Raw genomic sequence first — 112,214 nt, forward strand, 5'->3', positions numbered from 1 at the left:
CTTTCGCCGTTGTGTCCGCCCTTCACCGCGAGATCGAAACGGCTGTCGCGGGCAATGAAAAGCCCGGTGCCGGGGTAGAAAATGTCGCCTTTTGCAGCCGGATTTGCAGGCGCGGACGCAACATCCGGCAAGCGTGTGGCTGCCATCAACCGGTACCAAAGGTTCCACTCTTTCGACAGCAGCGGATCGGCGGATTGTTGAAGATCGGCAGCGGCAAAATCCATCAGCGCCTTCGAGCCAACCGCTTGGCCGAACAGATATTCTCTGATGCTACAGGGTTCCAGAACTGCGGATGAATCGGCAAAATTGAAATAATGCCGTCCAGACACATGCATGTTGAGGATGTATTCCCCCATATTGCGGATCTTGGCTGCCTGCCAAAGCGGACGGCACAGGTCCGGCACGACCTGATCCAGCACGGTCATGGCGCCAAACAGACAGAGAGCGGCATGGCGATAATAGAGCACGCCTTCCTCGCAGGCGCCGTCCTCGGCATAGTCCTTGAGAAAGGCATCGAGACTGCCCAGCGCTTTGACCAGCACTGCACGGCGAATCTCCTGGCTCGTGGGCAGGGAAAACGTGGCGATCAGGACGTTCTGGGTGATCCAGGCAGTCCAGTTGTTCATCCTCTCGTTTCCCTGCCCCATCCACCAGAAATGCCGGGTAAGATACGGGGTGATGATACGCCGGTGGATCTCCTGCTCTATGCGGGCCGGCAGGCGCGGATCGCGTTGCGCAAGGGCGGGTCGCAGCAGCCAAACAAGGATTGCCAGGTTCGCCGCCGTTTCCGCCGCAAAGAGATCAACCACCGGGTCATCAGGATCGGCAAAGGGCTGGCGCGGACCGCCCCGTCCATAAGCGTTATGCGCTGGCAATTGCCACCCGCTTTCCTCACAGATCAGAATGACGCCATCGATAATGGCGTCGATGAAGTCGCCTCCGCCCTCACCTGTGTCCTTGGCGCATTCCGCCAGAACCAGATCGTTCAGCATCAGGCGGCGACGGAAATACAGGTCTTCGAAGCGCGAACGATTTCCTGTCTGGGTATAGTCACGGTAATGAGAGGCAAGGATCTGCGGCCATTCGGCCTCCAGCGCCGTACGGCCTGCGGCCTTTAGGGCGGTGAGATGTTCGACGCCCAGTCGTTGCAGCAACGCATGGACGTCGGCACCTGCGGCCGGTTGGAAATCGGCAAGATGAGGCGGCAAGCTGCCAATATGCTCGCTGAACATTGTGCTCACCTCCCCTTCCTCACCGTCTAGCAATCCCCTGCTATCATACCTATTTTCACCTTTCCAGTAAATTTGTCTGATGTTATCGGAAGTTGTTTGACCAATAAACGATCTATGCTATGCAGGGATTGGGAGACGGGTGCAACCGACAGGCGGCCCCGTATGGAACGCTTAAAGCATGGCACGATGCGGCTTCGTGCGGGAGGAAAGCTGATGACGGTCATCAGTCCGGTTCTATCTGGCGGCAGCGCCGAGAACGGCAAAGGTGCGAGTTCGAAGCGCAGGGTGCGGATCGTGTCCAGGCGCCGGCGGCGGATCGAAAATGCGCTGATTGCCTATTCCTTCATTGCACCGAATTTCCTGGGCTTTGCCGTCTTCACGCTCGGTCCCATCCTGTTCGCCTTTGTGCTGGCTTTCATGCATTGGGATGGGTCAAACCCGATCACCTTTGCCGGGCTCGATAATTTCTGGCGGCTGTTTGAAGACAAGGCCTTTATCTCCGCCTTCTGGAACACAGTGATCTACACTCTTGTCTCAGTACCTGCGACACTTGCCTGCGCGCTTGGTCTTGCCATCCTGCTCAACCAGAAAATCCGTGGTCGCGATTTCTTCCGCACCGCGATGTTCTTTCCCTATGTCGCGTCACTGGTCGCCGTGGCTGTCGTCTGGAACATGCTGTTCAACCCCGAAATGGGGCCGGTGAACATGTTGCTCTACACGCTCGGTCTCGACCCCGATGACATGCCCGGCTGGGCCGCTGACCGGCACTGGGCGATGGTCACCGTCATCCTGTTCGGTATCTGGAAGAGCATGGGCTATTACATGGTCATCTATCTGGCCGGCCTACAGGGCATCAATGCCGAATTATACGAGGCGGCCGGTCTCGACGGCGCCAATGGCTGGCAGAAATTCCGGCATGTCACCGTGCCGCAGCTTGCCCCGACGACGTTTTTCGTCACGGTCATGCTGACGATCCAGTCCTTTAAGGTGTTCGATCAGGTCTATATGATCACCCAGGGCGGGCCTGGAACCTCTACACTCGTGCTGGTCTACCATATCTATAACGAAGCCTTCATTTCCTGGGATCTCGGCTATTCCAGCATGATTGCGCTGGTGCTGTTCTTCCTGGTTCTGGCGGTCACCGTGGTCCAGTTCCGTCGCCAGAGGGAGGACTGAACCATGCGGATTGCCGGACGCAGGATCAATGTCTCGACAATTGCCATCTACGCAACGGTCATCGCCGTCACCATCATCATGCTGCTGCCGTTTGCCTGGATGCTGTCGGCCTCGCTAAAGCTCGACCGCGACGTTTTTGTCTTCCCGATCGAATGGATACCGGCCCATCCGCGCTGGCAGAACTATGTCGATATCTGGACGAAGATTCCGCTGGCCCTGTTCATCTACAACACCTCGAAGCTGACGATCATCGTCACGCTTTTGCAATTGTTGACGTCGAGTTTCGCGGCCTATGCTTTCGCCAAACTGCATTTTCCCTTCAAGAACACGCTGTTTCTCGGCTACATCGCCACCATCGCCATGCCCTGGCAGGTCTATATGGTGCCACAATTCCTGCTGATGCGGGAATTCGGGCTGAACAACACCCATCTGGCACTGATCTGCTTGCAGGCGTTCACAGCCTTCGGCGTCTTCCTGATGCGGCAGTTCTATATGTCGATCCCGACAGAACTCTGCGAAGCCGCCCGGATCGACGGGATGAACGAATACCAGATCTGGGCGAAGATCATGCTGCCGCTGTCGAAGCCAGCGCTATCGACTCTGACGATCTTCACCTTCGTGACCACATGGAACGATTTTCTGGGGCCGATGATCTATCTCACTAAGACCGAACTGAAGACCATCCAGATCGGGCTTCGAATGTTCATATCGCAATATTCCGCCGAATACGGGCTGATCATGGCGGCGTCGGTCGTCGCGCTCATTCCCGTACTGATTGTCTTTCTCGCCTTGCAGCGCTTCTTTGTTGAAGGCGTCGCATCAACCGGGCTGAAGGGGTGATGCCATGAATGCCATGTTTTCCAACGCGCCACAGCCGATCACCGATCAACAGGTGACCATGGCGCTCGAGATCGCGGTCGCCCAGGTGCGGCGCAATCTGCCTGACTTCACCTATGCGGCACAGAACCATTCCAGCGTCGGCAACAGGTATCCGGCGGTTGCCAACGACCAATGGACGGCAGGTTTCTGGCCCGGCGAAATCTGGCTCGCCTATGAGCACAGCGGCGATAAGGTCTTTCGATATGCCGCTCAGATTCAGGTGCAAAGCTTCCTGCATCGCATCGAGAACCGTATCGCCACCGACCATCACGATATGGGGTTTCTCTATTCGCCCTCCTGCATTGCCGCGTGGAAACTGGTGGGCGACGAGGATGGACGCAAGGCGGCACTCCTTGCCGCCGACCAGCTGATCGAACGCTACCAGCCCATCGGACAATTCATCCAGGCCTGGGGCGCCAAGGGCAATCCAAACGAATACCGCTACATCATCGACTGCCTGTTGAACCTGCCGCTGCTCTATTGGGCGACTGGCGAAACAGGGGATGAAAAATACCGCGAGATCGCGCTCTCCCATGCGCGCACCACGCTTGCCCATTCGGTGCGGGAGGACTGCTCCACCTATCACACGTTCTACATGGACCCCACGACCGGCGCTCCGGTACGGGGCGTGACCAAGCAGGGCTATAGCGATGACAGTTTCTGGGCACGCGGACAGGCCTGGGGCATTGCTGGCATGGCCCTGTCCTATCGTTACGAGCGCATTGCCGAATACCGCGACGCTTTTGAGCGGCTGCTGGGCTTTTATCTGCAGCGGCTTCCAGACGATCTCGTGCCGGTCTGGGACCTGATCTTTTCGGCAGAGGACGGCGAACCGCGCGATAGTTCGTCCGCCTCCATCGTCGCCTGCGGCCTTCTGGAAATGGCCGATCTCGTGGAAGACGCGGACGCCGCACGCTACCGCGATCTGGCCCGGAGGATGATGAAAAGTCTGGCCGATCACTATGCTGTCAAGGACCCGGCCCTTTCCAACGGGCTTGTTCTGCATGGCACCTATTCGAAGAAAACCCCACACAACACATGTCGCGGCGAAGGTGTCGATGAATGCGTGTCCTGGGGCGACTACTATTACATGGAAGCTTTGACGCGCCTGTCGCGCAACTGGTCCTCCTATTGGTGATGCGTGAGGGATAAATGGCAAGCATTTCGCTGAAAAAGCTCAACAAATCCTTCGGTGCACTGAAAGTGGTGCACGATATCGACCTTGAGATCGCCGACAAGGAATTCATCATTCTCGTCGGACCGTCCGGCTGCGGCAAATCCACCACGCTCAGAATGATTGCGGGGCTTGAGGAGATCTCCGGCGGGCAATTGCTGATCGGCGAGGACCTGATGAATGACGTGCCGTCAAAGGACCGCGACATTGCCATGGTTTTCCAGAATTATGCGCTCTATCCGCATATGACTGTCTACAAGAACATGGCGTTCGGACTTGAGCTGCGGAAAGCGCCGCGCGATGTGATCGAGACAAAAGTCCAGGAAGCGGCAAAGATCCTCGACATCACCCATCTTCTGAACCGCAAGCCCAAGGCACTGTCGGGAGGCCAGCGGCAGCGCGTGGCGCTGGGCCGTGCGATGGTGCGCAATCCGGAAGTGTTTCTGCTCGACGAACCGCTGTCCAACCTCGATGCCAAGCTACGCGGCACGATGCGCGCCGAAATATCCAAGCTGCATAAGCGGCTGAACGCCACCTTCATCTACGTGACCCATGATCAGGTAGAGGCCATGACCATGGCCGACCGTATCGTTGTCATGAAGGATGGCCACATCCAGCAGGTCGATACGCCGCAGCGGCTCTATGACCATCCGATCAACATGTTTGTGGCGGGCTTTATCGGTGCGCCGCAGATGAACATGCTGCCCTCGACGATCCGGCGCCAGGAGGATGGTTTCGTCGCCGTCTTCAACGATCATGCCCTACCCTTGCCGAACACCTTCGACCAGAGCCGCATCGCGCCCTATCTGGACCGCGACATCATTCTGGGCATACGGCCTGAAAACTTTCATGAACTGGCACCGGGCGATATCGACCCTGCCAATACGGCACCCTTTGAGGCGGTCGTTGAATTGGCCGAACCGATGGGCTCGGAAGTGCATCTCAATCTCGTCGTTGCCGGACGCTCGGTCGTTGCCCGCGTGTCACCGCGCTTCAAGGCCAGGCTTGGTGAGCAGGTGCGCCTCACCGCCGACATGACCAATGCGCAATTGTTCGATCCGCAAACCGAGCGGTCGATCCTTTACTGACAGGACAACACGATGCAATGGTTGGAGGCCATCTGGACGAAAGAAGGAAAGGGCATCGCCAAGGATGCGCCGAAGCGCACCGGTGTTGCACTGTTTTGCGAGATCATCGGGCGCGAATGGTGGGAACTGGTCAAGCTCAACCTTCTGTTTCTGGTCGCCGCGTTGCCTGTCGTCACCCTGCCCGCAGCCCTCTTCGCCACCGCCAGTATGTGTCGCGCCATGGTGGAGGACCGCAACGTCTACCTGCTGCGTGATTTTGCCGAAGCCTTTCGCCGCTATTTAGCCGTGGCAACGGGATGGGGTCTGGCAACCGGTCTGGCGCTGTGGATCGGTTCTTGTGCGATCTTAACCTATGGCGCCCAAGTGCGCGACAGCCTGATCTACGCCGGCCCTCTGGCTGTCAGCCTTGTCGCAACCGGTTTTGTGGGCGTGTGGTCGGTGCATTTCATTGTGCTTGCGGTGATGAGCAAGCGTGGTGTCCTGGAGATCCTGCGGCTATCGGCGCTGGCAACGCTTCTGCGGCCCTTGCCGACGGTGGCAGCGCTGGTGTTTGTCGCGGCCCTCTGGCTTGTGCATGTGCTGCTCTATCCGGTTTCTGTCTTCATGCCGGCAATGATCAATTTTTCACTTGGAATGTTCGCCGTTTCATTCGCCGCGCATCGGGCAGCCGCACTGGTTTTGGCCGAGCCTGATGCGGCGTATCGGACAACCAAAATATCATAGGAAGCCGCTGGGAGGCGCTTTCAACGAGACAATCAGGGAGGAGAACAGAATGTACAGGCAGAAATTTGGGATATCGCTGACCATTGCCGCTGCGGCACTGGGAATGGTCACTGTCATGGCAGGCGGCGCGTTCGCACAATCGGCAGCCCCCGTCACCTTGAAATGGGCGCTGTGGGACTGGGACAAGGTGGCCTATTACAAGCCGCTGATAGAAGCCTATCAGGCCAAGCATCCGAATGTGAAATTCGAGCCGGTGGATCTCGGTTCGCAGGACTACACGCAGATGATCGCCACCCAACTGACCGGTGGCGCCAAGGATATCGACGTCGTCACCATCAAGGACGTGCCGGGCTACGCGACCCTGGTGCGGGCCAACTCTATCGGCGATCTCTCCGGTTTCATGACCGAGCAGAAGATCGACAAAGCTAGATATGGCGGGCTTATCGAGGAGCTGAGCATTGACGGCAAGGTCTATGCAATACCCTTCCGCTCTGACTTCTGGGTGGTCTATTATAACAAGGACATCTTCGACAAAGCGGGCGTTTCCTACCCGACCAATGACATGACCTGGACACAGTTCGACCAGATCGCAGTTAAGCTGAAGGGCGGCATGGGGGTCAACAAGACCTACGGCGCATTGCTGCACACATGGCGTTCGACCGTTCAGCTTCCGGGCATCATGGATGGTCAGCATACGCTGGTCGGTGGCGATTACGCTTTTCTGAAGCCCTGGTATGAGCGGGCGCTGAAGCTTCAAAAGGAAGGTGCGATCCCGTCCTATGCATCGCTGAAAACCTCCAATACCCATTATTCGGCGCTGTTCTTCAACGGGACGGTCGGTATGCTGCCGATGGGGACCTGGTTCATCGGCACCCAGATCGCCAAGGTAAAGTCCGGTGAATCCAAGAGCAAGAATTGGGGCATCGTCAAATTCCCGCACCCAGACGGCGTTGCAGCCGGCACAACGGCGGCGCAGATTGCGGCTCTTTCGGTCAATAACAACTCAGCCCACAAAGACGTGGCGCTTGACTTCATCAAGTTCGTGACTGGACCTGAAGGTGCGGCAATCATTGCCGATACGGGAACTTTGCCAGCGGTGCGCACAGACGATGTCAGCACCAAGATCACCTCGCTGCCCGGCTTCCCGCAGGACGAAAACAGCAAGGCGGCGCTTAAAGCCGGCAAGTCCTATCTGGAAATGGCGGTCAGTCCCAATGCAGCAAAAATCGAGGTCGTGCTGAACCGTGTGCATGACGCGATCATGACAGACAACACATCTATCGACGATGGCCTGAAGGAGATGAACGACGGCGTCAAGGCGATCAAATAGTCCACAGCAAGTCTGGCCGCAGGTTCACACCTTCCTGCGGCCAATTCATTCGAAACAGTTCATGGATATCGATTGTGGTTTACGATCCGGCCCAGGCCAACCCGCTCTACGGCAACCCCTTGCGCAGTCGCGATGATGTGGCAAAAGCCCTGCTCGACCTGTTCACGCCGCTCCTGCCCTGTTTTTCGCAAGGCGGCGCACGGGTACGGCTTGGCGCATCCGGCGCGATTTTCGATCATGCGGCTGCCGATCTCGAAGGTTTTGCCCGGCCCCTGTGGGGTATCGTACCCTTTGCGGCGGGCGGTGGCGATTTCCCGCACTGGGATCTTTACCGACGTGGCCTGACCCATGGCACCGATCCGCAACACGAAGACTATTGGGGCGATGTCTCTGATCGCAACCAACGGCTGGTGGAGCTTGCCGCCATCGGCTTTGCGCTCGCCATGGTGCCGCAGCATATCTGGGAGCCTCTGGACGATGCTGCCAAGGCCACCGTCTCGGCCTATCTGCTCCACGCCCGAGACCGCGAATACGTCGATAACAATTGGAAATTCTTCCGGGTTCTGGTCGATCTGGGGCTGGAGCGGGTCGGAGTAGAATTCGACCACACCAAGACTATTGCCTATCTCGATGAGCTGGAAGGATTCGATATTGGTGATGGCTGGTACCGCGATGGGCCGGTGCGTCGGGTGGACCACTACATTCCCTTTGCCATGCATTTTTATGGGCTGATTTATGCCGTGCTTGCCAACGAAGACGACGCCCGTAAAACCCGTCTCCGCGACCGCGCAACGGTCTTTGCCAGGGATATCCGCCATTGGTTTGGCCCGGATGGCGCTGCACTCGCTTTTGGGCGTAGCCAGGCCTATCGTTTTGCCGCTGGTGGTTTCTGGGGCGCGCTTGCCTTCGCCGACCTTGATGCCCTGCCATGGGGTGAGATCAAGGGCTATTATATGCGCCATATTCGCTGGTGGTCGGCATTGCCGATTGCCGACCGCGACGGTGTGCTGTCTGTCGGCTACGGCTATCCCAATTTGCTGATGAGTGAGAGCTACAATTCGCCCGGTTCGCCCTATTGGGCGCTGAAATTCTTTCTCCCGCTGGCCCTGCCCGCCGATCACCCGTTCTGGCTGGCGCCGGAAACCGATGCGCCGTCCTTCAACGCGCCTGTGCCGCTCGAAAAGCCGGGCATGGTGGCCATGCACACGCCGGGCAATATCGTTATTCTCGCCTCCGGCCAGGAACATGACAAGATGCGTGGCTCCAACGAGAAATACGCCAAATTCGTCTATTCAACCCGCTATACCTTCAATATCGAGGCCAATGATCGCCATTTCGATGCGGCCAGTTTTGATGGCATGCTGGGCCTGTCGGATGATGGCGTGCATTTTAGGATGCGCGAGACGCTTGAAGAGGCGATGATTGCCGATGACAGGCTCTATTCCCGCTGGAAGCCCTGGGCGGATGTGACCGTCGAAACCTGGCTCGTTCCACAAAATCCCTGGCATATCCGCATCCATCGGATTGCAACACCGCGCAGCCTGATGACCAGCGAAGGCGGCTTTGCCATTGCCCGCGCCGACTTCAGCCGCGACCGTATGGAAGAAAGTGCTGGCCGCGCGGTGTGGTTCGGGCAAGCGGATGTCAGCGCCATTGTCGATCTATCCGACCATCAACGCACCGGCCGTGCTCATGTGCCGATTGCCAATACCAATCTTTTATGGGCAAAAACCAACCTGCCGCAATTGCGTGGCGCAGTCGAACCGGGCCAAACCGTGCTGGTAACTGCAGCCTTCGCCCTGCCGCTGGGACGTGCAGCAGACGAGGCTCTTGCCGCTCCGCCTACTTGCCCCGATCTCGAGGTGCTGGAGCAGCAGTTTAGAGACGTTGGACGCCGCGTCGCGGCCTTCGATATCGGCTAAGCGCCATGAGCAGGGATGACCAAGTAAACGAGGAAGAGGCATCCTTGCGCCGCAACCGGCTCAATATTCTCACCTGGGAGCGGAATGCACAGGATATAGAAAGCGCGGTCCATCAGGCACGGCTTCGCCAGCTTCAGACCTATGCCGGCGCAACATTTTCTCCGGGCGCTTATGTCGCGGAAAAGGCTGAAATCCATACGGATAGGCTGGTGATGGGTGCCGGATCGTGGATTGCCGGTCATGCTCTGGTGCGTGGCGATGTCGAGCTTGGCGAGAACGTTTCGATCAATGCCTATGCCTGCATGTCTGGCCGGGTAAGGTTGGGAAATGGGGTGCGGATTGCCTCGCATGTCAGCATTGTCGGCTTCAATCATGGCTTTGATGATCTTGAAACGCCGATCTATCGTCAGCCGTTGACATCGCTTGGCATCGAGATTGGCGACGATGTCTGGATCGGTGCCAATGCGGTCATTCTGGATGGCGCCCGGATCGGCAGCGGTGCCATTATCGCCGCCGGTGCCGTGGTCTCAAAACACATCCCACCACAGGCCATTGCGGGCGGCGTACCGGCCCGCGTGCTGCGGATGCGCGGCAAAGACACCACATCTCCCCGTAAAACGACCGCGGTCGAGGCCGCGCTTGCCGCAATCGATGCTGCCGCTTCGGCTGATTGGCGAGCGGTTGTGGAACGATACCGTGTCGGGGAGGATTACAGCGCGCCGGATGCAAGCGGCAAGCCTGTTACCAGCATTCGCCATCTCTGCGACGCCATCGAAATTGCCGCAGCCTTCGGTGATATCGGCTCGATATTCGATGTCGATGCCACCATAGCCCGCCTGCAAGCCGTTCAGGACCCGGAAACCGGGCTTTTCCCGGACCCTTATCGTGATGCGCAGCAGCCTCTGCATCACGATCCGATTGCCTTGTACAATGTTTTGGCGGTTGGATACGCCCTTGAATGCCTGGGATCAGCGCCACTCCATCCCTTTCGGTTCATCGAACGCCTGAGTGCAAGCGATCTTGTGCAATGGCTTGACGGGCTGCCCTGGCAAACGCGCGCCTGGCATTGCGGCGCGACCGTTGACGCCATCGCAACCGCCTTGCATTTCAACGGTCGTTATTTTGATGCAGGAGCCAACCAACACAGTTTGTTTGGCTGGCTGAGCCTCAACTGCAATCCAGCATCCGGCCTTTGGGGTGCGGTGACACCAGAAGACGGGCTGTTGCAACCGGTCAATGGTTTTTATCGTCTGACGCGCGGCGCTCATGCGCAATTTGGCATACCGGTTCCTTACCCGAACGCCGCCATCGATTCCGTGATCGCCAATTACCGGGCTCATGAAGGATTTCGTGGACAAGGCTTCAATGCCTGCAATCTGCTCGACACGATCCACCCGCTGCTCCTTTGCCTGAAGCAGACACCTCATCGCCGCGACGAGGCGATGGAAATCGCAACCGGCATCATTCTGCAGCTGTCGAGGCGGTGGCAAGATGGCCAAGGCTTCTCCTTCGCAGACGGTCATCCACCCGGTTTGCAGGGAACTGAAATGTGGCTCACGAGCTGTTGGCTTTCAGCCGAACTCCTGAACCTCTCCAGCAGCCTGTCATTCAAGCCACGAGGCATTCATCGGTACCGAGGATGAGACAGCATTTTCAAACGCTACCCCCTCGCCAACCTCTTTGCTGCGAGATATCGATTATGTCATTTTCTACGTAATTTGAAGTGGCCTCCCGGTGCGTATGATCTCGTAAGGCCTGCCATATCCGGGTAATCGCACAAAGTGTCGCGATAAAGCCTCTATGTTCTCCTTTTAAATTGACCTACCGGCCTCATCGAACCGGTGAAGGCATCCCTCCATTGGCTTGGCGCTGATGATTTCGCCGATCCTTGGCTCATGGCTGCCGCTGGTGCGGATCAGAAGCTTTCCATAGAGAGCGGAGTCGATGGTCATGAACGTATCGCTGCCAAGGCATTCCGCAGCCGTCACCGCGCCGGTCCAGGCATCATGGTCCTGGGAAAGCACCAGATGCTCTGGTCTTACGCCAATGGTTGTTGCACTGTGTCGCTGGGCCGCTTCGCCCGACACCAGATTCATTTGTGGTGAGCCAATGAAGGCGGCAACAAAGAGATTGGCTGGTCGGTGATAAAGCTCTAGCGGTGTGCCCAATTGCTCAAGGACGCCCTTGTTGAAAACGGCAATTTTGTCAGCCATGGTCATGGCTTCCACCTGATCATGGGTGACATAAATGGTTGTCGCATTCAATCTCTTCTGTAATTCCCGAATTTCCGAGCGCATTTGCACCCGCAGCTTGGCATCGAGATTGGAAAGAGGCTCATCGAAGAGGAAAACCTTCGGGTCGCGCACAATGGCTCTGCCCATGGCAACGCGCTGACGTTGCCCACCTGAAAGAGCTGCGGGCTTGCGATTAAGATATGGTTCAAGCCCCAGGACCTCAGACGCCTTTGCCACGCGCGCATTGATATCCGCCGCAGAATGCCCGGCGAGCTTAAGGGCAAACCCCATGTTCTCGGCTACTGTCATATGCGGATAGAGCGCATAATTCTGAAACACCATGGCAATGTCGCGCTCACGTGGGCTCAAGTCATTGATGCGGACACCATCAATGAAGATATCGCCGCCTGATACCTCTTCCAAACCTGCAATCATCCGTAGGAATGTTGATTTTCCGCAACCGGATGGTCCAACCAGTGCCAGGAATTCCCCGTCCCCGACCTCTAGATCCACACCGTGTATGACCTCCAACGCCCCGTAATGCTTGCGTAAATTTTCAATGCGCACCACAGCCATGATTTCCTCCCAGACAAATCGCTTGACGCAAAACAAAAGTGATTTAATCTATTTCTTGCATTCAGGGAAGACGCCTGTTGGAGGAGACAGCGGGTGTCGGATGGTGAAGAAGGGCGGAGGCTTGCCCGCGATTGAGGGTTTTAACGCATGGCACTCAACGGCATGCGACTTTGGGAGGAAGGCACATGAAAAAGAACAGGCATGCGTTGACACTTGTCGCGCTGTTGGTCGCCCCAGTGGGCGGGAATGCCAGTGATATGATCACCGGCGACACGGTTGGTCCGGCTGACGCGCCCAATAAAATGACATTCCGCATGACGACCGACGGTCCGCGCAACAATGATCCGGTTGTGGCTGAAGGCTATGGCAAGCTTTTCAATCAGTTTATTGCCAAGCACCCCGGCTGGCGCATTGAATTGCAGATGATGACGGGGGATATCAGCCAAGAGCAGGCCCGCATGGTGGAGCAGGCCAAGTCCGGCAATGCACCCGATTGCGCTGCCGTGGACTCCTTTGTGCTGCCTGTTTTTAAAAAAGCCGGCGTGCTGAAGTCCTTTTCTCCCTATTTCACCAAGGAAGAGATCGACCAGCTTTTCCCCTTCATTCGCGAGGGCGTTACCGGAACCGACGGCCAGATTTATGCATGGTGGTGGTCCACCGATCTGCGTGTTCTCTATCGCAACAAGGAGATCATTCCCGATGCGCCGCAGACATGGGACGAGACCAAAAAGGCAGCACTTCACTCCGTGAAAGAGGGCATGGAAGGCATTCTGTTCAACGGCTCGCGCTATGAAGGTACCACATTTGACTGGCTGGCCAATTTCTGGGCGCAAGGCGGCAAGCTGGTCGATGAGAGTGGCAAGCCGATCTTTGGCGAAGGCGCTGAGCGGGAAAAATTCGTCAAGGCGGTGAATTACTATCGCGACCTGGTGGAGTCCGGTGCGGCCCCGAAGCGCGTGGCCACCATTGGCAATTATGATGATTTCAATGCCGCAGCAGCCGCTGGCACCACGGCGCTGTTTGTCGGTGGCAATTGGCAATATGGCCAGCTGCAAGCCGCCCTTGAGCCGGAAGAACTGGCAAAATGGACATTCTCACCCCTGCCCGGTCCCACCAAGGATCAGCGCTCGACCGGCACAGGTGGCTGGACGGTTGCCTCTTTTGCCTCCGATCCGGCAAAAGTGAAAATGTGCGCCGATCTGGCTCGTGATGTCTATATGGGACCTGCCAACGAGGTTCAGGGGCAGTTGCCAACCCGCGCCGACCTTTATGAAAAGTACAAGATTTTCTCCTCTGACATCAACAAAGCTTTCTCGGAGGCCCTGAAAGTCGGGCAAGCTCGACCCGGCGCGCCGGTCTATCCCGAAATCTCCAATCAGATCCAGATCATGATGGGCAAGGTGCTGACGGGCACGCAAGCCACGGATGCGGCTGTCGATGAAGCCTTCAAAGCTTCGCTTGCGGCATTTGACCGCCATTAACCGCTTCTTGAGACTGCGGAGCCAAAGGGCTCCGCAGCGCTTTGTGGTCTGAATCCAAAAGGTGCACTCCATGGCAACAATCAGCTTGCAGGCGGGCAAACAAATGGGTGCCATCCGAAGCCGTCACAGACCAAAGGCAGCGCCGTGGCTTATGCCGCTGATTTTGGTGCTCGGCATTTTCTACCTTTATCCGGTGCTGGATGTTCTGCGTCTGGCCTTCACCAGAGCCACCCTGCTCGGGGATGATGGTGGCTACACCATCACAACATTGATCAACACGCTGACCCGCGCAGAAATTCCGCAGATCCTTTGGGTCACGCTCACCTTCACGGCGGGTTCGGTTCTGGCGCAGCAACTGTTTGGCCTTGTGATCGCATTGGTGGTGGTGCGGGCGGAAAAGCGTGGACTATTCGGTGCGACAATCCTGCGCACCACGGCGCTGATTGCCTGGGTGGTGCCGGGCATTGCTGGCGGGATTATCTGGAAAATGCTGTTTAACGAGGCCCCGTTTGGCGGGCTGAACAGCCTGCTTCGGCTTGTGGGCGCTGGCCCCGTACAATGGCTCTCCGATCCCAACCTTGTCATGTGGTCGGTGGTGTTGTCGAATGTCTGGCGCGGCACCGCCTTTTCCATGGTGGTGATGTATGCGGCCATCAAGGCGATTGATCCGGTGCTTTATGAGGCTGCGGCTGTGGATGGGGCGCGGGCGGATCAGCGGCTGCGCTATGTCACCATGCCGCAGCTAAAATCGGCCATTCTGGTCAATATGATTTTGATCACCATCCAGACGCTCAACACCTTCGATGCGATCATCTCCCTCACCGGCGGCGGACCGGGACGGGTGACAGAGGTACTGTCGCTCTACACGTTCAATGTGGTGTTTCGCAATTATGATCTGGCGGCGGGCGCTGCCCTGTCCATCCTGATGCTGGTAATCTCGCTGATGCTGGCCTTGATCTATGCCGCCTTCCTGCCAAAGGGAGATGACCAATGAAAACCCGCACAAGTGAGCGCCTCGGCGATCTGCTGAGCTATATTTTTATGGCCATTACCTTTGCTTTTTTCGCATGGCCGCTGCTGTGGCTTTTGTCTTTGGCGCTCAGAACCCGCAAGGAAGTGTTTCTGGGTGTCACTCGCTTCATTCCCAAAGCACCGACACTGGATAATTTTGCGATGATCCTGTCCTCGGACAAGTTCATTTCTTACCTTTGGAATGCGCTGAAACTCTCCTGCCTGTCAGCGGCAGGCTGCCTGATCGTGGCCTTGCCTGCGGCCTATGCCTTTTCGCGCTTTCAGTTCAAGGGCAAGGGCGCGTGGATGATGGCGCTGTTATCGGTGCAAATGATCTCCCCGCTGGTAATCATGGTGCCGCTTTATCGCTATATGGCGGCGATGGGTCTGCTGGACAGCCATTTTGGCACCACCATGGTCTATGTGGCGCTTGCCGTTCCGGTTTCCACCTGGATTTTGAAAGGCTCCATCGACGGCATTCCCAAACCCCTTGATGAAGCGGCGATGATGGATGGCTGCACCCGGTTTGGCGTATTTGTCCGCGTTATCCTGCCGCTGTCCACGCCCGGCATTGCCTCGGCCTTCATCATCGCGGTCATCAGCGGCTGGTCGCAATTTCTGGTGCCATTCCTGCTGATCACCAAGGAATCCCTCACCCCGATTGGCGTCGGCATTTTTCAATATGCCGGCACGCAAAATGACTCCTCCATCCAACTTCTCGCGGCGGCCTGCCTTGTCTCGGTGGTGCCAGCCATCATTGCCTTCCTCTCGCTCCAGCGCCTGATATTGGGCGCGATGACCGCCGGAGCCGTGAAGGGCTGAACCTATCCTGTTGAAAGACTTTAGGAAAATATCATGAGCCTGACCTACACCCAACGCCTTGAGCGGATCGAAGTTCGCAACGCAGAATTCCAGTTCTGGCGCGCCCGCAAAACAGTTGAACTGACCAGCTGGAATTTCAATGGAGAACCCATTGCTGTTGGCGAGGCCTGGCCGCACAAGACCCCGCCCATTGGCTTTACGGCAGATGTGACCGTGCCGGAAGGCTGGCCGCTTGCGGATACCTATCTTTATCTCAACCTTGGCGGCGAAAGCCTTCTAAGCATCACAGCGCAAGATGGCACCACCAAGCGTTACGGGCTGGACCCCTATCACCGCGAATTTGCAGCACCTTCGCAAAGCTTCTCGCTACACGCACAATCCGTTCCGCGCCTGCCTTTTGGTGAGCCGGTGCGCACGCCGAAGCTTGAACGGGCCGAATTGTTCTGGATCGACCGTTCCGTGGACCGCATGTGGCTGTTGATGCGCCAGATTGCCGAAGCGCTGAAGGTGTTGCAAGGCCATGATGTTGTGCCTTATCTGCTGGATGCGGCAGAGCAAGCCTTTTACGCTATCGATTGGCCATCAGCGACGGCAGACTACGTGGCCCGCACCGCCCCTGCGGTGATGCAGCAAAAGATCTGGCAGCTGCCAGATTTAAAGGCCGACCCTGAAGGTCTGACCGACGCACAGCGCGCCAAACTGGATCAAGCCTATGAGGCGCTGATGGCGCGCCTTGGCGAACTTCGTGAACGATTCCCCCCGCAGGGCAAGGTAGCACTAACCGGCCATGCCCATATCGATCTGTGCTGGCTCTGGCCCTATGACGAGACGCGCCGCAAGATGCGCCGCACCTTCCACACGGCACTGTCGATCATGGAAACATCGAAGGATTTCCGCTTCAACCAGTCCACCGCCCACTATTACTGGCAGTTGGAAGAGGATGACCCTGAACTGCTCAACAAAATCGTTGACCGTGCCAAGGACGGCCAGTGGGAAACGCTGGGCGGCATGTGGATTGAGCCAGATACCAATATGCCCACGGGCGAAAGCCTGACCCGGCAAATCCTCTACGGCCAACGCTATTTCGAGAAACGATTTGGCACGCGCCACAGTGTCTGCTGGTTGCCGGACTGCTTTGGCTTTGCCGGAGCCTTGCCGCAGCTTCTCAAACAGGGCGGCATGAAAAGCTTCTTCACCATCAAGGTCAATTGGTCCGAGAGCAACCATATCCCTGCCGATCTGTTCTGGTGGGAGGGGCTGGATGGCAGCCGGGTGCTGGCTCACTCGTTCGACAATCCGATGGAGGGCTATAACGGCTTTGTGCGGCCCGATTGCATTACGCCGACATGGAAAAACTACCGCCAGAAAGACCGCCACGATACAACGCTGCTGTGCGTCGGCTATGGCGACGGCGGCGGCGGCCCAAGCCCTGAAATGGTGGTGCGGGAAGAACAGCTGCGGGTTTTCCCCGCCATCCCGGAAGCCCGCTGGACCCGTGTGCATGACTTTTTTGAAGATGCCCATGCAATGGCGAAAACCACGCCCGTTTCCGTCTGGAAAGGTGAGATCTATCTGGAACTGCACCGCGCCACGCTGACCACGCAAAGCGCCATCAAAAAACTGCACCGGAAGGCCGAGCGTAGCCTGATTACAGCGGAAACGCTCGCATCCCTTGGCCATCTTCTGGGAGCGGACAAACCGCGTTCAATGGAGCCGGAATGGCGGGTGGTGCTGAAAAACGAGTTCCATGACATCCTTCCCGGCTCTTCGATTGCCGAGGTTTATGTGGATGCGAAAGTCGAGCTTGAACAGGTGTTGATGGATGGCGCGGCTGCGCAAAAAGCTGCCGTCGATGCCATTCTTGCGCGATTGCCTGAGGGCAATGAAGGTGCTGTGCTGGTGATCAACCCCACGCTCAGCCCCCGGCCAATCCGCCTGACCCTGAAGGATGAGAGCATCGCAACTGATGGCGTGGTGCCAGCCCTTGGTGTGAGCGTTTTTCCAGCCAGCGCCCTGGACCCCAAACCGGGCTTGAAAGCCACGCAAAATACGCTGGAAAATGACATCATCAAGGTGACGCTGGCAGACGATGGCTCGATTGCCTCCATCCTGCACAAAGCATCGGGCCGCGAAGCGGTCGAGGGTGGGGCCAACCGGCTGTTTGCCTATACAGCCGATAAGCCGCGCAATTGGGATGCGTGGGATGTGGAAGAAGATTACGGACAAAAATCCGAGGAGTTGAGCGGATACGAGTCCATCGAGCTTGTTGAAAGCACCGCCCACCGCGCCGCCATCCGCATCAAACGTCGCTGGCGTGATTCCACCATTGTGCAAACATTGAGCCTTGCCGCCAATGCTCGCCGCCTCGATATTTTCACCGAGATAGACTGGCACGAACGCCGCGTCATGTTGCGCACGGAAAATGGTGTTGCCGTCAGCGCGGCCCGGGCCACCTGCGAGGTTGCTTATGGAGTGGTGGAGCGTCCAACCCATTCCAACACCTCGTGGGATGAGGCGATGTTTGAGGCACCGGCGCATCGGTTTATCGATCTGTCCGAGCCGGGCTTTGGCATGGCGCTGCTGAATGATGCCAAATATGGCCACTCGGCCCGTGGCAATGTGTTGGGCCTCTCCTTGCTGCGCTCGCCCATCTATCCTGATCCGCTGGCCGATGAAGGCTATCAATCCTTCACCTATGCCCTGATGCCGCATGAAGGCACATGGTATGAAGGCCAGGTGCGGGAAGAAGCCGATGATTTGAACCAGCCTTTGATAGCCATCCCAGTGTCAGGTAAAGCGGCAGGTGAATGGTGCCCGTTGCAAGCAGCAGGGCTGGAGGTCGCTCTCTCTGCGATTAAACCCGCCGAGGATGGCGATGGCTTGATTGTGCGGGTGTATGAGCCAGCCGGTCGCCGGGGTGGCTTCCAGCTTAAGCCGTCAGATGGCTGGACCGTCAGCGACGCACTCAGCATTTTGGAAGAACCAATGGAAGCGGTGGACGTGCAGGCGCTAAAACCTTTTGAGGTGAAGAGTTGGCGTCTGTCGAAAACCGCTTGAAAATGCTTTCGCCTCGCACGTCTATGGTGCATAGTTTCCTCGCTGCCGTTGTCCGGTGGCGAGGAGATTGACGATTACGATGAGTTATTCCGGAGCCAATGGCGAGCAGGCCGCAGCCCTGAACAGGGCCATTATCCTGAACGCCATTCACCGTGGTGGGCCGATCTCGCGCACCGAAATTGCCAAGCTTTCGCGCCTGACTAAGCAGGCTGTCACCCGGATTGTCGATAAGCTGCTAGAGGAAGGGCTGGTGATGGAAGCGCGCCGCCGCCAAGGCTTGCGCGGCCAACCGGCCATCGAGCTGGAGATTGACCCTGAGGGGGCCTTTGCCATCGGAGCCAATATTGACCGTGATCACCTGACCATTGTGGCGGTGGATGCGGTGGGCAATGTGCGCGGGCGTATTCACCATGAAGCGCGGTTTTTGCTGCCGGATGCCTTTGTAAAGCTGATGGAAGACGCCGTATCGTCCTTCCTGCGTCGCAAGGTTATCCACGAATCGAGACTTGCGGGCATTGGCCTTGCCATTCCCGACTGGCTGGGTGAGGTGCAGGTGGTTGGCCTGCCAGACACGTATAGCCAGTGGAGCGGCTTTGACGTGCGCGCCGCGTTGTCGCATATCACCGGCCACCCGATCTATATCGACAATGACGCCAATGCGGCGGCTTTGGGTGAGATTGAATATGGGCTGGGCACCGAAATGCGCAGCTTTTTCTATATTCTGATATCCGCCTGTCTCGGCGGTAGTCTGGTAATTGATGGTGTGCGCCACAAGGGCGCAGGCGGGCTGGGTGGGGAAATCGGCTGGTTGCCCACGGCGGTCACAACCGGTCCCTTTGCCGGGGAAACCAGGCCGCTGGGCGATATGCTGTCAATGTTCGTGCTGCTCGATTACCTTGCGGACAATGGCGTGCATGTTGCGACACCCGCGGATCTGTTGACGCTGGATGGACGGGGACGCGCCCTTCTCAGCGGTTGGCTGAAGAAAATGGCCGTCAACCTTGCCGAAGCTGTCAGCGACATCGGCATGGTGGTGGACCCCGATGGCATTATTCTGGGTGGACGCCTGCCGGTGCGGCTGATTGATGAATTGCTGCTCTACGTGCATGAGGAAATCAGCCGTCGGGGAGCCTTGGCCCCAAGCTTACACCGTGCGGCGGCCTCTGAAGATGCGGCAGCCCTTGGCGCTGCCGCCATGGCGCTCGCAGACCGGCTCTGTCTTCCCTCTGCCGATTCTGCCCATCTCAGCCGTTCACCGCTGACGACAGCGATCCGGCCTTCATCGATCAATTCGGCTTTGGCAGCAGCAGTTCGATAAACGGCGCAACAGCAGCACCATAGGCGGCGTCGCGGTCTGGAAAGCTCAAGGGGCGAACAGGCGGGATCCAGGCTGCGGGCACAAAATATCGCTCTTTGCTCAGTCGGGCTTCGGCAATTTTTTCAATCAACCGATCTATGACAGCGGCGGGCAATTGCCCGCCCAGCAGCATGGCTCCCGGCGATATGAAACCGGCAATGGTGACAACGCCGTCCAGAAGCCGGCTGGCGGCCTGTTCAATCCAGCGATCAACCTCGTTTTCACCCTGCGCGGCAATGAAAGCCCTGTAAGACGCTGCACTCGCCATCATATCCAGCGTGCCTTCCGCCAGACCAGGACGCATGGCACCAATTGCGCCCGCTCTGCCATGCGTGCCGCGGTAAAAGCGGCCATTGATGATCAGGCCCGCCTGCACCTGATCATCAATCAACACCACCACCAGCCCGCCTTCCGGCTCGCCGATGCCAAACAATCTCTCCCCAGCCAGCACCGCCTCGGGTTTGGACAGAGTAAAGCTTGGCAATTCGCCAAAAGCCGTCGTGAATGCATCATCCTTGTCTGCATTCATCACCACGCCGACACCGATGGGGGCGGGAAAGCCCATCTCTGCCTGCACAATCTGCCGAACAGCAGCAAAGAAGGCTTCATCGTGATCAAAGCGCTGATAAAGCACCATGGCACCAGTGAGATTGCACAGAGCAAGGGAGCCACCATTCTGCCAACGCTCAACACCAAGACCGTAAGCGCCGGATGACACAAGTGAAAATTCCGCCGCTTTATAGCGTGTACTGGTCTGGCGATTGCCCTTGGACACAAGGCCTGCCGACAACAGCCGTTGAAGAATGCCGGTAATGGCAGGCTCTGTGAGCTTAAGCCGTGCGGCAAGCTCCTGGCGCGTCAGCGGCCCTTCACGCAGCAAAAGCGCAGAAACGGTGCGTCCGTTATGATCTGCGATATCTTCAGGACTGAGGCCCTGAGCGTCGCGATCCTCCAAGGGCCGAACCGTCTGATACCTTACAAGTCGTCGTCCCACACTCACACTTCCATCGGCGGTTTCATTGCAATCTTTGCCGTCAGTTAACATAGGAAAGCAAATAGGCTTTGCTCAATACAGTCAATCACTTCGTTGAAGCGCCGACCGCCTTGGCTCAGTTTTTTGCAACTAAAGGAAATCGCTGCTCCAAAATTTACGGAGCGGGCCTATACCTATGAATTCCATTGCCGAAAAGCTGAAGCGACAGTCGAAGTCCGTCCTTCGATATGCCTTTCACGAACTCGCTGCAATGAAAGGTAGCCGGAAACGCATGACATGTCGGAACGGCAGTTAATTCTGCTCGCAGGCTTTTTTACACCGAGATTACGGCACCGTCAGAGGTTCTATGCATAAAAATGACGCATCACATGCGCTTGCCTAGAATTACACCAAAATCCGCTTGAACGATTGAAAAATATCTATACTGAGGGTCAGGTGATATTTTTTAATCAGGGCCCGCATCTTGGACATTGAAAGCGTACCATCAGCGCAAGAGCGCATGCCAATGTCCCAACGGATCATCCAGGCCACGTTATCGCCCGCCCACCGGCAGATCGCAGATTACGTGCTGGATTATCCCTTGCGCGTTGCCGCCATGCGGGCTGAAGAATTGGCCGAGATCGTTCATGTGTCGGTTCCAACCGTCAATCGCTTTGCTCGCGCCCTGGGTTTTGCGGGTTATGCGCAATTTCGTGCTGATCTGGTGCTGGGGTACGAGACGGCTTTGGCACCTGTGGAAAAATTACAGCGACGGTCGCAGGCGGCAACCAGCCCCGCAGATGTGTTTGCCAACAACCTGGCCATGATAACCAGAAATATTGAGCGAACCCATCAGGCTCTCGATACCGACACGCTATCGCGGGCTATCGGTCTCATTTTGTCCGCCCGCCGCATTTCCATCATCGGCCTTGGCAGCAGCGCCTGGCTTGGCGGCCTTATGCAGCGGCGGTTTGATCTGTTTTGTGATGATGTTCGCCTGCTGGCAACCGTGGAAGGCGCATCCTTCGCAGCGCGGGCTTTGCGAAATGTTCGCGCCGGGGACCTCGTCATCGCCATCGCCTTTCCACGCTACATGGCCGATACGGTGACGCTGGCAAAACGCATGCGCGATGCGGGGGCCGATGTTTTGGCGCTGACAGACAATGCCAGCTCGCCTCTGGTGGCGCATGCCACAATGACGCTGTTTGCGCAGGTCGAGAGCGATTATTTCGCCAGCTGTGAAGCCAGTGCGCTAGCCTTGATCGAGTCCCTCTCTGCCGCCGTGTCCTATGCCTCAGGCCGCTCCATGCAAGCCGCCACCCAGCTTGTTGATACCGTGCTCCCCTATCTGCACAGCGGCCCAAACCACCCTCATCAAGCATCGGCGAAACCGTTAGCCGAAAACGATGAGCCCGAGTGTGACTGATGCCTTCTCTGACCCATTTTCATTGAGACGATCTGCCATGACCTCTTCTGCGACCCTGCCCCAAACCGCACCCTCTCTGCTGGACAATCAGGTTCTGGCCGTAGATGACCTCACCGTCTCCTTTGCCACATCCGAGGGCCGGGTGCAGGCCGTGCGCAATATCAGCTTCGCGGTTGGCCGGGGTGAAACGCTTGCGATTGTGGGTGAATCCGGCTCTGGCAAATCCGTCACCTCGCTGGCGCTGATGCGGCTGATTGAGCATGGTGGTGGACGGATTGATAGCGGTGCTATGATGTTTCGCCCCAGCAATGACAAGGTGCTGGATCTGGCCCGCGCGGATACGCCGACCATGCGCAGCATTCGCGGGGCCGATATTGCCATGATCTTTCAAGAGCCGATGACATCGCTCAACCCGGTGTTTACCGCTGGCGAACAGATTGCCGAATCCATCCGCCTGCACCAGAACATGAACGAGGCAAGCGCCAAGGCGGAAGCGCTTCGGATGCTGGATCTGGTGCGCATTCCAGAAGCCAAACATGTGTTTGGCCGCTATCCCCATCAACTGTCGGGCGGCATGCGCCAGCGGGTGATGATTGCCATGGCGCTGGCCTGTCGCCCTTCCTTGCTGATTGCCGATGAACCCACAACGGCGCTGGATGTGACCGTGCAGGCGCAGATTTTGCAGTTGATCCGCCAGCTTCAGGACGACATGAACATGGGCGTGTTGTTCATCACCCATGATATGGGCGTGGTGGCAGAAATTGCCGACCGCGTGCTGGTGATGCGCCAGGGCGAAAAGGTCGAGCATGGCGCATCGAAAGACGTGTTCGAGCGCCCGAACCATCCCTATACCCAAGCCCTTCTGGCCGCTGTGCCGCGCCTTGGAGCCATGGCGGGCACCGATGGTCCGCGCGCTTTTGATCTGGTGGGGGCCGATAGCACCCAGACCCATGCAGAACAACCTCCAGCACGGTTTGATCTGCCGCCGATTTTGAAAGTGCGCGATCTGGTCACCCGCTTCCCCGTTCGGCGCGGCCTGTTCAACCGCGTTGATCGCTCGGTTCATGCGGTGGAAAAGGTCAGTTTTGATCTGCATGCCGGAGAAACCTTGGCATTGGTTGGCGAATCCGGCTGCGGTAAATCCACCACGGGTCGCTCACTTCTTCGGTTGGTCAATAGCCAGAGCGGCAGTGTGGAATTTGATGGCCGCAATGTTCTTGATCTTCCAGCCAGCGAGCTGCGCGGCCTTCGCCGCAGCATTCAGCTGGTATTTCAAGACCCGTTCGCCTCGCTAGACCCAAGGCTAACGGTTGGCTTTTCCATTATGGAACCGCTGCTGATCCATGGCATTGCCAAGGGCGAAGAAGCGAGAAAGCGCGTGGCATGGTTACTTGAACGGGTTGGCCTGTCAGCAGAGCATTCCGAGCGCTATCCTCATGAATTCTCCGGCGGCCAGCGCCAGCGCATTGCCATTGCCCGCGCCTTGGCGCTGAACCCGAAAGTGGTGGTGGCCGATGAATCGGTTTCGGCGCTGGATGTGTCGATTCAGGCGCAAATCGTCAATCTGCTTTTGGAATTGCAGCGTGATCTGGGCATTTCCTATCTGTTTATTTCCCACGATATGGCTGTGGTGGAGCGCGTCAGCCACCGGGTGGCAGTGATGTATCTGGGGCAGATTGTCGAGATCGGCCCCCGCCGGGCGATTTTTGAAAACCCGCAGCACCCCTATACCAAAAAGCTGATGGCCGCCGTGCCGATTGCCGATCCGGCCCGCCGCCATTTGAAACGGCAATTTACTGTTGAAGACCTGCCAAGCCCAATGCGCAAAAAAGGCGATGAGCCAGTGGTGGAAGCCTTGCACGAGGTATCCCCCGGCCATTTCGTGGCCCGGCACAGCGTTGGCGCGTTTAAAATGTAATTCAACACTTACCGAACTGACCCAACCAGCACAGGAGATATTGATGAAGCATAGATTTTCTTCCCGGCTCGCATCTGCCACGGTCTTGGCAGGCATTCTCAGTATGGGTGCGGGACAGGCACTTGCCGCTGGCAGCGTGGTTCTGGCCCTCAACACACAGGCTGAAACGCTGGACCCATATAACACCAACACCACGCTGACCACCGCTGTGACAAAGTCCTTCTACGAAGGCCTGTTTGGCTTCGATAAGGATTTGAAGGTTCAGCCGGTTCTGGCAACGGGCTACACCGTCTCCGATGATGGTCTGGTCTACACCATCAAGCTGCGTGACGGCGTGAAGTTTCAAGACGGCACCGATTTCAATGCGGATGCCGTGAAGGTCAATTTTGATCGTGTGCGCAACCCGGATAACAAGCTGTCTCGCTTTAACCAGTTCAACCAGATCGACAAGGTTGAGGTTGTCTCACCGCTTGAAGTGCGCATCACGCTGAAGCAGCCCTTCGGCCCGTTCATCAACTCGCTGGCCCATGCGTCTGCGGCGATGATTTCGCCAGCCGCACTCACAAAGTGGGGCAGCAAGGAAATCGCCTTCCATCCCGTCGGCACCGGCCCGTTTGAGTTTGTCGAATGGAAGCAGACCGATTACGTCAAGGCCAAGAAGTTTGATGGTTACTGGCGCAAGGGCTTCCCAAAGGTGGATGAAATCACCTGGAAGCCAGTGCCAGATAACAACACCCGCGCTGCCATGTTGCAGACCGGGGAAGCTGATTTCGCCTACCCCATGCCCTATGAGCAGGTGGCAACGCTGAAGCAGAACACCAAGCTGACGGTGACGGTATCGCCGTCGATCATTGAGCGCTATGTCAGCTTCAACATGCTGCAAAAGCCGTTTGATGATCTGCGCGTGCGTCAGGCCATCAACTATGCCATCAACAAAGAAGCACTGGCCAAGGTGGCGTTTAGCGGCTTTGCGAAGCCCGCCGAAGGCGTTGTGCCAGAAGGCGTCCTTTACGCCCACAAAATTGCGCCATGGCCTTATGATCCAGCCAAGGCACGCGCTTTGTTGAAGGAAGCAGGCTATCCAAACGGTTTTGAATCCACCCTGTGGAGCGCCTACACCACCACCACCGCGCAAAAGGCAATTCAGTTCCTGCAACAGCAATTGCAGCAGGTTGGCATCAAGGTGACGCTTCAGGCGCTTGAACCCGGCCAGCGGGTAGAATGGGTGCAGACAGCGCCCGATCCAAAGACTGCCAAGGTGCGGATGTATTATGCAGGATGGTCATCTTCGACCGGCGAAGCCGATTGGGCATTGCGTCCGCTGCTGGCCACTGAGGCTTGGCCGCCAAAGCTGAGCAACACGGCCTATTACAGCAATCCCGTTGTGGATGATCTGATTGCCAAGGCCATGAAGACCACCAAGGAAGACGAAAAGAAGACCTTCTATGCCGACGCACAGGAACAGATCATGAAGGATCTGCCTTGGGCTCCGCTGGTGACAGAAAACAATGTGTCGGCTGCGGCAACGAAGCTTGAAGGTGTCTACGTCATGCCGGATGGCAATATCGACAGCTCGAACATTGCGCTCAAGTAATAAGACGTCCTGAAAACGCGATCCCGGCGCTGATCTAGCGCCGGGAGACTCCTTTTACGCATTTCCGAACGCAAAACCGCGATACACTTTTGCTGGAAATGCTCTCATCACTCCTGAAGGCTTTCGCTGCGGTTGCCATGTTCAATTATTTTCTCAAGCGCCTGTTCGGGCTGCTGCCCACACTTCTGATCGTTGCCGTTCTGGTGTTTCTGTTTGTGCATATGCTGCCGGGTGATCCGGCGCGCCTTGCGGCAGGGCAGGATGCGGACGAACAGACCGTGGCGCTGGTGCGCAGCGAACTGGGCCTCGACAAGCCCCTACCCCAGCAATTTGTCGAGTATTTCACACGTATGTTGCATGGCGACCTTGGGGTGTCGATCCGCACCCATCGCCCGGTGTCTGTTGAAATTGGCGAGCGCTTCATGCCCACCATGCTGCTCACGCTAACCAGCATGATCTGGTCAGTGTCCGTTGGCATGATCATTGGTGTGTTTTCTGCCGTGTTTCGCAACCGCTGGCCGGATCGGCTGGGCATGACCGTTGCCGTGTCTGGCATTTCCTTTCCGGCCTTTGCGCTGGGCATGTTGCTGATGCAAATCTTCTCCGTCTGGCTGGGATGGCTGCCCACCGTTGGGGCCGACAGCTGGCAGCATTACATCCTGCCATCGCTGACACTGGGCGCAGGCGTTGCCGCCGTCATGGCCCGCTTTACCCGCGCCGCCTTTGTCGATGTGATTCAGGAAGATTTCGTGCGCACCGCCCGCGCCAAGGGGCTGAATGAAAAAGTGGTGATTGCCAAACATTGCCTGCGCAACGCGCTGATCCCGATTGTCACCATGATGGGCCTGCAATTCGGCTTTCTGCTGGGCGGCTCCATTGTGGTGGAGGCGGTGTTCAACTGGCCGGGTGTTGGCCGTTTGCTGGTCGATGCGGTGAACCAGCGGGATTATCCGGTAATTCAGGCCCTCGTGCTGATGTTCTCGCTGGAATTCATCCTGATCAATCTTGTCGTGGATCTGCTCTACGGCGTCATCAATCCGACAATCCGTTATAAATGAGCCGGCCATGAGCAATACCACATCTGCCCCAATTGCCGCCGCTGCACAGACCAGCCGCGCTGTTCGCACCCCTTGGAGCGAATTTTGGCGCAAATTCAAACGCCAGCCCGTGGCGCTTGGGGCCTTGGCCTTCATTGTGATTTTGATGGTTTTGGCCATCGCGGCACCCGTGATTGCGCCCTATGACGCTGAAAATTTCTTTGACTACGACATGATCAATGCCGGGCCTTCCTTGAGCCATTGGTTTGGCGTTGATCCATTGGGCCGAGATATTTTCAGCCGTATTTTGATGGGCGCGCGGATTTCGCTGGCAACCGGCCTTTTGTCCGTCACGCTCGGCGGCTTGATCGGCACCGTGTTTGGCCTGCTGGCAGGCTATTATGAGGGCTGGTGGGACCGGGTGGTGATGCGCATCTGCGATGTGCTGTTTGCCTTTCCGGGCATTTTGCTGGCTTTGGGCATTGTTGCCATTCTCGGCAGTTCCATGGTCAATGTGGTGGCGGCCGTTGCGGTGTTTTCCGTGCCAGCTTTTGCAAGACTGGTGCGCAGCAGCACGCTGGTGCTGAAAAACATGACCTATATTGAAGCGGTCAGAAGCGTTGGCGCATCAGACTTCATCATCCTGTTTCGCCATATTCTGCCGGGGGCTTTTTCGTCGATTGTGGTCTATTTCACCATGCGACTTGGCACATCGATCATCACCGCCGCCAGCCTTTCCTTCCTTGGTCTCGGTGCACAGCCACCCACGCCTGAATGGGGTGCGATGCTGAATGACGCCCGCGCCGATATGGTCAATGCACCGCATGTGGCGCTGTTTCCAAGCCTTGCGATTTTCGTCACTGTTCTGGCCTTCAACCTGCTAGGCGATGGCCTTCGCGATGCGATTGATCCGAAAATCGACCGGAAATAACCCCCTTCTATCTTGGAGTACCCCATGAAAATTCTCATCTCTGTCGATATCGAAGGGGTCGCTGGCGTCTACCACCCGGAACAAACCCGCGCGGGCAATGGCGAATATGAACGTGCCCGCCTGTTGATGACGGACGAAGCCAACGCCGCCATTGCTGGTGCCTTTGATGCCGGGGCAACGGAGGTGTTTGTCAACGATTCCCACGGCTCGTTTCGCAACATGCCGCCAGACCGGCTGGACCCACGCGCCCGCGCCATTCAGGGCAAACCCCGCTACCTCAGCATGATGTCTGGCGTTGAACTTGGCGTCGACGGTGTTTGCCTGATCGGCTACCATTCTCGTGGGCAGGGCTTTGGCATTTTGGCCCACACCATCAACAGCTTTGCCTTTTCGCGGATATTCCTCAACGGGCAGGAACTGGGAGAAGCGGGCATTTATGGCGCTCTGGCGGGTGAATATGGCGTGCCGGTGATCATGGGCAGCGGCGATGATGTGTTCATTGCCGAGAACAAAGACCTGTTTCCCAAAACAGTGTTTGTCGAAACTAAAAAGGCAAGCGGTGGCATCAGCGGCGTCAGCCTGTCGCCATCGGAATCCTGTCTTGCCATTCGTGAGGGCGCACGGGCTGCGGTGGAACAGGCGGGGCAAATGCCCAAATTCACCCTGGCTGGCCCCATTGCCGTGACCATCGAAACCCAATCCACCAGACTTGCAGATCTGTTTTGCCAATGGCCAACCCTTGCCCGCACCAGCGGCAATCAGGTGGCATTTGAAGCGCCCACGGTGGAACATGCCGTGCGTATGATCAACAGCTTGTCGGCCATGTCCACCATGCTGCGCTAACGGCGGGCGATCCATTTTTAAGCATTTCGAGGCATTTATGAGCGATATCAAACCAAATCCCATAGCACTCGCAATTCACGGCGGCTGCGGCGTGATGAACAAGGCGGATATGCCGGAGAGCGAATGGGAAGCCGCCCGCACGGACCTCAAACGCGCATTAAAGGCCGGATGGACCCTTTTGCAGCAAGGCACATCCGCGCTCGACGCTGTGGAAGCCGCCGTGATGGTGATGGAAGATTCGGAGCACTTCAACGCAGGCCATGGTGCGGCACTGAACACCGATGGCGAACACGAGTTGGATGCCTCCATTATGGATGGTTCCACCCTTGAGGCGGGTGCCATTGCCATGGCGCGCACGATCCGCAACCCGATTCGTGCCGCCCGCAAACTGATGCACAGCGGCGAGACCGTGATGCTGGGGGCAAGTGCTGCCGATGCCTTTGCCCAAAAATCCGGCCTGCCGATGGTGGAACAGTCCTATTTCACCACCGAGCGCCGGGTGAAAGCATTAGCATCGTTGAAAGAACACGCCAAAGCCGGAACGGCAGCCCTTGCCAGCGAGGCCGAAAAGCATGGCACGGTTGGCGCTGTGGCACTGGATAGCCACGGGCATTTGGCCGCCGCCACCTCCACCGGCGGCTTTAACAACAAGCCGTCAGGCCGCATTGGCGACACCGCCGTGATTGGTGCCGGAACCTATGCCCGCGATGGCGTGGTTGCCGTCTCCGGCACCGGCAAGGGTGAGTTTTTCATCCGCCATGCCGTGGGCCACGAAATCGCCAGCCGCATGCAGTACTTGGGCGAAAATCTGGAAGATGCCTGCCAGCATGTGGTGTTCACCGATCTTGCCCCCCATCATATCGGAGCAGGGCTTGTCGCGGTTGGTGCAGATGGCTCCATCACTGCACCGTACAACACGGCGGGTATGTTTCGCGGCTGGATCAGTCCGGATGGGCACATGGTTGTCGCAAGCCATGACACGCTGTTTGAAATGCATATCTAGAGAATTGTTTCGTTTTATGGAAACACTGAATGTTGGAGCAGTGTCGGAGGTTGACCTCTATGATCACTCCCGTAGAGCCGTGATTTTTTTGAGATAAAATGGAGATCGGGTGGCACGACGGGCGCTGTAGATCAGCCCGATCTCGTTACGATCTTGCAATTAAAGTCAGGCAATTACTGATTTCGAAGGGGCAACCTTCCTCAGTCCCAATGATTTTGAACCCAAGGCGGGGTTAGCTTAACGCGGCGTCTGAAAAGCGGCAGCAGGCCAAGCCTCCTGGGCTGTCCGTGATTTATGCCCGGCGCACGAGCCTGAGGAGCAGAAGAAGGAGGATCGCCCCGACCGTAGCGTTGACAATCGCTCTGACGATGCCCGTACCCAGGCTGAAACCGAGGCGGGGGAAGAGCCATCCCGCGATGAAGGCGCCGATGATGCCGACAAGAATATCTCCGATCAGACCAAAGCCGCCACCACGTACCACCAGGCCGGCAAGCCATCCAGCAAGGGCGCCCACAAGAAGAAATACAAGCAGGCTCTCATTCGACATCATAGGATATTTCCTTGGCTGGTGGGATTAGGCAATGCTTTGCATAGGCATGGTCGCCTTTCCTAATTCCCATAATGCCTATCGTGATCCTGCCCTTACGTCAAATAGCCAATAGCCAGACCGTGCTCTTGCTTGTCGGCGAGAGCACGGTCTGGATCGAGGATACTCAGGGACGCTTTTTTGTAATCCACGGTATCGCCGCCATCCCTTTCCGAGTCTTTGATCTGAATGCCGGCCAACTTCATGCCGGAATCAGCGACATAATCGAGCGTCTGTGGGCCTCTCCCTTATCATCGCTTAGTGGTTATGCCTTTTCTTGAAAATCGGAATCCTCAGCATCGGGGCCACCCATCGACATATCGAGCACCCAGCCTTTTACGCGGGCCTGCTGACCTGCAACGGAGTGGCCGGGTTTGGACATATGGGCCATGGCGGCCGGTTTTGTTGGGATATTGCTCTTGGGCCGAGCCTTGGTCGACTGGTTGCGCGACGCTTGCATTTTAACGTCACCAGCAATGTCGACCTTAAAGAAGGCGATGGAGGCTTGAAGCTCCTCGGCTTGGGCTGCGAGTTCTTCAGAGGTTGCCGACATTTCTTCCGAGGCTCCGGCATTCTGCTGTGTCACCTTGTCGAGTTGCTGGATTGCCTCGTTGATCTGCGAAGCACCGATATCCTGCTCACGGCAAGCCGCAGAGATTTCTGAGACCAATTCGGCAGTCTTGCGGATGTCGGGAACCAGACGCGCCAGCATTCCACCAGCTTCGGTGGCAACCTGCACAGTCTGTCCAGACAGACCGCTGATTTCGGCGGCGGCTGACTGGCTGCGTTCGGCAAGCTTTCGCACTTCAGAGGCAACAACGGCAAAGCCCTTGCCATGTTCTCCAGCACGGGCTGCTTCCACAGCGGCATTCAGAGCGAGAAGGTCGGTCTGACGAGCGATTTCCTGCACTATGGAAATTTTTTCGGCAATCGTTCGCATCGCGGTAACCGCCCGGTTGACGGCCTCGCCGGAAGCTTCGGCATCCTTCGATGATTGGCGGGCGATCTTCTCGGTCTGGGCAGCGTTGTCAGCGTTCTGCTTGATATTGGCTGCCATTTCTTCCATTGATGCAGAGGCCTCTTCAGCCGCCGCAGCCTGTTCGGTCGCACCTTGCGAAAGCTGCTCTGAGCCGGCGGAGAGCTGCTGTGAACCCGCTGAGACATTTTGACTTGCGGCTAATGCATCGGCAACAACCCCGCGAAGGCGCTCAACCATCGACACAAGTGCAATTCCCAGTGTGTCCTTGTCTGAAAGCGGCTCCGGCTCGACGGTTAAGTCGCCACTGGCAATCAGGTCGGCTATGGTTGCTGTGTTGCGCAGGTTGTCTACCATATTGTTGATCGCATTCTTCATGCTCGCATGATCGCCTTCGCATTCGATGTCCACATGTTGGGTAAGATCACCGAAACTCACCTGGCGAAGAACGCGATTGCCCTCAGAGATCGGAAGAATGATAGCATCCAACATGCCGTTGATTCCCGAGACCAGCTTGGCGAAATCCCCGACGAAATGATCGGCCGCGCCCCGCTCAGAGAGCTTGCCGGCTGTAGACGCGGCAATCAAGCGCTGAAGTTCAGTGGTAATCGCCCGTAAATTTCCACGCAGAGTCTCGATAGTCTCATTGATGAAAGCTTTCTTGCCGGGGAACTGCTCGAGCGGCGCTTCAAAATTGCCCTCACCCAGCGCCTTGATGCAGGCCATGGCCTTCTTTTTGACGGCGATGTGGCTGCTAACCATATCGTTGACGCCCTTGGCCATCACGGCAAAATCGCCCTTGAATTTCTCAACCGGCACGAAGATGTCAATGTCGCCTTTATCGTGCTCGATCGACATCGTATTCATTTCAAAAATCAAACCCTTCAGATTTGCGCGCAAGGTTTCGATCGTCTCATTGATGAATGCTTTTTTGCCGGGGAACTGCTCGAGCGACGCTTCGAAATTGCCCTCACCTAGCGCCTTGATGCAGGCCATGGCCTTCTTTTTAACTGCAATGTGGCCCGCGACCATATCGTTGACGCCTTTGGCCATCACGGCAAAGTCACCCTTGAATTTTTCAACCGGCACGAAGACCTCAATGTCGCCCTTATCGTGCTCAAGCGACATCGTATTCATCTCAGAAATCAGGCCTTTGAGATTGGTACGCAAGGTTTCGATTGTCTCGTTGATGAAAGCTTTCTTGCCGGGAAACTGCTCGAGCGGTGCTTCAAAATTGCCCAACCCAAGTTCCTTGACGCAAGCCATGGCCTTTTTCTTGACCGCGATATGGCCACCGACCATGTCGTTAACGCCTTTGGCCATGACAGCGAAGTCGCCCTTGAAGTCCTCTGAAGGTAACCTGACATCAATGTCGCCCTTGTCGTGCTCACCTGACATGTCAGCGATAGATGCCCCCAGCTTCTGCATCGGCTGCATACTGGCCTCAAGTAACTCGTTGACAGCAATCAGCATCTCTCTGGCTTCACCGGTGACTGCATCGAGATTTGCACGCGCGGCTAGTTTTCCGTCAGCGATACTAACTTTGACGCGCTGTATCTCAGCCACAGCCGCCTGAGATTTGGAAGATTTCTTCATTTGAGTGTAGAAAGACATCGTATATCCTCTATCGGAAGCTGTTTTGGGAGTTACTGTCGCTGATAAGTCGTTGGCGCCCTACGGCGACCGCCCTGTCAAGAACAGACCGGCCAGGTTTTTGCTGAAGCCCAAGCAGGTCATCAAAGCTACCTGGAATGCGCACTGGACCCCTATGGCCAAGCCCGCTTCCCTTTCGATGACCCGCTTGATAAACGCGGTAGCCAAGACACTGCTATCAGTGACGAAAACGCGCACGAATTCCTCTCGCTCCTTGAGGTTCAAGGGATCGACTACGAAACTCAGTCTTAAAACGTGATTTTATGTCGCGTCATGCGAAGGAACATCTCAACTGGATGCTGTGTGGTCTCAATTATAAGATGTAATTGTTAACCATGCCCTAAGGCAATCCCCTTTTTTTAGTGAGATCTCATGTAGCGCTCATGGATCTGTCGCGAGTTTTGGAAGGGTTTCAGACATGACCGTCGCTGGACGCAGTTATGGCGCAATATTGCAAATATTGTGATTTGGCTGGAACTGCCTATTATCGCCCGATCATCTGCCCTGACGTTTGAGATCCTGGGCGAGGCGTGAAACAACTTCGGTGAGAGCGCTGGGACAGAGACCAAAAGCACACTCAAGGGTCCGGGCTTCTCCGCGGATGGCGTCGATTAGATTTAAAATTGCAGCCTGTCCCTGCATAAAAAGCCCGATGGGCTTTCCGGTACTATAGGTCTTCTCAAGAAAATTGCCGTCGAGATCGATATAGCGGACATATCGGTTGCTGTAGCTGCCGAGCGCCTTTCCATTGCCACCCGGAAAATTCATGCCATCGCAAAGCGTCGGTTCGACCTCGTCGAGATAAAGCGTACGTTCGGCACCAAACAATTGATCAAGCCTCTGATGCATTTGAGATATTTTCAATTTTTTCAAGTCGAGAATGCGTCAGCATCTTCGAGACTTGGTATGAGAGGGTTCACGTTGAAAACGGCCTATGTGACGATCAAAGGGTTAGAGGCCATGCGAGCGTTACGCAAAGGCCAGGCTACGATTTTCAACCTGACAAAAGGCATCCGTGGGCAGGCCCATATCGTTGAATGCTCCTTTGCCGTTCAAAAGGTTTGCAACAGAGCTGGATCGGCGTCCGTATTGTCAACCGGATAACAGCCAGAAATTGTGGTGCTGATGCTGACCATTTTTGACGGTCTGCATAGGGTATTCGGGAACGTGACTGACGTCTACTCTTGCGAAGATCTGAGCGGCTTTATACGAACATCGGCAGAAGATTGCATTTGATCGCCTGCTGCACACAATGAAAGCCGCCAGAAATGTCTCTTGGATGTTACGATATCGAAATGCGCAAGCGGAAAGCCGCCGTTCTCGTCGTGCTGTTCTCCCATTCGACCAAGCATCATTTCAAGTCTGTCGATTTTCCGGCGGACGTCCTGAGCATCGCGGATAAGGAAGACACCTATTTCACCAACACGCCAGATATTCTGGCGAATTTCATAAAAGATGTCAGTGCGCCATACGATCTGGTGATTACGATTGGTGGAAGCAAAGGAGGGCATGGGGCGCTGTATCACGGCACGCTTCTCGCTCGCATGATCGAAAAACCTGTTCGTGTCCTTGCCTTCAGCCCGGTTGTCATGCTCTCGGATAACCCGAATGACGTGCCATATGTGTCCTACCAAAAGCTGATGGAGCGAGCGCAGACGACACCAGAACTGGCGGAAAACCTGCGCCAGTCAACCCAGGTGATAACAGCAGACCCGCCGCCCAATCTCACGGCCTTCTGCATCGTCGGGGCCGACAATAAATGCGACTGTGTCGAGGCCAGCCGACTGATCGGCGCGCATATCTTGACGCTGCCTATGCATCACCATGAAACTGTCATCCCATTCCTTTGCGATACCAGCGATGCCAGAGCGGTGACGAAAACCGTGCTGGTGCTGTATGATAGAGCCGCAGAGGAGGCCGATGTTGCCCATCTGCTTGAAAAAGGCAGCGTTGACAAAATGATCGCGGACCTTTCCCGCGTTCCAAAACAGCCTCGCCTCGATGAACTGACGAATCTTGTCATAAAGGGTGATGCAAGCATTGTGAGGCAGGCTGTGACAACGGCAGGCGCTCTTTAAACCTGATCGAATCGACCTAAAGCCTGCGCTTGCATTCATCATTGCCGCCACAGGCATCTCACAAGGATCGAAGCGTCGTCTTGAACGACAAAGCTCCCGCGCGGGCGAAAAAAATCTTACGCTATGGTCCCAAACCGAACCGGCGACACGTCTATCCATCAGCAAGCGAACGTGGTGCCTCCTGAGGCGCACCTTTGATCTCCTGCATAATTCCTCAAGCCAGAGTTGGCTCACAGAGAAAATTATGTAGCGAATATAAGGCATTACGGCGTTTTTTGTGCGTTTTCACAAGACGCACGTCGCTTAAGCAATGTGTTGGGGAGAGAGGGATGATGCATTTCACACGCGAAACCATGACCGTCCTTGCGGTCCTCACGGCCTGTGCGTGCAGACCCGGCCGTAAGCTTGCCCTCTGGGAACTTACCGAATTGCACAATGGCCCCACAGGAGAGGTCGTCAAAAGCATCTTGCTGTTGCTCCGGCATGAACTGTTGCACCGCGAGCCAGACGGCCGCGTGATGCTCGCCATCGATCCAGCCAGCGTCACATTGGGTGCCGTCCTGCGACTCACCCAACCCGATCTTCTCCAAGGCGATAAACACCGCAGCCATAGGCAGCAGAACGTATTCACGCTCGCCGTTGAAGCCGCATCAGTGAATTTCGTGCGGATGGCTGACAAGTTCACGCTCGCCGATCTCATCGCGGACCGCCCATCCGTTGCCTCAGGGCAATCAGGCGTCTGCTTCCAGAGTGTCGTCCACGGGGGACAACTGGGGTGCGGGCAACAGCATCAGACGTTCGCGAACAGGGCGTGAGGTCACGAGGCTGCACTCCAGACAAGCGATAGCGGAGCTATCGGGCGAGGCCACGAGGTCCGCGACAGTAAAGCGGTCGAGCAAACTGACAAGAAAGGACGAGGCCGCGGCAACGATGCCGTCAAGCAAGGGTTGGCCTTTGAGCGTGCCGGGCTCCGGTTCTTCCGCGTTGCCGTCCAGTTCCGGCTGGGTGATCCGCAGCACATCGGCGAGCTTGATGTCCTTGGCATCACGCGCAAGGCGCAGACCACCGCCCGGCCCGCGATCGCTGTTGAGAAAGCCGTTACGGACCAGAAGAGCGACAACTTGATAGGCATGATCCCTCGTCGCGCCGACCTCTTGCGCCAGATGCTGGGCTGGGTATTTCGTCGATGGACTTTTCGCGCAGACCGTCAATATACCGATCGCTATTTCGGATTGCCGCTTCAGGCGCATGGATGACACTATCAAGGGAGTTACTCGTTCAGCCATAGTCGCATATTTGGCTGATGGTGACCATGGGCTTCATTGTGCAAAACAATATCAGGCAATGGCATTGCCCATCCATCCCCGCCCGTGCCAGCGCGAAAGCATGAAACCGGCCTTGAGTGTCTCTTCGATGATCAGCGCGTACCAGACACCTTCCACCCCATAGCCCGCCTGCACGCAAAACAGCCAGGCCAGCGGCAGGCCGAGCCCCCAGGTCAAGCCGATACTGACGAGGACCGGAACCCTGACATCGCCGACAGCCCTGAGCGAATGCAGCAACACGGTATTGAAGGCGAAGCCGGGTTGGATGAGGATGGTCAGCAGCAGAAGGTAGGTGGAAAGCGCCAGAACTTCACCGCCCTGCCCGAACAATCCGAGATATTGATCGGACAAGAGCCAGAACAGAAGCGCGATTGTCGTCGTGACCAAGGTCGCCGCAAAGCTGGAGCGCAGCGCCTGACGATAGGCGTCCTGCCGCCGACCTTCGCCCCAGCGATAGCCGACAAGCACCTCGTTTCCTTGGCTCACAGCCATAACGACAAGGATGAGAAACGTCATGGCCAGCATGACATAGGTACGGCTCAAGACACTTGAGACGCCGAAGCCCGCCACGAAGCCGAGCAGCACAAGCTGGTAAAAACCGTAGCCGATATAGTCCGAAACACTCGGAAAGGCGAGGACAAGCATGCGCCGCACAAGCGAGAGCCGCGCCCTGATCGGCCCACCCTCGAAACGAAGACCAAGGGCGCAATAGACGGCAAGGCCGAACATCAGCGCCATTGCAATCCTTGAGCCGAGTGTTGCATAGGCCGCACCTGTCACCCCAAGCGGGGGGATTGGTCCGGCACCAAGCACAAGAACATAGGTCGCCCCAATGTAAATCACCGACAGGAACAAGCCGGTCATCACAATCACCCGGCTGCTGCCGAAAGCCCTCAGGCAGGCAATCGCAGCCGTGGCAAGCGCATTGAAGACCATGGCAGCGGCAGCGAGGGAAAGATAAAGGCTTGCATCGTGAACGATTGATGCCGGGACATCGAGAATCCGCAAGGCCACCGGTCCACCCAGAAACAGCAGACCGCCTACCAAAAGGCCAAGGAGCGTATTGGTGAAGACCGCAAGCGTTGCGATCTGCCGCGCACCCTCCTCGTCACCACGCCCGAGACTGTGCGATATCAGGATGACAGCGCCGATCCCGACCATGCTCGAAATCTCGAAGACAACCTGAAGCACCTGCCGCACAATCGCCACGGCTGCTGCCGCATTGGCGGAATAGGCGCTCATAATCAGCATTTCCGACAGCATGACCAGAAAGGTCAGCAGCGAATGCACGAACATCGGCAGGCTAAGCCGGAAAAGCGATTTTGTCGTTCGCGCCGATGGCGGGCGGCGCGGCGCGGCCGCATCGCCAAGGGTTTCAACTATCTGCATGCGTCAGGCACCTGTGCGTTCGACCCGCAGGCCACGACGATCTGCAAGGCGATCGCGGCCCGTCTGGCGCAAGAGGGTTCGATCACCTCCAGACCACTGGCCTTCACGACCGGCTTGGAGCTGCGCTATATGGGCGGCCAGAGTTTCCAGTGTCGGAAACTGGAAAAAGGCCGTAATATCAATCGATACGCCAAAACGCTTGCCGATCACACCCTGCAAAGAGACAACAAGCAGCGAATGGCCGCCGCATTCAAAGAAATTGTCACCCGGATTGACGTGGTCGATTTTAAGCGCCTCTCGCCAGATGGCGGCAAGCGTTGCAGCGGGCTCGCCAGAGATCGGCAGGTGCGTTTGCCGCTGTGCCGGTTTTGGTCGGCAGGCCGGAAGTGCGCGGCGATCAACCTTGCCGTTTGGCGTGAGCGGGAAGGCATCAAGCGCGACATAGGCCGATGGCAGCATGTAGAGCGGCAGGCTGCCTGCCATATGTGGTCCAAGCTCCGCGCTCGCCTCCCCGACAAATGGCTCTCGCCAACGCAGATAGGCGATCAGCTGTTTGCCAGCGCCGCCGTCCTCGACAAGCACTGCCGCTTCGGCGACGCGAGGATGGGCCGCAAGCCGTGCCTCGACCTCCCCGAGTTCGATTCGATAGCCGCGCAGCTTCACCTGATTGTCGATCCGTCCGAGAAAATCGAGCGCGCCATTCTCCGCCAAGCGCACGAGGTCGCCGGTGCGGTATAGATGGTAGCCGTCCTGCGGACCACGCCGGAAAGGGTTGGGGATGAACCTGTCTGCCGTCAGGCCGGGTTTGCCCCAGTAGCCCGGGCTCAATCCCGCACCGCCAATGTGCAATTCTCCCGGCGTGCCCGGTGGTACGGGTTCCCCGCGTCGGTCGAGAACATAGAGTTGGGTATTCTGAATGGGGCCAGCAACCGTAACGCTGTGACCATTGAGGTCTTCACGCCGCACCTCAGTGGCCGCAGACCAGATGGTCGTCTCGGTTGGACCGTAAAGATTCCACAGGCAATCGCCCCGATCCAGCAACTCGGCCGCAAGAAGGCTGTCCAGCGCCTCGCCGCCGCACAGCATGCGAAGCCCTCTCGCTCCGCGCCACCCCGCCTCGATCAACATGCGCCATCCGGCAGGCGTTGCCTGCATGACGCTCGGCTGCACACGATCCACGAGCGCGGCAAGACGCCGACCGTCGCGGGCAATGGCGCTGTCCGCAAGCAACACCGTTGCGCCTTGCGAAAGGGGCGCGAACAATTCCAGCCCCGCGATGTCGAAGCCAATCGTGGTCAGCGCCAGCAGGCGGTCGCCTGCGCCAATCCCCGGCCTTTCGGCCATGGACTCGATGAAATTGGCAAGCGCACCATGGGTGATTGCCACCCCCTTGGGCTGGCCGGTGCTGCCGCTGGTATAAAGAATGTAGGCGAGATCATCGGCCTGCACCGCAGCAGGTTCGAAGGATGCCTGCGCACAACCGAATGCCTGGGTCGGGTCCAGCACCGGAACATCTTGCGGTATAACCGCCCGCTCACTGTCCCCAAGATCCGTCAGCACCAGCGCTGCACCAGAATCGGCCAGCATGTAGGCAATCCGCTCTGCCGGATAGTCGGGATCAATTGGCAGATAGGCAGCACCCGACCGCATGACGGCCAGCAGTGAGGGCAGCAATGCGCTTCCACGCCGCAGATAGACCGCAACGACCGCGCCCCGGCCAATGCCTTGCTGGTAAAGACGAAGGGCAAGAGCCTCCGCATAACCGACGAGATCGCCATAGGACATGGTGCTATCGCGGCCCTCACCCACCTGAACGACGGCGGCTTTGCCCGGTTCGCCTTGCGCCCGTGCGATGATCTGGTCGTGCACGGCAGCACATGGCTGCGTCTGCGAACCTCGGCCCGTCTGGAGCAGGATGTCTCGCTCATCGGGCTTAAGCATCTCGATTGTGCCAAGGCAGACTTGCGGATCATCGGCGATGGATGTGAGCAAAGTCTCGTAATGTCGCAGCAGACGATCCGCTCTTGTGGACGACAGACGTGACGGGTCTGCGGCAAGCGCAATCTCTATCTCGGCACCGGGAAAGATCCGGAGCGACAACGGGTAATGCGTGCGCTCATAGCTGCCGGGATCGCTGAGGGTGAGTGTGTGCGTTCCTTCCGCAAAGGCCGCCTGCATCGAAAGCGGCAGGTTCTCAATAATCAGCAACGTATCGAACAGCGGTTGATCGGCGGTCTTGCCAGCCCAGCGCTGGATATCGGCAAGCGCTGCATGCCCATGCTTTTCCCGCTGGCGATGCGCAGACTGGAGGCTTTGAAGCCATTCGCCCACCCTCTCCTCCGGTCGTGTCCGGGCACGAAACGGCACCGTGTTGAGGAACAGGCCAATCATTCGGTCTGCATCTGGCAGGTCCGGCGGGCGGCCCGACAAAACCGTTCCGAAGATCACGTCATCCTCGGCCCCATAGCGCGAGAGAAGCAGCGCCCAGGCCCCCTGTAGCACGGTCGCCAGCGTCAGCCGCTCCCGCCGCGCCATGGCGGTAAGCCGCGTTGCGAGACTGGCATCAAGGCTGCGCCGGATCTCGATAATGGCCCCCTGTGCCGCCTCGCCAATTTTCGCCTCTCCCAAAAATCCGCCTTGCGGCAGATCGGCAAGAGCATGCGACCAATAGGCTTGCGCAGAAGAGATATCCTGCCGGTCGCGCCACGCGACGTATTGGCGATAAGATGGGGGAGGCGTTGGCAGGCTTTCGCCTGCATAAGCCTTCAACATTTCACCGACCAAGAGCGAGCCGCACCAGCCGTCCATCAACAGATGGTGGAAACTCCAGACGAAGCGATGGCGGCCGGGACCGAGCCGGATCAGCGCAAACCGCAAAAGGGGTGCAGCATCCAGCGTAAAGCCACGACGGCGATCCGCCTCCAGCCATGCCGCAAAGGCTGTCTCCTGCCCTGCCGCGTCTTCGCCCGACCAGTCCGCTTCGCGCCATTCCGGCACAACATCCTCGGCAATGACCATGATGGGCCGCTCGACATCCATCCAGCGGCAGGCACCGCGCAAGACCTCGTGGCGGGCGATCACCCTCCCCCACGCCGATTTGAAGGCATCGGCATCCAGCGGGCCTTCCAGCACGCACCAGCATTGCTCGATATAGGTGCCTGAGGCTGGGGCCATCAGACTGTGGAACAGCATGCCCGCCTGCACGGGCGTCATCTCGAAGCTGGAGCCGCTTTCGGCAACCTCGCTTGTCTGAACCGCGCTTTCGGCAACGGCGGCCTCTGCCTGTGCCGCGATTGTCTGCAACTCGAAAATCTGGGTCGGTTCGAGCTTCAGCCCCTTGGCTTGCGCCTTCGCGACGATCTGGACGCCGATAATGGAGTCACCGCCGAGATCGAAGAAATTGTCCTCGATGCCGATATCGTCCCGCCGCAGCACGGTCTTCCATATCTCCAGCAGCGTCGCCTCGATGGCATTGCGGGCTGGAATTGGCTCCGCGCGCGTTGTGGAAAGCTGGGGGATCGGAAGCTGTTTGCGATCCACCTTGCCATTCGGATTGAGCGGAAACTCCTCCAGAATTACAAAGGCCGTCGGCACCATGTAACGCGGCAATTGCGCAGACAGCGACTGGCGCAGCTTGCGCTCAATCTCACCATCGTTCGTTGTCGGCCAATCGCGAACGAGCACATAGGCAATCAGCCGTTCGTTTTCGGCGTCGAGCGTGACGATGGCCTGCTCAACGACGCTCTCGCGCAACAGCTTGTCCTCGATCTCGCCGATCTCGATGCGGTAGCCGCGCAGCTTGACCTGAAAATCCGTGCGGCCGATAAATTCGATCTCGCTATTTGCCAGACGAACAACCGCATCGCCGGTGCGATAGAGCCTCAGCGCAGGGCTGTTTTCATCGTAGAACGGGTTCGGCACGAAACGGGCGGCTGTGAGAGCCGGACGGTTCCAGTAACCGGGGCTAAGGCACGGCCCGCCGATATAGAGTTCGCCGCCAATGCCGCGCGGCAGGGGCTGCATATAGGCGTCGAGAACGTGGAGGTGGGTATTGTCGAGGAGGCCACCAACCGGCACTTTGCCGCTTTCCGCGTGGGCGTGGGTGACCCTGAGCGCGCTTGCCCAGATTGTCGCCTCCGTCGGCCCATAGACGTTCCACAGCTCTTTCGTCCGGTCGATCAGCTTGCGGGCAAGCGGTGCATCCAGTGCCTCGCCGCCGCAAAGGGCTATCAGATGCGGCAATCCCTCCCAGCCGCTGTCGATCAACATGCGCCAATAGGCGGGCGTTGCCTGCAAATGCGAGATACGATCCGTCACAAGCACATCGGCAAGCCGCTGTGGCGCAAGCAGCAGGTCTTGGCCGTAAAGCACGGTGGTCGCGCCGACGCTGAGCGGCAGAAGCATTTCCAGAATGGAAATGTCGAAGGTGGGCGTGGTGATTGCCAAAAGCCGATCACCGGGCGCAAGCCCCGGCGAGACGGCCATAGAGCACAGGTGATTGAGCAGGCTTGCATGGGCAATCGGCACGCCGTTCGGTCGGCCCGTACTGCCGCTGGTGTAGAGAAGATAGGCGATGCGCGCGGGATCAGAGGGCGGCAGCGCGGCAGGGGTCTCGCTCACTGGCATTGGGCGGGTCGGATCAAGGGAGCGCTGGGCCGGATAGAGATCTGCCCTATCCGTCAATACGAGACTGACACCGGAATCCTCAAGCACATAGGCAACCCGATCCGCCGGATGATCGGGATCGAGTGGAACATAGACGGCACCCGCTTTCAGAATGGCGAGGAAGGCAATGACGGATTGCCCCCTGCCCGGCAGCGAAACGGCAACCCTATCGCCGGGGTGAACCGAAAGGCCGACGAGCGTGTCAGTAAGTGCGTCCACGTCTTTCTGTAGTTCGCCATAGGTCCAACTTTGGCCCTTGCTTTCCAGTGCAATCGCATCGGGTTGGAGCCGGGCGACGTGTGCGATTGCATCGTGCATGGTGATGTCAGGCACGGGCCGCGCGGTTGGCGTTCCAAGTGCAACCACGGCGGCCTGCTCTTCCTTTGATAGATAGGCAAGCCTTGGCAGCAGAGCATTGGGAGATTGCAGGATGGAGCCGAGCAAAACCTCGAAATGGGCTGCCATGCGCTCGATCCGCCAGGCATCAAAGATCGCCACGCGATATTCGATGTTCAGCAGATAGCCGGATTCCCGCTCCATCACATACCAGCTGAGATCGACCTTTGTTTCACTCAGCCGTGCTGGCTGTTGGCGAACAATGAGACCATCGATGCCGAAATCGATCTGCTCGGCATTCTGTGCACGGTAGTCTTGCGACTGCAACTGGAACATAACCTGCGAGAGCGGGCTCTGCCGTTGGTCGCGGCTCATGCCAAGTGCCTCAGCAATCAGCGGAAAGGGAAATGCCTGATGGTCGAGCGCGTCCGAGAAGCGCTCCTGAACAACTCCGACCCATTGCGAAAACGTCATGCGCGGATCGAGTTGCGCGCGCAGCACCAATGTGTTGGTAAACAGACCAATCAGCCCTGCGGCATCCGGATCGTTCCGTCCGGCGACGGGCACGCAGACCGACAGGTCACGCTCGCCACTGTAGCGATGAAGCAGCAGCGAAAAGGCCGCAGCCATCACGACAAAAGGCGTGGTTCCAAGCTGGCTGGCAAGCGAGGCGACCTGCGACGACACCGAGACGGGAATAACCCGTGTCACGGTGGCCGCCGTCATGTCAACGCTGCTGCTGCGGGATCGGTCGCTTGGCAATTCCAGCGGCTTGAGATCGGAGAGGGTTTGTTTCCAGTAGTCGCGGGATCGTCCGCAATCCGGGCGCTGAAGCCATGCGTGTTGATCGAGAACCAGATCCCCAAAGTCGCGCGTGATGGGCGAAAGCGCGGACGCGGCACCCGCACGATAGGCGCGGTAGCAGGCCGTCAGCTCGCGCATCAGCACACCGCGTGACCAGCCATCCGCAACGATGTGATGGAGGGTGATCGCCAGCAGGTGTTCGCTCTCATGCTGCCGGAAGAGATGTGCCCGGATCAGCGGTGCCTTTGAGAGATCAAAAGGTTCCGTGGCAACAGCAAGCGCCAGCGCCTCTCCATCTTCGCCTGTCGCTTCCAGATCGGTAAAGCCCAGAGCAAAAGCGTGGTTGGGATGAACCTCCTGCCACGGCTCGCCCGCCTCGACGGGAAAGGCGGTTCTGAGCGGCGCATGCCGGGAGACAATCGTTGCAAGGCTGCGCTCAAGGGCTGCGCGATCAAGCGGCCCCTCAAACCGCCAGCGATAGGCAACGTGATAAGCAGAACTCTCGGGATAGAGGCTCTGCTGGAGCCAGAAATGCTTCTGACCGGGTGTCAGCGGCAAGCGGGCGGGGCGCGTTGACACCCTTGACGTCTCTTGTGGCGTCTCTTCCGGGGCCACCCGTTCCCAGGCGATCCCACGGGCTTCTAGCTGGCGGCGGAAGGCCTCGCGTTCCGCAAGACTGAGCGCCGCAACGCGGGCGCGCAGCGCCAGAATCGGATCGGCAGAGTTCACGGGCAGTCTCCCTATACGGCTTGCGCGATTGTCGGCTGCGGTGCATGCTGGCGTGCAAGCCGCGCGAGATGCGGCAGACCGCCCATGACGAGATCGTAATCCTGCACGAAGTCGATCAGGCAGGCGATTTCATCAATGCCCGCAGCACCCAGTGCCTCCACTGTCTCTGCGGTGCTTTCCGGCGTGCCGATGAGAGAGCGGCCCTTGATGAAGCCCTCAACTCCGAACTCAATCAGGCTGTCGAGATCGTCCCGGCTGAAATTCTCGAGCGCGATATCAAGACCCATGCTGCGCGCCAGACCCTCAAGCAGATGATAATGGGTTCTGAGATAATCGCTGAAGGGGCCTTTTACATTGGCCTTCACGGTCTCGACATCGCCGCCGAGATAGGTGTGCACCATAATGGTGACGGTGCCCGCAGCCGGATCAAAACCGTTCTTTTCCAGCGACCGGCGGTAGGCTGCGATCTTGGGTGTCAGGCTTTCCAATGTCTCGCCAAGCAATGCCGTCAGCACATTAATGCCGCGACGGCCCGCTTCCACAAAGGTCTCCATGGACTGGCACGCAACCCAGAAAGGCACGCGCGGCTGCACGGGACGCGGCAGTGTCTTTGCCTCCACAGTGTTGCCTTCCGCATCTTCAAAGGTGAGCGTCTCGCCAGCAAGCAGCTTGGTGACCTGATCAAAGCTCCGCCACATCAGGCTGCGGCGGCTGCCATGCGGCTCACGCGATAGTACGAATTCGTTGCGCGTCCAGCCCGACGCAATCGCGACACCCACACGGCCTTGCGAGAGATTGTCCACAACGGCAATTTCTTCCGCGACGCGCACGGGATGATGGAGCGGCAGAACAATGCTGCCGGAGCGCAATTGCACCCGCTTCGTCACCATGGCAAGTGCTGCATGGATCATCGACGGATTGGGATAGAGGCCGCCGAAAGCATGGAAATGGCGCTCTGGCACCCAGAGCGCGCTCAGGCCATTGTCATCGGCAAACTTTGCGCTGTCCATCAGCAGCCGATAACTGTCACCGCTTGCAGCAGAGCCATCGCCATCGAAATAAAACAGGCTGAATTTCATAATTGTTGTTCCTTTGCGTATTGCTGATGGAAGGCAGGTGACAGTCAGGCTTCCTTGCGCAGCGCCTCTGCCTCAATGTCGTCCAGAAGGGCGGCAAGCTCTGCCTGTTCTTTCCGTGCGGCCTCAAGGCGCTCCCGGATGACGGCTGCGATGCCCCCGACAGTGGGCGCATCAAACAGCAGGGCGCGCATGGGCAACTCGATTGAGAATTGCTTGCGCAACCGCGTCACGACCTGCACGGCAAGCAGGGAATGCCCACCAAGCTCGAAGAAATTATCATCGATTCCAACACGGGAAATGCCAAGGAGTTCCCCGATAACAGCCGCCACATCGGTTTCGATGGGATCGCGCGGGGCGATGAACGCTGCCTGCACACGCTCGCGCCCGGCGTTTTCCTTCTGATCCACGGGCACTCCGGCTCTCGGTTCTTGGCGCGCTGCGGCCATGCGATGGCGCAGATCAACCGGCGTCACGGCAAGCCGTGAGACCTGTGGCTGGGCGAGAACCGCCCGGGTTGCCCGCCAGACCTCGTCGGCGTCAATCGCGTCGTTAAGAAAGCCTGTTGCCTCCTCTCGCGTGGTGCCAAAAGGAAGGCATGTATCCCACGCGATTGCCTGCCAGACCGGACGATGTGCGCCGCGCCGTGCATCCACGAAGGCATCAAGAAAGCTATTGGCCCCCGCATAGGTGGCAAGACCCACGCCGCCGACCAGCGTTGAGAGGGAGGACTGAACGAGGATGAAATCGGGGGTGTGATCGGCAAGCGCCGCCGACAGAGCGTCTAGGCCATCAACCTTGGTTGCAAACAGTGCAGCATTGCGCTCCACTGTGGCCTCCGTGAGCGGGCAGTGATAAACCTCGCCCATCGCTGCCGTCTGGAAAACCCCACGGATTGGGCCAAATGGCGCGGCAAGCGAATTGAGGCATGCGGCAAGCCAAGCGGGGTCAGCGAGATCACCGCTGAACAGCATATAATCCTCGCCCGGAGTGCCAATGCCGCGCAAGGCCCGGATCAACACGCTCATCGGATGCTTCGGCCCATGCGATGCAAGCCAGTGTTCCCAATCCGCAGCATTCGGAAGCCCAGCGGGTCCAACAAGGACAACCTTCGCGCCCAGTGTTTGAACCAGCGACCTAGCATAAACGAGAGCGAGACCGTCGAGGAGATCGCCTGCGATGAGGTAAGTGGCCCCCGCTGTGAGAGCCGGAACATCGGCTGGCTCCGGCAGGCACGTCGGCACGTGGCTCTCAACCCAGCAATAGCCATTGCGCAGCGCCATCACGATTCTATCATCACGCCAAGGGCGTGACAGCGCCTCGGCGAGGCCGGGAACAATGGCACCTTCTGCCGATGGTAAATCGATGCTTCGGCAGGAAATGCCGGGAATTTCCTGCGGCAAGACGCGGAGCATGCCAAGCACTTTGGCCGCCTGCGCATCAACAACCTCTGCGCCAGTCACAGCATGCAGGCCGCATGCCAGAACAGTCAGAAGCGGCGGGCGGCTCTCGGTTGTGGTCAGGGCTTTCGCGAGCGCAAAACTGCTGGTGAAAGCCATGTCCGGGGCAGTGTTGGCGTCAAGGGAGAAGCCATTGACGATCTGGGTCAGTGTTGCACCGTTCGCGGCAAGATCGGCAAGAACTGCGCTGTAGTGCTGCGGGTCAGCGGGGTCGATTTGATACGTGCCCCCGGCATTTTCATAGGCTATGCCAGACCGTACCCGTGTGACCTTGATCTGATCCGAAACCGGACCGATCGCGGCGACAGTCTCATCGCCGCCAAAGATCAGCCAATGCTCGTGACCGCTCGTTGTGAGAGGCTCAATGGGCGCACGTTGCCAGACCGGCTGGTAAAACCAGTCCTCGATTGATGGTTGCCGGGCCGCTTCGTCGGGCATGGATTCGGTGGGTGCAATCCGCGCAATCGCGTAGGAACTGCGCTGGAAAGGGTAGGTTGGAAGTGGCACGCGGCGACGCGGGCCTGCCTCTTTTTCAGCAACAAGTTCGACATCAATGCCCGCGATCCAAAGCTCCGCCAATGCCAGCAGCGCGTGGTCGCAGGCATCGAGCAGCGCCTTCGCATCGGGTAGCGAGGTGGCAACGCGAAGCAGCGCTTTTCCTTGCTGGCGTGCAAGCCGGGTGAGTGTGGAGCCGGGTCCAACTTCGAGAAGAAAAGGGGCTGGCAATTCAAGTGCCCGCGCAAGGCAGGGGCCAAACAGAACGGTTTGGCGCAGATGGGCCACCCAATAGGCTGGGTCGGTCGCCTCCTGTGCCGTCAGCCAATCGCCCGTCAGGTTCGAGACAATGTCAATCTGCGGCGGGTTGAGCGTCACCGTGCCGAGCACCTGCGCAAACGCTTCAAGCGCAGGCTCCATCATGAAGCTATGAAAGGCATGGGAGGTTTTAAGCTCATGCCTGCCGATACCGCTGCGATCAAACCGGGCCGCGAGTTCGGCAATTGCCTCTGCCGTGCCCGCCAGAACCGTGCTGCGCGGACCGTTGACGGCAGCAAGGTCCACGTCTGGCGAAAGCGATGCGCGCGCCTCTTGTTCTGAGAGCATAACGGAGAGCATGGCACCGGGCGGGCAGGCCTGCATCAGCCGCCCACGGGCAACAACCAGCGTCACCGCGTCTTGCAGCGAGAAGACCCCGGCAAGGCAGGCCGCAACATATTCCCCGAGACTGTGACCGACCATGGCCCGTGGCTTGATGCCCTTGGCAAGCCACATCTGCGCCAGCGCGTATTCGACCGCGAAAAGTGCTGGCTGCGTTATCTCTGTGCGGGAAAGTTGCTCCACGGTTGTGCCATCGCCAAAGATGATGGCCGCGAGGTCAAGTTCCAGCGGCACGAAGCGCAGGCAGTCATCGAAGGCGGCGCGGAATATCGCATCCGTCTCGTACAGCGCCCGCGCCATTCCCGGATATTGTGCTCCCTGTCCGGGAAACAGCAGGATCAAACTTGCATCCCCCGCCAGCGGCTCACCCGCGACACAATCGGGGCCTTCACCGCTGCGGATGATCTGCGCGGCAGCGTCTCTGTCCTTTGCGAGGGCGACAAAGCGATGCTCCATCGTCCGGCGGCCCTGCCGGAGCGTATAGGCAATATCGGCAAGCTTTTCTCCATCATCGGTGCCAAGATGATCGGCCACAGCGCTTCGCATCGCCGCCAGCGCTTCCGGCGTCTTGGCCGAGAGTGGCAAGAGATAAGGCCCAGTGGTGTCCGCTTCGCGGTCCCGAACCGGGGGTTCCTCAACAATCACATGCGCATTCATCCCGCCCATGCCAAAGGCGCTTATGGCCGCGCGACGCTTGCGCCGCTCTGTCACCGGCCATGCCCGCTGCTGCGCAACGATGTCGAAAGGGCTTGCCGCCAGATCAAGGGCCGGGTTCGCGCTGGTAAAATTGATGCTGGCGGGCAGGATCTGGTGCTTCAGCGCAAGAATGGTCTTGATCAGCCCTCCCATTCCGGCGGCCACATCCATATGTCCGAGATTGCCCTTCACAGAACCGAGACCGCAGCGGCGGCCCTGCTGTTTCAGTGCATCGCCATACACACTGGACAGGGCGCGGATTTCGATGGGATCGCCAAGAGCCGTGGCGGTTCCGTGTGCTTCGACATAGTCCACCTCAGATGCTTCAAGGCGGGCGTCGGCAAGGGCTGCCTGAAGCACCGCCGTTTGCCCGGCAACGCTGGGTGCAGTTAACCCGACCTTGGCGGAACCGTCATTGCCGATGGCCGAGCCGCTGAGAACAGCATGAATTGTATCGCCGTCAGCAATCGCGTCGCTCAGCCGTTTGAGAACGAGGACGCCGACGCCATTGGTGAAGACGGTGCCCTTGGCATTGGCATCAAAAGGACGGCATAGGCCGTCCGGCGAAGCGATGCCTTCGCTCTTGTAGAGATAGCCTTCCGGGCGCGGCTGGCCGATGGCGACGGCACCGGCCAGCGCCATATCCGCCTCGCGCGCTAACAGGCCGCGCGCCGCGAGATGAAGCGCCACGAGCGCCGTGGCGCAGGTCGCCTGTACCCCAACCGTTGGCCCTGTGAGATCAAGGTGATAGGCGACACGCGAAGCAATCATGCCAAGCACATTGCCAAGGCCCGCATGAATCGGATCCGTTGCCTCCCTGAGCGCCGGATTGGCCTGTATCTGGCTGAAATGATAGTTGAGCGCGCCACCGGCATAGACACCGATACGGCCGGCATAGGTGGCGCTGTTATAGCCCGCATGGTCGAGAGCATTCGCTGCGCATTCGAGAAAGACACGATGTTGTGGATCAAGCAATTCCGCATCGCGCGGCGAATAGCCGAAGAAACCGGCATCGAAAGCCGTTGGATCATCGAAGCCACCCCAGACGCGGACATAATCCGGCCGGGCCGCCATCGTGGGATCGACGCCAGCCTCTAGCAATTCGTGATCCGTGATGGGGCGAAGGCCGCTTTGACCTTGCTTCAAAAGGTCCCAGAACGCATCGATATCATCGGCTCCGGGAAAGCGCCCGGCCATGCCGACGATTGCCACGCGCTCGTCCTTCTCCCTTTGCGCCGCCTCCAGACGCGCGCGCGCATCCTTCAGAATCGAGAGGACCTCATTCTGGTCTATGCTGTCGGGGGTCGGGTTTTCAACGTCAGTCATAGGGTTTCTCTCGTTCAAATTGCGGATGCTGTGCTCAACGAAGCAATGCCTTCAGGGCAGCAAGTTCCGAGGTAATAGCGGAGCTGGCGACAGAGGCAGACCCAGATGCTAACGCGGGCGGGGTCTGAGCCACAGGCCCATTGCTCTGGAGCTTTACGTCCTGAAGAGGCACTGTCTCCGATTGATCGTCTTCGATGAGGCCGTAGAGATGGTCCGAAAGGGCCAAGATGGTGGGATGTTCGAAAATCAGTGTTGGCCGGACCGGCACGCCGAGTTCCCGCTCAACCGTCGCGCCGATATTGACGAGCGCCACAGAGTCGAGACCAAGATCGAAGAACCCAGCGGAATTTCCGGGCAAATCCCCTTCGCCCAGCCGGGCAAGCATAGCCACTTCCTGCCGCAGCAGATGCCGGAGTGCTTCCTTGCGCAGCGCTTTCGGCGATTGCAAAAGCTGGTCACGCCAGCTTTGTTGCTCGGCAATTGCCGGGGCATTGAGCACGCTCTGCGGCTTTGCATCCCAGCGGGCAACGATGCGCAGATCCCCCGTCACGATCCCCTGTCGGCAAGCGAAGCGGCGGACTTTTCCACTCGGCGTGCGTGGCAGACTGCTCGGCCGCAGCAGCGCAATGACGGCGGCCCTGACATTGTGATTGCGCGAGACGGCACCGCGCACGGCACGGATGACGTCATCACCATCAAGATCGCGCAGGCCCTCGCGGGTCAGCTCACAGACCACGCCCAATTGCTCCTCGCCATCGACCTCGATGGCAAAGACCCCTGCCCGGCCTTGTGCAAGCGCCGGATGGCTGGAGAAAACGGATTGCTCAATATCTTCCGGGTGATGGTTCTGCCCGCGGATGATCACCAGGTCTTTCAGCCGACCAGTGATGTAGAGCTGCCCATTGCGGCGAAAGCCCAGATCACCGGTCCGGCGCCAACCACGCGATCCATCCAGCACCTGATCAAAGGTCTCTGCGTTCAGTTTAGCGCGGCCCCAATAGCCGGGCGTCACGTTCGGACCCCGAATCCAGATCTCGCCGACCGTGCCATCATCCACACGCAGGCCCGCCTCGGGATCGACAAGCGCAAGGTCAAGCCCCTCGGCAGGGCGGCCGCAGGCGGCAAGGGCGAGCTTATCATGCTCGTCGCCATCATCCGCTTCGACCGCAGCCCCGGTTTCGACAAGCGCCTTGCGGCTGACGGACAGGATCAGCGGTGGATCGTCGGGACTGTTACCCGTCTGGAACAGCGTGGCTTCAGCCTGCCCGTAGCAGCAATAAAAGGCCTTGCCATGGAAACCGTGGGGCGCAAAGGCGGCTGTGAAGCGCTCTAGCGTTTTCGGGCGGATCGGTTCGGCCCCGTTATAGGCGATGCGGACGTTGGAAAGATCAAGTCCGGCGGCAGCCTCCGGCGCATATTTATCGACGCAGTGCTCGTAGGAAAAATTCGGGCCGCCAATGACGGTGGCGCGAACATGGCTTGCCAGCTCCAGAAAGCGCAGAGGCCTGCGCAGGAACGAGGCAGGCGCCATCAGCGCCACTGGAAAGCCGTTGAACACCGGCGACAGGATGCCGTCGATCAGCCCCATATCGTGATAGTGCGGCAGCCAGCAGGCGGATATGTCGGATGGGTCGTATTCGAAGGCAGTGCTGATCTGCCGCAGATTGGCCATCAGGTTGCCATGCGTGACCATGACCCCCTTCGGATCGCTCGTCGAACCCGACGTATATTGCAAGAAAGCGACATGCTTTGCCTCCGGCGCATGGAATGGCCTGCCGTCATCTTCAAAGACGACCGGGCGCGCCGGATCGGCTGCTTTAGGGGCGAGCGCAAAGCCATGTCCGACTGCCCGTTGAAGGGGGCGAAGCCCGTCCAGAAGGTCGTCGGCACAGAGAATTCCGGAGATCCCGGCATCCTGCGCGATATGCAGCCAGCGATTGATTCCATCAGCACGCCGCGGGGCCGGAACGGGCACGGGAACAGTGCCTGCGTAAAGGCATCCAAGGAAAGCGGCGATGAAGCTAAGGCCCGGCGGATAGACCACGAGAATACGTGCGCCGGGGATGACAAGTCCTGTCTGCGCAATCTCTTGACCAACACGCCGCGCCCGATCGCGAAGCATGCGCCAGGTCCAGGAATCCGGCCTCGCCTGCGCCGCAGCGACCGCGTCATCATGAAAGAAGCGCATGGCCACATCATCCTCCATATCCCGAGCACGATGCTCAAGCATATGAATTATAGATATAAAATCCACTGAACTTTCCGAGGTTCGTTGCGTCCAGGACGTATCGTTCACTGCCATCCACCCCTTGCTGAAGAGCGCCGCGGAAAATCCGCCCGTCGCCGACCCATGCTCTTGTCTCTTTCAAAAAGGACACTCAGCCGCTTGAAATTTCGGTGATGGCAATCTGTGGTCGCCATCGAATTGGCACTTGCATATAATTCTTGAATATCTTAGTCAACAATATAAACAGCAGCTCAACGCCTCCATAATCGAAATTCACAATCCAATCTGAGGTTGTAATGACGTTCAAAATAGTCCCGGGCAAAGGCATCTCCAAGATGGTTGTTTCCACACATCAACTGTGTGTGCAACAGGTCCGGTGCGCTCTGGCGGAGGCATGCCGATGACCGCTCCCGAAACGGTGGAAGCGCTGCTGTCGCGCCTGTCGGAAAAAGGCATCCGCATCACATGCGTCGATGGGCGGCTGCGACTTTCCGGCTCGGAGAGCGTGCTCACGCAGGACATCACCGACGCGATCCGCGCCCGCAAGGCGGAGATCATTGCGAATCTTTCCTTGAACGTCGCTTATCAAGACGCGACACATAGCGAGACAATCCCGGCCCGTCATGCGGACACGCCGCCGCTTTCCTTTGCCCAGCAGCGCTTGTGGTTTGTCGAGCAGATGATGCCGGAGGCTGGCCTTCACCACATATCGCTGGCTGTTGAGGCCCACGGCAGGATCGATCTTTCCGCATTGCAGGCAGCGCTTCAGGCCGTCGCAGAGCGCCACGCCATCCTGCGCACCCGCATCAATATGCGGGATGGCATGCCCTCTCAACGCATCATCGCCGACAGTGATATTCCGCTGCAATTGATCGACCGACAGGGTGATATGCCCGATGAGGCGGAAATCGACCGGATACGGCAAGAGGAAGCGCGGCGGCCATTTGATCTGGCCTTTGAGCCGCCGCTCCGTCTCACGGCAATGCGCCTTGGCTCTGAGCGAACCCTTCTTCTGCTGACGCTGCACCACATTGCCGGGGACGGTTGGTCGATGGATGTGCTGCTTGGCGATCTCTCCGCGATCTATCAGGCCAAGGTGACGGGCGTTGAGCTTGATCTGCCAGCGCTTCCCATCCAATACGGCGACTTCGCTGCATGGCAGCGCGACCATCTGGCAGGCCCGGCGCTTGAGCGGTCCCTCGACTTCTGGACCGATCATCTCGAAGCACCGCTTCCCGCCACGCAATTGCCGGGGGATTTGACCCGGCCACCTGTTCAGGCCAACGCCGGAGCCTTGCATTCCATCGCCTTCGATGCGGCCACCACGGCCCGGCTGAAAGCGCTTGCGAAAGCAGAAGGTGCCACCATGTTCGCCACGCTGTTTACGGCCTTCAACACCCTCGTCTATCGCTATACCGGGCAAAGAGATCTGGTGATTGGCACGCCCGTCGCCAACCGCCGTCACCGGGAGACGGAAGGGTTGATCGGCCTGTTTGTCAATCCGCTGCCGGTGCGCACAAGGCTTCATCCCGCAGCGAGCTTTCGCGAGACGCTGCGCCAAAACCAAGCGACCCTCTGGTCGGTGCTTGACCACCAAGACCTGCCTTTTGAGCAATTGGTGGAAGCACTGAAGCCAGAGCGCGATCCCAGCGTCCATCCGCTTTTCCAGCTGAAATTCCAGCTCGACGCTCAGCCGCAGCAGAGGGTCGGACTTTCGGGCCTTACGCTGACCCGCCTGCCACGGCACGATGGTGTTGCGAAACTCGATCTCAGCCTCAACCTGATCGATGCCGGAAGCACGATCCACGGCACTTTCGAATATGACACAGCGCTTTTCCGCTCTGAGACAATCGCCTCCCTCGCCGCCCATTTCGGTGTGCTGATCGAAGCAATTGCCATTGAGCCGGACACGGCCCTTGCCGTTCTTCCCTTGCTGGAAACCGAGGAGCGTCAGCGCCAGATCGTCGGCTGGAATGCAACGGCAACACCTTTTGATGAGAAGGCCTTTTTCCACACGGTCTTCGAGGCCCACGCCGCCCGCACACCAGACGCGATTGCGCTTGTTCATGTCAGTGATGGCAAGCGACACACCCTGACCTATGACGCCCTCAACCGACGCGCCAACCAGATCGCGCACCACCTGCGCGGTCTGGGTGCGGGTCCAGAGACCATCGTTGCCATCGCGCTTGAACGCGGTTTCGACATGATTGCCGCTTGGCTCGGCGTGCTCAAGTCTGGCGCTGCCTATCTGCCGCTGGATCCGGCCTATCCGCCGGAACGCCTCGCCATGATGCTCTCAGACTCGCAAGCCCGTTTGGTTCTCACCGAGAGCCGCCGGACATTGCCGGAGACAGTAACCCGCATTGATCTCGATACCGATTGGCCACGGGATGCGGCGACGGGCAATCCTGATCTCGTCAATCGGCCCGATCACCTTGCCTATATCATCTACACCTCGGGATCGACCGGGCGGCCAAAAGGCGTGCTTGTCGAGCACAGGGGCCTCGTCAACCTGACGCAACACAAGATCCGTATTGGCGGGGTGAAGCCGGGCGATTGTGTGCTCCAGTTCTTCTCCTTCTCGTTTGATGCCTCGATTCCGGAACTCGTCATGGCGCTTGGCGCAGGCGCGTCATTGCTGCTGCTGCCCGCCAGCGACCTTCTGCCCGGACCAGCGCTTGCCGAACACCTGAAAACGCAAGCCGTAACGCATGTGACGATGACACCTTCCGCGCTCATCGCGCTTCCGACTGACGACTATCCAGCACTGCGCATGGTGCTAACCGGCGGCGAAGCGCCGACGCCGGAATTGATCGAACGTTGGGGAACGGGGCGGCTGTTCATCAATGCCTATGGCCCGACGGAAACAACGGTCAATGCGAGCATGGTCCCCTGCGGCAATGGCCATCCCATTGAAGCAACCTTGCTGCCCGCAGCCAACAAGCAACTCTATGTGCTCGACGCCAACCTAGAGCCGGTTCCGGTCGGTCAACCGGGCGAACTCCATATCGGCGGGCTTGGCATCGCCCGAGGCTATCACGGTCGCCCGGCACTGACGGCCGAGCGCTTCGTGCCCGATCCATTTTCCGCAACGGGCGGCGTGCTCTATCGAACAGGCGACCGCGCCTGCCAGCTGGCCGATGGCCGCATCCGGGTGCTTGGCCGCCTCGACGATCAGGTGAAAATCCGTGGCTATCGCATTGAGCCGGGTGAAATCGAGGCCATGGTGCTGACGCATCCCACCATAGTGGCTGCGGCAGTCGTGATCCACGAGATTGATGGTCAAAAGCGCGTCATTGCCTACGGCGTTGCCAAGGATGCAACCACCATCAGCGCCGTGGACATGAAGGCATTCCTCGCCGCACATCTGCCCCGCTACCTCGTGCCGGACGCCTTCGTCTGGCTTGATCGCTTGCCACTCACCGTCAATGGAAAGATCGACACCAGAGCACTTCCGCTTCCAGATCTGGCTCCACAGGCTGGCCGTATGCCGGAAGGAGAGATGGAAAACACAATCGCGGCAATTTTTGCGCAAATCCTCGGGTGCGCGCATGTCTCGGCCACCGATGATTTCTTCGCAATCGGCGGTCACTCGCTGCTGGCCACGCGGCTATCGGCCCTTGCCAAATCGGCGTTCGGCCTCGACATCGCCATTATCGATCTCTTCGAGGCCCCGACAGTCGAAGCACTGGCGGCAAGGATAAGCAACCGAAACCACAGCCCCATGACGGAAGAGGAGATGTGCCGGGCCGATACCGAGCTTGATGCGGCCATCCGCATTCCGACGCGGATTGTGTCTACTCATCCTTTGAACCATGTGTTTCTCACCGGAGCAACAGGCTTTCTGGGCGCGTATCTGCTCAGCGAACTGCTCAAGGACAGGTCTCGCACGGTCTCCTGCCTTGTCCGGGGTGTGACCGGGGCGGATCGCCTGCGCCAATCGCTTCAATCCTACGGCCTCTGGCGGGATGACCTTTTAGCACGCATCAGACCGCTGCCGGGCGATCTTTCACAGCAAAAATTCGGACTTTCCGATGCTACGTATACTGCACTTGTCGAAAGCGTAGACGCCATCATCCACAATGGTGCGGAGGTTCATCATCTGCATCCTTATGAACGCCTCCGCGCTCCCAATGTTGGCGGCACGGTCGAGGCGATCCGGCTGGCGGCGGTGGGCCGGGGACGGCCCTTGCATCTTATTTCCTCGCTCAGCGCCCTGACACGCCGAGGAGCCGGGGAGACGATAGGCGAAAGCGCCGTGATCGGGGACTTCCCCTTGCCTGTCGGCGGATACAACCAGACCAAGTGGGTTGCGGAGCATCTTGCGCAAGCCGCCAAAGAGCGTGGTCTCCCGGTGACAATCTACCGCCCCGGCGCGATTTCGGGCGATAGCCGCACCGGCACTTTCAACAAAGCCGACATCCTGTGCCGGCTCATGCAGGGCTATCTGCGCTCAGGCCTTGCGCCAGAGGGTGACACCCCGCTGGAAATGCTGCCGGTGGACACGGTCGCGCACGCGATCATTGCCCTTGCGGACGAACCCTCATCGATTGGCAAGACCTTCCATCTGGTCCATTCTTCGCCCGTCTCCTCCGCGCTGCTGTTTGAGGCGGCAGCCGCCGAAGGGCTCCATCTGCGACGCATTCCCCGGCTGGAATGGCGTGCCGAGCTTGATCGCATTGCGCGGGAAGAGACCGATCATCCGCTTTACCCGCTGATGGGCCTTTTCGAACAAAAGCCAGCCAGTTCATCGCAGGGTACAATCCGCACCGTTGAGCGCCGTGAAACGCATCGCGCGCTGGCGCTCGCATCGATTGTCGAGCCAGCGCTCGACCTTCGCCTTTTTCGCTCCTATCTGCGCGCTTTCATTCTCTCTGGCGCGCTCAACCCTTCCAAAGAAAATGAGCAGAGATATGCTTGAACAAGCAAGCAAATACGATCACTGGGCGTGGCTCTATAACCGCACGCTTGGCCCCCGCTATGGCGCATATAAGATCGGCCCGATTGAGCGCGTAGTACTGCCCCATGTGCCGACTAGTGGCGCGATCCTGGATCTGTGCTGCGGCACCGGCCAGCTCGCGGCGGCTCTTGCTGAGCGCGGTTTTAAAGTGACTGGCCTCGACGGCTCCGCCGACATGCTGCGCTTTGCGCGCGAAAACGCCCCGTCGGTGACCTTCACGGAGGGTGATGCCTGCAACTTCACCTTCGACACGCCCTTTGATGCCGTTTTGTGCACCAGCGCCTCGCTCAATCACATGCAAAGCGTCAACGATCTGGTCTTTGTGTTTTCGAGCGTCAGCCGCGCATTGAAGCCGGGCGGCATCTTCGTGTTCGACGTCAACCATCCGGCCCAGATGTCGCGCTATTGGCGCGGCCATCCAACGGAGGGCGAGATCAACACCGACTTCGCGTGGCTGATTACACCGCAATACGACTCGGCAGCAAACCGGGGTGCCTTCACCGTCGATATCTACCGTCGCCCCGATGCGCATCCCGTTTCCGTGCTGGATCGGCTGTTTGGTCGGTTGGCTCAGTTCCGGCGTATCCGCCTCGCACTCCTCTCCCGCTTCAGCCGCTTGCGGCCGCAGTGGGAGCATCACTCGGTCGTCAACCGAATCTGGGGGCACAACCTCGACGCCATGGCACGCGCGCTGCATGAAAGCGGCTTTTCCGTCGAATTGCGCAGCACGCAAGGCGGGCCGGTGGATGACAGCCATGCCGCCTATTTCTTCTGCCGGAAAGCGCCCACTGCCGACATGCAGGCAGAGACCGCAAAGGAGACCGCCCTATGAATGCGTTGACGAGCAATCCGACGCCCGCCCAAGCGGCAGCCGCCATCATAGCCGCTTTCAATATGAAGACGGAAAAGTCCAAGGCGATAGGCGCGCAAAACCGGCACGTCCTCGCTGATAAATCGGCAATCGGCGTCCCCTTCTCACTAATGGCCAAGGAGGCGCTCTACCCGATTGTGGTAAACCGGGCGGAGGGAACAGTACTGCATGATATCGACGGCAATCGCTATATCGATGTGCTGATGGGGATGGGCATCAACCTCTTTGGTCACAATCCGCCCTTTATCCGCGACGCGATTGAGGCACAGCTTGCCAAGGGCTTTGCGCTTGGGCCGCAATCTGATCTGGCAGGTGAGACCGCAGCGCTCTTCTGCACGCTAACGGGCAAGGAAAGAGTAACCTTTACCAACACTGGGACCGAAGCCGTGATGACCGCGCTGCGGCTGGCGCGGGCGGCCACGGGGCGGCGCAAAATTGCGATGTTCATCGGCTCCTATCACGGCCATTCGGATCAGGTCCTGAACCGCATTGCCGCCCCCGATGATGAGCGCACCGTTCCCGCCTTTCCCGGCATTTCGCCTGCGACGGCGGAGGATGTCGTGTTGCTCCCCTATAACGACCCGCGTGCACTGGACATCTTGGAGCGGGATGGCGAAACCTTTGCCGCCGTGCTGGTTGAGCCGGTGCAAAGCCGCAATATCGACGTCCAGCCCCGCGCCTTTCTGCACGCGCTGCGCGATGTGACGCAGCGGACAGGTGCTGTCCTCATTTTCGACGAGATGATCAGCGGCTTTCGCGTCGCACCCGGCGGTGCGCAGCAACATTTCGAAGTCGAGGCGGATCTGGCGACCTATGGCAAGATTGCTGGCGGCGGACTGCCGCTGGCGTTGATTGCTGGCAGCAATCGGTTGATGAACCATATCGATGGTGGCCCCTGGTCTTTCGGGGATGAGTCTGTTCCCCCAGCCCAAGCGACCTTTTTTGCCGGAACCTATTGCCGCCATCCTCTGGCGCTTGCGGCCGCGCGCGCAGCCGCGACGTACATGCTCCAGCAAGGCCGGTCTCTACAGGATGGCCTCAACGCACGCACACGCAGCCTTGTCGAGCGCCTGAATGTCTCGCTTGCGGCAGCACGGCTGCCCGTTGTCTTCACCCAGTTCGGCTCCTTCTTCTCGATTGCGGTCAACCGCAGCCGCATCCCGCCGCTTGCACTGGGATTGCTATCGCTCGAACTGCTCACCGCTGGCATTCATCTGCGCAGCGGCGACAAGGGCGGCTTTCTTTCCACCGCCCATTCGGATGGCGACATCACAGCCATCCATGATGCCTTCCTGAACGGCCTGCAATCGCTTGCAGGTTTCGGCCTCATCCCCCTCTCCGACGGAACAACGCCATGAGCAACCAGGACCAAACCATTGACTTTCCGCACCGCGTCGTCATCAGCGACGAGGAGCGATACTCGATCTGGCCGACCTACAAGCCCATCCCCCTTGGCTGGCGCGATGGCAGCTTCGAGGGGGAAAAACAAGCCTGCCTCGACCACATTGCTGCGGTCTGGACCGATATGCGCCCGCTTTCACTCCGTCGCCAGATGGACGGCGACACGTCCGTCAACCGATAAGGAGGTGCAGCCTTGAGCCAGTATCAACGCGCACTCGACCCGGATGCCGCGCGCGAGGAGAGCCTTGCTGTCGAAAATCCGCCTCGCGGCCAGATCACCCTGAAAGAGGTCAAGGCATCCGGCCCGATGGAGGCACCGGCCGATGATGGCTGGCTCGACCTGCCACTTCCTGACGGGTTGCCCGCTGAAACGCCGCTCAGCGAGATCGAGAAACGCCGCATGCATGGCGTGCTTTCCGGTCTGCTTGAGGCGATTAAGCTTGACCATCCGCAGATCACCGCACAGTTGGACGCGCTGCTGACTGATCTGGGCAAGGCGGCAGGCGAAAGGCCGGAAATCGAAACGGCGGGGCTGCCGCTCACGCCCTTTCAGGCAACGGACTATGACCGCTATTTCCGCGTCAACCGTCAGTCTGCGGAAGAACCCGCTGTCGCCATGGTGCGGAGCCTCATTCAGACGGTGCGCGCCGTCACCCTGCTCTTTGCCCGCAGCCCGGACCTTCCCGTGGTCCACGTCCGCCACCAGATGGAAGGCTTTGAAAGCCACGCGCATCTGCTTGCCCGGACCTTCGGTCTGGAGCCGCTTCGATGATCGCCGTCAGCCCTCCCTCTCCCTATGCGATCTGGCGGGAGTTTCACTGGGCATTCTTTTTGAACGTTCAGGGGCTCATCGTTTCGCTGCGCCGGTTCCAGCTGTCGGTGGAGCGCGGTCAGCTGACGTCTGCCGAACAGGAGCTTAATACCGCCTCGACACTGCTTGTCTCCTCGGCTGCGTCCATGGAACTCGCCGCGAGTTTTCCGAAAGACGTCTATGAGGCGACCGTGCGCACCTCCATGACCAAGCCGCATGTGGAATCGGACGATTTTAGCGGCCTGATGTCGTGGGATCATGCCGTCCTGATCAGCGTCTGGCGGGATCTGCGCCCAATCTTTGAAACGCTTCCGGACGAACTCGCAAGCGCCCATTCCGCGTTTATTGCGGCCTATAAATATCTCGCTGAAAGCCATACGGGCGTCTGCTCGCGCTTCGTGGACAGCGGAAGCCTGCGGTTTGAGGATCGCAATGCTGTCGATACGCTGCGCCGTTTTGAGCGCGGACGGCTCGGCCTCATCGATCCCAAGGGCAAAGGTTGCCCGTTTCATTCCTGAGCGCCCCTAATTCTTGAGTGCCCCAAGAGAACAGATCAAGGAACCTTGTTATGAATGACCTGTCCGCAGCCCCTCTCTCTGATGACAACAGGCATCATATTGCCGTCATTGGCATGGCTGGCCGCTTTCCCGGTGCACCGGATGTTGAACGCTTCTGGCAAAACCTTGTCGATGGTGCGGAATCGATTGAGCGCCTCTCGCCGGAAGCGCTCAAGCAACGCGGCGTCTCTGCGGAAACGCTAGCACTTGCGGATTTTGTCGCCGCCAGCACACCGCTCGCGGGTGCGGATCGCTTCGATGCGGGTTTTTTCGGCTACAGCCCTGCCGAGGCTGAAATTCTCGATCCGCAGCAGCGTATCTTCCTTGAATGCGCCTGGCAGGCGCTGGAAGCCGCCGGGTATGTGGGTGATCGCACCCAAGGACCGATTGGCGTTTTCGCCGCCGCTGGCATCAATACCTATGTCTTCAACCTGCATGACAATAGCCGCATCCGCGAGACCGTCAGCCCCTATGAGCTGTTCGTTGGCAATGACAAGGACTTTCTGGCCACCCGTACAGCGTTCAAGCTGAACCTGCGAGGCCCGGCCATTACCGTGCAAACCGCCTGCTCCTCCTCGCTCGTTGCCGTCCACATGGCCGCCCAGAGCCTGCTGTCCGGCGATTGCGACATGGCGCTGGCTGGCGGCATTGCACTGTCGCAGTCCTCCGGCTATCGCGCTCGCGAAGGCGGAATCCTCTCACCCGATGGCCATTGCCGCGCCTTCGATGCCGCCTCAAGCGGCACGGTTCCCGGCAGCGGGGTCGGTATCGTCGTTTTGAAACGGCTGGAAGATGCACTGGCCGATGGCGACACGATAGACGCCGTCATCCTTGGCTCTGCGATCAACAATGACGGTGCGTTGAAGGCAAGCTTCACCGCGCCGCAGGTCGATAGTCAGGCGGCGGTGATCGCCGATGCGCAGGCCATGGCAGGCGTGCGCGCTGACACCATTGGCTATATCGAGGCCCATGGAACGGGCACCAGACTCGGCGACCCGATAGAGGTTGCAGCACTAACCAAGGCGTTTCGCCGGGATACCGACCGCCGGGGCTTCTGCGCGCTCGGCTCTGTCAAAACCAATATTGGCCATCTCGACACCGCCGCCGGTATTGCAGGTTTCATCAAGGCCGTGCTGGCCCTGAAAAACCGGAGGATTCCGGCAAGCCTCCACTATGAGAACCCGAATCCGCAGATTGATTTCGCAGCCAGCCCCTTCTTCGTCAATCAACGTTTGCGCGACTGGGACAACCAGATTGGCACGCGCCGCGCAGGCGTAAGCTCCTTCGGCATTGGCGGGACCAATGCCCATGTCGTGCTGGAAGAGGCCCCACCCTGCCCGGCATCAAAGGCAGGCAGCGGCCCGGAACTGTTGCTTGTGTCGGCACGAACCGAAGAGCAGCTTGCAGCCAGCAGCGAGGCCCTCGCAGCAGGCTTGGACCGTGCAGATGCCCCGGCGCTTGCGGATGTCGCGCACACGCTGCGCCATGGCCGCCGCGATTTTGCCAAGCGCCGCTTCGTCGTGGCACGCGATGCGAAAGAGGCTGTCAGCAACCTGCGCAACCTCTCTCAAGCCGCCACGGCGGAAGGCGAGACAGCGCAAGCCGTTTTCCTGTTTCCCGGTCAGGGCAGTCCGTATACGGCGATGGGCAAGGCGCTTTACGCCGACCTGCCAGCCTTTCGCGCCCCGTTTGATGCCTGCGCATCCAAACTGGATGGGCTGATGGGGATCAACTTCAAAGCCTGCCTGTTTTCGAACGCGGATGACCTTGACCGCACGGCATTTGCCCAACCCGCGCTCTTTGCCGTTGAATATGCGCTTGCGCAAGCCTTGATGAGCCACGGCGTCAAACCGGTGGCCCTGCATGGCCACAGCATTGGCGAATATGTCGCCGCCTGCCTTGCTGGTATCTTCGACCTCGAAACAGCGCTCCAGCTCGTTGTTGCGCGCGGGCGGTTGATGCAGGCGCAAGCACCCGGTGCCATGCTGGCGGTGATGCATGCGGATGAGCCGATCTCACCGTGGCTTGATGAGGTCATTACGCTGGCTGCGGCCAATGCGCCCGGTGTCAGCGTTGTCTCCGGCCCGGTGGAGGCGATTGCAAGCCTACAAGTGCGCCTGAAAGACAAAGGCATTGCCGCACGTCTGCTGAAAACCGCCCACGCCTTCCATTCGCCAATGATGACGGAAGCGGCAGTACAGTTTCGCAATATCGTTGCAGGTGTGCGCCTCTCAGTGCCGCAAATTCCTCTGATTTCCAATGTCACGGGAACATGGATGACGGCACAGGATGCGACCGACCCGGACTATTGGGCGCGTCACCTGTTGCAGCCCGTCCGCTTCGAGGACGGGACACGCACACTGCAATCCCTTGCAGCACCTGTTTTCATAGAAATCGGCCCCGGTCGCGCACTCGGCACCTTGACCGCTGTGACGGGCGTTGATGGAAGCCGAATTCTGGCGACGCTTGTAGAAGGCAAGGATGAATCGGGGCAGGTTTTGTCTGCTGTCGGTCAGTTCTGGCAATTGAACGGCGTTCTGGATTCGGTTGAAGCCTCTGGCCGACGCCGCGTACGGCTTCCCACCTATCCGTTCCAAAGCGAACGTTACTGGGTCGATGCGGATAGCGAGCGTGCCACGCCCAAAAGAACAGCAGCACCTGCTGAAGGCCCCGGCCTCTACCGCAGCAATTGGCGGCGTGCGCAATTGAACCACGGGCCTAATCGGTTGAAGGGCCGCGTGCTTGTTTTTGACGATGGTCAGCTTGGCTCCGCTCTGGCCACTGAGCTTGAGCGCAGCGGTGCGGAGCCCTATCGCGCAATGATCGGCGCTGGTTTCAGTGAACCCGACTTCCGCTGCTTCAGCCTCCGCCCCACGATCAGCGAAGACTACGCCAGCCTTTTCGAGACCCTTGCCGAGCGGGGGGCAAGCCCCGACCATATCGTCTTCGGCTGGCCTCTCACACCTTGCTCGAACGAAGCGCCGGAAGCTGCGGCACAAGCCCTTCTGGCGCTGGTGCGGGAACTGGCCAAAAACGACCGTGCGGTCACCCTCACGCTTCTGACAAGATCGGCAACCGATGTGACGGGTCTGGAAGACCTTGAGATCGCGCAGGCTCTGGCGGCTGGCACTCTTCAGGTGATCGCCCAAGAATATCCATCGCTTCATTGCCGTCATATCGACATCGACGCTGCCCGGCCTATCGATAGTGCAAGACGCATTCGCGACGCCCTGTCGGGGAAAGACGATGTGCTCGCGTTGCGCGGCGCGCATCGCTGGCTGCCGGAAACGGAACGATTTGACGCGCCGCAAGGCGGCCCGGATTTCAAGCGGAACGGCGTCTATGTGGTCGTCGGCGATATTGTTGATGGCGTTGGCAAGACCTGGGTTGATGCTCTGTCTGGGCTCGGCGCAACCGTCGCCTTGCTTCAAGACTCTACGGCACCGGCTTTTGAGTATCCGGCACGTCTCAAACGACAGCTCGATTGCGGCGATGCCGCCGCCTTGAAAGGCGCTCTGGACGATGTTGTCGCAGAGCTGGGCAGAATCGACGGCATCTTTCTGAGCCTGCCGCAGTCGAACCATCAATCCGCCGCGCTGATTGGTGAGCTGGCGGAGGCCCATTGGGCCTATAACATCTCGAGCAAACTGCGCCCGGTTCGTGCGCTTGGTGAAGCTGTCGCGAAGCGGAAAATCGGTTTTTGCTGCGTTCAGTCCTCGCTCTCAACCCTCGTTGGCGGGCTTGGCCTTGCTTCCTACGCCGCCACGCACCACGCCATCGACCGGATTGTCGCTGAAGAGAACAAGAATGGCACAACGCCATGGTTTGCCATCGGCTATCCACTGATCGAGGCAAATCCCGGCACGACCTTGCAGGCGACGGGCCGTGCAAACGCCTTCGCGATATCGACGGAGGCCGCATGGGATCTGACGCGATGCCTGATTGAAAACGGCGCAACCGGACAGACCATGCTTTCGGGTGGGGCCATTCCCCCGGTCGCTTCCGACATCGACGCGCAGGAGGCAGCCGCCACTGACGGCGGGCGTGGACGCCCCGCACTCGGTGTCGCCTATCGCAAACCGGGCAATGACACCGAAGCAAGGATCATCGGCATTTTCGAAGAGATCCTCGGCCTGTCGCCCATCGGGGCCGATGACGGCTTTTATGAACTCGGCGGCCATTCCCTGCTGGCCATTCGCGCCGTTGCCAAACTCCGGGAGGCCTTCCCCGTCGATATCGCCATGCGCGAGCTGCTTTTTGACAATCCGACAGCTGCGGCCATCGCCAAATCGATTTTGGAGCGCATGACGGAAAAGACCGACCTTTCTGCCCTCGCCGATCTTCTCGATGAGGTTGACACCCTATCCGACGCCGATGTGAGCAGGCTTCTCGCCGGAGGAAACGCACAATGAACGAGGTTTTCGCAAAGATTGCCGGGCTTTCGCCGGAGCGGCGGGCGCTGCTGGAACAAAAGCTGAAAGCACAAGGCATCACGGTTCCCGCCCCCTCCGGCATCCAGCCACGGGCAGACCGCGAGGCTGCGGTTCCGCTGTCATCGGCGCAAAAACGCCTCTGGTTCATGCAGCAACTGGAACCCGGCACCGTGGCCTATAACATGAACCTAGCACTTCGGCTGAAAGGTCCGCTTGACCGCGCAGCCCTGTCTCGCGCCTATGCCGCCCTGATTGCGCGGCACGAACCCCTGCGGACACGGTTTACGATGGGCGAGGATGGCCAGCCGCAGCAAATTGTCGAGGCATCCGGCGCAGCCGATATTGGCTATCACGATTGCCGACAGCATCCAGACCCGGAAAAGGAAGCCCGTCTTCAGCTCAAAGCATTTGTCGAGACGCCCTATGATCTCACCCGCCCGCCGATCCGCGCGACGCTCGTCGGGGTTCACGAGCACGAGCATGTGCTGGCGCTCGGCATGCATCATATCATCAGCGACCGCTGGTCGATGGGCGTCTTTGCCCGCGATCTCTCAACCCTCTACCATGCCGAAGCGACGGGAACAGCAGCAGTGCTTGCGCCCCTTCCAGTGCAGTTTGCCGATTGGACGCTGTGGCAGCGCGACTTGCTGGACGGTCCCACTCTTGCCAACCAGCTCGCCTATTGGACAGAAAGCCTTGCGGGCGAGCTGCCCGTGCTGGAATTGCCATTGGACCGGCCACACAGCCTGACAGCGAGCTTCAGCGGCGCACACCTTCCCGTTTTGATCGACCGGGCATTGTCGCTCAGGCTGCGGGCGCTCGCCGCCGAGCAGAATGTCAGTCTGTTCACATTGCTGCTTGCCGCCTTCAACGTGCTCTTGCATCTCTATACCGACAGCGACGATATCATCCTTGGCAGCGAGGTTGCCAACCGCGACCGGCCCGAGACGCAGACCATGATGGGGCCGCTGGTCAACACGCTTGTCTTTCGCAACGACCTGTCCGGCGATCCGGCCTTTTTGGTTCTGCTCCAGAAGGTCGCCGATGCTGTGCGCCGTGGCCTTGCCCATCAGGATATTCCGTTCGAGCGCCTCGTTGAAGCGATCAATCCAGAGCGCTCGCTCTCGGACCTGAACCCGCTCTTCAACGTGAAATTCGACATCCAGCACAGCGTTGCACCGCCGCCGGGTCTGCATGGCCTGACGATTGAAACCTATCCGCTGCGCGAAGTGGCAACAAAATATGACTTGCGCTTCAACCTTGAAGATGACCAGCCGGACATCAAGGGCAAGATCGAATATTCGAGCCAGATTTTCAATGAGAGCACCATCGCCTCTATGCTTGCCCGTTTTGAGCGCCTGCTGGAGCTTGTGGTGCGCGACCCCTCGCGGCGGCTCTCGACGCTTTCACTGCTGGCACCTGAGGAGGAAGCGGCCATCATCGCGGCGGGTGCCGGTCCAGTGCGGGATTATCCGGTTGAGGAATGCCTGCATGATCTCTTCCTGAAACAGGTCGAGGAAACGCCGGATGCGGACGCGGTGACCGATGGCGACCTCACCTGGTCCTATCGCGACCTCGAAGCGCAGTCTTCGCGCATTGCCGCAAATCTGGTTGCGGCTGGTGTCAAGCCCGGCGACCGGGTGGGCATCTGCATGCGCCGCTCGCCCCGGATGATCGCAGGTATCCTTGGCATCATGCGTGCAGGCGCGGCCTATGTGCCGCTTGATGCCGATTATCCGCCAAGCCGCCTCGCCTTCATTGCCGAGGACAGCGGGATTACCATCCTGCTCGCTGATCATCGCCCGGCCTTCGTCACGCCAACGCAAACGCTCCTTGACGTCACGACATTGCCGGATATCCGGCTGGAGGCGCGGCCTGCCGTCTCACCGAACCATCTCGCCTACATCATCTATACATCCGGATCGACGGGCAGGCCCAAGGGCGTGGCGATAGAACACCGCTCCGTCGTCGCCTTCATGTATTGGGCGCGGGAGCGGTTCAGCCGCGAAGAGGTGGCGCGCATGCTGGTGCCGACCTCAATCAGCTTTGACCTGTCGATCTTCGAACTCTATGCGCCTCTCGTCCTCGGCGGCACGCTCGTTGTCGCAGATCATTTTCTGGCACTGCCGCAGCTTGCCGCCAAGGTTGATGTGACTTTCATCAATACGGTCCCAAGCCTCCTACAAGAACTGCTACAGGAACATCGCTTGCCAAGCAGTGTGCGCACGGCAACCTTCTGCGGAGAGCCCCTGCCAGCAGCACTCGTCGCCATCCTGAAACGCGACTACCCGAACCTGCGTATCCTCAATCTCTACGGCCCTTCGGAGGATACCTGCTTTTCAACAGAAGTCCCCTTGCAGGGCGATCATTATCAGGGCGGCGTCGTGCCCATCGGCAAGCCATTGCCAAACACGCAAGCCTATATTCTCGACCGCGTTGGCCGCCTTCGCCCGCCTGGCCTTTCCGGCGAGCTTTATCTCGGCGGTACGGGCTTGGCGCGCGGCTATTTTGGCCGACCTGAGCAAACCGCTGAGCGGTTCATTGCCAACCCGTTCTCGAGTGAACCCGGCTCTCGTCTTTACCGGACCGGGGATCGCATCCGCCGCCGGGCAGATGGTAACCTCGAATTTTGCGGGCGGCTTGACCATCAGGTCAAAGTGCGCGGCTTGCGCATCGAAACAGGCGAGATCGAGCACAATCTCGAACAGATTGCCGGCGTCGAAAAGGCCGTTGTGGCTGTCACGCAAGGCACTGATCGGCAGCTTGCTGCGTTCATCGAACCCCAAGACGGCGTGAGACTTGACGAAACCGAGCTGCGCCGGGCGTTGTCCGAAGTCCTCCCCGTGCATATGGTGCCGACGCTATGGTGCTTCCTGCCGCGCCTGCCACAGCAGCCGAACGGCAAGATTGATCGCGCAGCACTACCATCGCTGGCAGCAACAGTCGCCACCGGGTCCAGCCCGCCAGAGACCGAAACGGAACAGCGGGCAGCAGGTGCTTGGGCCGATGTGCTTGCCATCGATTCGATCAGCCGGGACGACAATTTCTTCCGGCTCGGCGGCCACTCGCTGCTGGCCATGCGCATGATTACCCGGCTGTCGTCATCGCTTCCGACAAATGCCGTGCTGCGAAAGCTGTTTGAATTCCCCCGCCTCAAGGATTTCGCCGCAGCGCTTGAGCGTGACGAGACGCCGATGGCGGCACCTGCAAACGAGATAGATGCCCTCCCGAATAGTGCGACGATACCTTTGTCCTTTGCCCAGCAGCGGCTTTGGACATTGGCCGAGCTGGAGCCAGACAGCGCCGCCTACACTGTTCCCGCCGCGATCCGCTTTCATGGCGCGCTTGATCTGGAGGTGTTGCAACACGCATTCACAGCCCTTTCAACACGCCATCCGGCATTGCGCACGCGGATCGTCAATCGCGATGGCAAACCTGTGGTCGAGATCGGTGGGACCAGCGAGCCAGACATCGCAATCGTGGATGTGAATGAGGCCACCCTGCCGGAAGTGCTGGCTGCTGCATGCAGGCAGCCATTCAACATGGCGAGTGGTCCTCTCTTCCGCGCCCGGATTTTCCGTCTCTCCGCTGACGAGCACGTTGTTTTCGTAGCAATCCACCACATTGTCTCGGATGCGCAATCGCTTCAGCTGATGCTGCGGGATCTGACGCGGTTCTATGATGCGGGCCGACAGGGCAAAGTGGCAGACCTTCCACCGCTCACCCTGACCTATGGTGATTTTGCCGCTTGGCAGCGAAAGCAGCCGCTGGGCGAGCAGATCGACTATTGGCGCCGCCAGCTGGAACATGCCCCCCCGCTTCTGGAGCTGCCGACGGATTTTCCGCGCGGTGCGCGGCAGGAATTCAAGGGCGGCAGCATTCCCTTCCATCTCGATAGCGCGCTTACGGCACGTCTGGTCAATTTTGCCCGTGAGCGGGACGCGACACCTTTCATGGTTCTTCTCTCCGCCTTTTCGACCCTGCTGTCGCGTTATTCCGGCGCTTCGGATGTCGTCGTCGGAACCCCGGTATCCGAGCGGCCAAACCGCGCGCTGGAGGATGTTATCGGGCTGTTCGTCAACACGCTGGCGCTGAAACTGACGCATGATGCTGCGACAAGCTTCGAGCAGCAGGTCGCGGCCACGCGTTTGCTCGTCCTTGATGCCTTCCGCCATCAGGACGCGCCGTTCGAATGCGTGGTCGATGCCCTCTCGGTCGAGCGAAGCTGGAGCCATAACCCTGTGTTTCAAGTGATGGTCACCTGGCAAGCCGACGAGCCACGCAGCCCATGCCCTAATGGTCTGACCGCTGCGCCGGTGGTGCTCGCACAGGAAACATCGAAGGTCGATCTGACACTTGACCTGCGCCATCGCGGCGACCAGTTTTCCGGCACCTTGATCTATCGCAGCGATCTCTTCCGCCAAGAGACGATCCTCCACATGGCCGAGGCTTTCACGGCCTTGGTCGAGGCTCTTCTATCGGCCCCTGAGCGAGCACAGATCGAAATAGACGGCCTGCCCGAGCGGCAGCGCCAGCAGATCGCCACATGGAACGCGACGGCAAAGACCTATGATGCGGTGCCAGCAAGCCTGCATGGCTTCTTTGCGCGTTCAACCGAGCGCACACCCGATGCCATTGCCGTCACAGATCGGAACCGGAGCGCCACCTATGCTGAGCTTGATCGGCAAGCGGAGGCGCTCGCCCGGCATCTCGCCTCCCTTGGCATCGGACGCGGCAGTGCCGTCGGTATTTGCCTTGAGCGTACCGTCGATCTCATTGCTTCGATTCTTGCCGTCTTGAAAACGGGCGCTGCCTATGTGCCGCTCGATCCCAAATATCCGGCAGATCGGATCGCCTTTGTCGCAAGGGATGCAAGCCTCTCCCTCATCTTGACAAAAGAAGAGCGCGCCGACTTCGCCGAGATCAATACGCTTGATCCCGCCACTGCATGGAACGAACACGGCCACGTGCCGACCGCGCGTCTTCCTGAGACGACCGAAGGCAGCGATCTCGCCTATCTCATCTATACCTCCGGCTCGACAGGGCAGCCGAAGGGGGTTGCAATCGAGCATCGCAATGCGGTTGCCTTCACACATTGGGCGCTCGACACGTTCCCGGCGGAGAGCTTTGCCGGAATGCTGGCGTCAACATCCGTCTGCTTCGACCTGTCCATCTTCGAAATTTTCGTGACGCTTGCCGCTGGTGGGCGGATCTTCATCGTCGATGATCTTTTCGAACTGCCGGACGCAGCATTTGCGCACGAGGTCACATTCATCAACACCGTGCCAACACCGATGACCGAACTCATGCGGTTTGGCCCGTTGCCCACCAAGGCAAAAACGGTCTGCCTTGCGGGCGAACCGCTGCCACCAAGCCTTGCACGCGCGATTCTGGAGACTGGACAGGTTGAGGCGCTGTACAATCTCTATGGGCCCTCCGAGGATACTACCTATTCCACGGGATGCCGGTTAGATGACGCGGGGCTGCCCATCCATATCGGCAAGCCCATCACCAACACAACCGCCCATGTCCTTGACGCAGCACTCAATGAAGTGCCAATCGGCATGCCGGGCGAGCTTTATCTGGCTGGCGAGGGTATCGCGCGCGGCTATCACAATCGCCCGGACCTGACGGCGGAGCGCTTCCTGCCGAACCCGTTTGACAGGACCGGCCAAGCCCCCCTGCTCTACAAGACCGGCGACCGCGTTCGTCGGCTGGCCGATGGCAATCTCGACTATCTCGGCCGAACTGATCGCCAGATGAAAATCAGCGGTTTTCGGATCGAGCCCGGCGAGGTCGAGGCCGTGCTGATGCGCTATCCGGGCGTGACAGGTGCTGCCGTCGATGCCTGGCGTGACAATACCGGCTATGCCCGCCTCGCCGCCTGGATTGAGGTGGCGGCACCTATCGGTAAGGCAGCGCTCTCTGCCCATCTGAGCCGAGAACTGCCGCGCCATCTGGTGCCAACGTTTTTTGCGATGCTGGACAAGCTTCCGCGCCTGCCGAACGGCAAGCTCGACCGCAAGGCTCTGCCCGATCCATCCGATGAAGCCAAAACGCTTGCAGAAGACCAGACGCCGCACGATGGCTATGAAGAGAGAATTGCCGCGATCTGGGCGAAACTTCTCGGACGCGAGGCGATTGGACGCAACGACAATTTCTTTGCGCTTGGTGGAGATTCAATTCTCGCTATTCAGGTCGTGGCTGCGGCGCGCCGCATTGGCATTGCCATCAAGCCACGCGATATTTTCCAATATTCAACGCTTGCAGCCCTTGCCGCATCCGTCTCGGATCTGGCGACAGAACTGCCCGAGACCGGACCAATGAGCGGCGACATTCCGCTTGGCCCGGCCCAGCACTGGTTTTTTGAGCAGAATTACCCTGATATTGCCCATTGGAATCAGGCATTGATGCTGAGGCCCGGCAGGGTGATCAATGAGAAGACGCTTCAGCAGGCTATGGACCTTCTCCACCAGACCCATGATGCGCTGCGCAGTCGTTTCTGGCAGCAAGACGGACAGTGGCGTCAATCCGTGACGGAGCTGGAAGGGGCACCGCCGCTGCGTTCCACCTCTTGTACAGCAACCGAAGCGGATGCCGTGCTTTTAAGCGAGGCGAATGCGCTGCAACGCCGTTTCGATCTCACTGATGGCCCGGTTTGGGGTGCCACGCTTGTGACCGTCGACGGCTGCGAGCAACGGCTGCTGATCGCAGCGCATCATCTCGTGATCGACGGGGTCTCATGGCGCATTCTCCTTGATGACCTTCAAACATGCCTCGCAGCTGGCGAAGCCGGTCTTCAGATGAGCTTGCCGCCCCGCACAACAGGGATTGATAGCTGGGTGCGCGAGCTGAAAGACAGCGCGGTGTTCGATGGTGAAAAGGACCATTGGAGCACGATGACCGAGGCCAAGACCGCAGCGATCCCGACGGACCGTTCGGGCAGCAATTGCGCTGGCGATACCGACATCGTTGATCTGACAATCGATCCTGACCTCACCGGACGCCTTCTTCGGGACGTGCCGTCCTGCTATCCAATCGATGCCGAAGAAATCATGCTTGCGGCACTTTACAATGCAATCCGCGATTGGACCGGACACGACAGGCTCCGGCTGATCCTTGAAAGTCATGGCCGGGCAGACCTGTTCGAAGGCGTCGATCTGAGCCGCACCGTCGGCTGGTTCACAGGCCTTTATCCCGTTCTCTTCGATGTCACCGGGCGCGACAGGCGCACCACATTGCTCTCGGTCAAGGAAAGTCTCCGCCGTGTTGCAAATGACGGCATCGGCTATGGCGTTCTTAAATATCTGAAGGGCGTTGCATTGCCACAGCTGGAGGATATCGCCGAGATCCGGTTCAACTATCTTGGCCAGACGGATACGCTGTTTTCCGGCGATGCGTTGCTGTCACGCGCAGCCGAGCCATCGGGCGATCCGCGTGGGGCGCGCAATGGGCGCGGGGTGCTCCTTGATATCAATGCAATCATAAGCGGCGGGCATTTGCGCATTCGCCTTGCCTATTCCCGGCAAATCCATGATCGGCAGACAATCGAAACACTCGCGGCGGGACTGCAAAACCATCTCGAAAGCCTTGTCGATTTCTGCCTGACATCAACCGAAGCCGGCTACACACCAGCGGACTTCAAGCACATGACACTTGATCAGGATGACCTAGAAGCCATCCTGCGCAATCTCTGAGGGCACCATGCAGAATGCGAGCCAGCGCCTTGAGCGCAACAACATCGCCGACATCTATCCGCTTGCCCCGATGCAGGAGGGCATCCTTTTTCATTCGGTGTCTTCCCCCGGCGACGGCCTCTACATGCCGCAAACGGCGCTGCGCATCACCGGTACCGTCGATGCGGACGCTCTGAAGGCGGCGTGGCAAGGCGCAATCGACCGCCATCCGATCCTGCGTTCGGGGTTCTTCTGGGAGGAGCGCGACGAGCCGTTCCAGATCGCCTTCCGCAGCCTTCCGGTGGCATTCACTACGCTGGACTGGACTGGTAACGATCCGGCAAGCGAGCGTGAACGGCTGCAAGCGCTGTTTTCTGCCAACAGGGCCGAGCCGTTTGACCTGCGCCGTCCGCCTCTGATCCGGGTCCAATGGATCAGCACAGGACAAGACCAGTCCATCATGGTTGTCTGCTACCACCATATCATCCTCGACGGCTGGTCGATCCGTCAATTGCTCGACGAAGTGCTCTCGCTCTATCGGCGCGCGGCAGGCAAGGCCGAGCCAGCCCTTCCGCCCGCCCGCCCTTACGGCGATTACATCGGTTGGTTGAAGAAACGCGAGCGGGCCGTGTCGCTTCGCTTCTGGAAGGATCGGCTTCAGGGTTTTGCGGGCACAACCCGGCTTCTGGCAGGGGAAGCGACAGGCCAGTTCGAGCGGCAATGCCGGGAAGTCCCAAAGCCGCTGCATGAGGCCATGCTGGCCTATGGTGCCGCCCATGGGCTGACGCTCAACACCCTGCTGCAAGGCGCGCTGTCCTTGCTGATTGCACGCCAGACAGGCAGCCGTGATCTGATTTTCGGCACGACGACAGCCGGGCGCCCAGTGACACTGGAGGGCGCAACGACGATGATCGGCCTCTTCATCAATACGCTGCCCGTGCGTGTCCGCCTTAATGAAGGCCTATCCGTCTCGGACTGGCTTGCAACCATTCAGAAAGCCCATGCCGAAACGGGCGAACACGACCATGTACCCCTCGCCGCTATCCAAGGCCCGGGCGTTTCGCTTTTCGACACGCTGCTCGTTGTTGAGAATTTTCCAGTGCAGGCGAAGCGAGCGGATGCGCCCGCGCTGCTCAAAACCGAAGGCATCGACTTTGATGAGCGAACGCATTTTCCGCTCACGCTCTGGGCAACACCGCATACGGCGGGCCTGACGCTGATGGCCGGTTTCAGCCGCAATATGCTCGCCTCTGAGACCGCAGCGGCTCTGCTCGAACGACTGGGCGATATTATCGCCATCATGATCCGCTCATCCACCACAGATGTGTGCGCAATTCTGGATGAACTGCCTTCAGTGATGGCGGCGGCTGGTCTCTCCGGGGCCGGTTCCGAGGACAGCACCCATTTGATGCCACTGAAACAGGCAGCATCGGGCATCCCGAAATCCGCAACGCCTTCCGCGACTGAAATCACACTGGCGCAAATCTGGACGGAGGTGCTCAAATCTGGTCCCCTTGATGGGCAGGCTAACTTCTTTGAGCTTGGCGGCCATTCGCTCCTTGCCGTGCGTGTCGCCAGCCGACTTCGCGGCGCGTTTTGCGTGCCTGTACCAATGCGCGTCCTGTTTGAGCACCCCGTCCTTGCCGACCTTGCGGCCTATATCGACAGCCTTCGCCCGCAAGTTCCCCCGGCCACAGACCATATCGAGATTGACATATGACGATAACGCCATCACGCCCCGTGCTTCTTTGCCTGCCGCCAGCAGGCACCGGGGCCGGGCTTTTCCGCAACTGGGTACAAACCGCGCCGAGCACGATGACGGTGCATCCGGTCGCGCTGCCGGGCCGCGAAGCGCGCTATTGCGAACCGGCACCGAGGTCAATTGACGCGCTTGCCGATCAACTGGCCGTTGAGCTTGAGCCTTATATCGGCGGGCGCTATGCGATTTTCGGCTATTCGATGGGTGCCCTCCTCGGCTATGAAATCGCCCGTCGCTTTTCAGCGGCGGGTTTGCCGATGCCGGAGGTGTTTTTCGCGCTCGGATGCAATGCGCCGGACCGCATGGTCTATGAGCGAGAGCCGTTCCACACGATGGAAGCCGACGCCTTTCGCCAAGCCCTCATCGATCTCGGCGGAACAGATGCTGAAATCCTCAACAATCCCGAGGCAATGGAGCTTTTCGAACCGTTGCTGCGCAATGATTTCAGAATATGCGAGACCTATACACATGATGCGACGCGCGGCACGCTCGATTGTCCCGCCCATATTTTCCTCTCTGATGGAGACGCCTTTGTAAACCGGCAGGCAGCCGCAGCCTGGTGTGATTTCGTGACCGGCCGCACGCGCCTGCATCCGGTCGCGGGCGCGCATATGCTGGAGCGCCCGGTACTTGACACGCTGCCCGCGCGACTGGCAACTCTCTGGTTCCGAACTGGCGAAAATCGCCTAAGGCGCGAGGGTTAAGCGATGACGGCCGCGATGGACATAGCAAGATCGGAGGAGGCACTGGTCCGGCGCGCGCTCGACGCGCAGGCCGCCTATATGCCGGATGTCCGTGCGGATATCGGTCCGGCAGACGCAGAATGGACGACGACCGAGGCATTTTTTTCCGACGAGGTGGCGCTGGGCGAATTTCTCGCCTTCGAGCAATCGCTGAACGAAGGCACAGACATCAAGACGGCTGGGGCGCTGTTGATGACCGACTATGCCTATATTCTGGCCGCCGCGACTGTGCCGATCTTCGCTGGTTTTGGCCTCATCCCAAACCTTTCTCCGGCCAGCGTCGCGCTTTCATTCTACACGACGCAAGAGCCGCATGACGGTGAGATGCACCGGGTGCGACGCGCCCATGTCCGTTTTCTCGAAGAGACATTCTGGCAGGGTCAATTGGGTGACGCTGTTGCCGAAGAACGGCTGCGGGCCGAAATCGAGCGGCATTTCCGCCCTGTGATTGAGGCGATCCACGCGCGCACCCGCCTCTCCCGCACAGCGCTCTGGCGGCTCGCCGCTGATGCGATTGCCGGTCGCTTTCTCGATTCCGGTCGCCGGTTCGGCAGCGTCGAGGCGGCCAAGGCGTCGGCAATGCAGATCCTCAAAGTGCCCGGTTCACCACTAGCCAACCGTCAGCTCCACTATTTCGATCTGACCGTGCTCGACAAAAACCAGCAGGATTTCTCATACACCTTTCGTCAACGCGGCGGCTGCTGTCGATTTTATCTCGTCAAGGGCGGAGAATACTGTCCGACCTGTGTCTTGAAGGCACCGACAGAGCGGGACGAAGAGTTGCGCCTTGCCATGCGTCAACATCTCGGTGTCGCTGATGAGATTAGGTCAGGTTCAAACTGAATCAGACAGTCTCTCGATTTTTTTGTTGTCGTTTGTCTTCTCGGCAAAACCGGTGACTACTTTTCCCTGACAAACTTTAAAAAGCTCGAGATTTTTTTGGGGTCAGAGTCCCAAACCGGGAAAATCAATCGTCTACCTCCCGAGCACAATGTGGCGTTGCTCCTTACGGTGGGCTGCAAAGCCTTGAGTACCGGAGAGTTTGGGGGTTCTATGACGAAGACTTTTTCCACTACACACGAGGCCCGGGCGAGCCTCAGAGCAGTCCTATTAGCAGGATCGGCGCTTGTGATGTTGACACCTGCCCTGCCGGCAATGGTGCGAGAGGCGCAGGCTCAAATGTCGCAGCACGCGATTTCCGTACCGGCCGGTCCGCTTACTCCAGCGCTCAACAGCCTTGCTGCCCAGACGGGCCTCCAGATTCTGTTCGACGCGTCGGTTGCCCAAAACAAATCAACCCGCGGCGTGAATGGGACGCTGACACCTGAACAGGCCTTGAAGGCCGTGCTTGCCGGGACAGGCGTCGATGCGCGCTTTGCCGGCGAAAACCGGGTCACCTTGCAGAACGCGACTTCCGCCTCAGAAAACCCGGAGCAAGAAGGAACCCTGCTCGAACCCATCGTGATCTACGGTGCCCGCAATGCTACCACGCTTGGCGGTACGACAAGCAGTGTCGCTATTCTCAATGCCGAAAGCCTGGCGAATAGCCAGATCCGCACCACGCAGGAAACGTTTCGTCGCATGGCGAACACGATGGACAGCGCCACAGTCAACGCTGGTTTCGTTATCCGCGGCATGAGTTCCGAGGGCCTGGTATCGTCCGGTGGGCCGGCAGGCTCCATCTATATCGATGGCATCCTTCAGACGCGCTACAATGCCCGCTTCGGCGCCCGCAATCTCTGGGACGTTGAGCAGGTCGAGGTCTATCGCGGCCCGCAATCGACGCTCTCCGGCCGCGCCGCCATGACCGGAGCCGTCTATATCAAATCAAAGGATCCGACCTTCGAAAAGGAAGTCGAAGTTTCCACGACCGTTGGTACCGATCATCTCGTGGGCACCGCCATCACGGTCAACACGCCTATCGTAGAGGATCAGGTCGCGCTGCGGCTCTCCGGGTCCTATGAACGTTCGAGGGCCCAGCCCAGCTACTCCGATTTCAAGTCATACGACAATTACGACGATCTGATCACTGATATTAGCGGCATTGCGCGCGCCAAGCTGCTGTTGACGCCGTCAGAGCTGCCGGATACCCGCGCAGTCCTCACCTATTCCTACTCGAAGGACCGGCCGAACGACGCACTCGTCGGGCTCTATTCGGGACGGGGGGATTTCAATAACGCGCCTGTCACTTACACCGAATATCGCTGGACCGAGGCGCATAATCTCGGACTTGAGGTCACCCACGACATTTCTGAAACCCTGCGCTTCACATCGCAGACCGGCTATCAATATGGCATCAATAACCGGCGCTCCATTGATTATGGCACTGAAAATGTCGTCAACGGTATCACCGGCGAAGATGACAACTCCATCCTCACCCAGGAATTCCGCCTGAACTACGAAGGCGATCGCTGGAAATGGGTAACCGGCATCTATGGCAGCTACGAAAAGTGGGATGGTGCCACGGATATCGTCGCGTTCGACTACTACCAGCAGAATGATACGCAGCACCGCACAACCGCGAACCTGGCCATCTTCGGTGAAGCGACCTACGAGTTTGCGCCGACCTGGTTTGCGACGCTGGGCGGACGCCTGGATTACTTGAGAGACAAGGACCACCAGCAGAATTATTCCGGTCTGATCGATGACTCCCCTGTCCTGACTGGCGACCCGACGTCCCTTACCGAATATAATTTCGTTCCTAAAGTCGGCATATCCAAGGAGTTCGGCAGCAACCAGAAGGTGGGGCTCACCTATACGGAAGGCTTCCGCTCGGGCGGGTCCTATCTCGACCGCGTGACGGGCGAACTCGGCACCTATGATCCCGAATACTCCAAGAACATTGAACTGTCGTACAAGGGAACACTGCTGGACGACCGCCTGACGTTGAATGCCAATCTGTTCTACACTAAGTATTCGGATCAGCAGGTCGAGATCCGGCCTGACCCCTCGATCCCCGGTTATCGCATCATTTCGAACGCCGCCACATCTCGCTCCTGGGGTTTTGAAATCGAACCGTCCATGCAGGTCACGGACCAATTCACCACCTTTGCATCGGTCGGTTACCTCAACACGAAGTTCATCGACTTCAACCATGCAGCACTCAGCGAACCGCAGGACGGCAAGTCCTTTCCCGAAGCACCGGAATGGAGCCTGGGCTTTGGCGGCCGTTATGAGTTCCAAAATGGTGTTTTTGTCGGAGCCGATGCCAAGTACACGACGAGCTATAATTCGCGCTTCGGCACGAACGGCATGTACAAGATTGATGCGCGCTTCATCGTCAACGCGCAGGTGGGTTTCAAGAAGGACAATTGGCAGGTGACGCTGTTTTCGGAGAACCTGACGGATGAAAAATACTTCACCCTAATTGATCCGGATTACTCGCTGCCTTACGGCCAGGCTGGCAAGCGTCGATCATTCGGATTGAACCTTCGGGCCAAGTTCTGATTATCTCGGGCTACGGGGGGGGCATTACCCCCGCAGCCGTTTTCGATTTCCGGCGACAAAATGGTGGGCCTCTTGCGTTTCTGTCTGTTTCTCCTCGCGTTTCTTATGACCGGTTCACTGGCGCAGGCCGCCTGCCAGGGGACCTTGCTGACTGAGGATGTCTACAATCCGCCCCTCTGCATTCCGGCAGCGCCAAAACGGATCGTCACGCTCGACCCGCTGATAACACTTGGAATGCTGATCGAACTGAAGGCACCTGTCATCGCGACCCCCTATATGGCAATCACGGAAAGCGAAGTGCTCGATGTGGTCAGGGCCGAAAAAATGGTCGATCTCGGCAATCCCAGGGAGCCAAGCCTGGAGCGTGTCGCAGCCTTGAAACCGGATCTTATCATCGGTTCGGCGGAGGCCCATTCCGGCATCTACGAACAGGCTGCCAAGATTGCACCAACGGTGCTTTTCAAGCATATGGACTGGAAGGTCTATCTCCAGCGCCTTTCCGAAGTGACCGGTCGTGAAGGTGTGGCGAGGAGTTCTTTGAAGGCCTACAATGACCGTGTCTCGGCCATTCGTGAACGCATGAAAGACAAGAAACTCACGGTCTCTACCGTCCGTTTGGCCCCTGACCGGTTTGTCGTGTTTGTCGACGGACCGAACGCCTACGCCCCCTTCGCGGTGCTGCATGAGGCAGGCGTAAAGCGAACGGCCTACGAGACCGTGACTGACGGCACGATCGTGAAGCGTCCAGACTGGGAGGAGCTGGCAAATCTTGATGGCGACGTGCTGCTCTACGTTTCCGCCAGTGGTTTTGAAAGCGGGCCGGATGACGTGCTGGAAAAACAGGTGACGGAGAACCCTCTTTGGCAATTGCTGCCCGCTGTTCGTGAAGGTCGCGCCTATCGGGTCGATCGCGGCCCTTGGCAGAGCTTCTACGGCATCAATTCGGCGAACCGTATCCTCGACGATGTCGAACGCTTCATCCTGACGGCTCCATGACCGACCGCACGGCTGGCTATATTGCAGAAACCGATGTAGGACGAGTGCTTGCGCTTGCCGCATTACTCTGTCTGCTCATGCTTGCCACCGTGATCGCCATCTCGTTGGGCGCGGCGATGATGCCGCCCGCGAAGGTCATCTCGGCCCTCTTTGCATCCGATATGTCGCGGGATCACCTGATCGTCATGACCATTCGCCTGCCACGTGCCCTTGCGGCGCTGCTGGCAGGCAGCGCACTGGCTGTCTCTGGTGCCATCATGCAGGCAGTCACAAACAATCCCCTCGCCTCACCGGACCTGCTCGGCATCAACGCAGGCGCAGCCTTTGCAGTCGTCTCCGTCATGGCCATTTTCGGCGCCGGTATCGGCGACATCTACGTTTGGTTTGCTTTTCTCGGCGCAGCCATCGCCGCGACCGTTGTCTATGCGCTGGGTTCGATGGGAATGGTGGGGCAATCCCCCCTCAGGCTCGTGCTGGCGGGAGCTATCGTTGCGACCTTCCTGACCTCTGTGACCACCGTTATGCTGATCTTTGACCAGAGTACTCTTGATGCCGTGCGCCTCTGGACCGCAGGCTCGGTGACGGGACGAAACATCGAACAGGTCAAGACCGTTGCGCCCTATATCATTGCCGGGCTGATCGCTGCCCTGCCCTTTGGCCGTCATCTCACGACAATCAGCCTTGGCGCGGATACGTCGCGCGCGCTCGGCCAGAACCCAATCGTCTGGCGCGGCGTGTCGGTCGCCGTGGTCATTTTGCTTGCCGGGGGTGCCGTCGCACTTGCCGGACCGATTGGCTTCGTCGGGCTTGTCGTGCCCCATGTTGCGAGAATGTGTTTCGGCGTCGACTATCGCTGGATCATTCCTTTTTCAGCACTCGGCGGGGCGTTGCTGGTGATCGTGGCAGATACGGCCGGACGATTGGTGTTTGGAAGCCAGAGCTTTCCGGTCGGCGTCACCATTGCGTTGATCGGCGCGCCGTTTTTCCTCTATCTCGCCCGCACGCGGCTGAGGGACGGCGCATGATCCGGCTTCTCCTTGCCCTGATACTTCTGCTCACATTTCTCATGGCGGCAAGTCTCGCTTTTGGTGACGTGTCCTTGGGCTGGCAAGAACTCTACGAAGTGCTGATGGGCACGGGCCGTGCACAGTTGCAGAGCGAAATGATTGTTTGGGATCTGCGTCTTCCACGCGTTCTTCTGGCGCTCCTTGTTGGCGTCGCACTCGCGCTCGCCGGAACGATCAGCATTGCCATCATGCGCAATCCGCTTGCTGATCCGGGCGTTCTGGGCATCAACAGCGGTGCGGCTGCTGCGGCCATGGCTGTCATTGTATTGATCAATGATCCGCCTGTGGCGCTTCTGCAAGTGGCAGGCTTCGTGGGTGCCAGCGCCATGGCCCTTGCCGTTTTTGCGCTCGCCTGGCGCAGCGGCACGTCTTCGCTGCGTATCATCCTGATCGGCATCGGGCTTTCCGCCCTCGCCTCCGCCGGGACCACTTTCCTGTCCGCCTTCGGCGACATTGGCGACGTTCAGCGGGCGCTGGTATGGTTAGCAGGCAGCGTCTATGACGCCAACATGGTCAAGGTCCGGCTGCTTGCGCTCTGGCTCATCGTGCCAATCGCACTCACCCTTCTCGCAGCGCGGGAGCTCGATCTCATCCGCTTCGGTGACAATAGTGCAAGGAGCCTCGGCCAGCCCGTCGATCGCATACGGGGCCTGATGATCCTGCTGGTGACCCTACTCTCTGGTGCCGCCATTGCCGTGTCCGGTCTCATCGGCTTTGTCGGCCTTGTCGCGCCACACATCGCGCGGCGGCTGGCAGGGGTGTCCCACGCTCGTATCCTGCCCGTCGCCGCTCTCGTCGGTGCCTGCCTCGTCGTCGCAGCGGATCTCATCGGTCGTGTCATCCTGGCCCCAGCGCAGCTCCCGGCCGGAATCGTGACCGGGCTCGTCGGCGCTCCCTTGTTTGGCTATATTCTCTGGAGACGTCGCCATGACCACTGATCTGCAAGGCGGTCCCAGGATCATCAGCAAGGGCGTCGACATTGCCTATGGCGATCGCCGCATCGTTGAAAATCTCGATCTTGCCATTCCGCAACAGCGCTTTACAGCGCTGATTGGTCCCAATGGCAGCGGCAAATCGACAATCCTGCGCGCCTTCGCAGCGCTGATGAAACCATCGGCCGGTAGCATTATCCTTGATGGCTTTGATGTATCACAGCTTTCCACCCGCGAGGTGGCGCGAAAAGTGGGCGTGTTGCTGCAGGGGGCTGTCGCGCCTGAGGGGTTGACCGTTGGCGATCTCGTCCGCCAAGGGCGCTATCCGCATCAGTCACTTTTCAGTCGCTGGTCTCCTGAGGATCAGCAGGCGTGCGACGAAGCCCTCATGCTGACAGGCACAACCGATCTTGCAAACCGCATGCTGGACACCCTTTCCGGCGGTCAGCGGCAGCGGGCCTGGATTGCCATGACGCTGGCCCAACAAGGCCAGACTATCTTTCTCGATGAGCCAACAACCTATCTCGATCTCGAACATCAGATTGAACTGATGAAGCTGATTACGATGCTGGTCGCAAAGCGCGGCAAGACAGTCGTGGCCGTGCTGCACGACATCAATCAGGCGGCGCGCTACGCCGAACACATTGCTCTCTTGAAAGGTGGCCGTATCCGGGCTACCGGAACGCCTAGTGAGGTCATTAACGCAGAGATGATCGCCGATGTCTTTAACGTCAAGAGCATGGTGATCCGTGATCCCGTTGCCGGAACGCCTTTGTGCATTCCGCTTTGAGAAGCTCTCTCTGAGAGAGTGCGGAATGTCACAAAAATATCACACTCCTTGCTATTTTCGAGGAGGTCCGGCTTGCTTTGCCACCAGCAGGTGAAGTCGATCAGACGGATTCAGGCAAGAAAATCAGACACAAAGATGAGTTTTACAGTCTTGTTTTATTCCACAGCAGCAGACTGAAGTGGCATATTTCTAAGGTATTGCACTTGCACGCCTTTTCGGGATTGTCTAGCCATTCCCCATGACGGTTCAGCCGCGTCTATCCTGACCTACCGTTCGCTGGGAACCATGTGCAGATGTCGAGATCTTCCTCTTCGTCCCTTGTCTGGGACACCGTTGACAGCAGCGAGTTGCTCAATCGAGCCATGGAAGCACACTATGCTGATATTACCAATGCGGTGCGCCGCCGGGGACACCCGAGTTCTACGGCCCGCGACGTGGTGCACGATCTCTACGTGAAGCTCGCCGCCAAACCGGAGGTTCTCCTGAACAAGCGGTCGATCAAGGCCTTTCTCTGCCGTGCCGCCATCAATCTCGGCATTGACCGCCAACGCAGGGAAACGAAGGAAGCCCGGCTGTTCTCAGGATCGGAGCGCGAGGCCCTCTTTGCGCCAAGCACCGGGCACGCGCCGGACCACACTCTGGAAATAGAAGCGCGGCTTGCAGCCCTTCGGGAAGCAATTGCGGAACTGCCGGAGAGGCGACGTGTCGTCTTCATTCTCCATCGCCTTTATCATCTGACACCAGACCAGATCAGCACCAGGCTCAACATCTCCAGAAACATGGTCGACCGGCACCTGCGGCGTGCGTTTGCCCATTGCCTTGACCGGATTCTCTAGAGTCAGTCAGGTTCAAATTGAACCAGACTGACTCTCGTTTCTTTCGTTTTCGTTTGTCTTTTCGGGAAAACCGGTGGCCACTTTTCCCTGACAAACTCTTGATCCCCAAAGAATCGCGTATCATGAACGCAGAACGGTCACATCCTTGCGATTGGACAGTTGTCAGTGTCCCAATCCGTGGATGTCAAACGTCTACTGTATACTGCCTTAAATCGAAATCGATTTAGAGCGATAATTATGCAGCAGATATAAAGCACTACAGCGAGTTTTTGTGCGCCATATACGGCGTATGACACTGTAGAGGTCGTAGGATTCGTCTGGAGTAAGCCATGCCGGTCAAGGAATCGAGTGACAGTCGGAAAAGACGAAACCGCGAGGCGGCCGACTGGCTTTTGCGCAACGGTGACCCCAACCAATCGCCGGACGACCGGGCTCTCTTTGAGACATGGCTTAAGCGCGATCCGGAAAACTGTCGGACCTACAGCGCAGCCGAGTTTGTGATGGGCGACGCTGGCCGCGCGATTCAGTCCGATCCTGGTCTGGCCGATATCGACATGCGCCCCCGCAACATGGCCAAGCCGATCATCGCAACACTGTTGGTGGCAGCCCTTGCAACCGGCGCCTTCTTTGCATTCGATGGGCCGCTGCGCATGCAAGCGGACATGATCGCCGGTACGGATGAAACCCCCATTCGTACACTGGAGGATGGTTCCATCGTCCAGCTCAATGCGTCCTCGGCGATTGCCGTCGACTTCACCGGGGGGCACCGCGTCATCCGCCTCCTGCGGGGCCAAGCCTTCTTTCAGGTCGCTCATGCGCCCGACCGACCTTTCACGGTGGTGGCTGGTGAGACAAAGGTGATCGCACTCGGCACAGCGTTCGATGTTCGCTACGGCAAAGAAGATACCGAGGTGACGGTCACGGAGAATGCGGTGCAGCTTGAGCGCGACGGTAAACAGGCGGCCTCTCTGCGCGTGAACGAAGGCGAGCAGGCAATCTACGACTACGCCAGGAAAACGACAGCCGTGACGCCGGTCGACGGCCTCGTCGCTCTCGCATGGAGGCGCGGACAAATCGCCGTTGACAACGCGCCTCTTTCCTATGTCGTTGAGGAGATGAACCGGCATTTCCGAGGCCGGATCATCATTGCGGGTTCAGCGCTGGCGCGTCGCCGTGTCAGCGGTACGATCAAGGTTGCGGATACCAAAGACGCGCTTGCTTTCGTCAAAAAGGCGCTTGGCTTGGAAGTCACACGTTTAGGTCCCTTGATCGTTATCCATCCGTCATAATATCCGCAGAACTCTCTCTCACGGCTATTAAGAAACACTCTCGTTGACCTGCTTCCGGTTTGACGTGGGGCAGCACGCCTGTTCCCTATCTCGTCTCCAGTCAGATGCTATAGATTACGAGGTCACTCCGAACCTCGCTTTAAGCCAGACCAGAAGATCATCTAAAAATGTGAACACGACAGGGATGACCAGGAGGCTCAAGAAGGTTGAGGTCAACAACCCACCAATCACGACGATCCCCATGGGTTGACGAAAGCTAGAATCGCCCGCGACGAGGCTGAGCGCTGCTGGTGCCATGCCGCCAGCCATTGCGATTGTGGTCATAATGATCGGACGCGCGCGTTTGTGACACGCATCAACAAGCGCGTCATAACGCGACATGCCTCCCCGGCGTGCTTCAATCGCATATTCCACAAGCAGAATGGAGTTTTTGGAGACGATTCCGATCAAAAGGAGCAGACCAATAACCGCAGGCATCGAGAAGCTGGTACCGGTGAGCACAAGCGGCAACAGGGCCCCGCCAAGCGCCAGCGGAATTGCCATCAGGATCGTGACCGGCTGCAGGAAATCATGGAAGAGGAGGACTAGAACAGCGTAGATGCAGAAAATGCCGATCGCTATCGCCGTCGCGAAACTGTTGAACAACTCAGTTTGACGCTTCAATTCACCCTGTTCGACAAATTTTACGCCTTGTGGCAAGTTTTTATAGCTTGGCAATTGGGCGGCCTCAGCGGTGACTGCGGACAAGCTCCTGCCATTCAGTTCAATTGTGAGTGTGACATTGCGTGATCTGTCGAGCCGATTGATTTCGCTTGGGCTGGACCCAATTGAAATATCAGCGATTGCCCCAAGGGCAACGTTGCCCGCGCTACCCTCGACAGGGATAAGAGATATTGCGTCAAGGGACTGACGGTTTGTTGTGTCCAGCAAGACCCGGATATTGATCTGACGTTCAGGAAGATTAAGCTTGGACAGCGCGGTATCATACGCTCCTGCCGTCGCCACCCGAATAGCCTGAGCAATCGCCTTGGACGTTACACCCAATGACGCGGCTTTCGCCAAATCCGGTTTGATGATGATCTCTGGTGACTGCATGGCGGCAGAGGATGTCACATTGCCAATACCTGACAATGTGCGCAGACCCGTCTCCAGGCTGGCGGCTGCCTTTTCCAGAACTTCGGAGTCATCTCCTGACAAGGTCAGAGTGAGCTGCGTGCCATTGCCGCCAGTGCCTGTTTCGAGGCGGAGACCGGGGACTTTTTCCAAAGCTTTTCGTAAATCCGCTTCGATCTGCGACTGCTTGACATCGCGCTCGCCAATCGGCGTCAGGTTAACAACAATCGTGGCGCTATTGGTGCTGGACGTCGTTGTACTGCTTGCACCGCCTCCAGTGGAGGCCGTACCCGTTGCCTGAAACACCGAGGTAACATGATCAACCTTGGCGATGATCTCGGACGCCTTTCGAGACGCTTCATCCGTTGTCTCAATCGTCGATCCCGTCGGCGTCGTGATGGTGACCTTGGTTTGCGCATCATCAGATGCCGGAAAAAAGCCGGTCGACAAATGGCTCAGGAGCAGAAGCGTGAATGCTAAAAATCCGACAGTCCCCAGCACCGGTATCCAGCGACGCCGGAGCGCCCCTTTCACAAGCCAGAGATAGGACCGCATCAAACGACCGTCTTCTTCTTCTTTTGCAGTGCCAGGCTTCAATATGTAAGCCGCCATCATCGGCGTGACCAACCGAGCGACCAAAAGAGAAGCAAGAACAGCTACAGAGGCCGTGACGCCAAATTGCTTGAAAATGATACCGACCACCCCACCCATGAAGGCGGTCGGCAAAAACACCGCGACCAACGTGAAGGTTGTGGCGATAACCGCCAAACCAATTTCGTTTGCCGCTTCCATCGCAGCATCGAAGGGGCTTTTACCCATTCTAAGGTGTCGTTCAATATTCTCGATTTCGACGATCGCATCGTCGACAAGAATACCAACGACCAAGGACAGCGCCAAAAGCGTGATCGTGTTCAGTGTATAGCCACAAAAATACATGGCGAGGAATGTCGGTATAATCGACAGCGGCAAAGCGACAGCCGCCAGAAGTGTTGCACGCCAATCGCGCAGGAACATCCAGACCACAAGGACCGCGATGACCGCACCCTCGTAGATCATGTCCATCGACGATTCATAATTTTGCTCGGTCGGAACAATCGTGTTGTAGGCTTCTTCGATTGTCACCTGCGGATTGGCAGCGGCAAAGGCTTTCATTGCGGTGCGGACATCGTCGGTGACGGCGATATCTGAATAGCCCTTAGACCGTTTGATCTGGGCGGCAATGACGGGTTTACCATTGAGATAAGCAAGTGAGGTCAAATCGCTTTGGGAATCGGTCACTGTGCCAAGTTCGTCCAGCCTGACCCAACTGCCTTTTGGCAGTGGGACCGGCATTGCGCGCAGTTCATCGGCAGTTTCTGCCGCAACCACGGTACGCACGGACTGGCTTTCACCACCAATTCGTCCTTTGCCGCCAGACAGATAGGTTTGCACGGCTTCAAGCTGGGTATTCACGTCATTGGCGGTTAAGCCCAGGCTGTCGAGCATGTTAGAGTTGAGCTCTACCCTGATCTCTCGATCGATGCCGCCCAATCGGCCAACTTCACCCACGCCTTTGACAGCCATCAGCGCTTTTGACATGTCGTTATCGATGAACCACGACAGTTCCGCATCGTCCAATTTGTCGGAATGCACCACGAAGGTAATTAGAGGAGAAGAGTTCAACGATTGCTTTGAGACCGTTGGATCATCCATATCTTGTGGCAGGTCGCTTTTCGCCTGATCGACTGCGCTTTTCACCTCGTCCAATGCGGCTTGCGTGTCTTTCCCGACCTCAAATGCGACAGAAATGCTGACTGAACCATCAGTGATCGTCGTGGTCACTGAATCCAGCTTGCTCAGGCCGGTCAGTTTGTCCTCGATCTTGCGGGCCACTTCCGTTTCGAGCTGGGCTGCGGCCGCGCCGTCCAGCGTCGCGCTGATATTGATGGTTGGAAGATCCATATCCGGGAAGTTTTGTATGTCGAGACGATTGAACGCCCAAAGGCCACAGGCCGTCAACAATGCAAATAGCAGCAACGGGGGGACAGGGTTGCGAATAGACCAAGAGGAGAAATTCACTTCGATTCCTCCGTCGTTGCCGCATCATTGCTGTCGACAACGTGGACTACAGAGCCATCTGCAAGGAAGACGCCGCCTGACGCAACAACGTCGTCAGTCTTCTCAATTCCTGAAATGATTTCAACACGATCGTCCTGCCGCCGTCCAGGCTTTACTCGCTTGCGTGTCACCGTTTTTTTGTCTGCCGAGTTCAAAATGAACACATATGAGAAGCCGTCCTTGAGGGTGACGGCAGCAGCGGGCACTGTGAGCGCATCCGTGTTGTTGAATTCAAAGTAGCCGCTGGCCAGGATGCCGATCTTTGGGGCATCCATCCCTGGAGTGGGATTCAGCGTCACGTAGACGATCACGCGACCATTGTCGGTTGACATCGAAGGTGCCACCATCCTGACCTCACCGTGCACGTCGCCGCGCGGCGTTGGGATGACGGCTTTTGTTCCGACCTTGACGTCAGCCAGCCGATGTCGGATCAGCTTGAACAACTCGCCACCGGCGGTCACCACATCACCAAGAGATGCGGAGCGCTCGGATATGACCCCGTCGTCCACTGCGTAAACCTTGGTCCTGTCCAAGGTGAGCTGAGATGAAGCCAACGCAGCCTTTGCCGAAAAGAGGGAGGCTTTCGCTTTACGCTCGGTAATCAGATATTCCTTTATCTGTTGGCTTGATAATGCGCCAGAACTTGTCAATCCTCGGGCGCGGTCACCATTCGCTATTGCTTGATCAAGATCGGCTTCCGCTTTTTCAACGTTCGCTTGTTGCTGCTCCAGGTCAGCCTGGGCAGACTCCGGCGCAAACTGCACCAGCAAATCGCCCTTTTTTACGTGTGCGCCAACATCTGCTTTAACTTCGGTGACCTTCATACCGCTGGTCTCTGCTGCAATTGTCGCTTCATGCCACGCGGCAAGTCGACCACTTGCGGGAATAATAACAGGCCATAGCAAAACCGCCGGCTTGACCAAGCTCACGCTCAGTGCTGCCGCTTGATCCGTCTTTTGTTCACCATCCTGGCTTCGGGCGGCGAAGGCGACCATGAAAAACGACCCCAAGGCGAGCACTGTCGCGAGAGACCTGGTAGAAAATTTGCGCATCAATAAATTCCCTTTGCGGAGGTCGGGGCACCCACCGGGGCGGAGAATCCGCCTCCTGAAGACGTGCGGGGAGCGACCCAGTAGCGGACGATGTCGCGCTTGATTTCAATGAGGGTGATCGCTGCAGATCGCGCAGCACACAAAGTTTGTTGGCCGTCAAAGAGACTGATGCCGACAAAGGTCCCATCCTGAATGACCGGACTAAAATGGCGGTGATGGACGTTAGCAGCGGGCTTCGCATGGGTGATCGATGTTTTCACCCTAGGGGACGCCGTCTCACTGCCGATAGCAGTAGCCAAAAGGTCTGACTTATCATGCGTGATCGCAATATCATGATCGACAACGGCGTTGCCGCTTGCTTGCGTATCCGACGGACTTTTTGGTCCCGTCAAACTCAGCAAAGGCTCGGTGACGAAGATTGTTATGGACCTAATAATGGTATTCCGCTTGAATTCGTGGTGCCTCGAGCATTTGGGCGCACTATAAGCATCTTCCTGTTAATGTCATTTAAGAATATGTAAAATTATGTAAATATTGCCGATTAGGTATCTGCAAACCTAGTAATACAGTTGGAAGGGTCCTGCTGCGAAATTTTCGTGCTTAACCGTATTTTGACCAGCGGGACGAATGGGCGCAGGGATCAAATTTCAACATTTTACATCTATGCGGTCAGGATCGAACATAGGTTGATTGACCCAGCATGCCGCAAAAACATAACGCCGTCCGCCGACTTCACATCGGTGAGATTGCGACCACGGCATAGGCTCCCATCGTGACCACTCCCGCCGCGGCTGCCGTTAAGCCGACGCTACCCTGAATACCCTGTTACCTGTGTTCAGGCGACCCGTTCGGTTTCAGCGAGAAGAATGCGGAGACGGTTCGCCATTTGCAGATCATCGACGGTGTCCATGAAATGTGTCAGATATTTGCCGTCAGGCCCGAGCAGATAGGCGAAGGCCGTGTGTGGCATGGCATAGCCTTCTGCATCTTCCGGATCGAGACCCTTGCGGGAAAAGACACGGAAGGATGCCTTCGCGCTGTCTATCGCCTCGCGGCTTCCCGTCAGGCCAGTGAAACGCGGAAAGTTTGCTTCAACAAAGGCTTTCATTCTCTCCGGTGTATCGCGCTCTGGATCGACGGTGATGTAAAGCGGCACGACCATGCGTCGGGTCTCGCCCAATGTGTCCAGCGCCGCAGTCATGCAGGCAAGTGAGCGCGGGCAGACTTTGCGGCAATGGGTAAAGCCGAAATAGACCAGCATGAAGCTGCCGCGATAACTCGCCTCGGTGACAGCATGTCCATTATGATCGGTGAGCGAGAAGCTTCCCTCAAGCATGTTCAGCGCCTCAATGGAAGGTCAGGACAAAGTTTGTCGGTGCGCGAAGGGCGCATTCCAGTCCGAGTATGTCGCCCTCGCGTTTGGCGCCGACGGCACCTGAATGCTTGCCAAGTTCGCTCGCGTTACCCGATAGAACATGCTCACCGTCAGCGGCGAGCGACCAGTCTCCACGGCCCCAGATATTGCCAAGCTCCAGCAGAACCTTGCCGTCGCGATCCGCTCTCGGTGCAAGCGTGAGAACAAGGCTTTTCGCGTCACGCTCGAAGCGTGCACGCAGCACGTCGGCATTGTCCGATATCTCGACGAGCGCTGGCTCCTCGAAATGGGTCTTATCCCAAGGCTCGGCGTAAAGCCTCTCAAGCCCGCCCGGTACGTTAAGCCGTGCGTAGCCCAGAAGCGCATTGCCGGTATGTGGGTCCATTGCGCGGAACAGCCCTTGATCGTCGAAGGATGCGTCATGCCGGCGATAGTGCAGGCCACCGTCGGTCCATGAGCGATGCAGGAACCTGTCGGCATAGGCTAGCATCCTTGAAAGCGAGTCATCATCGCCGACTTCTGACGCGCAAACTGCCGCCCAGCCGAAATCGCGTGCTGAGGTAAAACCGAGGCTGGTTGGAATGCCGGGCGCTTCATTGATCCACAGCGTACCATCCGGCCCCGCCTCACCCCATTTTGCGATCTGTCCGGGATAATGGTGTTTGACCAGTTCCGGGTTCCAGGCGTGCATCAGTGAGCCGAGCCAAAAGTCGATCCAAGGGGCTTCTGTGGGGATGAGGTTCCTTTCGATTTCCTGAACCATCATCCTGAAATGGCCGCGTTCACTGGCGATGCCGAAATCGGACCATGCGCGCTGATAGCCGTCAGTCACTTCCTTCGCGAGCGACCCGCCATACACGAGATCATGAAACCGGAAGCCGAGGATCGGCACCTGGTTGCAGATCTGGAAGATACAATTCGGCTCGCAGGCGATGCCGAAATATCCCTTCTCCACCATCATCCAGTAGAGATGATCGTTGAGTGAGCGCTCGTCATAGACAAACTTCTTGCCCCCCGCTGCCCAGTAAAGGGTCTTGATTTCCATTGTCAGCGCGCCGGGCTGCGCATAGCGGTCATCATTGAAAATATAGTGATAGAGAAGCGACATCGATTGCACATAGGCGCTGTACATGATGTTGTCTTTGATGACCGGGTTCCACTCGACGGGCAATTCGCCCTGCGCGGCATTGATCATACCGTTGCCGGTGCTGATATAATGCCAATAGGTCCAGACATCAGGCGAAAGAATCTTCTCAATCAGTCGCTCAAAAGTCTTGCGGAAGACTCCGGGGGCCGCTGGCAGACGATGCCGATGCGTCAAGGCGAGCGCATAGGACATATAGGCGAGCTGAAAGCGAAGCCCGCCAAAATCTTCCTGTAGGGTCGATTTCGCCTGCATGCCCGACCAATCATCGGGAAGCAGCAAAGAGAGGTTTTCGATGCGGCGCAAATGGCCGATCTGATCGGCGTCAAGCATCGGCATGCGCGCGACATCGAAAGGCTCACTCTTTCGAAGTTCACCGGATATGGCCATCGATTTCCTCCCCGAAATCGTTGAAATGCATGGTTCATGCACGATATGAAGTTGGACATATTTTGTCAATATGAACTATTCGAGTACACTCCTTTGAGTGGGCCACTTACAGCGGGCCGATATAAACTGCCGATATAAACTGGAGAGACCATGGCTGGCGGAACCGCGCTCAGGCGTGCCGAAATCGGGCAAGAGCGTCGTGAAAAGACGAGACAGAAGCTCATCGCTGCGGCGGCGCGCGTCATCGCCGCCAATGGTGACAAGACCGCGACGATCGACGATTTCATAAGGGCGGCGGGTGTTGCGCGGGGAACGTTCTACAACTACTTTCCCACCCGCGAGAATTTGCTGGATGCATTGTGGACGCAAGTTGGCAAGGATCCATTTCTTGAAATCGGCAAGGCTTGCGCCTCAATCAGCGATCCGGTCGAGCGGTTGATTGCACAGGCTTGGCGCATATTGATCCGGTCAGGCGAAGACCAGGCTTGGGGGTGGCTGATCTTCGCGTTGTCCGGCAATGCCGAAACAGTCAACTCTGACCTGCGGGCCTATCCTGCACCTGATCTTAAAGCCGGTTTGAGCGCGGGACGGCTGCATTACGACCATCTGGACAGTGCTCGAGACTTCGTTGTCGGCGCGGTCCGGGCTGGTATGAAAACCCAATTGAGCGGGCGTGGCTCGAGCGAATATGCGCACGACATATGCAAAATGATCCTGCTTGCTCTCGCAGTCCCTACGGAGGAAGCCAATAGGATCATGGGATCTGCCACAAGAACAGGCGTTGGAGTAGCGTCGACTTAATCCATATGGCGACCGACAACCGAATACCTCTGCGCCGTCCCTATTCTTCGTCGCTCTCTGGCTCGCCTGCAATCGGTCCCTCGCGCACAGCATTTCTACTCAACAGGCCGGCATCCTCAAGCGCTTCGATGTCGGGCAGATCACGCAGGGTCTCCATATCGAAGGCGGACAGGAAGTGTTTGGTGGTGACGTAGGTATAGGGCGCACCTGGCGTCGGGCTGCGTGGCCCCGAGGCTATGAACCCTGCGCCCCGAAGCGAAGCAATTGTATCGCGGCTGACCTCCTTGCCGAAGATCTTTGACAACTCGCCGCGGGTAACCGGCTGGAAATATCCCACCGCCATCAGTACCATTGACTCGAACTCCGAAAGCGCCGCCACCCCTCCCCGCGTCGGAGCGGCTGAGGCCCGTATCGCCCCTGCGTAACGCGAGCGGCTTCGGTGTTGCCAACCACCGGCCACCGAAACCAGTTCGTAGGGTCGGGACCGAAGCTCCTCGATGAGGTCGTCGATCAGCAGATCGATGCTGCACTCTTTTCCCACCACCCGCGCCAATGTCTCGCGACCGACTGGCTCGGCAGAGGCAAAGATCACCGCTTCGACCCTCAGCATCCATTCCCGCCAGCGCAGTTCCGGCGGCAGATCCTCCAGCTCCCGATCAAACAGCCGTTCGGCTGCGGCACTCGCCCTTTCCTTACGGGATTGCTTGGCTACAGGGGCTCCGGCCATCGTCACACTCCAAACACCCGGAAAGAGGAGCGGCCGGACAGTTCGCGCACCGCCTCAAAGCTTTCCAGTCGCTCGAACAGCCGGTTGGCCGCCCAGCGGGAGAGACCACTGCCAGGCGCCGAGGCCAGCACGGCATCCTCGTTCAGCAATTTGCGGATCACCGGCTCGGCACCTTTGGTGCGAACCTTCGGCGCGACAGCCAGAAGCCGTGCTGCGCGTCGATTGATGTCGACGGTGGAACGGAGTGCTGCGTCAACCCCATCAACCAGCGCCAGGCAGATCGCCTTTGGATAAGCTGGCTCTCCCGGACGAACGCGACCCCGGCCACCGATCGTTCGGAAGGACGAACCAAAACGTTCGGGTAAAAGCAAAGGAACAGGTCTCGGCCATTTCAGCTTGTGAGCCAGCACAACATCCGCCAGTCCCAGGGTCAGCACCTCTATGTCCGGGCGGATCGCGCACATTGCTGCTATCAGGTCCACTGCTACGAAGGGCGCCGCCCGCTCAGATTGGATCGCAGAATCCACAAGATCCGGAATGGAGGCAAGCCCCTCGTCCCAGCAAAGGTCCAACAGCGCGGTAAGCTCCTGAACAAATGGTGTGGTGATTGCCCCGGACCGGCGCGACAGCATTCGTGTGGCCAAAAACAATTTTCCCGCAGGCCCTGGATCATCACCAGGCGCCGTCAGCAAAAGCGCGTCGCGCAACGCATGTTCGTCCTCGCTACGGCCATCCATTCTGGCGGCGATGGCAGCCGACTTCAGGGCAAGGCGATCACGCCAACAGCCGAGCCAAGGCGGATCGGCCTGTATCAGATCGTCAAGCGATTTCAGAGCGATACCGGCAGAGAATGCAGCGTCGGATTCGGGAATGTCGCGACCGCGCAACGAAGCCCAGCCTGGAAGACGAGGTGACCAGCTCAAGGGCGGCTCTGAGGTGGGGGCGCGCGAATCCATGCGAAAGACGATAGATCAGGGGCGCGGTTTAATCCAGAGAGATCGGCCATAACCGCACATTCTTTCGTGCTGGTTCCAACGCGAAAATCAACATTCGGAACTTCTTGCCCGGCTAAAGGGTTGTGGGGATGTAACAGTCCTCACCTCAATCTGCAGAACATCCAGGTAATGGAGTTCCCCTGTCTGAAAGACACGATCATGAACAAGGTTCTTGCAAGCGCGATTACCGTGGCGATGACATGGATGATGACGGCGGCTGGTGCGCACGCCGACGAGTCTGCTTTCTTGAAAACACTGGCGGGAAGCTGGAGCGGCAAAGGAACGGTCAAGGTGCGCACGAATGCACCCACGATCAATGTCACCTGCAGATTCAAATCGAACACGACGGCGCAATCGCTGGCATTGAATGGACGCTGTACGAGCCTCGTTGTGTTTTCTCGTGCCATCAGCGCAGATTTGAAAATCAACGGTGCGACCTATAGCGGCTCTTACGTGGGGGCCGGTACGGGTGTCGCGGGCTTGAACGGCAAACGCGGAGGAGATGCCATCAACCTTGCAATCAATTGGGCGAAAGAGGTCAATGGTGATCGACGTGCGCAGATGACAATCGAAAAAGTTGGAGCTTCCGGCATGCGCCTGACGACTGTTGATACCGACCCGGCCACAGGGAAGTCGATCGTTACCAGTCGGATTGACCTGCGTCGGGGCTGAGTTCATCCATCGACATTGGTCTAAACCTTTAATGCATACTATCGTGTGATCACAGCAAGCTGAAACGGGTCTGTGAGAGTTGATCAATTCAACGCGGGAACCGGGCCTTTGTGGAACGACAAACCTCGTTAATTCGCCGCGAAAATCAACAACGGTCGTTACAGCGCGCCAAACGTATCGTCGCAATATGGGGTTTAAAAACTCCCCGCCAGATTGACCTGCGCTGCGCTTGACCGCAGGCCTTTGCCAAACTCGCCGGAATAACTGAACGTCAGGCGGGCCGACTTCGAAAGCTTGGCGGAAACTCCGAGTTTTGCCAGCAGAGCGTCCCTTGGCATTTCCACGCCTTCGACGACAAATGGTGTGCCGCCAGAAAACGCGAGGCTGGAATACGGCGACACGTCGCCCTCGATATGCCGCCAGCCCAGCATGCCGGAGACGGCAACGGGTAAATTGTCTTCCGGCCACCTCCAAGACCAGCGCAGGCCGATCGTGGAGGTGGCAATCTCGTCGCTGCTTTTTGCTGCCAAGAGGCCCGCATCGCCGCCACTTTCGCGGAAGGCGTCAGTCTTGAGATTGACGTAAGCGAGGTTGGCGAAGGGCTGGAGCTTGATCGCATCCAGTTCATGCGTCCAAGAGAGATCTGCGAAAACCTGGCTGGTGGCACTGGCATAGTCAGCGGTGAGCTGGCTGGTAATCGTTCCAAAGGAGATATCGCGCAGCGTTGACGCATCGTTATGGGAAAAGATGGCGCCGCCAATGACGTTCAAGGGACCAATATCACCCGTAGCATAGAGACCGGCGTGATAAGACTCTGTCTTCACCTGTTCCAACGAATCATGGCTGTAACCCAACAGGCCGCCTAGACGCCACGGGTCGGAGACTGACGCATCCACTCCCATTATAACGCCTGCGGTGCGCGTCTCGATTCCGGCTGCATTTCCATTCCCTGACCAACGGTTGGACGATAGAAAACTGTTGGTCCAGACCGTTACGTCACTCGTCCGTTGATCAAGATCCAAGGCCATTTGGTCAAGCACCGCGTCGCGTGCAAAACGGCTCTCCCACAACAGCGCGGTTTTGAGCGAGGCATGAACCTCACCGCTCAATTGCGAGAAGGCACTGTTTGCGGTGGAAGAATTCAGTGACAAGACGGCATCGTAAATCGAGTTTCCTGTTCCCAATGCTTCAACGGCAACCGCGGTTGCGCGACCGTTTGCGGTATCCGCGACATCTGAGAATTGCACGCTATTGCGGTCGAGCTGCATGTCTATCGTGGTGACACCATAGGTCAACGTTGGCGTCAGGAACGCGAAATCACTTGAAACGCTGTCGAAGGTGCCAGTGATGCGGCTTGCAGTCAGGATGGTATAGGTGGTTGTCAGCCCGTAATTGCCACCTGCCGCTCTAATTTCAAGCGTTCCCCCCTGTATGGAGACCGTGCCTGTCGCATCCACCCGGTCGGAGGCACCGTTGGCATCGATGTCGACCTGGTAGATTGAGCCAGTGCGAAAGGTCACATCCCCGTCGACGGTGAGCGTTCCTATGTCTCGCCCGGGTGAAAGTACACCGCCTGCGTTGACGAAAAGCTCGCCAATGGTCCCGTTGCCTGACAGAAGCCCGCCGTCATCGATGACGACGGCTCCAGCTACGGTTCCATCGTTGATCAGTGAACCGCCTGAAATCGTGGCCGTTCCATCAATTGTGCCGGTATTGGAAAAGGTGCCGCCAGTGTTTACGAGCGTGGCGATTGTTCCGTCGTTCGATGCACTGCCAGAATTGGCAACCGTGCCTGCCACAGCGCCATTGTTGTTGATGAATTCGCCCGCCGCCTCGTTATCGACATCTGCCAATGTGGCATTGTTGACAACACGACCTCCGCTAACCGTCGTTTTCCCCGTAACAGTACCGCCAGAATTGTTCGTGAAAGTGCCGGCATCATTTTGAAGCGCCGCGACGGTCCCCGCATTGGTAACCGTGCCGGAGTTTCTTATCGTGCCAGCGGTGGCTCTCGAGTTGTTGACGAATATTGCGGCGGCGGCAACGTCCGCATCGGTGATGACGAAGTTATTGGTGACGGTTCCGCCTGTGATTGTTGATTTGCCGGTAATCGTACCGCCTGCATTGTTGGTAAAATTTCCAGCCGTATTGGTCAGGCTATCAATAGTCCCGGCATTCGATGAATTGCCTGCATTGACGACGACACCGGCGGTGGCGCCGTTGGCATTGGTGAATGTTGCATCTGCTCCGACATCGACGTCGTGAAGGGTGGCGTTGTTCGTCACGCTGCCAGCGGAAATATTGCTATCCCCCGTAACCACCCCGCCTGCATCATTGGTGAATGTACCGGCATCGTTCTGTAGGGAGGCAATGGTTCCCGCATTGACGACGGTGCCTGAATTTCTGATTGCGCCGGCTGTTGCACCGGTGTTGTTGATGAAGGCCGCCGCTGCCGCGACATCGGCGTCGGTAACGACGAAATTGTTGGTGACGGTTCCACCCGAAACCGTCGTCTTTCCCGAAATCGTCCCGCCAGCATTATTGGTAAAATTTCCGGCGGTATTGGTCAGGCTCCCGACCTCTCCGGCGTTGGATGCTGTCCCGGCATTGGTAACTGCGCCCGCGGTTGCGCCGCTATTATTGACGAAGGTCCCTCCTTCGGAGATATTAACCTCATCAACAGTGCCGTTGTTGGACAGCGCGGTCCCTGTCTCTACCATGGCGCCACTGAGCGTACCGTTCACGGTGACGTTGCCGTTGTTGAGCGTCAACTGGCCATTGAGGTCGCCATCGATGGAAAGGCTACCGCCATCAAGGCTGACGTTGGAGTTCATTACTCCGCCCGCATTGACGCTAACGCTGCCTGCTGTGATCGTGGTGCCGTTCGTGGCGGTCAATGCACCCGTGTCGGTGATGGTGACGTTTCCTCCACCAACCTCCAGACGATTGACTGTCACGTCGTTTGTAACTTGTGGAGAGCCTGTATCGACATGCGCATCATCGCCTGCCCCGGGCGCCGAAGGGGACCAGTTCGATGCATTGCTGAATTCGTTGTCAGCATTTCCAGACCATGCTGATTGCGCGAAGCAATGCGCGGGCAACACGGTGGAGGCCAGTGCCGTGAACACACATAATCGGCGACGGAATGCTGGCAGCAATGGTTTCATCTCGATCGGCCAACGTTAGCGGACGCCCGTATACATCTACGGGACGGTTAACGATTGTTATCCGAGCTTGGTTAATGAAATCCTCCATCTTCCGTCGGGAGATCATCTTCGATGATTTGGAGTGATCGGTCACGGTGCACAACCGATCTGACGTGCCAGCGTTAAGCTAGCCCTTGGGTAGTGCTTGTTTCTTCAGCCATTTTAGCACTTGGATCTCGCCTTCATCCATCCATTGAAGAAGGCGTTCACTCGTGGTTTTCAACTTAAGGACATCACGAAGCGTACCAGCTTGGAAGTCTTCGAACACGGCGGGATGTATGTAGGAAGACCGACAGACCGATCGGGTATTGACCAGTTTCGCAGCGACTGCGTCGATCGCTGCATTGAGTTGACGGGCCAACTCGCGCTTCGTCGTGGCGGCCTCGGCAGAAGCCAGTGCATCCACTGCCATGCAGGTTGCGCCCCACGTTCTAAACTGGCGTGAACTGAAATCGTCACCTGTCATCTCTCGGATATAGGCATTCACATCATGTGAGGAGATGGGTCTGCATCCGCCTTGATCGCAAACGTATTGAAAGAGATGTTGTCCTGGAAGTTCCTGTAGTTTTCGCACGACATTGGCGATCCGCCGGTCACTATGGGCAAGATTCCATTCCTTGCCGGATTTACCTTTGAACCGAAATTTGAGACTGCCGCCTTCGACGCTCACGTGACGACTGCGCAACGTGGTAAGGCCGAACGACTTGTTCGCCTCTGCATAGGCAGCGTTTCCTATCCTGATATAGAGGTTATCGAGCATCCACACGACCGTTGCCAGTGCCTTGTCGACATTGAGGCCACGGGAACGAAGGTCGATGTCGACCCGTTCGCGCAGGTCAGGAAGTCGGGACGCGAAATCGGCCAGCCGTTCGAACTTGGCCTTTCCTCGCTCGGCGTGCCAGTCTTTATGATAGCGGTATTGCCGACGACCCTTGGCATCCGTGCCGATTGCCTGCAGGTGTGAGAACGGATTCGTCGAGATGACGACGTCTGTGTAGGCGGGCGGTATTGCCAGAGAGGTCAGGCGAGCAATCTCATCAGCCTGGGTAATCCGCCGCCCGTCTGGCCGGTAATAGAGGAAGCCTCTGGCACCCATCTTCCGGGTGATCCCGGGCTCCAAACCAGGACCGTAGACTAGCCCGGAGGTGAGTTTGGCCTCGGTGGCGTTTGCATCGATTTCGGTGACGATCTGGTTCATTCCCAAATAACTATAGAACGGCCTGCGTGTTCCATGATCAGGCTAATGCAGGCGAAGATCGGTGTTTCGCTTGCCGATGCAATGCCAACTGACCAACGACGGGCCCTTCTCAACGCGTGCGATACGTCACGCCTTGGCCTTCGAGGGCGGCCTATATTTGAGCACGGATTTCCCGGCACGCCCGAAATTTGGACAAAATCAACAAAAACCACATTGGTTTTCTCGTGTATAGGCGCTGAATCAAAGCTTCAGCAGGATGGCATGCGAATTGCTTTGACTGATTTGACCGTTTTGTCGGTTCTGTGAATTTCTATAAGAAAAGGGGAACCTATGAGTTCAGAGATCAATCGCCGTCGCTTCCTGCAAGGAACCGTCGGGGCGGCCGCTGCCGCAGGCTTTATGCAGATGAACCCCGACTTCTTCATTTCCTCCGCCTTTGCCCAGTCGGGCAAGACCATGACGTTTCTCTCTGCCGAAAACATCACCGGCAACTGGGACCCGACGGCCCACACGACGCTCTCGCAGAAAAATATCGAGGGTTTCGTCATGGGCTTCCTGACGCGCTCACCGATGAAGCTCGATAATCCCGGCGAGGTGGTCTACGAGCTGGCAACCGACATCAAGCTGCTGGATGCGCATCGGTTACAGATCACGCTGCGACAGGGCATCACTTTTCATGATGGCAAGCCGTTCAAGGCCGAAGATGTCAAGGCAACTTTGGAATATGGCTCGAGGGCCGATCGTCCGGCCCAATGGTATCCAGGACCGACCGAAACCCTGACCATCGAAACACCGGACGACTACACTGTCATTATCGACACCTCCAAGGGTGGTTATCCGGCCCATCTCTTCATCTTCCTCGCCTCTTTCCTTCCCATTATGTCGGCAAAGGACGTGGCGGGTGGCCCGGGTGGCGTTCTCTCCCAGCGCTTGAATGGCACGGGACCGTTCAAATTCGTTGAGCAGCGCGGCAATGACACGGTAATGGCTGCTTTCGATGGCTATTTCAAAGGCAAGCCAGGCATTCCCGGCATCAACTTTACTTTCACTGGCGATTCCACCACGCGTATGCTGTCGCTGATGAATGGTCAGGCTTCGATTGTCGAGCGTCTGGAGCCGGAACAGGTGGCAACCTTGAAAGGCAATCCGCAAATCGCCATCAACGAGGTGGTTTCGGTTGAAAACAAATATCTTTGGTTCCGGTGCTCCAAGCCACCTTTCAACGATCCGCGCGTCCGGCTGGCAGCTTGCCATGCCATCGACCGTGACATGATCCTCGAAGTGCTCGGATCAGCAGGCCATGCGTCTTCCAACTTCGTGTCACCGGTCAAGTTCGGCTATGTCGATCTGGAGAATTATCCGAAATACGATCCCGAAAAGTGCCAGGCACTACTGGCTGAAGCTGGCTTTCCAAACGGTAAGGGCTTGCCGCCCTTGGAATATATTACCTCGGTTGGGTTCTATCCCAAGACCAAGGAATATGGCGAGGTGTTGACCGGTATGCTGAACGAACAGGGCTTCCCCGTCAGCCTGACCGTGCTGGAGCCTGCGGCATGGAACGAGCAATTGTACGATCGCCCAGGTGGCGGCCCCGGTCATATGGTCGATTGCGGCTGGTCAACGGCATCGCCGGAGCCCGATCTTGTTCTGCGAACGCACTTCCATTCAAGCTCCAAGCGCATTTGCGGCATTGTCGACAAGGACATTGATGCAAGCCTCGACAAGGAGCGCAATGCGGCAAACCTGGAAGAACGCAAAAAAGTTCTGCAATCCGAGACGATGCCCTTGATCGCTTCGAAAATGCCGGCCCTGTCGCTGTTCACCTCTGTCATGATCCACGCCATGCAAAAGGAGTTCAAGGAAGGCCTCTACATCTATCCTGACGGGTCCATGGACGCTTCAAAGCCCGCTGCATGATGCTGCACCGGACGTAAGACCGGCCGCACGCCGGAGATTTCAGCGTGCGGCGACCATCAGGACCGAAGCGGAGTGCATGTCGATGTTCGCATTGAATTTCCTCGTCAGACGGCTGTTTCAGGGTGCGATTATTATTTTTCTGGTGTCTTTGCTGATCTTCACCCTGCTGCGGGTGGTGCCGGGTGATCCCGTGCGCATGATGGCGGGCGGCATGGCTCCTGAAGCCCTGATCGAGAAAATCGCCAAGGATATGGGATTGCGTGATCCGATTCTCGTTCAGTTCGGGCGCTATATGTCTGGCGTGGTGCAAGGTGACCTTGGCGAATCCTTTGTGCGGCCCGCCAATGGCGCGGCAACAGGCGGCTCTAGCTTCAACGATTCAACGCGCGGCGAGCGCGCCAAGGTTTTCACCCTGATTTTTGATGCGCTGCCCATGACCTTGCAACTGGCGGCGGTTACGCTTGTGATAGCTCTGGTATTTTCCAGCATTGTCGGTGTAGCGGGAGGATTGGCACCGGGGCGATGGCCGGACAAGCTTGCCTTCTATATCTCCTCGATCTTCATATCCCTGCCGAATTTCTGGCTCGGAATCGTGCTGGCCTTGCTATTTTCGGTCAAGCTCGGCTGGCTTCCGGCCATCGGTTATCAGGGCTTTGCCTATACCATCTTGCCCGCCATCGTCCTGGCCGTTGAGCTTGCGCCGGTGTTGATCCGCACGCTGGTCAGCTCCGTCTCTGCCCAGATGATGGAGCCTTACGTGTCTGTCGGACGGGTTCGTGGCCTGAGCAATACCCGTATCATTGCCAATCATGCGCTGCGCAATGCGTCCGTGCCGTTGCTCAATCTGCTGGGCGTGCAATTTTCCAGTCTGCTCGGTGGCGTGATCATCGTTGAATATATCTTCGATTACCCCGGCCTTGGCCTGCTGACCATCAACGCCGTGCTGCAACGGGATTTTCCGCTGATCCAGGGCATTGCCATCGTCACCAGCGCCATCTTCGTGCTGATCAACATCCTCGTTGATCTCGTTGCCACCACCATTGATCCGAGGCTCGAATACTGATGACCTTCACCAGCCCAGCCCCTTCGGCCATCATGGCACCGGCCCTGTCGCGATCGATCCCCCGACGGATCTATGACAAGGCTTCTTCCACACCGGGTTTTCGCATTGGTGTCGCCATCTTTCTGCTGCTGGCTCTCGCAGCAGCACTCTATCCTGAACTGAGCGGTCTCGACCCGACAAAAATGAACGTGCGTGCCCGACTGCTACCGCCCCTGTTCATTGGTGAGACCTGGAGTTTTGCCCACCCGCTTGGCACCGATCAGATCGGCCGTGACATGCTGGTCCGCTCGCTTGTTGGCTTGCGCTATTCTTTCCTGATTGGTGTATCCTCTGTCATGGTGATGCTGATTATCGGTTGCGTACTTGGCACGCTTGCCGGCTATTTTGGCGGACGCACCGATGCGGTCATCATGCGCCTGACCGATGCGCAGCTATCGATCCCGATGATCATTCTAGCCATCTCGGTTCTGGGCGTATCGCGTCCCACCATTCCGGCCATCATTCTTGTACTTGGGTTGTCCAATTGGCCGGTCTATGCCCGCATCATGCGCAGCATTGTGATGACGGAGCGTCAGAGGGAATATGTCCGTGCCTCAAAGCTCGGTGGCTCCACAGACCTGCGCATTATTCTAACACTGCTCGTGCCGCTACTGCTGCCGCCCGTGCTGTTCATCTCGGTGCTGGATGTGGCGCGGATGATGATTTTCGAATCCATTCTGGGCTTTCTTGGCCTTGGTGTTCAGCCACCGACGCCGACCTTTGGCAATATCATCGCGGATGGACGCAAATATCTGCTCAACGCCTGGTGGATTGCCACCATGCCCGGAATTTTCCTCGGCCTGACGCTCACCAGCATCAATCTGGTCGGCGCATCGCTGGAACGGGCAAGAAACACCATTCACGGAGGCGCAGAATAATGACAACCCCGCTTCTTGAACTCAAAGATCTTGTCGTAACTGCTGGCCACACCGAACAGTCGCGCCGGATTCTTGACGGCATATCGTTCAAATTACAGCCCCGCGAGATCGTTGGCGTTGTTGGTGCCAGCGGTGCGGGCAAAACGGTATTGTCGAAGGCGGTGGTCAATTGGCTGGAGCCACCTTTATCCGTGCGGTCGGGACAGGTGCTGTTTGAGGGCACAGATATTTTCGCTATTGGTGCGGCAGAAATGCGCAAATTGCGTCGCCGCGTGGCCTATGTCGGGTCTAACCCAATGGGGGCGCTTGATCCCACCCTGTCGGTCGGTGCTCAGATTGTTGAAAAGCTGCGGGCCGTTGTTCCCGACACATCGTATGGCGATGCGGAAAAGCGGGTGATTTCCTTGCTGGAGGCCGTGCGCATTCCCTCAGCACGCAGCCGCTTTGATGATTATCCCTCCCAATTCAGCGGCGGGATGATGCAGCGAGCCCTGATTGTCGATGCGCTGATTACCAATCCGGCGTTGTTGATTGCCGATAACGTTACCCAACCGCTGGATGTGACGGTGGCGGCGCAGGTGATCCGTTTGATGAAAGAGCTGACGGCTGATTTCGATACGGCCGTTTTGTTTGTTTCCTCCTCTCTTCCGGTAGCGCGTGAAGCCTGTTCGCGCATTCTCGTCATGGAGGATGGCCGGATCGTCGAGGAACAGTCGGCAGAAAACCTGATTGCCACACCAACCTATCCCTACACACGGGAACTGGTGGCCCAGACACCGAAAATCTGGCTTGAAAAAAACGCTGTTGCACGCCTCGACGATGACAGGCCGGTGGTGATCAGCCTACGTGACGCCTCACAGATCTATAAGGTTCGCAAGAAGACGGGCCTAGGTGGTGTCAACAACGTGCGGGCGGTGCGCAATGTGACGTTTGATATTCGCAGAGGCGACAGTTTCGCTATTGTTGGCGAATCCGGCTGCGGTAAATCCACGCTGATGCGGCTGTTGAGCCGTCTCGAACGTCCAAGCTCCGGTCAGGTTTTGTGCAAAGACAAAGACATTGCCCAGCTCAGTGGCAAAGACCTTTTGGCGTTTCGCAGCACGCTGCAAATGGTGTTGCAGGACCCCTTCGGCTCTCTGCCGCCACGCACCACCGTTGGCCGCATGCTGGAAGAGCCGCTGCGCACCCATGGATGGCGTGACAAGGCAACAATCCGCACGCGGGTGCTGAAGGTGATGGGAGAAGTGGGCCTGCCGGCTGCGCTCTATGAGGAATTGCCACTGGGGCTCAGCGCTGGTCAGCGTCAACGCATCAATGTGGCGCGCGCTTTGGTGCTGGAACCTGAAATTCTGATCATGGATGAAACACTGTCGGCGCTTGATCAGGCAGAGCAGTTCAAATTGCTTGATCTGTTCCAGACATTGCAGAAGGAATACAACCTGACCTATATTTTCATCTCCCATGATCTGGCCATGGTCCGCAAGGTCTGCAACCGGGTGGCGGTGATGTATCTGGGTGAGGTGTTTGAACTGGCCGAAAACGAGAGATTGTTTTTCGATCCGGGCCATCCCTACACAAAAGCGCTGCTCAGTGCCATGCCAACGCTGGAAGAGCGGCGCTACCAGCCCCAGGACTGCCTGTTGGAAGGCGAGCCGCCAAGCCCCATCCACATTCCGGATGGGTGCAGCTTTAAGTCGCGCTGTCCTCAGGCCATGGAAAAATGCCGGACAATCAGTCCAAGCCTAACGGACAGGGGAGAACAGGATTTCGCCGCCTGCCACCTCGTCAATCCGATTTTTGGAACAGCGCCGGACAAAGGATCGCTTGTAGAGGCTGGCCCCTGACGAAAGACAGACTCCATATTGAAACAGGCAGAGAACAGCAGGAAAAAACAAGCCCATGAGTTTTACGGAAAACCGCATCAAACACATTCTGGAGATGCTGAAACTGCATCAAAGAGTGACTGTTGTTGCACTGTCCGAACAGTTGCAGGTCAGCCACGAATCCATCCGTCGCGATTTAAAGGAGCTGGAGATCCGTGGCTATGCGCGTCGGGTCTATGGTGGCGCCGTAATCGACGGACATGATAGCGACCAACCGTTCGGTGAACGTATCCGTGTCAGCGCCCGGGAAAAAGCCCGCATCGGCGAGGCTGCAGCCTCCATGGTCGAAAACGGCATGAAGATTTTTATCGATACCGGCACCACGACACTGGCCTGCCTGAAACATCTGGAGTCCCGCAAGGATGTGACAATTGTCAGCAACTCCATTGCGGTTGCGGCCCATTTTTTCCCCTACCCCGATGCCAGCGTGCGGGTTCTGGGCGGGCGCATGCGACCGGAATATCAGGCTACCTACGGCCATGAGACGGTTGCGGCCCTCAAGGAGCATTTTTTCGATCTGGCGATCATCGCCATCAGTGCCATCCATCTGGAGCGGGGCTTTATGGACTTTGGTGAGGATGAAGCCGTCCTGCGGCGCATTGCCCGTGGGCAGGCCAGCCGCTCCATCATCGTGGCGGACAGCTCAAAATTCGGGCGGCTCGGCTCTATCCATACCTTTGGCCTGAGCGAGATTGACGCCGTGGTGACCAGCGGTGTGCTGCCGAAAGACTTTTCCGATTATTTTTCGCAATCAAACGTGGACATCATCAATGCCTGAAGCGTCTTCAAAATCATCCAAAGCGCCTATTAATACCAAGAGGTTTCAGGCGATGGTCGATACATTGTCGTCCTTCGGCGGCGGTCCGGACGGTTCCATGAACCGGCTTACATTGTCGCAGGAAGATGGCAGGGCGCGCGACTGGCTTGCGTCCTGGTTTGCTGAAAATGGGTTTGTCCAATCCGTGGACGCCATTGGCAATCAGTTTGGTTCAGCACCGCTGGCCGGGGCAAATGCCCCTGTCGTCATGGTTGGTTCTCACATTGACAGTCAGCCGAATGGTGGGCGTTTTGATGGAGCACTGGGCGTCGTTGCGGCCTGCGAGGCCGTTTTGGCGGTGCGCGAACGATTGGCGGCGGAAAATCGTCTTGCGGCCTGCAATTTCCAGGTCGTGAACTGGACAAATGAGGAAGGGGCGCGGTTTCAACCGAGCCTGTTGGGAAGTAGCGTTTTTACCGGTGCGGCCGAACTGGATTGGGCGCTTGACAGGGCCGATGGCAACGGCGTCACGGTTCGCCAGTCGCTTCAGGAGATTGGCTATGCGGGCAAGGACAAGGTACCCGTGCCCGACGCCTTGATCGAGCTGCACATTGAAGGTGCAAGCACTCTGTTCGACGCTGAGGAGAAATTCGGGGCCTTCACCCGTTTCTGGGGGGCCACAAAATACCGCCTCGCTTTTCTCGGCTGCCAGGCTCACACCGGTCCGACACCCATGGCGGAGCGCAAGGATGCACTGTTGGGCGCCGCCTATCTGATGGCCGATCTGCGGGCCATGGTGGACGCTTACGGACTTGACCTTCACACCTCTGTTGGCCGTCTGGAGGTTTTTCCCAATTCGCCCAATATCGTTCCGGCGGAAGCCGTGCTGTTCATCGAGTTGCGATCTGCCTCGCCGGAGATTTTGGAAGAGGCAGAACAGAAGCTGAAGGTTGCGGCTGAAACTGCTGCTGCAAAAGCTAAAATCGACTATGAAATACGCTCCATTGACCGTCGCAAGGCAGGCAATTTTGCGCCCGGTCTGATTGCCCTGGCAGAACAGACGGCCAAAAGCTATGGCGAGCCGGTGCGCCACCTCGATACGGTCGGCGGCCATGACGCCGTGGCGCTGTCGGCTGTTTGTCCAGCCGTGGTGCTTGCCGTGCGCAGCCAGAACGGCGTCATTCATCACCCCACGGAATATACGACACCAGAAGACCAGGCATTTGGCACGCAGGTTCTGGCCGACATGCTCTATCGCCTTGCCTGCGACGGGCTGGAGGCTGCGCAGCACTATGAGGCGGCGCAATGAAACCACTCGGCACACCAGACAATGAGGATGAAGCCCGCGCTGAGCGCGCCTTATCGCGTTTCACCACCCTCCCCTTGCACACCCTGACCTACCGTGTCGCGCTGCCCGCCGTGGCTTCGCCGTCCTATCATGCGGTGGAATCCGCCACATTCGACATCGCGCCTGATGGCACTGAGCCGACATTGTTTCTGAAGATGGCCGGGGATGAAACAAAAGAACTGGTGGATGATGCTATTTCATTTGCGGCCGCAACGCGCCTGCATGATCTCGGGCTTTCGCCAAAGCCAATCGCCCGCGCACCCCTTGAGCGGGCGGTGCTCTGGGAGCGCCTGGGGCAAGGCTGGCGGGTGGCGAAAATCGATGATCTCATGCACGAGGCTCCCGTATCGCAATTGATCAAGATGCAAAAGGCGATCGCCGCAGGCCCATTATTTGGCAGGCCGTGGTCGATCTTCGAGGGGATCGATGGGCTTTGGGCCATAATGCAAACTCTGCAAGCCCCGCTGCCGGGGGATGCATCCTGGATGTATGCCTGGACCAGGACTCTCCATTCAGCCATTGTTGCGGCTGGCGTTGATTTTTGTGCGGCCCACGGCGATCCGCATTCGTCCAATGTGATGATTGGTCCATCGGGCCAGTTGCAATGGGTGGACTTCGATATGGCAGGCGACATGGACCCCTATTATCAGCTTGGGGTGCAGATGAACGAGCTTTACCAGTTCGAGAGCCAGATGCAGCCGCTTTTGGAAATGCATGATGGGGCTTTTTCCACCAAGGCTTTTGCGCGCTGCCGCATGTATGCGGCAGCCGATGATTTCTATTGGGCCTTGCGCAGCATGCTTCTGGAAATGCGCTCTCCCCGGCGAAGCGTCGAGTTTCTGAAATATGCCGAATGGCGTTTCTTGCGGTGCAGAATGCTGTTGGGTCGTCCCGGATTTGAGGAACTGGTCAGATCGATTTGAAGCAGGAGTAGGATCATGAACGAAATTGGTATGGCGACCACCGAAGTTGAGCACGCCCTGGAGGTTGCGCTCACTCAAGTCGCCGGATGGCAAGGCCGTAAACTGCGCTATAAGGCCGTTCTCGGCGGTATCAGCAACACCAATTTCCGCATCGAGGTGGAAGGAGATCCCCTCTCCTATTTCCTGAAAATTCCCGGTCGTGGCACGGAGATGTTTATTGACCGCAAGGCGGCGGCGGCGGCCAGCAAGCAGGCCGAAACCATTGGCGTTGGGCCACGGACATTCGATTATCTCGCCCATCTGGACATTGAAATTGCGGAATTCATCGATGGTCGCAGACCATCCACCCATCGCGACTTTGCCGATCCCCAGATCCGCCACAAAGCTGTTTCCCTCTATTGTGATTTTCATGCGGCGCCAGAACTGCCTCTGACCAAAACCGTCTTTGACATGATCGACGAGCACTATGCGCAGGTGGAAGAGCTGGGCGGTTACTGGCCCAGTGATCATGCATGGCTTCGTGATCAATATCGACAAGCGCGCATGGCGCTGGAGGCATCCGGCCTCGATCTCGTTCCCTGTTTCAATGATCCCATGCCGGGCAATTTCCTGATTGGCGAGAACAAGTCGATCAAGCTCATCGATTTCGAATATGCCTCCAACAATGAACGTCTTTATGATCTGGCGATCTGGAGTGGGGAAATGTTTTTTTCGGAATCCATCGATCGGGAAATCATCGAGGATTACTTCGGCCACTATGATACCGGCTATCATGCCCGCTTCATCGTGCTGAAGGCCTTGGCTGACATAAAGTGGAGCACCTGGGCCATGGTGCAGAACCGGATTTCAACGCTCGATTTCGATTTCTACAAATATGGAATCTGGAAACATATGCGCGCTCGCTCCATCATAAACGACCCTCGTTGGCCGTTGTTTCTAAAATCGCTATAAGGGTCGATTGTCGATTTCCAATTTGGATTAATCAGAATTTGAGTTGGCATTAATCCTGCCCGGCTTCAGGTGTGGTTTGAAAGCGTGATCAATTTTAGCCATGGCCAGGCCAGTGCGAACGCCAGGTCATTGCCAAGAAATAGCTTGGCCGTTTCGGCAGCGCCGGTCGGTGACAGATAGAAATCGATCGTGTTTCGGAGCTTGTCGACGGCCCGGTAAAGATATGCCCGGTTGTTGCGAACCTTCACATAGGTTTTGTCAACGCGACAGCTTTTTGATTGCGGTGGGCACCAGTGCCAACGAAATCGCTCATTAGGAGTCCTACTGAAAATCACTAGCCCTCTGTCCGGCATGAATTGATTTTTTGTAACAGAGCCAAAAACAGAGATTGAGTGTTTCCGATTAACAGAAATGGGCGTGTCGTGACCTTGCCCCCAAGTTTTATCCAGTTTTGAGTTCGCTCCAGTGGTTTTGGGTTGCTGTATTCGGGGCGGTAGCGGCGGGTTGCGGTGCGGAGCCATTTCGGCTGCGCAGCACCGCATCACGTCGCGGGTTGATGGTCTGAGCGAACTCGGCCGGTGTCAGCCAGCCTAGACCAGAGTGTGGTCGATGATCGTTGTAGTCGCCTCGCCAGTTTGAAAGCCCTGCTCGAGCATGGTTCAGTGACGAGAAGAGCGTTTCATTCAAGAACTCGTCGCGCAGCCGCCCATTGAAGCTTTCGATGAAGGCGTTCTGGATCGGTTTGCCGGGTGCGATGTAATGCCAATCGACCTTCGTCCGATCCGTCCATTGCAGGATCGCGTTGCTGGTGAATTCGCTGCCATTGTCACTGACGATCATCTTCGGCTTGCCTCGTCCCTCGATGATCCGCTCCAGTTCACGGGCAACCCGCAGGCCAGAAAGAGACGTATCGGCGACGAGGCCAAGGCATTCTCTGGTGCAATCATCGACGACGGTCAGCACCCGGAACCTGCGCCCATCGGTGAACTGATCCGACACGAAGTCGAGGGACCAGCGGTCATTGGCGGCAAGCGGGATCAGCATCGGTGCTCGTGTGCCTATCGCCCGTTTCCGACCGCCGCGCTTGCGCACCGTCAGCTTCTCTTCCCGATAGAGCCGGAAGAGCCGCTTATGGTTCACAAGGTGACCCTCACGCCTGAGCAGCACATGAAGTCGTCGATATCCAAAGCGGCGGCGTTCATGCGCCAGCGCCTTCATCCGCTCGCGAAGGTCATAGTCATCGCAGCGCCTGGTCTCGTAACGGATCGTCATCCGGCAAAAGCCGATGGCTTTACACGCCCGCCGTTCGCTCATCTGGTGGTGATCCATCAGATGAGCGACAGCTTTCCGCTTTGCTGCGGGCGTCACCACTTCTTTCCCAAAAGGTCTTTCAAAGCCGAATTGTCGAGCATCGCATCTGCCAGGAGCCTTTTCAGCTTCGTGTTTTCGTCCTCCAGCGTCTTCAGCCGCTTGGCTTCGGAAACTTCCATTCCGCCGAATTTGGCCTTCCATTTATAGATGCTGGCATCGCTGACGCCGTGCTTGCGGCAAAGCTCCGAGACCGGCGTGCCTGCCTCATGCTCCTTCAATATCCCGATAATCTGCTCGTCTGTGAAACGGTTGCGCTTCATTCTCTGGTCCTCTCAATGGGACAGAGCTTACTTCAAAATGGATTAGTTCAGTGGGGCAAGGTCAGTCGCAACTGTTCTGCGATGAAGGAATGAGACTGTTGGCATCGTAAACTTAATGGACGCAGGGCCAGCGAAAGACGCTGTCCGCAGATATTTCTCATGCTCGGGCAATCTTCGCCCACAGGCTCATCGCCTCCGCGCGCAGTTCGCGATGATGGCCGGAGGTTATGTCGTGGCGCGGGATGTGAAACAGGTTGGCGATCGGATCGTGGATAGAGACAAATCGTTGTAGATGTCGCTGTGACTTGAAGCGCTTCATGATCCGCTCTCGTCGCCGGACTGGCTGGTGAGAATTCTCCGCCCGATTGTTCAACCCTTTGTGGGAGCGATGCTCGACACCGGGCATGAGCTCCCGCTTGGCTGCGCCGTAAGATCGCAGCTTGTCTGTAATCATCACCCGCGGCGATCGTCCCTGGCCCTTCAAGAGCCTTGCGCATCAGGCGCTTGGCGGCCTTGGTATTTCGGCGGCTTTGCACGAGAACGTCCAACACGAAACCGTCCTGATCCACAGCACGCCACAGCCAATGCTTCTTGCCGCGCATTGAAACAACGGCTTCATCGAGATGCCACTTTTCCCCAAGCCGACCGGATGACCGACGACGGATCTCGTTGGCAAAGATGCGGCCGAACTTCTCCGCCCACAGCCGGACGGTTTGGTGGGATACGATGATCCCGCGGGCAGCCAGCAAGTCCTCAACCATTCGCAGGCTTAGAGGGAAACGGAAATAGAGCCACACAGCGTGGGCAATGACTTCTGCGGGAAAGCGATGCCGACGATAGAGTGGATCACGGTCTGTCATGACCCGTCATTCGCACATCAAGTTCCACATTCCGTTAAGTTGACGATGCCGCTAAAGGCACTGATTCTAGAGAGCCGATGGGGCGGTTAGGTAGCAAAGCGTCGCTACATCTGTGCAAAACAACTGTCCGACCCTGCAGATCTGCATTTTGTTAAAGCTAGCACTAGGGTCTAGAATCTGCCTAAATATCAGATAACAATTGTGAAATTGGCAGGAACGCTCAATGCAGCGAAGACACGTTAACCTTTTACCAACCTTAAACTCCTTGCTCGAAAATCCGAATCGGCGCTAATAATCAATGGCGAAATTTTACTGGTTTCGCGGAAATTAGCGCCGATAGCAAAAAATGGGTTTTGAC

At 58.1% G+C, this 112,214-nt stretch carries 73 protein-coding genes and 4 pseudogenes (1 of these 77 running past the window's edge); 50 read left to right on the forward strand and 27 right to left on the reverse strand.

The window, feature by feature from the left end; genetic code table 11:
• A protein-coding gene (locus tag AVCG78_RS23890) for a heparinase II/III domain-containing protein (protein ID WP_071203406.1) crosses the window boundary here: on the reverse strand, positions 1-1,232 show its 5' portion. 574 nt of this gene lie to the left of the window's left edge; only the first 1,232 of its 1,806 coding nucleotides appear in the window; its start codon is at positions 1,230-1,232; its stop codon lies off the left edge, out of view.
• Between the two features lie 213 nt (positions 1,233-1,445).
• Here AVCG78_RS23890 and AVCG78_RS23895 point away from each other — a divergent pair, with 213 nt between their 5' ends.
• The 8 genes from AVCG78_RS23895 (at position 1,446) to AVCG78_RS23930 (ending at position 11,167) form a co-directional block, all read left to right on the forward strand.
• Positions 1,446-2,408, forward strand: coding sequence for a carbohydrate ABC transporter permease (locus AVCG78_RS23895; RefSeq protein ID WP_071203553.1), 963 nt, complete (start codon positions 1,446-1,448; stop codon positions 2,406-2,408).
• 3 nt (positions 2,409-2,411) lie between these two features.
• Positions 2,412-3,248: a carbohydrate ABC transporter permease gene (locus tag AVCG78_RS23900; protein WP_015918454.1), complete on the forward strand. Its 837-nt coding sequence runs from the start codon at positions 2,412-2,414 to the stop codon at positions 3,246-3,248.
• A gap of 4 nt (positions 3,249-3,252) precedes the next feature.
• Positions 3,253-4,425, forward strand: coding sequence for a glycoside hydrolase family 88 protein (locus tag AVCG78_RS23905; protein ID WP_015918453.1), 1,173 nt, complete (start codon positions 3,253-3,255; stop codon positions 4,423-4,425).
• Between the two features lie 14 nt (positions 4,426-4,439).
• Positions 4,440-5,549 (forward strand): ABC transporter ATP-binding protein, encoded by a 1,110-nt coding sequence (locus AVCG78_RS23910; RefSeq protein WP_015918452.1) that lies wholly within the window; start codon positions 4,440-4,442, stop codon positions 5,547-5,549.
• Positions 5,550-5,561: 12 nt separating this feature from the next.
• The gene (locus AVCG78_RS23915) at positions 5,562-6,272 is read left to right on the forward strand and encodes a DUF624 domain-containing protein (RefSeq protein ID WP_015918451.1); all 711 of its coding nucleotides are present in this window, start codon (positions 5,562-5,564) and stop codon (positions 6,270-6,272) included.
• A gap of 49 nt (positions 6,273-6,321) precedes the next feature.
• The gene (locus tag AVCG78_RS23920; RefSeq protein WP_015918450.1) at positions 6,322-7,602 is read left to right on the forward strand and encodes an ABC transporter substrate-binding protein; all 1,281 of its coding nucleotides are present in this window, start codon (positions 6,322-6,324) and stop codon (positions 7,600-7,602) included.
• Between the two features lie 74 nt (positions 7,603-7,676).
• Positions 7,677-9,524 carry a DUF2264 domain-containing protein gene (locus AVCG78_RS23925; RefSeq protein WP_071584802.1) on the forward strand — a complete coding sequence of 616 codons (1,848 nt, stop codon included), beginning with the start codon at positions 7,677-7,679 and terminating at the stop codon, positions 9,522-9,524.
• A gap of 5 nt (positions 9,525-9,529) precedes the next feature.
• A complete protein-coding gene (locus AVCG78_RS23930; protein ID WP_071203403.1) occupies positions 9,530-11,167 on the forward strand; it encodes an acyltransferase in 1,638 nt (545 codons plus the stop codon).
• A gap of 168 nt (positions 11,168-11,335) precedes the next feature.
• Here AVCG78_RS23930 and AVCG78_RS23935 read toward each other — a convergent pair whose 3' ends face one another.
• Positions 11,336-12,334, reverse strand: a complete 999-nt coding sequence (locus tag AVCG78_RS23935; RefSeq protein ID WP_071203402.1) for an ABC transporter ATP-binding protein — start codon at positions 12,332-12,334, stop codon at positions 11,336-11,338.
• Positions 12,335-12,519: 185 nt separating this feature from the next.
• On the opposite strand from AVCG78_RS23935, the gene AVCG78_RS23940 reads away from it, so the two are divergent.
• From AVCG78_RS23940 to AVCG78_RS23960, 5 genes are all read left to right on the forward strand, one after another.
• Entirely contained in the window at positions 12,520-13,815 is a 1,296-nt protein-coding gene (locus tag AVCG78_RS23940; protein WP_071203401.1) for an extracellular solute-binding protein, read from the forward strand.
• Between the two features lie 103 nt (positions 13,816-13,918).
• The gene (locus AVCG78_RS23945) at positions 13,919-14,809 is read left to right on the forward strand and encodes a carbohydrate ABC transporter permease (protein WP_234796143.1); all 891 of its coding nucleotides are present in this window, start codon (positions 13,919-13,921) and stop codon (positions 14,807-14,809) included.
• Positions 14,806-15,648, forward strand: a complete 843-nt coding sequence (locus AVCG78_RS23950; protein ID WP_071203399.1) for a carbohydrate ABC transporter permease — start codon at positions 14,806-14,808, stop codon at positions 15,646-15,648. The genes AVCG78_RS23945 and AVCG78_RS23950 overlap by 4 nt, the downstream gene beginning before the upstream one ends.
• A 33-nt stretch (positions 15,649-15,681) precedes the next feature.
• The gene (locus AVCG78_RS23955) at positions 15,682-18,705 is read left to right on the forward strand and encodes an alpha-mannosidase (RefSeq protein ID WP_071584801.1); all 3,024 of its coding nucleotides are present in this window, start codon (positions 15,682-15,684) and stop codon (positions 18,703-18,705) included.
• Positions 18,706-18,784: 79 nt separating this feature from the next.
• Positions 18,785-20,023, forward strand: coding sequence for an ROK family transcriptional regulator (locus AVCG78_RS23960; RefSeq protein WP_071203397.1), 1,239 nt, complete (start codon positions 18,785-18,787; stop codon positions 20,021-20,023).
• Here AVCG78_RS23960 and AVCG78_RS23965 read toward each other — a convergent pair.
• Positions 19,992-21,017 (reverse strand): ROK family transcriptional regulator, encoded by a 1,026-nt coding sequence (locus AVCG78_RS23965; RefSeq protein WP_071584799.1) that lies wholly within the window; start codon positions 21,015-21,017, stop codon positions 19,992-19,994. The two genes, AVCG78_RS23960 and AVCG78_RS23965, sit on opposite strands and share 32 nt — an antisense overlap.
• Positions 21,018-21,561: 544 nt before the next feature.
• Between AVCG78_RS23965 and AVCG78_RS23970 the strand changes: the two genes are divergently transcribed.
• The 7 genes from AVCG78_RS23970 to AVCG78_RS24000 all read left to right on the forward strand — a co-directional run bounded on the left by AVCG78_RS23970 (position 21,562) and on the right by AVCG78_RS24000 (position 29,787).
• A complete protein-coding gene (locus AVCG78_RS23970) occupies positions 21,562-22,461 on the forward strand; it encodes a MurR/RpiR family transcriptional regulator (RefSeq protein WP_234688905.1) in 900 nt (299 codons plus the stop codon).
• Between the two features lie 37 nt (positions 22,462-22,498).
• On the forward strand, positions 22,499-24,379 hold the full coding sequence (locus AVCG78_RS23975; protein WP_071203394.1) for a dipeptide ABC transporter ATP-binding protein: 1,881 nt from the start codon (positions 22,499-22,501) through the stop codon (positions 24,377-24,379).
• Between the two features lie 43 nt (positions 24,380-24,422).
• Entirely contained in the window at positions 24,423-25,973 is a 1,551-nt protein-coding gene (gene gsiB / locus AVCG78_RS23980; protein ID WP_071203393.1) for a glutathione ABC transporter substrate-binding protein GsiB, read from the forward strand.
• A gap of 137 nt (positions 25,974-26,110) precedes the next feature.
• Complete coding sequence (gene gsiC / locus AVCG78_RS23985; protein WP_071203551.1) at positions 26,111-27,031, forward strand: glutathione ABC transporter permease GsiC; 921 nt, start codon at positions 26,111-26,113, stop codon at positions 27,029-27,031.
• Between the two features lie 7 nt (positions 27,032-27,038).
• Entirely contained in the window at positions 27,039-27,941 is a 903-nt protein-coding gene (gene gsiD, locus AVCG78_RS23990; RefSeq protein ID WP_071203392.1) for a glutathione ABC transporter permease GsiD, read from the forward strand.
• A gap of 24 nt (positions 27,942-27,965) precedes the next feature.
• Entirely contained in the window at positions 27,966-28,784 is an 819-nt protein-coding gene (locus AVCG78_RS23995; RefSeq protein ID WP_071203391.1) for a M55 family metallopeptidase, read from the forward strand.
• 37 nt (positions 28,785-28,821) lie between these two features.
• Complete coding sequence (locus AVCG78_RS24000) at positions 28,822-29,787, forward strand: isoaspartyl peptidase/L-asparaginase family protein (protein WP_071203390.1); 966 nt, start codon at positions 28,822-28,824, stop codon at positions 29,785-29,787.
• A gap of 292 nt (positions 29,788-30,079) precedes the next feature.
• On the opposite strand, the gene AVCG78_RS24005 is transcribed toward AVCG78_RS24000, so the two are convergent.
• The 4 genes and pseudogenes from AVCG78_RS24005 to AVCG78_RS24020 form a co-directional block, all read right to left on the reverse strand.
• Positions 30,080-30,334, reverse strand: coding sequence for a GlsB/YeaQ/YmgE family stress response membrane protein (locus tag AVCG78_RS24005; RefSeq protein WP_041700031.1), 255 nt, complete (start codon positions 30,332-30,334; stop codon positions 30,080-30,082).
• A gap of 95 nt (positions 30,335-30,429) precedes the next feature.
• Positions 30,430-30,579, reverse strand: a complete 150-nt coding sequence (locus tag AVCG78_RS24010) for a hypothetical protein (RefSeq protein WP_156582779.1) — start codon at positions 30,577-30,579, stop codon at positions 30,430-30,432.
• 59 nt (positions 30,580-30,638) lie between these two features.
• On the reverse strand, positions 30,639-32,963 hold the full coding sequence (locus AVCG78_RS24015) for a methyl-accepting chemotaxis protein (protein ID WP_071203389.1): 2,325 nt from the start codon (positions 32,961-32,963) through the stop codon (positions 30,639-30,641).
• Between the two features lie 699 nt (positions 32,964-33,662).
• Positions 33,663-33,818 (reverse strand): annotated as a pseudogene (locus AVCG78_RS24020) (phenylacetaldoxime dehydratase family protein); the annotation flags it as partial.
• Between the two features lie 90 nt (positions 33,819-33,908).
• Between AVCG78_RS24020 and AVCG78_RS24025 the strand changes: the two are divergent.
• A pseudogene (locus AVCG78_RS24025) lies at positions 33,909-34,106 on the forward strand (hypothetical protein); the annotation flags it as partial.
• 191 nt (positions 34,107-34,297) lie between these two features.
• Complete coding sequence (locus AVCG78_RS24030; RefSeq protein WP_234665157.1) at positions 34,298-35,080, forward strand: hypothetical protein; 783 nt, start codon at positions 34,298-34,300, stop codon at positions 35,078-35,080.
• A 263-nt stretch (positions 35,081-35,343) separates the two neighbouring features.
• On the opposite strand, the gene AVCG78_RS24035 is transcribed toward AVCG78_RS24030, so the two are convergent.
• From AVCG78_RS24035 to AVCG78_RS24065, 7 genes are all read right to left on the reverse strand, one after another.
• Positions 35,344-35,691, reverse strand: coding sequence for a hypothetical protein (locus tag AVCG78_RS24035; RefSeq protein WP_071203385.1), 348 nt, complete (start codon positions 35,689-35,691; stop codon positions 35,344-35,346).
• 120 nt (positions 35,692-35,811) lie between these two features.
• A complete protein-coding gene (locus AVCG78_RS24040; protein WP_234617830.1) occupies positions 35,812-36,339 on the reverse strand; it encodes an Rrf2 family transcriptional regulator in 528 nt (175 codons plus the stop codon).
• A 78-nt stretch (positions 36,340-36,417) separates the two neighbouring features.
• Positions 36,418-37,794 carry an MATE family efflux transporter gene (locus AVCG78_RS24045; protein ID WP_071203384.1) on the reverse strand — a complete coding sequence of 459 codons (1,377 nt, stop codon included), beginning with the start codon at positions 37,792-37,794 and terminating at the stop codon, positions 36,418-36,420.
• A gap of 3 nt (positions 37,795-37,797) precedes the next feature.
• Entirely contained in the window at positions 37,798-44,328 is a 6,531-nt protein-coding gene (locus AVCG78_RS24050; RefSeq protein WP_234665156.1) for a non-ribosomal peptide synthetase, read from the reverse strand.
• An 11-nt stretch (positions 44,329-44,339) separates the two neighbouring features.
• A complete protein-coding gene (locus AVCG78_RS24055; RefSeq protein ID WP_071203382.1) occupies positions 44,340-45,407 on the reverse strand; it encodes an LLM class flavin-dependent oxidoreductase in 1,068 nt (355 codons plus the stop codon).
• 44 nt (positions 45,408-45,451) lie between these two features.
• A complete protein-coding gene (locus AVCG78_RS24060; protein WP_071584793.1) occupies positions 45,452-50,041 on the reverse strand; it encodes a type I polyketide synthase in 4,590 nt (1,529 codons plus the stop codon).
• 34 nt (positions 50,042-50,075) lie between these two features.
• Complete coding sequence (locus AVCG78_RS24065) at positions 50,076-52,229, reverse strand: AMP-binding protein (RefSeq protein ID WP_234665155.1); 2,154 nt, start codon at positions 52,227-52,229, stop codon at positions 50,076-50,078.
• A 439-nt stretch (positions 52,230-52,668) separates the two neighbouring features.
• Here AVCG78_RS24065 and AVCG78_RS24070 point away from each other — a divergent pair, with 439 nt between their 5' ends.
• The 18 genes from AVCG78_RS24070 to AVCG78_RS24155 all read left to right on the forward strand — a co-directional run bounded on the left by AVCG78_RS24070 (position 52,669) and on the right by AVCG78_RS24155 (position 84,836).
• Positions 52,669-57,189 (forward strand): non-ribosomal peptide synthetase, encoded by a 4,521-nt coding sequence (locus AVCG78_RS24070; protein ID WP_071584792.1) that lies wholly within the window; start codon positions 52,669-52,671, stop codon positions 57,187-57,189.
• A complete protein-coding gene (locus tag AVCG78_RS24075) occupies positions 57,182-58,060 on the forward strand; it encodes a class I SAM-dependent DNA methyltransferase (RefSeq protein WP_234902121.1) in 879 nt (292 codons plus the stop codon). The genes AVCG78_RS24070 and AVCG78_RS24075 overlap by 8 nt, the downstream gene beginning before the upstream one ends.
• Entirely contained in the window at positions 58,057-59,457 is a 1,401-nt protein-coding gene (locus tag AVCG78_RS24080) for an aspartate aminotransferase family protein (protein ID WP_071203378.1), read from the forward strand. The genes AVCG78_RS24075 and AVCG78_RS24080 overlap by 4 nt, the downstream gene beginning before the upstream one ends.
• A complete protein-coding gene (locus tag AVCG78_RS24085) occupies positions 59,454-59,681 on the forward strand; it encodes an MbtH family protein (RefSeq protein ID WP_071203377.1) in 228 nt (75 codons plus the stop codon). The genes AVCG78_RS24080 and AVCG78_RS24085 overlap by 4 nt, the downstream gene beginning before the upstream one ends.
• A gap of 12 nt (positions 59,682-59,693) precedes the next feature.
• Positions 59,694-60,272, forward strand: coding sequence for a hypothetical protein (locus AVCG78_RS24090; RefSeq protein WP_071584791.1), 579 nt, complete (start codon positions 59,694-59,696; stop codon positions 60,270-60,272).
• Positions 60,269-60,829, forward strand: a complete 561-nt coding sequence (locus tag AVCG78_RS24095) for a siderophore biosynthesis protein (RefSeq protein WP_071203375.1) — start codon at positions 60,269-60,271, stop codon at positions 60,827-60,829. Before AVCG78_RS24090 ends, AVCG78_RS24095 begins: the two co-directional genes overlap by 4 nt.
• A 50-nt stretch (positions 60,830-60,879) precedes the next feature.
• Positions 60,880-65,280, forward strand: coding sequence for a type I polyketide synthase (locus tag AVCG78_RS24100; protein ID WP_071584790.1), 4,401 nt, complete (start codon positions 60,880-60,882; stop codon positions 65,278-65,280).
• Positions 65,277-72,998 carry a non-ribosomal peptide synthetase gene (locus AVCG78_RS24105; RefSeq protein ID WP_156582782.1) on the forward strand — a complete coding sequence of 2,574 codons (7,722 nt, stop codon included), beginning with the start codon at positions 65,277-65,279 and terminating at the stop codon, positions 72,996-72,998. Before AVCG78_RS24100 ends, AVCG78_RS24105 begins: the two co-directional genes overlap by 4 nt.
• 7 nt (positions 72,999-73,005) lie before the next feature.
• A complete protein-coding gene (locus AVCG78_RS24110) occupies positions 73,006-74,697 on the forward strand; it encodes a condensation domain-containing protein (protein ID WP_156582783.1) in 1,692 nt (563 codons plus the stop codon).
• Positions 74,694-75,440, forward strand: a complete 747-nt coding sequence (locus tag AVCG78_RS24115) for a thioesterase II family protein (protein WP_071203371.1) — start codon at positions 74,694-74,696, stop codon at positions 75,438-75,440. The genes AVCG78_RS24110 and AVCG78_RS24115 overlap by 4 nt, the downstream gene beginning before the upstream one ends.
• 15 nt (positions 75,441-75,455) lie before the next feature.
• On the forward strand, positions 75,456-76,322 hold the full coding sequence (locus AVCG78_RS24120; protein ID WP_234665153.1) for a ferric iron reductase: 867 nt from the start codon (positions 75,456-75,458) through the stop codon (positions 76,320-76,322).
• 150 nt (positions 76,323-76,472) lie between these two features.
• Positions 76,473-78,926 carry a TonB-dependent receptor gene (locus AVCG78_RS24125; protein WP_234796130.1) on the forward strand — a complete coding sequence of 818 codons (2,454 nt, stop codon included), beginning with the start codon at positions 76,473-76,475 and terminating at the stop codon, positions 78,924-78,926.
• Positions 78,927-79,031: 105 nt separating this feature from the next.
• On the forward strand, positions 79,032-79,922 hold the full coding sequence (locus AVCG78_RS24130; RefSeq protein ID WP_234665152.1) for an iron-siderophore ABC transporter substrate-binding protein: 891 nt from the start codon (positions 79,032-79,034) through the stop codon (positions 79,920-79,922).
• Complete coding sequence (locus AVCG78_RS24135; RefSeq protein ID WP_071203368.1) at positions 79,919-80,947, forward strand: FecCD family ABC transporter permease; 1,029 nt, start codon at positions 79,919-79,921, stop codon at positions 80,945-80,947. The genes AVCG78_RS24130 and AVCG78_RS24135 overlap by 4 nt, the downstream gene beginning before the upstream one ends.
• Complete coding sequence (locus AVCG78_RS24140) at positions 80,944-81,927, forward strand: FecCD family ABC transporter permease (RefSeq protein ID WP_071203367.1); 984 nt, start codon at positions 80,944-80,946, stop codon at positions 81,925-81,927. The genes AVCG78_RS24135 and AVCG78_RS24140 overlap by 4 nt, the downstream gene beginning before the upstream one ends.
• Positions 81,917-82,711 (forward strand): ABC transporter ATP-binding protein, encoded by a 795-nt coding sequence (locus tag AVCG78_RS24145; RefSeq protein WP_071203366.1) that lies wholly within the window; start codon positions 81,917-81,919, stop codon positions 82,709-82,711. Before AVCG78_RS24140 ends, AVCG78_RS24145 begins: the two co-directional genes overlap by 11 nt.
• Before the next feature lie 293 nt (positions 82,712-83,004).
• Positions 83,005-83,547: an RNA polymerase sigma factor gene (locus AVCG78_RS24150; RefSeq protein WP_071203365.1), complete on the forward strand. Its 543-nt coding sequence runs from the start codon at positions 83,005-83,007 to the stop codon at positions 83,545-83,547.
• Between the two features lie 329 nt (positions 83,548-83,876).
• Positions 83,877-84,836: a FecR family protein gene (locus AVCG78_RS24155; RefSeq protein ID WP_071203364.1), complete on the forward strand. Its 960-nt coding sequence runs from the start codon at positions 83,877-83,879 to the stop codon at positions 84,834-84,836.
• Positions 84,837-84,950: 114 nt separating this feature from the next.
• Here the strand turns inward: AVCG78_RS24155 and AVCG78_RS24160 are convergent, their stop codons facing one another.
• From AVCG78_RS24160 to AVCG78_RS24180, 5 genes are all read right to left on the reverse strand, one after another.
• Positions 84,951-88,007, reverse strand: coding sequence for an efflux RND transporter permease subunit (locus AVCG78_RS24160; RefSeq protein ID WP_174089761.1), 3,057 nt, complete (start codon positions 88,005-88,007; stop codon positions 84,951-84,953).
• A complete protein-coding gene (locus AVCG78_RS24165; protein ID WP_156601712.1) occupies positions 88,004-89,098 on the reverse strand; it encodes an efflux RND transporter periplasmic adaptor subunit in 1,095 nt (364 codons plus the stop codon). The genes AVCG78_RS24160 and AVCG78_RS24165 overlap by 4 nt, the downstream gene beginning before the upstream one ends.
• Positions 89,098-89,358, reverse strand: a complete 261-nt coding sequence (locus tag AVCG78_RS24170) for a hypothetical protein (RefSeq protein ID WP_071203363.1) — start codon at positions 89,356-89,358, stop codon at positions 89,098-89,100. The genes AVCG78_RS24165 and AVCG78_RS24170 overlap by 1 nt, the downstream gene beginning before the upstream one ends.
• Before the next feature lie 575 nt (positions 89,359-89,933).
• Entirely contained in the window at positions 89,934-90,434 is a 501-nt protein-coding gene (locus tag AVCG78_RS24175) for an SCO family protein (protein ID WP_071203362.1), read from the reverse strand.
• Positions 90,435-90,444: 10 nt separating this feature from the next.
• Entirely contained in the window at positions 90,445-92,007 is a 1,563-nt protein-coding gene (locus tag AVCG78_RS24180; RefSeq protein WP_071203361.1) for a linalool dehydratase/isomerase domain-containing protein, read from the reverse strand.
• Positions 92,008-92,157: 150 nt separating this feature from the next.
• Between AVCG78_RS24180 and AVCG78_RS24185 the strand changes: the two genes are divergently transcribed.
• Positions 92,158-92,808: a TetR/AcrR family transcriptional regulator gene (locus tag AVCG78_RS24185; protein ID WP_071203360.1), complete on the forward strand. Its 651-nt coding sequence runs from the start codon at positions 92,158-92,160 to the stop codon at positions 92,806-92,808.
• A 40-nt stretch (positions 92,809-92,848) separates the two neighbouring features.
• On the opposite strand, the gene scpB is transcribed toward AVCG78_RS24185, so the two are convergent.
• Positions 92,849-93,535, reverse strand: coding sequence for an SMC-Scp complex subunit ScpB (scpB, locus tag AVCG78_RS24190; protein WP_071203359.1), 687 nt, complete (start codon positions 93,533-93,535; stop codon positions 92,849-92,851).
• 2 nt (positions 93,536-93,537) lie between these two features.
• Positions 93,538-94,491, reverse strand: coding sequence for a DUF1403 family protein (locus tag AVCG78_RS24195; protein WP_071203358.1), 954 nt, complete (start codon positions 94,489-94,491; stop codon positions 93,538-93,540).
• 198 nt (positions 94,492-94,689) lie between these two features.
• Here AVCG78_RS24195 and AVCG78_RS24200 point away from each other — a divergent pair, with 198 nt between their 5' ends.
• A complete protein-coding gene (locus tag AVCG78_RS24200; RefSeq protein WP_071203547.1) occupies positions 94,690-95,202 on the forward strand; it encodes a hypothetical protein in 513 nt (170 codons plus the stop codon).
• A 194-nt stretch (positions 95,203-95,396) separates the two neighbouring features.
• On the opposite strand, the gene AVCG78_RS24205 is transcribed toward AVCG78_RS24200, so the two are convergent.
• Both AVCG78_RS24205 and AVCG78_RS24210 read right to left on the reverse strand, forming a co-directional pair.
• Positions 95,397-98,159 carry an autotransporter outer membrane beta-barrel domain-containing protein gene (locus AVCG78_RS24205; protein ID WP_234665151.1) on the reverse strand — a complete coding sequence of 921 codons (2,763 nt, stop codon included), beginning with the start codon at positions 98,157-98,159 and terminating at the stop codon, positions 95,397-95,399.
• A gap of 376 nt (positions 98,160-98,535) precedes the next feature.
• Entirely contained in the window at positions 98,536-99,606 is a 1,071-nt protein-coding gene (locus AVCG78_RS24210) for a DNA topoisomerase IB (protein WP_071584785.1), read from the reverse strand.
• Positions 99,607-99,936: 330 nt separating this feature from the next.
• On the opposite strand from AVCG78_RS24210, the gene AVCG78_RS24215 reads away from it, so the two are divergent.
• From AVCG78_RS24215 to AVCG78_RS24250, 8 genes are all read left to right on the forward strand, one after another.
• Positions 99,937-101,523 (forward strand): ABC transporter substrate-binding protein, encoded by a 1,587-nt coding sequence (locus AVCG78_RS24215; protein ID WP_071203355.1) that lies wholly within the window; start codon positions 99,937-99,939, stop codon positions 101,521-101,523.
• 82 nt (positions 101,524-101,605) lie between these two features.
• A complete protein-coding gene (locus tag AVCG78_RS24220; RefSeq protein ID WP_071203546.1) occupies positions 101,606-102,586 on the forward strand; it encodes an ABC transporter permease in 981 nt (326 codons plus the stop codon).
• Entirely contained in the window at positions 102,586-103,503 is a 918-nt protein-coding gene (locus AVCG78_RS24225) for an ABC transporter permease (RefSeq protein WP_071203354.1), read from the forward strand. Before AVCG78_RS24220 ends, AVCG78_RS24225 begins: the two co-directional genes overlap by 1 nt.
• Positions 103,503-105,347, forward strand: a complete 1,845-nt coding sequence (locus AVCG78_RS24230; protein WP_071203353.1) for an ABC transporter ATP-binding protein — start codon at positions 103,503-103,505, stop codon at positions 105,345-105,347. Before AVCG78_RS24225 ends, AVCG78_RS24230 begins: the two co-directional genes overlap by 1 nt.
• 55 nt (positions 105,348-105,402) lie before the next feature.
• Positions 105,403-106,164, forward strand: coding sequence for a DeoR/GlpR family DNA-binding transcription regulator (locus AVCG78_RS24235; protein WP_015918392.1), 762 nt, complete (start codon positions 105,403-105,405; stop codon positions 106,162-106,164).
• Positions 106,157-107,452, forward strand: a complete 1,296-nt coding sequence (locus AVCG78_RS24240; RefSeq protein ID WP_071584784.1) for a Zn-dependent hydrolase — start codon at positions 106,157-106,159, stop codon at positions 107,450-107,452. Before AVCG78_RS24235 ends, AVCG78_RS24240 begins: the two co-directional genes overlap by 8 nt.
• Positions 107,449-108,414, forward strand: coding sequence for a phosphotransferase family protein (locus AVCG78_RS24245; RefSeq protein WP_071203351.1), 966 nt, complete (start codon positions 107,449-107,451; stop codon positions 108,412-108,414). The genes AVCG78_RS24240 and AVCG78_RS24245 overlap by 4 nt, the downstream gene beginning before the upstream one ends.
• Positions 108,415-108,429: 15 nt before the next feature.
• On the forward strand, positions 108,430-109,365 hold the full coding sequence (locus AVCG78_RS24250; RefSeq protein ID WP_071203350.1) for a choline/ethanolamine kinase family protein: 936 nt from the start codon (positions 108,430-108,432) through the stop codon (positions 109,363-109,365).
• 104 nt (positions 109,366-109,469) lie between these two features.
• On the opposite strand, the pseudogene AVCG78_RS24255 reads toward AVCG78_RS24250, so the two are convergent.
• From AVCG78_RS24255 to AVCG78_RS27365, 4 genes and pseudogenes are all read right to left on the reverse strand, one after another.
• Positions 109,470-109,667 (reverse strand): annotated as a pseudogene (locus tag AVCG78_RS24255) (DDE-type integrase/transposase/recombinase); the annotation flags it as partial.
• Positions 109,668-109,806: 139 nt separating this feature from the next.
• Positions 109,807-110,996 (reverse strand): IS3 family transposase gene (locus AVCG78_RS24260; protein WP_156636673.1). Its coding sequence is split into 2 segments (ribosomal slippage): positions 109,807-110,747 and positions 110,747-110,996, totalling 1,191 coding nucleotides; the frame shifts between segments, so codons are not numbered across the junction.
• A 157-nt stretch (positions 110,997-111,153) separates the two neighbouring features.
• Positions 111,154-111,450 (reverse strand): DDE-type integrase/transposase/recombinase, encoded by a 297-nt coding sequence (locus tag AVCG78_RS27360; protein WP_409065503.1) that lies wholly within the window; start codon positions 111,448-111,450, stop codon positions 111,154-111,156.
• A pseudogene (locus tag AVCG78_RS27365) lies at positions 111,446-111,856 on the reverse strand (IS6 family transposase); the annotation flags it as partial. The pseudogene AVCG78_RS27365 and the gene AVCG78_RS27360, both read right to left, overlap by 5 nt.
• Positions 111,857-112,214 lie beyond the last annotated feature (358 nt).

Source organism: Gillisella vitis (assembly GCF_021559775.1).
Taxonomy (GTDB): domain Bacteria; phylum Pseudomonadota; class Alphaproteobacteria; order Rhizobiales; family Rhizobiaceae; genus Allorhizobium; species Allorhizobium ampelinum.

Excerpts from the sequence above, each read along its gene's own strand:
- AVCG78_RS23895 (WP_071203553.1), top strand. The coding sequence starts at position 1,446 with ATGACGGTCATCAGTCCGGTTCTATCTGGCGGCAGCGCCGAGAACGGC.
- AVCG78_RS23900 (WP_015918454.1), top strand. The coding sequence starts at position 2,412 with ATGCGGATTGCCGGACGCAGGATCAATGTCTCGACAATTGCCATCTAC.
- AVCG78_RS23905 (WP_015918453.1), top strand. The coding sequence starts at position 3,253 with ATGAATGCCATGTTTTCCAACGCGCCACAGCCGATCACCGATCAACAG.
- AVCG78_RS23910 (WP_015918452.1), top strand. The coding sequence starts at position 4,440 with ATGGCAAGCATTTCGCTGAAAAAGCTCAACAAATCCTTCGGTGCACTG.
- AVCG78_RS23915 (WP_015918451.1), top strand. The coding sequence starts at position 5,562 with ATGCAATGGTTGGAGGCCATCTGGACGAAAGAAGGAAAGGGCATCGCC.
- AVCG78_RS23920 (WP_015918450.1), top strand. The coding sequence starts at position 6,322 with ATGTACAGGCAGAAATTTGGGATATCGCTGACCATTGCCGCTGCGGCA.
- AVCG78_RS23930 (WP_071203403.1), top strand. The coding sequence starts at position 9,530 with ATGAGCAGGGATGACCAAGTAAACGAGGAAGAGGCATCCTTGCGCCGC.
- AVCG78_RS23935 (WP_071203402.1), bottom strand. The coding sequence starts at position 12,334 with ATGGCTGTGGTGCGCATTGAAAATTTACGCAAGCATTACGGGGCGTTG.
- AVCG78_RS23940 (WP_071203401.1), top strand. The coding sequence starts at position 12,520 with ATGAAAAAGAACAGGCATGCGTTGACACTTGTCGCGCTGTTGGTCGCC.
- AVCG78_RS23945 (WP_234796143.1), top strand. The coding sequence starts at position 13,919 with ATGGGTGCCATCCGAAGCCGTCACAGACCAAAGGCAGCGCCGTGGCTT.
- AVCG78_RS23950 (WP_071203399.1), top strand. The coding sequence starts at position 14,806 with ATGAAAACCCGCACAAGTGAGCGCCTCGGCGATCTGCTGAGCTATATT.
- AVCG78_RS23955 (WP_071584801.1), top strand. The coding sequence starts at position 15,682 with ATGAGCCTGACCTACACCCAACGCCTTGAGCGGATCGAAGTTCGCAAC.
- AVCG78_RS23960 (WP_071203397.1), top strand. The coding sequence starts at position 18,785 with ATGAGTTATTCCGGAGCCAATGGCGAGCAGGCCGCAGCCCTGAACAGG.
- AVCG78_RS23970 (WP_234688905.1), top strand. The coding sequence starts at position 21,562 with ATGTCCCAACGGATCATCCAGGCCACGTTATCGCCCGCCCACCGGCAG.
- AVCG78_RS23975 (WP_071203394.1), top strand. The coding sequence starts at position 22,499 with ATGACCTCTTCTGCGACCCTGCCCCAAACCGCACCCTCTCTGCTGGAC.
- gsiB (WP_071203393.1), top strand. The coding sequence starts at position 24,423 with ATGAAGCATAGATTTTCTTCCCGGCTCGCATCTGCCACGGTCTTGGCA.
- gsiC (WP_071203551.1), top strand. The coding sequence starts at position 26,111 with ATGTTCAATTATTTTCTCAAGCGCCTGTTCGGGCTGCTGCCCACACTT.
- gsiD (WP_071203392.1), top strand. The coding sequence starts at position 27,039 with ATGAGCAATACCACATCTGCCCCAATTGCCGCCGCTGCACAGACCAGC.
- AVCG78_RS23995 (WP_071203391.1), top strand. The coding sequence starts at position 27,966 with ATGAAAATTCTCATCTCTGTCGATATCGAAGGGGTCGCTGGCGTCTAC.
- AVCG78_RS24000 (WP_071203390.1), top strand. The coding sequence starts at position 28,822 with ATGAGCGATATCAAACCAAATCCCATAGCACTCGCAATTCACGGCGGC.
- AVCG78_RS24005 (WP_041700031.1), bottom strand. The coding sequence starts at position 30,334 with ATGTCGAATGAGAGCCTGCTTGTATTTCTTCTTGTGGGCGCCCTTGCT.
- AVCG78_RS24010 (WP_156582779.1), bottom strand. The coding sequence starts at position 30,579 with ATGAAGTTGGCCGGCATTCAGATCAAAGACTCGGAAAGGGATGGCGGC.
- AVCG78_RS24015 (WP_071203389.1), bottom strand. The coding sequence starts at position 32,963 with ATGTCTTTCTACACTCAAATGAAGAAATCTTCCAAATCTCAGGCGGCT.
- AVCG78_RS24030 (WP_234665157.1), top strand. The coding sequence starts at position 34,298 with ATGCGCAAGCGGAAAGCCGCCGTTCTCGTCGTGCTGTTCTCCCATTCG.
- AVCG78_RS24035 (WP_071203385.1), bottom strand. The coding sequence starts at position 35,691 with ATGGCTGCGGTGTTTATCGCCTTGGAGAAGATCGGGTTGGGTGAGTCG.
- AVCG78_RS24045 (WP_071203384.1), bottom strand. The coding sequence starts at position 37,794 with ATGCAGATAGTTGAAACCCTTGGCGATGCGGCCGCGCCGCGCCGCCCG.
- AVCG78_RS24055 (WP_071203382.1), bottom strand. The coding sequence starts at position 45,407 with ATGAAATTCAGCCTGTTTTATTTCGATGGCGATGGCTCTGCTGCAAGC.
- AVCG78_RS24060 (WP_071584793.1), bottom strand. The coding sequence starts at position 50,041 with ATGACTGACGTTGAAAACCCGACCCCCGACAGCATAGACCAGAATGAG.
- AVCG78_RS24065 (WP_234665155.1), bottom strand. The coding sequence starts at position 52,229 with ATGCGCTTCTTTCATGATGACGCGGTCGCTGCGGCGCAGGCGAGGCCG.
- AVCG78_RS24070 (WP_071584792.1), top strand. The coding sequence starts at position 52,669 with ATGACCGCTCCCGAAACGGTGGAAGCGCTGCTGTCGCGCCTGTCGGAA.
- AVCG78_RS24075 (WP_234902121.1), top strand. The coding sequence starts at position 57,182 with ATGCTTGAACAAGCAAGCAAATACGATCACTGGGCGTGGCTCTATAAC.
- AVCG78_RS24080 (WP_071203378.1), top strand. The coding sequence starts at position 58,057 with ATGAATGCGTTGACGAGCAATCCGACGCCCGCCCAAGCGGCAGCCGCC.
- AVCG78_RS24085 (WP_071203377.1), top strand. The coding sequence starts at position 59,454 with ATGAGCAACCAGGACCAAACCATTGACTTTCCGCACCGCGTCGTCATC.
- AVCG78_RS24095 (WP_071203375.1), top strand. The coding sequence starts at position 60,269 with ATGATCGCCGTCAGCCCTCCCTCTCCCTATGCGATCTGGCGGGAGTTT.
- AVCG78_RS24100 (WP_071584790.1), top strand. The coding sequence starts at position 60,880 with ATGAATGACCTGTCCGCAGCCCCTCTCTCTGATGACAACAGGCATCAT.
- AVCG78_RS24105 (WP_156582782.1), top strand. The coding sequence starts at position 65,277 with ATGAACGAGGTTTTCGCAAAGATTGCCGGGCTTTCGCCGGAGCGGCGG.
- AVCG78_RS24110 (WP_156582783.1), top strand. The coding sequence starts at position 73,006 with ATGCAGAATGCGAGCCAGCGCCTTGAGCGCAACAACATCGCCGACATC.
- AVCG78_RS24115 (WP_071203371.1), top strand. The coding sequence starts at position 74,694 with ATGACGATAACGCCATCACGCCCCGTGCTTCTTTGCCTGCCGCCAGCA.
- AVCG78_RS24120 (WP_234665153.1), top strand. The coding sequence starts at position 75,456 with ATGGACATAGCAAGATCGGAGGAGGCACTGGTCCGGCGCGCGCTCGAC.
- AVCG78_RS24130 (WP_234665152.1), top strand. The coding sequence starts at position 79,032 with ATGACCGGTTCACTGGCGCAGGCCGCCTGCCAGGGGACCTTGCTGACT.
- AVCG78_RS24135 (WP_071203368.1), top strand. The coding sequence starts at position 79,919 with ATGACCGACCGCACGGCTGGCTATATTGCAGAAACCGATGTAGGACGA.
- AVCG78_RS24140 (WP_071203367.1), top strand. The coding sequence starts at position 80,944 with ATGATCCGGCTTCTCCTTGCCCTGATACTTCTGCTCACATTTCTCATG.
- AVCG78_RS24145 (WP_071203366.1), top strand. The coding sequence starts at position 81,917 with ATGACCACTGATCTGCAAGGCGGTCCCAGGATCATCAGCAAGGGCGTC.
- AVCG78_RS24150 (WP_071203365.1), top strand. The coding sequence starts at position 83,005 with ATGTCGAGATCTTCCTCTTCGTCCCTTGTCTGGGACACCGTTGACAGC.
- AVCG78_RS24155 (WP_071203364.1), top strand. The coding sequence starts at position 83,877 with ATGCCGGTCAAGGAATCGAGTGACAGTCGGAAAAGACGAAACCGCGAG.
- AVCG78_RS24165 (WP_156601712.1), bottom strand. The coding sequence starts at position 89,098 with ATGCGCAAATTTTCTACCAGGTCTCTCGCGACAGTGCTCGCCTTGGGG.
- AVCG78_RS24175 (WP_071203362.1), bottom strand. The coding sequence starts at position 90,434 with ATGCTTGAGGGAAGCTTCTCGCTCACCGATCATAATGGACATGCTGTC.
- AVCG78_RS24180 (WP_071203361.1), bottom strand. The coding sequence starts at position 92,007 with ATGGCCATATCCGGTGAACTTCGAAAGAGTGAGCCTTTCGATGTCGCG.
- AVCG78_RS24185 (WP_071203360.1), top strand. The coding sequence starts at position 92,158 with ATGGCTGGCGGAACCGCGCTCAGGCGTGCCGAAATCGGGCAAGAGCGT.
- scpB (WP_071203359.1), bottom strand. The coding sequence starts at position 93,535 with ATGGCCGGAGCCCCTGTAGCCAAGCAATCCCGTAAGGAAAGGGCGAGT.
- AVCG78_RS24195 (WP_071203358.1), bottom strand. The coding sequence starts at position 94,491 with ATGGATTCGCGCGCCCCCACCTCAGAGCCGCCCTTGAGCTGGTCACCT.
- AVCG78_RS24200 (WP_071203547.1), top strand. The coding sequence starts at position 94,690 with ATGAACAAGGTTCTTGCAAGCGCGATTACCGTGGCGATGACATGGATG.
- AVCG78_RS24210 (WP_071584785.1), bottom strand. The coding sequence starts at position 99,606 with ATGAACCAGATCGTCACCGAAATCGATGCAAACGCCACCGAGGCCAAA.
- AVCG78_RS24215 (WP_071203355.1), top strand. The coding sequence starts at position 99,937 with ATGAGTTCAGAGATCAATCGCCGTCGCTTCCTGCAAGGAACCGTCGGG.
- AVCG78_RS24220 (WP_071203546.1), top strand. The coding sequence starts at position 101,606 with ATGTTCGCATTGAATTTCCTCGTCAGACGGCTGTTTCAGGGTGCGATT.
- AVCG78_RS24225 (WP_071203354.1), top strand. The coding sequence starts at position 102,586 with ATGACCTTCACCAGCCCAGCCCCTTCGGCCATCATGGCACCGGCCCTG.
- AVCG78_RS24230 (WP_071203353.1), top strand. The coding sequence starts at position 103,503 with ATGACAACCCCGCTTCTTGAACTCAAAGATCTTGTCGTAACTGCTGGC.
- AVCG78_RS24235 (WP_015918392.1), top strand. The coding sequence starts at position 105,403 with ATGAGTTTTACGGAAAACCGCATCAAACACATTCTGGAGATGCTGAAA.
- AVCG78_RS24240 (WP_071584784.1), top strand. The coding sequence starts at position 106,157 with ATGCCTGAAGCGTCTTCAAAATCATCCAAAGCGCCTATTAATACCAAG.
- AVCG78_RS24245 (WP_071203351.1), top strand. The coding sequence starts at position 107,449 with ATGAAACCACTCGGCACACCAGACAATGAGGATGAAGCCCGCGCTGAG.
- AVCG78_RS24250 (WP_071203350.1), top strand. The coding sequence starts at position 108,430 with ATGAACGAAATTGGTATGGCGACCACCGAAGTTGAGCACGCCCTGGAG.
- AVCG78_RS27360 (WP_409065503.1), bottom strand. The coding sequence starts at position 111,450 with ATGATTACAGACAAGCTGCGATCTTACGGCGCAGCCAAGCGGGAGCTC.